At 65.9% G+C, this 115343-nt stretch carries 108 protein-coding genes and 1 tRNA gene (1 of these 109 running past the window's edge); 59 read left to right on the top strand and 50 right to left on the bottom strand.

From position 1 onward, the window contains the following. Positions 1 to 905: the 3' portion of a hypothetical protein gene (locus AB0M48_RS35265; RefSeq protein ID WP_363850159.1), read on the top strand. 475 nt of this gene lie to the left of the window's left edge; the window shows 905 of its 1380 coding nt (coding positions 476-1380); its start codon lies off the left edge, out of view; it ends in the stop codon at positions 903 to 905. Positions 906 to 999: 94 nt separating this feature from the next. Next, entirely contained in the window at positions 1000 to 1443 is a 444-nt protein-coding gene (locus AB0M48_RS35260) for a hypothetical protein (RefSeq protein WP_363850157.1), read from the top strand. A gap of 29 nt (positions 1444 to 1472) precedes the next feature. Here AB0M48_RS35260 and AB0M48_RS35255 read toward each other — a convergent pair whose 3' ends face one another. After that, positions 1473 to 2084 (bottom strand): hypothetical protein, encoded by a 612-nt coding sequence (locus AB0M48_RS35255; RefSeq protein ID WP_363850154.1) that lies wholly within the window; start codon positions 2082 to 2084, stop codon positions 1473 to 1475. Between the two features lie 300 nt (positions 2085 to 2384). Here AB0M48_RS35255 and AB0M48_RS35250 point away from each other — a divergent pair, with 300 nt between their 5' ends. From AB0M48_RS35250 to AB0M48_RS35240, 3 genes are read left to right on the top strand one after another with little or no spacing between them, the layout of a single operon-like run. Further along, a complete protein-coding gene (locus AB0M48_RS35250; RefSeq protein ID WP_363850151.1) occupies positions 2385 to 2894 on the top strand; it encodes a TIR domain-containing protein in 510 nt (169 codons plus the stop codon). A gap of 4 nt (positions 2895 to 2898) precedes the next feature. Next, entirely contained in the window at positions 2899 to 3765 is an 867-nt protein-coding gene (locus AB0M48_RS35245; RefSeq protein WP_363850148.1) for a macro domain-containing protein, read from the top strand. Then, on the top strand, positions 3762 to 4199 hold the full coding sequence (locus AB0M48_RS35240; protein ID WP_363850145.1) for an HIT domain-containing protein: 438 nt from the start codon (positions 3762 to 3764) through the stop codon (positions 4197 to 4199). Before AB0M48_RS35245 ends, AB0M48_RS35240 begins: the two co-directional genes overlap by 4 nt. Before the next feature lie 35 nt (positions 4200 to 4234). Here AB0M48_RS35240 and AB0M48_RS35235 read toward each other — a convergent pair whose 3' ends face one another. Beyond that, positions 4235 to 4759: a TIR domain-containing protein gene (locus AB0M48_RS35235; RefSeq protein WP_363850318.1), complete on the bottom strand. Its 525-nt coding sequence runs from the start codon at positions 4757 to 4759 to the stop codon at positions 4235 to 4237. 402 nt (positions 4760 to 5161) lie between these two features. Here AB0M48_RS35235 and AB0M48_RS35230 point away from each other — a divergent pair, with 402 nt between their 5' ends. Beyond that, entirely contained in the window at positions 5162 to 6001 is an 840-nt protein-coding gene (locus tag AB0M48_RS35230; protein ID WP_363850142.1) for a DUF3846 domain-containing protein, read from the top strand. 205 nt (positions 6002 to 6206) lie between these two features. Beyond that, complete coding sequence (locus tag AB0M48_RS35225) at positions 6207 to 7130, top strand: hypothetical protein (RefSeq protein ID WP_363850139.1); 924 nt, start codon at positions 6207 to 6209, stop codon at positions 7128 to 7130. Between the two features lie 253 nt (positions 7131 to 7383). Here the strand turns inward: AB0M48_RS35225 and AB0M48_RS35220 are convergent, their stop codons facing one another. From AB0M48_RS35220 to AB0M48_RS35195, 6 genes are all read right to left on the bottom strand, one after another. Further along, a complete protein-coding gene (locus AB0M48_RS35220) occupies positions 7384 to 7506 on the bottom strand; it encodes a hypothetical protein (RefSeq protein ID WP_363850136.1) in 123 nt (40 codons plus the stop codon). Between the two features lie 1495 nt (positions 7507 to 9001). Further along, a complete protein-coding gene (locus AB0M48_RS35215) occupies positions 9002 to 9733 on the bottom strand; it encodes a SprT family zinc-dependent metalloprotease (RefSeq protein ID WP_363850133.1) in 732 nt (243 codons plus the stop codon). Continuing rightward, positions 9720 to 12830, bottom strand: a complete 3111-nt coding sequence (locus tag AB0M48_RS35210; protein ID WP_363850129.1) for a type I restriction endonuclease subunit R — start codon at positions 12828 to 12830, stop codon at positions 9720 to 9722. Before AB0M48_RS35210 ends, AB0M48_RS35215 begins: the two co-directional genes overlap by 14 nt. Continuing rightward, positions 12827 to 14095: a restriction endonuclease subunit S gene (locus tag AB0M48_RS35205; protein ID WP_363850126.1), complete on the bottom strand. Its 1269-nt coding sequence runs from the start codon at positions 14093 to 14095 to the stop codon at positions 12827 to 12829. Before AB0M48_RS35205 ends, AB0M48_RS35210 begins: the two co-directional genes overlap by 4 nt. Beyond that, complete coding sequence (locus AB0M48_RS35200; protein WP_363850123.1) at positions 14092 to 16542, bottom strand: class I SAM-dependent DNA methyltransferase; 2451 nt, start codon at positions 16540 to 16542, stop codon at positions 14092 to 14094. The genes AB0M48_RS35205 and AB0M48_RS35200 overlap by 4 nt, the downstream gene beginning before the upstream one ends. A 219-nt stretch (positions 16543 to 16761) precedes the next feature. Continuing rightward, on the bottom strand, positions 16762 to 17889 hold the full coding sequence (locus AB0M48_RS35195; protein WP_363850120.1) for a hypothetical protein: 1128 nt from the start codon (positions 17887 to 17889) through the stop codon (positions 16762 to 16764). A gap of 1017 nt (positions 17890 to 18906) precedes the next feature. Between AB0M48_RS35195 and AB0M48_RS35190 the strand changes: the two genes are divergently transcribed. Continuing rightward, a complete protein-coding gene (locus AB0M48_RS35190; protein WP_363850117.1) occupies positions 18907 to 20598 on the top strand; it encodes a TIGR04141 family sporadically distributed protein in 1692 nt (563 codons plus the stop codon). A gap of 239 nt (positions 20599 to 20837) precedes the next feature. Next, positions 20838 to 21083: a helix-turn-helix transcriptional regulator gene (locus AB0M48_RS35185; RefSeq protein ID WP_363850114.1), complete on the top strand. Its 246-nt coding sequence runs from the start codon at positions 20838 to 20840 to the stop codon at positions 21081 to 21083. Between the two features lie 10 nt (positions 21084 to 21093). Here AB0M48_RS35185 and AB0M48_RS35180 read toward each other — a convergent pair whose 3' ends face one another. Both AB0M48_RS35180 and AB0M48_RS35175 read right to left on the bottom strand, forming a co-directional pair. Then, positions 21094 to 21819 (bottom strand): hypothetical protein, encoded by a 726-nt coding sequence (locus AB0M48_RS35180; RefSeq protein ID WP_363850112.1) that lies wholly within the window; start codon positions 21817 to 21819, stop codon positions 21094 to 21096. A 20-nt stretch (positions 21820 to 21839) separates the two neighbouring features. Further along, complete coding sequence (locus AB0M48_RS35175) at positions 21840 to 22193, bottom strand: Lsr2 family protein (protein WP_363850109.1); 354 nt, start codon at positions 22191 to 22193, stop codon at positions 21840 to 21842. 130 nt (positions 22194 to 22323) lie between these two features. Here AB0M48_RS35175 and AB0M48_RS35170 point away from each other — a divergent pair, with 130 nt between their 5' ends. Further along, positions 22324 to 22557 (top strand): hypothetical protein, encoded by a 234-nt coding sequence (locus AB0M48_RS35170; protein WP_363850107.1) that lies wholly within the window; start codon positions 22324 to 22326, stop codon positions 22555 to 22557. Then, the gene (locus AB0M48_RS35165; RefSeq protein WP_363850104.1) at positions 22535 to 22894 is read left to right on the top strand and encodes a hypothetical protein; all 360 of its coding nucleotides are present in this window, start codon (positions 22535 to 22537) and stop codon (positions 22892 to 22894) included. Before AB0M48_RS35170 ends, AB0M48_RS35165 begins: the two co-directional genes overlap by 23 nt. A 320-nt stretch (positions 22895 to 23214) precedes the next feature. Here the strand turns inward: AB0M48_RS35165 and AB0M48_RS35160 are convergent, their stop codons facing one another. Then, a complete protein-coding gene (locus tag AB0M48_RS35160) occupies positions 23215 to 23811 on the bottom strand; it encodes a DUF6461 domain-containing protein (RefSeq protein WP_363850101.1) in 597 nt (198 codons plus the stop codon). Further along, the gene (locus AB0M48_RS35155; protein WP_363850098.1) at positions 23799 to 24419 is read right to left on the bottom strand and encodes a NucA/NucB deoxyribonuclease domain-containing protein; all 621 of its coding nucleotides are present in this window, start codon (positions 24417 to 24419) and stop codon (positions 23799 to 23801) included. The genes AB0M48_RS35160 and AB0M48_RS35155 overlap by 13 nt, the downstream gene beginning before the upstream one ends. 260 nt (positions 24420 to 24679) lie before the next feature. Between AB0M48_RS35155 and AB0M48_RS35150 the strand changes: the two genes are divergently transcribed. Further along, positions 24680 to 25495 (top strand): alpha/beta fold hydrolase, encoded by an 816-nt coding sequence (locus AB0M48_RS35150; RefSeq protein ID WP_363850096.1) that lies wholly within the window; start codon positions 24680 to 24682, stop codon positions 25493 to 25495. On the opposite strand, the gene AB0M48_RS35145 is transcribed toward AB0M48_RS35150, so the two are convergent. The 3 genes from AB0M48_RS35145 to AB0M48_RS35135 form a co-directional block, all read right to left on the bottom strand. Further along, entirely contained in the window at positions 25496 to 25777 is a 282-nt protein-coding gene (locus tag AB0M48_RS35145; protein ID WP_363850093.1) for a helix-turn-helix domain-containing protein, read from the bottom strand. 209 nt (positions 25778 to 25986) lie between these two features. After that, a complete protein-coding gene (locus tag AB0M48_RS35140) occupies positions 25987 to 28263 on the bottom strand; it encodes a hypothetical protein (RefSeq protein ID WP_363850091.1) in 2277 nt (758 codons plus the stop codon). A gap of 259 nt (positions 28264 to 28522) precedes the next feature. Beyond that, on the bottom strand, positions 28523 to 29914 hold the full coding sequence (locus tag AB0M48_RS35135; RefSeq protein ID WP_363850089.1) for a helix-turn-helix transcriptional regulator: 1392 nt from the start codon (positions 29912 to 29914) through the stop codon (positions 28523 to 28525). 169 nt (positions 29915 to 30083) lie between these two features. Between AB0M48_RS35135 and AB0M48_RS35130 the strand changes: the two genes are divergently transcribed. The 6 genes from AB0M48_RS35130 to AB0M48_RS35105 all read left to right on the top strand — a co-directional run bounded on the left by AB0M48_RS35130 (position 30084) and on the right by AB0M48_RS35105 (position 34168). Continuing rightward, complete coding sequence (locus AB0M48_RS35130) at positions 30084 to 30272, top strand: hypothetical protein (RefSeq protein ID WP_363850086.1); 189 nt, start codon at positions 30084 to 30086, stop codon at positions 30270 to 30272. Between the two features lie 155 nt (positions 30273 to 30427). Next, positions 30428 to 30685 carry a hypothetical protein gene (locus AB0M48_RS35125; RefSeq protein ID WP_363850084.1) on the top strand — a complete coding sequence of 86 codons (258 nt, stop codon included), beginning with the start codon at positions 30428 to 30430 and terminating at the stop codon, positions 30683 to 30685. Next, positions 30682 to 31272, top strand: a complete 591-nt coding sequence (locus tag AB0M48_RS35120) for a hypothetical protein (RefSeq protein WP_363850082.1) — start codon at positions 30682 to 30684, stop codon at positions 31270 to 31272. The genes AB0M48_RS35125 and AB0M48_RS35120 overlap by 4 nt, the downstream gene beginning before the upstream one ends. Before the next feature lie 126 nt (positions 31273 to 31398). Continuing rightward, positions 31399 to 32454 carry a Gfo/Idh/MocA family oxidoreductase gene (locus AB0M48_RS35115; protein WP_363850080.1) on the top strand — a complete coding sequence of 352 codons (1056 nt, stop codon included), beginning with the start codon at positions 31399 to 31401 and terminating at the stop codon, positions 32452 to 32454. Between the two features lie 95 nt (positions 32455 to 32549). After that, on the top strand, positions 32550 to 33710 hold the full coding sequence (locus tag AB0M48_RS35110; protein WP_363850077.1) for a DegT/DnrJ/EryC1/StrS family aminotransferase: 1161 nt from the start codon (positions 32550 to 32552) through the stop codon (positions 33708 to 33710). A gap of 2 nt (positions 33711 to 33712) precedes the next feature. Beyond that, positions 33713 to 34168, top strand: a complete 456-nt coding sequence (locus AB0M48_RS35105) for an NUDIX domain-containing protein (RefSeq protein ID WP_363850315.1) — start codon at positions 33713 to 33715, stop codon at positions 34166 to 34168. A gap of 93 nt (positions 34169 to 34261) precedes the next feature. Here AB0M48_RS35105 and AB0M48_RS35100 read toward each other — a convergent pair whose 3' ends face one another. From AB0M48_RS35100 to AB0M48_RS35090, 3 genes are read right to left on the bottom strand one after another with little or no spacing between them, the layout of a single operon-like run. Then, positions 34262 to 35980: a hypothetical protein gene (locus AB0M48_RS35100; RefSeq protein WP_363850074.1), complete on the bottom strand. Its 1719-nt coding sequence runs from the start codon at positions 35978 to 35980 to the stop codon at positions 34262 to 34264. 53 nt (positions 35981 to 36033) lie between these two features. Then, complete coding sequence (locus AB0M48_RS35095; RefSeq protein WP_363850071.1) at positions 36034 to 36576, bottom strand: hypothetical protein; 543 nt, start codon at positions 36574 to 36576, stop codon at positions 36034 to 36036. A 51-nt stretch (positions 36577 to 36627) separates the two neighbouring features. Further along, positions 36628 to 37014 (bottom strand): hypothetical protein, encoded by a 387-nt coding sequence (locus AB0M48_RS35090; RefSeq protein ID WP_363850068.1) that lies wholly within the window; start codon positions 37012 to 37014, stop codon positions 36628 to 36630. A gap of 136 nt (positions 37015 to 37150) precedes the next feature. Between AB0M48_RS35090 and AB0M48_RS35085 the strand changes: the two genes are divergently transcribed. From AB0M48_RS35085 to AB0M48_RS35040, 10 genes are all read left to right on the top strand, one after another. Then, positions 37151 to 37942 (top strand): hypothetical protein, encoded by a 792-nt coding sequence (locus AB0M48_RS35085; protein WP_363850066.1) that lies wholly within the window; start codon positions 37151 to 37153, stop codon positions 37940 to 37942. A 5-nt stretch (positions 37943 to 37947) separates the two neighbouring features. Beyond that, a complete protein-coding gene (locus tag AB0M48_RS35080; RefSeq protein WP_363850064.1) occupies positions 37948 to 39036 on the top strand; it encodes a hypothetical protein in 1089 nt (362 codons plus the stop codon). Next, complete coding sequence (locus AB0M48_RS35075; protein WP_363850061.1) at positions 39033 to 39731, top strand: hypothetical protein; 699 nt, start codon at positions 39033 to 39035, stop codon at positions 39729 to 39731. Before AB0M48_RS35080 ends, AB0M48_RS35075 begins: the two co-directional genes overlap by 4 nt. 810 nt (positions 39732 to 40541) lie before the next feature. Further along, positions 40542 to 42722 (top strand): type IV secretory system conjugative DNA transfer family protein, encoded by a 2181-nt coding sequence (locus AB0M48_RS35070; protein ID WP_363850058.1) that lies wholly within the window; start codon positions 40542 to 40544, stop codon positions 42720 to 42722. Continuing rightward, positions 42685 to 43650, top strand: coding sequence for a replication-relaxation family protein (locus AB0M48_RS35065; RefSeq protein ID WP_363850055.1), 966 nt, complete (start codon positions 42685 to 42687; stop codon positions 43648 to 43650). The genes AB0M48_RS35070 and AB0M48_RS35065 overlap by 38 nt, the downstream gene beginning before the upstream one ends. Continuing rightward, positions 43647 to 44702: a site-specific DNA-methyltransferase gene (locus tag AB0M48_RS35060; RefSeq protein WP_363850052.1), complete on the top strand. Its 1056-nt coding sequence runs from the start codon at positions 43647 to 43649 to the stop codon at positions 44700 to 44702. Before AB0M48_RS35065 ends, AB0M48_RS35060 begins: the two co-directional genes overlap by 4 nt. A gap of 19 nt (positions 44703 to 44721) precedes the next feature. After that, positions 44722 to 45537: an antirestriction protein ArdA gene (locus AB0M48_RS35055; RefSeq protein ID WP_363850050.1), complete on the top strand. Its 816-nt coding sequence runs from the start codon at positions 44722 to 44724 to the stop codon at positions 45535 to 45537. Between the two features lie 101 nt (positions 45538 to 45638). Beyond that, positions 45639 to 45950 (top strand): hypothetical protein, encoded by a 312-nt coding sequence (locus tag AB0M48_RS35050; protein ID WP_363850047.1) that lies wholly within the window; start codon positions 45639 to 45641, stop codon positions 45948 to 45950. Positions 45951 to 46113: 163 nt separating this feature from the next. Then, complete coding sequence (locus tag AB0M48_RS35045) at positions 46114 to 46518, top strand: recombinase family protein (protein ID WP_363850045.1); 405 nt, start codon at positions 46114 to 46116, stop codon at positions 46516 to 46518. A 14-nt stretch (positions 46519 to 46532) separates the two neighbouring features. Next, positions 46533 to 48557: a recombinase family protein gene (locus AB0M48_RS35040; RefSeq protein ID WP_363850313.1), complete on the top strand. Its 2025-nt coding sequence runs from the start codon at positions 46533 to 46535 to the stop codon at positions 48555 to 48557. Here the strand turns inward: AB0M48_RS35040 and AB0M48_RS35035 are convergent. The 3 genes from AB0M48_RS35035 to AB0M48_RS35025 form a co-directional block, all read right to left on the bottom strand. Continuing rightward, positions 48514 to 48588: transfer RNA gene (locus AB0M48_RS35035), tRNA-Val, on the bottom strand. The genes AB0M48_RS35040 and AB0M48_RS35035 overlap by 44 nt on opposite strands. 25 nt (positions 48589 to 48613) lie before the next feature. Then, positions 48614 to 49078 (bottom strand): peroxiredoxin, encoded by a 465-nt coding sequence (locus AB0M48_RS35030; RefSeq protein WP_363850042.1) that lies wholly within the window; start codon positions 49076 to 49078, stop codon positions 48614 to 48616. Between the two features lie 76 nt (positions 49079 to 49154). Next, a complete protein-coding gene (locus tag AB0M48_RS35025) occupies positions 49155 to 49586 on the bottom strand; it encodes a DUF3052 domain-containing protein (protein ID WP_090071059.1) in 432 nt (143 codons plus the stop codon). A 319-nt stretch (positions 49587 to 49905) separates the two neighbouring features. Between AB0M48_RS35025 and aceE the strand changes: the two genes are divergently transcribed. Continuing rightward, positions 49906 to 52665 carry a pyruvate dehydrogenase (acetyl-transferring), homodimeric type gene (gene aceE / locus AB0M48_RS35020; protein WP_363850039.1) on the top strand — a complete coding sequence of 920 codons (2760 nt, stop codon included), beginning with the start codon at positions 49906 to 49908 and terminating at the stop codon, positions 52663 to 52665. Between the two features lie 49 nt (positions 52666 to 52714). Here the strand turns inward: aceE and AB0M48_RS35015 are convergent, their stop codons facing one another. Genes AB0M48_RS35015 through pnuC form a run of 3 tightly spaced genes read right to left on the bottom strand, consistent with a single transcriptional unit; the run spans position 52715 to position 55665 of the window. Next, positions 52715 to 53851 carry a GNAT family N-acetyltransferase gene (locus tag AB0M48_RS35015; RefSeq protein WP_363850036.1) on the bottom strand — a complete coding sequence of 379 codons (1137 nt, stop codon included), beginning with the start codon at positions 53849 to 53851 and terminating at the stop codon, positions 52715 to 52717. A 21-nt stretch (positions 53852 to 53872) separates the two neighbouring features. Next, positions 53873 to 55045: a M14 family zinc carboxypeptidase gene (locus AB0M48_RS35010; RefSeq protein ID WP_363850034.1), complete on the bottom strand. Its 1173-nt coding sequence runs from the start codon at positions 55043 to 55045 to the stop codon at positions 53873 to 53875. Then, a complete protein-coding gene (pnuC, locus tag AB0M48_RS35005; protein WP_363850032.1) occupies positions 55042 to 55665 on the bottom strand; it encodes a nicotinamide riboside transporter PnuC in 624 nt (207 codons plus the stop codon). Before pnuC ends, AB0M48_RS35010 begins: the two co-directional genes overlap by 4 nt. 55 nt (positions 55666 to 55720) lie before the next feature. Here pnuC and AB0M48_RS35000 point away from each other — a divergent pair, with 55 nt between their 5' ends. Together AB0M48_RS35000 and AB0M48_RS34995 are read left to right on the top strand one after the other, a co-directional pair. After that, positions 55721 to 56809, top strand: coding sequence for a phytase (locus tag AB0M48_RS35000; protein ID WP_363850029.1), 1089 nt, complete (start codon positions 55721 to 55723; stop codon positions 56807 to 56809). A gap of 172 nt (positions 56810 to 56981) precedes the next feature. Continuing rightward, positions 56982 to 58025, top strand: a complete 1044-nt coding sequence (locus AB0M48_RS34995; RefSeq protein ID WP_363850026.1) for a winged helix DNA-binding domain-containing protein — start codon at positions 56982 to 56984, stop codon at positions 58023 to 58025. Here AB0M48_RS34995 and AB0M48_RS34990 read toward each other — a convergent pair. The 3 genes from AB0M48_RS34990 to AB0M48_RS34980 all read right to left on the bottom strand — a co-directional run bounded on the left by AB0M48_RS34990 (position 58022) and on the right by AB0M48_RS34980 (position 61745). Beyond that, positions 58022 to 59065, bottom strand: a complete 1044-nt coding sequence (locus AB0M48_RS34990; RefSeq protein WP_363850023.1) for a glucose-1-phosphate thymidylyltransferase — start codon at positions 59063 to 59065, stop codon at positions 58022 to 58024. The two genes, AB0M48_RS34995 and AB0M48_RS34990, sit on opposite strands and share 4 nt — an antisense overlap. Before the next feature lie 140 nt (positions 59066 to 59205). Then, complete coding sequence (locus tag AB0M48_RS34985) at positions 59206 to 59976, bottom strand: hypothetical protein (RefSeq protein WP_363850020.1); 771 nt, start codon at positions 59974 to 59976, stop codon at positions 59206 to 59208. A gap of 218 nt (positions 59977 to 60194) precedes the next feature. Then, the gene (locus AB0M48_RS34980; protein ID WP_363850018.1) at positions 60195 to 61745 is read right to left on the bottom strand and encodes an alpha/beta hydrolase; all 1551 of its coding nucleotides are present in this window, start codon (positions 61743 to 61745) and stop codon (positions 60195 to 60197) included. Between the two features lie 127 nt (positions 61746 to 61872). Here AB0M48_RS34980 and AB0M48_RS34975 point away from each other — a divergent pair, with 127 nt between their 5' ends. The 5 genes from AB0M48_RS34975 to fabF all read left to right on the top strand — a co-directional run bounded on the left by AB0M48_RS34975 (position 61873) and on the right by fabF (position 66685). After that, on the top strand, positions 61873 to 63072 hold the full coding sequence (locus AB0M48_RS34975) for a helix-turn-helix domain-containing protein (RefSeq protein WP_363850015.1): 1200 nt from the start codon (positions 61873 to 61875) through the stop codon (positions 63070 to 63072). A gap of 194 nt (positions 63073 to 63266) precedes the next feature. Further along, positions 63267 to 64196 carry an ACP S-malonyltransferase gene (locus tag AB0M48_RS34970; protein WP_363850012.1) on the top strand — a complete coding sequence of 310 codons (930 nt, stop codon included), beginning with the start codon at positions 63267 to 63269 and terminating at the stop codon, positions 64194 to 64196. Next, positions 64193 to 65170, top strand: a complete 978-nt coding sequence (locus AB0M48_RS34965) for a beta-ketoacyl-ACP synthase III (protein WP_363850010.1) — start codon at positions 64193 to 64195, stop codon at positions 65168 to 65170. Before AB0M48_RS34970 ends, AB0M48_RS34965 begins: the two co-directional genes overlap by 4 nt. Positions 65171 to 65216: 46 nt before the next feature. Beyond that, the gene (locus AB0M48_RS34960; protein WP_030474507.1) at positions 65217 to 65453 is read left to right on the top strand and encodes an acyl carrier protein; all 237 of its coding nucleotides are present in this window, start codon (positions 65217 to 65219) and stop codon (positions 65451 to 65453) included. Further along, positions 65450 to 66685, top strand: a complete 1236-nt coding sequence (gene fabF / locus AB0M48_RS34955; protein WP_363850006.1) for a beta-ketoacyl-ACP synthase II — start codon at positions 65450 to 65452, stop codon at positions 66683 to 66685. The genes AB0M48_RS34960 and fabF overlap by 4 nt, the downstream gene beginning before the upstream one ends. Before the next feature lie 896 nt (positions 66686 to 67581). On the opposite strand, the gene AB0M48_RS34950 is transcribed toward fabF, so the two are convergent. Beyond that, complete coding sequence (locus AB0M48_RS34950) at positions 67582 to 68154, bottom strand: hypothetical protein (RefSeq protein WP_363850003.1); 573 nt, start codon at positions 68152 to 68154, stop codon at positions 67582 to 67584. 604 nt (positions 68155 to 68758) lie between these two features. Here AB0M48_RS34950 and lanKC point away from each other — a divergent pair. From lanKC to AB0M48_RS34930, 4 genes are all read left to right on the top strand, one after another. After that, positions 68759 to 71323: a class III lanthionine synthetase LanKC gene (gene lanKC / locus AB0M48_RS34945; protein ID WP_363850000.1), complete on the top strand. Its 2565-nt coding sequence runs from the start codon at positions 68759 to 68761 to the stop codon at positions 71321 to 71323. A 34-nt stretch (positions 71324 to 71357) separates the two neighbouring features. Then, complete coding sequence (locus AB0M48_RS34940) at positions 71358 to 71519, top strand: SapB/AmfS family lanthipeptide (protein WP_319984148.1); 162 nt, start codon at positions 71358 to 71360, stop codon at positions 71517 to 71519. A gap of 143 nt (positions 71520 to 71662) precedes the next feature. Then, positions 71663 to 73279, top strand: a complete 1617-nt coding sequence (locus AB0M48_RS34935) for an ABC transporter ATP-binding protein (protein ID WP_363849997.1) — start codon at positions 71663 to 71665, stop codon at positions 73277 to 73279. After that, complete coding sequence (locus AB0M48_RS34930) at positions 73279 to 74997, top strand: ABC transporter ATP-binding protein (protein ID WP_363849995.1); 1719 nt, start codon at positions 73279 to 73281, stop codon at positions 74995 to 74997. The genes AB0M48_RS34935 and AB0M48_RS34930 overlap by 1 nt, the downstream gene beginning before the upstream one ends. 18 nt (positions 74998 to 75015) lie before the next feature. Here AB0M48_RS34930 and AB0M48_RS34925 read toward each other — a convergent pair whose 3' ends face one another. Then, complete coding sequence (locus tag AB0M48_RS34925; protein ID WP_363849993.1) at positions 75016 to 75519, bottom strand: DUF3145 domain-containing protein; 504 nt, start codon at positions 75517 to 75519, stop codon at positions 75016 to 75018. A gap of 199 nt (positions 75520 to 75718) precedes the next feature. After that, complete coding sequence (locus tag AB0M48_RS34920) at positions 75719 to 77059, bottom strand: S8 family serine peptidase (RefSeq protein ID WP_363849991.1); 1341 nt, start codon at positions 77057 to 77059, stop codon at positions 75719 to 75721. Positions 77060 to 77202: 143 nt separating this feature from the next. Between AB0M48_RS34920 and AB0M48_RS34915 the strand changes: the two genes are divergently transcribed. Genes AB0M48_RS34915 through AB0M48_RS34905 form a run of 3 tightly spaced genes read left to right on the top strand, consistent with a single transcriptional unit; the run spans position 77203 to position 80173 of the window. Beyond that, a complete protein-coding gene (locus tag AB0M48_RS34915) occupies positions 77203 to 78438 on the top strand; it encodes a hypothetical protein (protein WP_363849989.1) in 1236 nt (411 codons plus the stop codon). Positions 78439 to 78451: 13 nt separating this feature from the next. After that, entirely contained in the window at positions 78452 to 78811 is a 360-nt protein-coding gene (locus AB0M48_RS34910) for a VOC family protein (RefSeq protein ID WP_363849987.1), read from the top strand. A 21-nt stretch (positions 78812 to 78832) separates the two neighbouring features. Next, positions 78833 to 80173 (top strand): NAD(P)/FAD-dependent oxidoreductase, encoded by a 1341-nt coding sequence (locus tag AB0M48_RS34905; protein ID WP_363849985.1) that lies wholly within the window; start codon positions 78833 to 78835, stop codon positions 80171 to 80173. Here the strand turns inward: AB0M48_RS34905 and AB0M48_RS34900 are convergent. The 3 genes from AB0M48_RS34900 to AB0M48_RS34890 form a co-directional block, all read right to left on the bottom strand. Then, the gene (locus AB0M48_RS34900) at positions 80161 to 80787 is read right to left on the bottom strand and encodes a TetR/AcrR family transcriptional regulator (RefSeq protein ID WP_363849984.1); all 627 of its coding nucleotides are present in this window, start codon (positions 80785 to 80787) and stop codon (positions 80161 to 80163) included. The two genes, AB0M48_RS34905 and AB0M48_RS34900, sit on opposite strands and share 13 nt — an antisense overlap. A gap of 95 nt (positions 80788 to 80882) precedes the next feature. After that, complete coding sequence (locus AB0M48_RS34895) at positions 80883 to 81101, bottom strand: DUF6343 family protein (protein ID WP_363849982.1); 219 nt, start codon at positions 81099 to 81101, stop codon at positions 80883 to 80885. Position 81102: 1 nt separating this feature from the next. Beyond that, entirely contained in the window at positions 81103 to 81705 is a 603-nt protein-coding gene (locus AB0M48_RS34890) for a hypothetical protein (RefSeq protein WP_363849980.1), read from the bottom strand. A gap of 136 nt (positions 81706 to 81841) precedes the next feature. Between AB0M48_RS34890 and AB0M48_RS34885 the strand changes: the two genes are divergently transcribed. Next, positions 81842 to 82270: a MarR family winged helix-turn-helix transcriptional regulator gene (locus AB0M48_RS34885; protein ID WP_363849978.1), complete on the top strand. Its 429-nt coding sequence runs from the start codon at positions 81842 to 81844 to the stop codon at positions 82268 to 82270. Between the two features lie 124 nt (positions 82271 to 82394). Continuing rightward, a complete protein-coding gene (locus AB0M48_RS34880) occupies positions 82395 to 84626 on the top strand; it encodes an AAA family ATPase (RefSeq protein WP_363850310.1) in 2232 nt (743 codons plus the stop codon). 57 nt (positions 84627 to 84683) lie between these two features. Here the strand turns inward: AB0M48_RS34880 and crcB are convergent, their stop codons facing one another. The 3 genes from crcB to AB0M48_RS34865 are packed head-to-tail and all read right to left on the bottom strand — an operon-like array spanning position 84684 to position 85769. Next, positions 84684 to 85022, bottom strand: a complete 339-nt coding sequence (gene crcB, locus AB0M48_RS34875; protein ID WP_363849976.1) for a fluoride efflux transporter CrcB — start codon at positions 85020 to 85022, stop codon at positions 84684 to 84686. Further along, complete coding sequence (locus AB0M48_RS34870; protein ID WP_363849975.1) at positions 85019 to 85345, bottom strand: CrcB family protein; 327 nt, start codon at positions 85343 to 85345, stop codon at positions 85019 to 85021. The genes crcB and AB0M48_RS34870 overlap by 4 nt, the downstream gene beginning before the upstream one ends. Then, on the bottom strand, positions 85326 to 85769 hold the full coding sequence (locus AB0M48_RS34865) for a MarR family transcriptional regulator (protein WP_363849973.1): 444 nt from the start codon (positions 85767 to 85769) through the stop codon (positions 85326 to 85328). The genes AB0M48_RS34870 and AB0M48_RS34865 overlap by 20 nt, the downstream gene beginning before the upstream one ends. Positions 85770 to 85960: 191 nt before the next feature. Here AB0M48_RS34865 and AB0M48_RS34860 point away from each other — a divergent pair, with 191 nt between their 5' ends. Continuing rightward, positions 85961 to 86764, top strand: coding sequence for an SAM-dependent methyltransferase (locus AB0M48_RS34860; RefSeq protein WP_363849971.1), 804 nt, complete (start codon positions 85961 to 85963; stop codon positions 86762 to 86764). 216 nt (positions 86765 to 86980) lie between these two features. Beyond that, entirely contained in the window at positions 86981 to 88954 is a 1974-nt protein-coding gene (locus tag AB0M48_RS34855; RefSeq protein ID WP_363849969.1) for a diguanylate cyclase, read from the top strand. On the opposite strand, the gene AB0M48_RS34850 is transcribed toward AB0M48_RS34855, so the two are convergent. The 5 genes from AB0M48_RS34850 to AB0M48_RS34830 all read right to left on the bottom strand — a co-directional run bounded on the left by AB0M48_RS34850 (position 88920) and on the right by AB0M48_RS34830 (position 94177). Then, the gene (locus AB0M48_RS34850; protein ID WP_363849967.1) at positions 88920 to 90278 is read right to left on the bottom strand and encodes an NAD(P)(+) transhydrogenase (Re/Si-specific) subunit beta; all 1359 of its coding nucleotides are present in this window, start codon (positions 90276 to 90278) and stop codon (positions 88920 to 88922) included. The two genes, AB0M48_RS34855 and AB0M48_RS34850, sit on opposite strands and share 35 nt — an antisense overlap. Continuing rightward, entirely contained in the window at positions 90275 to 90541 is a 267-nt protein-coding gene (locus AB0M48_RS34845) for an NAD(P) transhydrogenase subunit alpha (protein WP_266042462.1), read from the bottom strand. Before AB0M48_RS34845 ends, AB0M48_RS34850 begins: the two co-directional genes overlap by 4 nt. Next, a complete protein-coding gene (locus AB0M48_RS34840; RefSeq protein ID WP_363849966.1) occupies positions 90538 to 91635 on the bottom strand; it encodes an NAD(P) transhydrogenase subunit alpha in 1098 nt (365 codons plus the stop codon). The genes AB0M48_RS34845 and AB0M48_RS34840 overlap by 4 nt, the downstream gene beginning before the upstream one ends. A 110-nt stretch (positions 91636 to 91745) precedes the next feature. After that, the gene (locus tag AB0M48_RS34835; protein WP_363850307.1) at positions 91746 to 92897 is read right to left on the bottom strand and encodes a nitric oxide synthase oxygenase; all 1152 of its coding nucleotides are present in this window, start codon (positions 92895 to 92897) and stop codon (positions 91746 to 91748) included. Positions 92898 to 93103: 206 nt separating this feature from the next. Beyond that, positions 93104 to 94177: an FAD-dependent monooxygenase gene (locus tag AB0M48_RS34830; protein ID WP_363849964.1), complete on the bottom strand. Its 1074-nt coding sequence runs from the start codon at positions 94175 to 94177 to the stop codon at positions 93104 to 93106. Between the two features lie 72 nt (positions 94178 to 94249). Between AB0M48_RS34830 and AB0M48_RS34825 the strand changes: the two genes are divergently transcribed. From AB0M48_RS34825 to AB0M48_RS34810, 4 genes are all read left to right on the top strand, one after another. After that, positions 94250 to 94786, top strand: a complete 537-nt coding sequence (locus AB0M48_RS34825) for a TetR family transcriptional regulator (RefSeq protein ID WP_363849962.1) — start codon at positions 94250 to 94252, stop codon at positions 94784 to 94786. Between the two features lie 125 nt (positions 94787 to 94911). Further along, on the top strand, positions 94912 to 96453 hold the full coding sequence (locus AB0M48_RS34820) for an ABC-F family ATP-binding cassette domain-containing protein (protein WP_363849960.1): 1542 nt from the start codon (positions 94912 to 94914) through the stop codon (positions 96451 to 96453). A gap of 31 nt (positions 96454 to 96484) precedes the next feature. After that, positions 96485 to 97693: a cytochrome P450 gene (locus tag AB0M48_RS34815; protein WP_363849958.1), complete on the top strand. Its 1209-nt coding sequence runs from the start codon at positions 96485 to 96487 to the stop codon at positions 97691 to 97693. Further along, on the top strand, positions 97690 to 97881 hold the full coding sequence (locus tag AB0M48_RS34810; RefSeq protein WP_319984125.1) for a ferredoxin: 192 nt from the start codon (positions 97690 to 97692) through the stop codon (positions 97879 to 97881). Before AB0M48_RS34815 ends, AB0M48_RS34810 begins: the two co-directional genes overlap by 4 nt. A gap of 91 nt (positions 97882 to 97972) precedes the next feature. Here AB0M48_RS34810 and AB0M48_RS34805 read toward each other — a convergent pair whose 3' ends face one another. After that, positions 97973 to 100900 (bottom strand): BTAD domain-containing putative transcriptional regulator, encoded by a 2928-nt coding sequence (locus AB0M48_RS34805; RefSeq protein ID WP_363849955.1) that lies wholly within the window; start codon positions 100898 to 100900, stop codon positions 97973 to 97975. Positions 100901 to 100972: 72 nt separating this feature from the next. On the opposite strand from AB0M48_RS34805, the gene AB0M48_RS34800 reads away from it, so the two are divergent. Beyond that, positions 100973 to 101125 carry a hypothetical protein gene (locus AB0M48_RS34800; protein ID WP_363849953.1) on the top strand — a complete coding sequence of 51 codons (153 nt, stop codon included), beginning with the start codon at positions 100973 to 100975 and terminating at the stop codon, positions 101123 to 101125. 117 nt (positions 101126 to 101242) lie between these two features. Here AB0M48_RS34800 and AB0M48_RS34795 read toward each other — a convergent pair whose 3' ends face one another. The 6 genes from AB0M48_RS34795 to AB0M48_RS34770 all read right to left on the bottom strand — a co-directional run bounded on the left by AB0M48_RS34795 (position 101243) and on the right by AB0M48_RS34770 (position 106966). Next, positions 101243 to 102202, bottom strand: a complete 960-nt coding sequence (locus AB0M48_RS34795) for a transcriptional regulator (protein WP_363849951.1) — start codon at positions 102200 to 102202, stop codon at positions 101243 to 101245. Between the two features lie 280 nt (positions 102203 to 102482). Beyond that, on the bottom strand, positions 102483 to 102677 hold the full coding sequence (locus tag AB0M48_RS34790; protein WP_363849950.1) for a ferredoxin: 195 nt from the start codon (positions 102675 to 102677) through the stop codon (positions 102483 to 102485). A gap of 1 nt (position 102678) precedes the next feature. Continuing rightward, positions 102679 to 103872, bottom strand: coding sequence for a cytochrome P450 (locus AB0M48_RS34785; RefSeq protein ID WP_363849948.1), 1194 nt, complete (start codon positions 103870 to 103872; stop codon positions 102679 to 102681). Between the two features lie 78 nt (positions 103873 to 103950). After that, entirely contained in the window at positions 103951 to 104514 is a 564-nt protein-coding gene (locus AB0M48_RS34780; protein ID WP_363849946.1) for a TetR/AcrR family transcriptional regulator, read from the bottom strand. A gap of 24 nt (positions 104515 to 104538) precedes the next feature. Beyond that, complete coding sequence (locus tag AB0M48_RS34775; protein ID WP_363849944.1) at positions 104539 to 106464, bottom strand: glycosyltransferase; 1926 nt, start codon at positions 106462 to 106464, stop codon at positions 104539 to 104541. Between the two features lie 82 nt (positions 106465 to 106546). Then, complete coding sequence (locus AB0M48_RS34770; RefSeq protein WP_363849942.1) at positions 106547 to 106966, bottom strand: DUF6542 domain-containing protein; 420 nt, start codon at positions 106964 to 106966, stop codon at positions 106547 to 106549. A 34-nt stretch (positions 106967 to 107000) separates the two neighbouring features. On the opposite strand from AB0M48_RS34770, the gene AB0M48_RS34765 reads away from it, so the two are divergent. Then, on the top strand, positions 107001 to 108068 hold the full coding sequence (locus AB0M48_RS34765) for an LCP family protein (RefSeq protein WP_363849940.1): 1068 nt from the start codon (positions 107001 to 107003) through the stop codon (positions 108066 to 108068). A gap of 55 nt (positions 108069 to 108123) precedes the next feature. Here the strand turns inward: AB0M48_RS34765 and AB0M48_RS34760 are convergent, their stop codons facing one another. Next, positions 108124 to 110304 carry a LuxR C-terminal-related transcriptional regulator gene (locus AB0M48_RS34760; protein ID WP_363849938.1) on the bottom strand — a complete coding sequence of 727 codons (2181 nt, stop codon included), beginning with the start codon at positions 110302 to 110304 and terminating at the stop codon, positions 108124 to 108126. A gap of 206 nt (positions 110305 to 110510) precedes the next feature. Here AB0M48_RS34760 and AB0M48_RS34755 point away from each other — a divergent pair, with 206 nt between their 5' ends. After that, positions 110511 to 111323: a hypothetical protein gene (locus tag AB0M48_RS34755; RefSeq protein ID WP_363849936.1), complete on the top strand. Its 813-nt coding sequence runs from the start codon at positions 110511 to 110513 to the stop codon at positions 111321 to 111323. Positions 111324 to 111363: 40 nt separating this feature from the next. Here the strand turns inward: AB0M48_RS34755 and AB0M48_RS34750 are convergent, their stop codons facing one another. After that, a complete protein-coding gene (locus tag AB0M48_RS34750) occupies positions 111364 to 111603 on the bottom strand; it encodes a hypothetical protein (RefSeq protein ID WP_363849934.1) in 240 nt (79 codons plus the stop codon). A gap of 155 nt (positions 111604 to 111758) precedes the next feature. Between AB0M48_RS34750 and AB0M48_RS34745 the strand changes: the two genes are divergently transcribed. The 5 genes from AB0M48_RS34745 (at position 111759) to AB0M48_RS34725 (ending at position 115160) form a co-directional block, all read left to right on the top strand. Beyond that, positions 111759 to 112631 (top strand): hypothetical protein, encoded by an 873-nt coding sequence (locus AB0M48_RS34745; protein WP_363849932.1) that lies wholly within the window; start codon positions 111759 to 111761, stop codon positions 112629 to 112631. 64 nt (positions 112632 to 112695) lie between these two features. After that, entirely contained in the window at positions 112696 to 113058 is a 363-nt protein-coding gene (locus tag AB0M48_RS34740) for a hypothetical protein (protein ID WP_363849930.1), read from the top strand. Next, the gene (locus AB0M48_RS34735) at positions 113055 to 113186 is read left to right on the top strand and encodes a hypothetical protein (RefSeq protein ID WP_363849928.1); all 132 of its coding nucleotides are present in this window, start codon (positions 113055 to 113057) and stop codon (positions 113184 to 113186) included. The genes AB0M48_RS34740 and AB0M48_RS34735 overlap by 4 nt, the downstream gene beginning before the upstream one ends. Before the next feature lie 4 nt (positions 113187 to 113190). Further along, positions 113191 to 113862, top strand: a complete 672-nt coding sequence (locus AB0M48_RS34730; protein WP_363849927.1) for a response regulator transcription factor — start codon at positions 113191 to 113193, stop codon at positions 113860 to 113862. Then, positions 113859 to 115160 (top strand): HAMP domain-containing sensor histidine kinase, encoded by a 1302-nt coding sequence (locus AB0M48_RS34725; RefSeq protein WP_363849925.1) that lies wholly within the window; start codon positions 113859 to 113861, stop codon positions 115158 to 115160. The genes AB0M48_RS34730 and AB0M48_RS34725 overlap by 4 nt, the downstream gene beginning before the upstream one ends. Positions 115161 to 115343: the final 183 nt, after the last annotated feature.

The raw sequence follows: 115343 nt of genomic DNA, 5'->3' as shown, positions 1-115343 counted from the left end.
GCGCGGTCACCTACCGGCTCATCATCGTGGGGCATGGCACCCGTGGCGTGACGCCCGAGGGCTACCGGGTCATGAGCTTCCAGTGGTTCACCGACAACGGTGACACCTACGGGGGTAACCCACCGCCGATGTACGAGTCCATCTACAACGGGCTCAACTGCAAAACCTTCTCTGTGAACCGGTGCGGGTTCGACCGTGCGTACGGCATGGCCACCGTCGCCGAGCTGCACGCGGGGTGGACGAGCGATGTCCTCACGATGACCGAGCGCAACACGCTCAACGACCCCACGAACAACCCCGACGACAAGATGTACTACGAGCTCAACTACACCATCCGGGGTGGCATGGGGCAGATCGACGGCCCCGTACAGAAGCTGCGCAGTGACCGCGCTGACTACGTCAACAAGGGCGGCTTCGTCTTCTTCGATCAGGAGTCGTGGATCGAGTTCACGTACGGCAAGGGCATGGATGAGCAGGTGCGGCACATCGATGATGCCCAGAACCGCATCGCCTCGACCAAGCCGGGAGACCCGCTCACCAAGACGGCAGGCGGGCGCAACTCCGGTCACGCCCTTACGCGCATGTCTCCTAAGTACGAGAAGCAGCGTTACGACCGCAACAACTACGTGGCTCTCCTGACCTGCAAGCAGCACTGGGGCGAGGACTATGCCACCAACGACCCAAGCGGCCCGAGGGAGTGCGACGAGTACCCATTCCGCTCAACCTATGAGGGTGCCGCCTGGACTGAATATGACGGCGGTGTCGGCATCTGGAGCTACTCGGGACGGCCTATCGCCGCCAGCCACAACAGCGCAGGCGGCAACGCGCTGAGCCTGTTCTATCTCAAGGACAACATCGTCCACGGTGATCAGTTCTGGGTCGAGGTGAAGGGCGCGGACGACTGACCCTGCGGGATCCACGGTAGGCAGTAGCTTCTTGGGGTGCACCTCGTCTCGTGGAGGTGCACCCCAAGGTTCACTCTGGAAGAGACGAGAGACGATGCCGCGCTACGAGGCGTCCGTGCCCGTGTACTTCCAGCGCATCTATCTGGGTAACTCCCCGATGCCGCTGGAGGACAGTCCCTTCGAGAAGCATGACTTCGAGTCGTTGGCGGTGTCGGCGGGGGACGCCATCGGGCTCAACAGCATCACGAGCAACCACACGGCGCACGTGACGCTTGAGGTCTTCGACTCGCCGGCCGAGGTTCCCGCGGAAGTACGCAAGCAGCCCACGTACTGGTTCACCAGCTCGGCACGCGAGTTCGCCCTGATTGATACCGAGGGTGGCCCGGCTGTCGTGCTGCCAGCTTTGCCAGCTGGTCGCGTGGTGTGTTCGGTGAGCTGCACCGGACGCGACGAGGCCTACGCTGCTCGCCACCACCAGCACCAGGACGACGTGCGGGATATCGAGCGGTGGCACATCTGGATGTGGCCTGAGGCTTGATCGGGTGCTTCTTCCCGCGCGATCACGCGCTACACCTCGGCGCAGCCGCCGCTCGGCAGCTTCCCGGCAACCACTCGAGCTCCGGCACCACCTGGCACCTCGATGATGTGCCCGATCACGCACGCGCCGGCAGGCATCTCAGCTACGTAGAACAAGCTGCCCACGGGTGCCGGGTCTGTCTCGTCGGCAACGCGCACCACTGAGCTGTCACCGAATCCGGCATCTTTCAGGCGCTGCCGTGCGGCGTCGGCTTCGGCCGCGGTTGGTGGCCTCTTAGCAGCTGCACCGGGGCACGGGTTGCCGCTGGCATCGAGGCAGAGGCCGACCCGGTGAATGACGCGATCAAGATCTTGCATCCGCGACTCAGCATCGGCGCGCTGCACCTCGGTGATGGGCGCCCGCTTGGCGATGTCCTGCGCCTGCTGGAGGCAATGCCGATCTGATTTTGCCGCCACTACGCCGATACAACTGCCGCTAGGCTGAGAAGCAGGGTCATTGGAACGAGGCCGTCCAACCATCCACCAGACGCCCGCACCGAGGACGACAACGACCAGAACGCTGATCACCACGAGGCCGCTGCGCCGCGAAGAGCGACTGCGCGGAAGCTCCCCCGGAGCGTGTTCGAGGTGAAGATCAGGCACGGCTGGAAGTCTAGAGGTCTGCAGGGGTCATGAGTCCAGGCTTCACACCTCTGGTACCAGCTTGGGTGACCCCGACTAAACAGCCCATTTATCGACTCATAGTCCACGATCCAGAAGACGCATTGATGGTGGCATCAGTAGCAGGCGAGATCTCCGCAGAATTTAACAATACAAGTTTTTCGCTGCGTCTTCCCGCCAATCTGGAGGCCATCAACCCATACACCCTTCAGCGGGATTCTGCCGTGGCGCAGTCCTGTATCCTCTACGCTCAATGCATACAGAACCAGGGCGGAGATGGCGATGAGCTACAGGAACAAGACCTACGTAGCGTTCGCAGGCGAAGACATTAATTACTATTGGATGATGACGGCGTGGCGCAAGAACACGCACATCGACTTTGACTTCTTCAATGCCCATGATCTCGCCCAGGCAAGAGATAGCAGCCTGCCGGAGACGATCCGCCGCAGTCTCCGCTACCGGCTTGCCAACACCAAGCAAGTGGTGATGCTGGGTAGCGCCAAGGCAAAGTCCAAGGCGAGCCAACCAAGTTCCTTCTTGTTCTATGAGATCGAGGTCATCGCACGACTCAACTTGCCGGTGGTAGTCGCCAACCTCGACGGCGACCGCTCTATCGACAAGAATTTCATTCCACAGCGATTCTTGGACAGCAACTACTACACCATGTCAGTGTCGTTCCAGCCCAAGATAATACAATTCGCTCTCGATGGGTACGTTCCTGCGTTCGCCACTGGGCAAAACGTCGGACCGCACTACTACGAGCCTGGCATTTACGCAAAAGTTGGACTGTGACCATATGAGCATCAAAAGAGATCTGACAAAGCGCCGTTTCTGGACGCGGTTTTCAGTGCAGACACTTTCGTGTGTCGGCTTTTTCGCCGTGTTCGCAGGCGTCACTGATGCCCTGCTGCCGAACGTATTGCCACCAGTCGGCACCGTCCTGGCGATCGCCGTTGCCGTCGTCTCTGTCAGCTACGGCATTTTTCAGGCATGGCCACGCCCTGTACAGCAGAGCTACGGATCACCTAACACGGAAATCCATCTTGTCGAGGGAGACTTGTTCGAACAAGAAGGCAATGTTGTCATCGGTATGACGACTACCTTTGATACGGAGACACCTCATGTGATCCATGAAAACAGCGTCCAAGCACAGCTGCTTATGCGCGTTTACAAAAACGACCGAACGGCCCTAGACGAGGCGCTGGATACCGCACTGGCAGATCGTGAAATCGTCAAAGAGTTCACCCCGAAAGACAAGAAACCGGGTAAACAAGTCGCGTACCCGCTCGGCAGCGTCGTCACGATCATGCCAGAGATCCGACGCCTATTCTTCTGCGTCGCATACACAGAGATGAATCATCGCAATGAAGCTCATGGGACCGTCGATGGTATCTGGCGGAGCCTTAATAACATCTGGGATGAAGCTCGCGCTCGCGGCAACGGTGATCCAGTCTCCATCGGCGTGATCGGTGGGGGCCAGGCTCGCATCTCTCAGTACTTGCCAGCGCAGGACTCTATCCGCCTGATCGCTCTCTCGTACATGTTCGCGTCCCGAAAAGAGAAGGTAGCAAGCCGTCTCAACATCGTCGTACAGAAGAACGTAGTAGAAAGTTTGGACATGCTTGAACTGCAGGCATTCTTGAAGTCATTGAGGCCGTCATGAGCACATCACTTGAAGTCCCCGAAGCCGACCCTTGCCCGTTCTGCGAGTACCTCAACGGCACTCGGCCCTTCACGATCCTCACGAGAAACTCTTTGACGGCGACGCTTGTCACCAGAGAACAACGAGGGGTAGGGCATCTATTGGTGCTCCCGATAGAGCATCGGCCGACCCTTCTCGACCTTAGCGGCACCGAAGCGCCTGCCGTCATGAAGGCAGTGATCGTAGCCGCCAAAGCCATTACCGATGCCTACCAGGTGGAGGGTATCGCCGTGTGGCAGAACAACGGCATACCTGCCCATCAGACGATCCCCCACGTCCACTTTCACATCGCCGGTACGCTCCCCGAAGGTGGTACTGAGTGGAATGCAGTCGATGAGGCGTCTGTCGCCGAAACGGACGCTATCGCCCGGAAGCTCCGGCCGTTCATGCCATGAATCCACCTGCGAGAGACGCAACGACGCTTCGCAACTTAACTATTCAAGCCGAGACTTTCATAGACTGACTCTTTGTACTTGTACGGCCCGATCTTAGGGCTTTCGGCCCGAAGATTCGCACCGTAAGCATCCGGAAAATTATCCAGAGCATACCTGATGATCGTTGGACCGAACGAGACGCTCATGGTGTACGGCACCTTCAGCGTCTCGGGGAGCTTACTGGTTTGAATGTTGCGGGATTGGTTGATGTTGGAGAACACAACCGGCAGCCCACGCCGCTTGATGGCTTCGATCTCGTAGTAAAGGAAACTCGATGAGCGCGCCGCCTTCGGGCGCGTGGTGTCACTGATCAGCACGATGCACTGCTTGGTGTTGGCAAGCCGTTCACCTAGACGACGTCGGATAGTCTCCGGCTGACTGGTGTCAAGCGCGGTATTGATGTCATGCGCATCGAAAAAGTCGAAATCGATATTCTTGTTTTCTTTCCAAGCTTTCATTAGATAGTACGAGCGAATGTCTTCGCTAGCAAAAGCGACATACGTTTTGTTCCGGTACGCCATCGACACGAACCCTTCTTAACTGAAGATGCCTGCTCCAACGATATGCCACCAGGCGGGCACAGTTCACGATAACCGTGCCCGCTACCCTACATAAGGTTGGGGCGTTGCTACAGCGTGGGCCTTGCACGGCAGCGCAGCGCGAGGCTAGGGGGTCGACGGGTCGCGCCACGCTTCTGCGGTAGAGGCTAGCGCCTGCGGTCTGAACGAAAGCAGTGCGGCTGCGTGACCGCGGCCCTGTGCTGCGATTTCCACTATATGCAGATTGACTCTGGCCTGCGTAAATAGAACTACAGCAGAAGATCGACGCGACGCCACAGGCTCCAGGTGCAGTGAGCCCGCGGCCTGGCGTGGATACGAACCCTTCAGCCAGGCAAGGGTCATGTGGTTCATAAGCGAGCACTCATGGTGCAAACCATCGTGGTCCCAGCGGACCTCTCCGAGCCCATCAGGCTGGATCAACTCGACAAGCACGATGCCGGCGCGTTCCGCCGGATCGTAGGCGGCAGCTTGGAAGCGGTGCAGCTCACCGATCCAGTCGCCAGCGTCTACTTCAACGAGGAGGGCAAGCTCCAGGATCTGCCCGTCAATCACCGTCTCACCATGCTGCTGTGGATGCATAACAAGCTGTTCCGCGGCGTGGACGCGATCGTGGGCGATGGGCTCATCGTCGGCCCTCCTGATCATGAAGGGGATGACCAGGACGCGCCCGCGGAGCTGATCGAGCTGCTGTTCGACACAGCGGAGTACCGCGTGCAAGCCCGCAAAGTCGACAGTCGGAGTTGGCACACCACCCTCAACACCGTCCCTCGGTGGACAGACGCCTACAGGCTCGCGCTGAAGCTTGGGCTGGAGTGGCAAAACGTGTTCGCAGACGTTCGCGTGGTGCCTGAACTCCCGACGGAGCTGCTCGACAGCTGGTACAAGATCGGCCTCGCCACACCACCGCTCCACGACGCAGTCGATCCAGCGTTCACCAGGGATAGCTTCTTGGGGTGCTTCAACCTCGCTGAACTCGAAGAACGACTCGGCGATTGCTGGTGGGTGCTCGGCACGGCCTTCTACTACCGCGACGCCTGCTTCATTTGCATGGAAGAGGGCGGAGACGATTGGCTCGTGATCCGTCACGGGGTGATAGCTGGGCGCACACCGCTCTGGCCGCCGATCAAGGCCGGCAAGTTCGGCGAGTTCGTTGCCCGGCTGCTCGCTGCCACCAAGGAGCAGTGCTTGCGGATGGAGTACTGACCCCCGAGCCCGTTGCGTCTACGCGCGCAACGGGCTTCTTCAACAGGTTCTGCGAGCACGGAGGCCAGCGGGGCATACGAAGCTACAAGCTTCGTGAGCATGGTTATGCTCTCTTGCCTCAACCGACTCGAGGTACTTTGCGTTCAGTGTGTAACGCAGTTGGGTACGCGACAGATATTCCTAGTCGCATGGAGAAGCAGGATTGGTGACCGGAGGAGTGGAACGCGCGGTGGCTGATGATCTGGTCGCTATTCGGAAGACCGTGGGAAGTTGCCACGTAAAGGAAGCAGATATTCTGCGGCTAATCGACGATGTACGAGAAACGCTCGGAAGTGATGTCACAGAGCGTTGGACGCATGGATATATAGAAAGCCTCCTACTGGAGACAAAGCAGGCCGACGGGAAGCGGGTTAAGGCGACAGGGAAGCTTTTCCGCGTCAAGACTGAACGAAAGATCACGGCCTCGACTTGGCAGGACCTTGCTGACAGTATCCGCGCCAAGCAGAAAAGCCGCCGACTAGAACACTTGTCAGTCCAGTTCGATTCGAAGGGCGACAAGTTAACTCTAAGCATCGGTTCTGCCAACCCTGAGGTTTTTCAGGCCGCCAAGTTCCGCGTTCAGGTAGAGGCTTTCGGCAATCTCGACCGATTAAAGCCTGTTTTCAGCGATATTCTGCGCAGACTGGATCGCCCCAGAGACCGCGCAGCCATGTGGGCCGCATGCAAGCATGTAACATATCTTGCGCTCGCGGGCGCAGCCATATGGCAAATCATGACTCGAGTGTTCTCGCGTTCAACGGACGGGAGCATTCGCATCGAAGCTGCCGAGAAGGTAGTGCCGGTCGTGCTCGGTTCGATGACACTGGGCGTGCTCCCACTGATAATCCTTACGACCTGGCTAAGTTACGCGACAAGTGCTCGCATCATTATGAAGCGTCGTCACGCCACTAAGAAATCCCGCGTTAAATTCAAGGGTGCGTACGAGAGGCTAGCGCAAGCTTTACACGAAACTTGGCTCGTTCGCCCTTTCACAAAGGACGCCCCCAGCGGAGCCGTAGTCCTTGCTCTGATGACATTCCCTCTTACAGTATTGGGACTTATCGTTGCAGTCATAGCCCTGCTCAAGTAGCTTCGCGCTTTCTTACGTCACGTTAGCTGTAGTTATGTCGTGAGCCTCAACATCGCTCGATACCTGACATGACGAGCGTCGCCATCCCTGCTTTATGACGCTGCTGATCAGGCACTCACATAGAAGAGCGTCCTGGATTGCTTCGACCACCGCCAAACCAGGAGAACGAGTCGGAGAGCCGTGACGGGCGCTCAGCACAGCCTCCCTTCGCGAGACTTGCTTCACTCCGAAAGCAACCCATCGAGCTTGATCTTTAGAGATCGTCGGCGGCCAGGGTCCGTGCGTACAACCAGCGCACGCCCTGTGAGATCAGGTAGGAGGCAATCATCGTGACGGTGAGGGTGTCTGCGCCGCCGAGCCACTCCTTGAACTCCAACAAGATCTCCTTGTCGAGCAGCACCTGACGCCAAACGCGCTACATAGTCAGCGGCGCGTCTGCGCCCTCGACCAACGCCGCACGTTCCACAGCGGCTCGTCGGCAAGCAGCTCAAGCGCCTCGCGTTCCAGGACAGCCGCCGCCCGCTCGATCCGCAGTACAAGCCCAACACACTTCAAGATTCGCGAACTCGATCGCAGCGCGAGCCCAGCTCTTCGCGCTGAGGGGAGCACCAGCTTCGACCTCAGCCAACCGATCCCGCACCCAGTCTGCGTTGGCGAGCGCCCGGTTGAAGGCCGCCTCACCGAGCCCACTAACAGCGGCTTTCCCGCTGGCATACACGCCGAGACGCTCACGGAGTCCGCGGCCGCGGCGTTCACCAGCCATGCCCACGTACACAACGGATCCGCTCGGACGCAGGCGGGCTACGTAGACCCCTGGGAGCGCCGGCGCTTGCGTCACGGCATCCGCGAGCGCAAGCCAACCAGACCAGTCAGCTAGTGAGTCCAGGTCAACAAGCATGTGCTCACAATTCCAGCGCCTGATGATGCCAACAAGCTGTGGCAGCAGCTACACCTCTACCCGATCTCGTGCGCCAGCTGCTCGATCGCGGCTCGAAGCTTTTGAGGAGCCCCTGGCCAAGTCAGACCACGCCGACCCGGATGCGGACCAACGATCACCGGGACCACTGGCAGCCGCTCACCCCTGCGAGCGGACTGTCTCCATTCATCTCTAGCCACCGATCCGAGCAGGAGCACCGCCTTAATGTCCGGCAGCAACGCTAGTAGTCGCGGTAGCCACTGACGTGCTTCTCGAATATCTCGGCTAGTTGGCTCCAGTGACTCCGTTGGCCACGGCACCGTGTTCCAGTGCAGCAACCGGTTCCAGTCCACGCCGGCCGCCTCGTACTCGTGGAAGCACCGCTCAGCCGAGGGATCGTCGTTCTCAAGGCTGAGCAAGCCTGACCCGGCTACCTTCGCCGTCATCGGTCCGGGTGACTGCAGCAACACGAGTGCTTGAGCTGCAGTACCCGCGAAGCCTGGATCAGGGTAGGGAACCTCGCCGCGGTCGAGCCCTCGGCATGCTGCGATCTCGTCTGCTAGCGCGACAAACGGCGCGATGTGAGGCTCGTGCAAGCGGGCGTGCTTCGCCTTAATCACCGACACTAAGCGGTTTGCTCTTGCTGGCACGGTCTTCCTCCCAAGCGGTCCGGTGAAACTTCGAGGCCAGCCTCTGACGAGCACGTGCTACTCATGCCGACGCTGGCTTCGGCCAGACCTTGGCTGCGAGTCCGGCCAGCCTGATCCCGCGCTCAGCAATCGGGTCTGCTGCAGGAGTAGGTGGCAGATGTCACCTAACGGTGCAGCAGACCCCTTCGCTCGCCGTCTGGCGGTTAGTACCGGTGGCGATGCGGTGGCGGCTAGTCAATCTCGGCGGAAGTGACCGCGCTCCTGGTGGCGGTTGGTCAGTGGAGCCATCATCTGTCGGCTGCAGGTCAGCCGTGTCCCATCCAGTCTTCGTCGGCCAGTGGCGCACTATTCAGCTCGTCGCGCCGGGAGCGCCAGTCAGGTAGGTAGTGATCCATAAGATCGACAAAACGAGGGCCGTGACCCCGCTCATGAAAGTGCACCAGTTCGTGGACGACGATGTACTCCAGGCATAGCGGGTTCTTCTTCGCCAGCTCGGGGTTGAGCCAGATGGCGCCTGAGTGGATGACGCACGTTCCCCACTTGGTCTTCATTCGCCGGACAACAACCTTGGCGACCTTGACACCAATCACCGGCTGCCACTTGTCCAGAAGGGCGGGCACGGCCGCTTTCAGCTGGCGGCGGTACCAACGGTCAAGCGTGTCGCGACGGGCGTCTGCATCGGCGTCAGGCGGGGTGACTACCCATAGGGTCTTCCCCTTGGTTTCGACGCTGTAGTGCCCGCTTCTACGTGAGACGTCCAAGAGATAGCGCTGACCCCAGACGTAGTGCGTCTCCCCAGACTCCATCTCACGTTTCGTCTGCCGGTCGGCGTTCTGTAGTTGCTCGCGCTGGCGCTTGATCCACGGCAGCCGCTGCACGACAGCTAGGCGGATGGTGTCTTCATCAGTGCGCGCGGGGGCGGCGACGCGCACCCGACCCATCGGTGGGTACACAGAGATGTGCAGGTTCTTGATGTCCTTGTAGATGACATCAACGCCAAGCCCTGCCACCGTCAGATAGGCGTTAGCGGTACTCATCGTGCTCTTTCAGGAGAGCGATGAGCCGCTTGAGCTCGTCAGGATCAAACCCCTCCGGCAACGCCTTAATCAATGCCCGGGCTAGCGCCCGCTCTTTCATCGGACTACCAGTCCAGCCATGCTCCTTGGATTTCTGGATGACGTAGTGAAGCTGCTCGGCGTCAACGTCTGAACCCTCTGGCCAGTCGAAGTCGACCAGCGCTCGACGAGCTGGCGTCCTAGCCCAGGCCGGGTAGGTAACCGTGGATTCGCCCTTACCCACCTGCTGGGTGAGGTCGATGAGCTTGTTGAGGAAGTCGGCGTACTCAATCGCTTCTTGGTTGCGCTGCGCGATGAGTGCGTCCAGGAGCGCAGACATGCGGTCGTAGTACTTCGGATTAAGAGCACGCTCATCAACGATGGTCTTACGAACGTTGTTGACGATGGTCTCTGCGACGGCCTCGGGATTGTGCCTGATGCCTGGAGGCAGGACGTCGATGGCCCCAATGCCTTGCTCGACGATAAGGTGCACGAGACCTTGATCGAAGGTGGCAACCGGCTCTGCGGGGTCAGCCTGGATGTAGGTGTCGAGTAGCGCGCGCATACCTACCTCGAACTGCTTCATATCGATGTTCTCACCCGCGCCGACTTCGACCTCGTTGCGCACCGCCACGTAGTGCCTGACCTCATCCTTGATAGATGCGGCTTCGGCCTCGCTATACCCGGCGGCCTCCATATCGTTGGCAAGCACGCTGTAGGAACGCACCAGGACGGCTACCGACTTGTACAGTTCGACCCGCTTCGGCTCGTTTGCTTTGATCTGATCTGCATCGCCAGGCACACTCGACACAAAGTAGTGCTGGTACTCGACGGTGCCTTTCGGTGATGTGACCGGCTCGCAAAGCGCTCGGATCTGCTCCAAGGCTTCATCGAGATCCTTACGGTCCTGCTCGGTGCGGTCCTTCAAGAGGCCGTCAATGTCTTCCTTGGCATAGCCGTCCAGCGCTTCGCCAGTGTAGTCGGTGATGGCCTTATCGATGGACTTGAACAGGTCGCGGTAGTCGATGACGTAGCCATAGGTCTTGTCGTCACCGTCCAGGCGGTTGACGCGGCAGATGGCCTGGAAGAGGCCGTGGTTTCGCATGGTCTTGTCGACGTAGAGATAGGTGGCACTTGGCGCGTCGAAGCCGGTCAGCAGCTTGTCGACCACGATGAGCAGCCGCATCTGGCCAGGCTCCTCGATGAAGCGGCGCTTGACGTCCTTGTCGAACTCCTCGATCCGCAGGACTGCCTGGTCGGCGGGCTCGTTGAAGTAGTCGGCGAGCATTCGCCGATAGATGTCGTACTTGCGCAGCTCCTCGTTGTCGCCTTCGCCAGCATCCTCCTTCGAGATGGCCGTGGCGTTCGGCACATAGCTCGTAACGATGGCGACCTTGCCCTTGAAGCCTGCCTGGACGAACAGCTCATAGAACTTGCAGGCCTGGTAAACACTGTCACCGACCAGCATGGCGTTGCCGCGCCCTGAGATCAGGCGCGGCTCCCGCTCGAAGTCCATCAGGACGTCCTGAACAATCATCTCGGCGCGCGACTTGGCCGAGATGACCTTCTGCATGGTGCCCCACCTCCTTTTGAGGCGGGCCTTGCTGAGGTCGGTGAGCCCTCCGGTCTTGAGATCGAACCACTTGTCGATCTGTGCAGCGCCCTTGAGCTCCTGATCGATGTTGCGCGCCTCGTAGCGCAGGTCGAGCACCACGCCGTCGCGCACGGCCTCGTCGTACTTGTAGGTGTGGATGAAGCTGCCGAAGGTCTCGATGCTGGTCATCTTGTCGGCCTTGAGCAGCGGCGTGCCAGTGAAGCCGATGAACATCGCCTCAGGCAGCAGTTGCTTCATGGCCTGGTGCATCTTGCCGCTCTGGGTGCGGTGCGCCTCGTCGACGAAGACGAACAGGTTGCCCCTAGCCTGGAAGCCCACCGGGATCTTGGCATGAAGATCGCGGATGAACTCATCGCCGGCCTCGTCACGATCCTTGTCGTCGTCCGAACCGCGGAACTTGTGGACGAGCGAACAGAGGAGCCACGGCGTGCTCTGATTCAGCTGGGTGATCATGTCAGCGCCCGACGTCGTGCGGTAGATCGACTCGTTGACGCCGCCAAACACCTTCTCGATCTGCTCGTCAAGCTCGGTGCGGTCGGTGATGATCAGTACACGTGCATCGGTCTGATGCTCGCGGATCCACTTCGCCAGCCAGACCATCGTCAGGCTCTTGCCCGAACCCTGGGTGTGCCAGACGATGCCGCCCTCGCGAGAGTGCACGCGTTCCTGAGCAGCCTTGACGCCGAAGAACTGGTTGTGGCGGGCTGTCTTCTTGACGCCCGAGTCGAAGACGATGAAGTCGTGAATGAGCTCGAGGAAACGATCCTTTGAGGCCATCTGGGTCAGCGCTCGGTCGAGCGGGTTAGCGATGCCTGCCCCGATGGCGCTGTCGTCTGGCTCTTTCCACTCCTGCCAGTACTTCTCAGGGGTCTCAATCACGCCGTAGCGCAGCCCAGCGACGTCGTTGCCAGCAAAGAGCAACTGGACGGTGGTGAAGAAGGACCGCACGAAATGCTGCTTCTGATTGCCGATGTTCTGCCGGATGCCCTCGCTCACACTCACGTACGAGCGCTTGAGCTCGATGACACCGAGCGCGATGCCGTTGACATAAAACACCAGGTCAGGGCGCTTGGTACGCTCGCCCTTGATGGTCACTTCCTCGGCCACGACGAAGTGATTGGCCGCGAGACTGTCCCAGTCGATCAGCCAGACCGTCTCGAAGTTCTCACCAACGTCACGCTTGACCTTCACGCCGTAGCGGAGCAGATCGTAGACCTTGCGGTTGGCGTCGTAGAGCGACTGGCCTGCCGCCAGCGAGACAGCAGTCAGTAGTTGCTGAACAGCACGACTGACGAGCTCCTCGTCGACGCCACGAGCGAGCAAATTCTGACGCAGCAGATTCTCGTCGATGTTGGAGTTGTCGTAGTCTTCGCGGTTGCCGCCGTAGTCGTAGTCGAGCTGGTCGACGAACAGCTTCACGACGCGGTTCTGCGTCTCGCGCTCACGCTGACCGACGTCACTCATGAGACAGCCTCCAAAGGCAAGCGGGTGCGGCCAGTGAGCAACTCCTGCATCATGCCGCTCTTGATGGCGCGGGCGGATTCGAGGCGACGTTCGACTGCCTCGATGTCAGCGTCGACATCCTTCAGAGCACTCGCTATTGCAGCCTGCTCCTCAACGCATGGCAATGAAAGCGAGACGCTTGAGATGTAGTTTCGCGTGGTCGCGAGCACTTTGGTTCCAGCAGCGAGGCGCAGCAGCGACTCACGGAAAGCCGGGATGAACTGCAGGTATGCCTTGAATCCGTCGGCCAGTACCGTCTTGTCGAATCGCGCAGCGATGGTGTGCAGACCAGGCACGACGCCCTCAGCAGGTACGGCCGTCACCTCGACCGACTTGCCTACGCCAGCCGGGTCTTCAGACGCATCAGCGAATACAACGTCGCCCGGCGCAAGGCGCCCCGCCTGACCCGCGAGTGCTGCTGACATGCGCGGCATATCCTCCCTTGCCGCATCCAACAGCACGCTTGCCCGAGTGTGAATGTCGCCGTAGTGCAGATACCTGATTGGTGAGACACCGTCGAGCTGCTCGCGCGATAGCGCGACAGTCTTGACGTACGAGACGTGGTCGCCCAGCCGGACTTCGCGCCAGTCGTCATCAAACCCGTGCAGTCGCGTGCGCCCAGTTAGCAGCTCCTGCATCAAACCCTGCTTGATGTCGCGCCTCTTGGCGATAGCAGCTGCCAGGGATGAAATCAGGTCATCAGCGTCCCTCAGAACAGCAGCGACCGCTTCCTGTTCGGGCTCGCTGGGGAACGGAACCGCGATGTCCTCAATCAGTGACGTGTTCAGGTTCGGCTGCCCGTTTCCCGGCGCAACCACGTCACGAAGGTAACCAGTCTGAGTGTTTAGGTACTGACAGATGAACTCCTTGTTTCCCGAGTGCTGGTCGATGAGCGCACCGATGCCATCGTTTGCGCAGCACCGGATTCCCAGAATTTTGGCGACGCCCAAGGTCGCTCCGCTGTTAGAAATGACTAGCGTGTTTGGTTCAAGTGTCCGGCTGCGCCGAGCTCCTTCCTCCGTGAGAAAGCCCGCGGTCTCGGTAACCCACATCTGACTGGAAGGGATAGTGGTGAGCGACGCGACAGTGAGCCAGGGGATGAACGACCCGTTGAAGTATCGAGGATCACCCGCTGGCCTTGGCGACCCTCCGCGAACGACCCGGCCGAGGCTCCCGAGCGTCCTGACGGCCCAGTCGTCCGGCAGTCCAGTCAACTCCGCCGTCATCCCTTCACCCCCATAGCAGCGAGATGAGCAGCGACCTTGGCGCTGAGCTCGTCCACGGACTTATCGAGCTCGCCCGCTGTCGCCTCGTAGCGGTCAGCCAGCACACGCAACCGCGTAATCAGCGACTGACTCAGCCGGGTGACCTCCGCACCGATTCGACCGCGGATCGTGCCGCCCCACTTGTCATCGATGACAAGTGCTTGGATGTCCTCGGTCGTGAGTTTGCCGTAGTGCGCGAGCGCCTGCTCGTGGAGCTTGATGGTTGCGTCTTTGACAGCCTTCTTGGCAGCCGCCTCAGCGGCGAACAGCTTGATGGTGTAGGTGAGCGCCTTGATCTCGTCGGCATCAGCCCTCTCGGCCTCCGCAGCCTTGAGCCGATCTTTCGCGAGCTTGGCAGTGACCTTGCCATCGTCGTCAGCTGCATCCCAGAGATGGCCATCCTCGACGGCGTGTTCCTCAAGATACTCTTCGACCGCCCGTGTGGCAGCCTCGTGCTCAATGACTAGCTCGTCGAGCCTGGCCTTCTCTTCGGGGAAGAACCGCGCGATGACGTACTCAGGTGGGATCAGATCCATGACCCACCGTCTGGCGTTGGCACCGGTGCCGAACACAAAGTGAGAGTCCTCGTACTTGGCTTTGTTGTTCTTGTCCTTCCAAGAACGGGCGGGGCGCGGCTTGGCAGCGGGATCCCAGCCCTCGCCGACGATCAGGGCGACGTCGTCGTGCATTGAGTTATTCCAGTAGCTCATGAGCTGCTCGTAGACGCCGTACTCGTCGATCAGCGGCCGTGGGCGGAAGGCCTCCAACAGCGCCTCAGAGATGTCTTCGATCAGGTCGTTCGGCCGGGTCGAGCTCGTAATGTGGACTAGCGTCTGGCGGTGGGCGGCCCACCACTTGGCGACGGTGTCCGCCGTGCCTGCTGCGAAGGCCTGGTACTCGCTTGAGCCGGTGATCGTTACCTGGACATGGGCTTTATCGACTGTCAGCTCCGAGTAGCCTTCGCGCAGCGGCTTGGAGAGCTCGGCGCGCAGGCTGGGGAAGGCATCCCAGTACGGTTGCAGCGCATCCAGGTCGCGGATCGGGATCCCACCTAGGAGATGGGCACGCAAGTCCTGGATATCCTCAGGCTCCGAGCTGTCGATATAGCGCGGGATGTTGAGGTTATACCCGTTCTTCGGATCGGCAATTTCCTTCAGGGGCACCATGCGCGAGAAGCGCTCGATCTCCTTTAGGTTGACGAAGGCATCAACGATCTTGTGCATGTCGCGCGGGCGAAGACGGTTCTTTGGGCCGTCCTTCTCGAAGCCCTTGGAGGCATCGATCATGAAGATCCCAGTCCGGCTGGCGGCATCCTTCTTATCGAGCACGATGAGGCATGCAGGGATGCCAGTACCGTAGAAGAGGTTGGCAGGCAGGCCGATGATCGCCTTGATGTAGCCGCGCTTGACCAGTTCCCGACGGATCTGCGCCTCAGTGTTGCCACGGAAGAGCACACCGTGCGGCATGACGATGACACCCTTGCCGGTGGACTTCAGCGACTTGACCATGTGCAGCAGGAACGCGTAGTCGCCGTTCTTGTGCGGCGGCATAGCAAAGCCGTCAAAGCGGCCGTAGTCCTTCTCGAAGCCATTCCTCCAGGCCTTCCAGGAGAAGGGCGGATTGGCTACTAGATAGTCGAAGGTGGTCAGCCGGTCGTTGTCGCGAAACTTCGGATCGGCCAGCGTATTGCCCTGCACGATCTCGTGGGTCTCGTTGCCGTGCAGGATCATGTTCATACGGGCCAGCGCCCACGTAGCGTTGTCGTTCTCCTGACCGTAGATCGTCAGGCCGTTCGGGGCTGCGTCCGCCACCTTGATCAACAGCGACCCAGACCCGCAGGTGGGGTCATAAACCGTGGTGGACTTCGGTGTGCCGGCCGGGATCTGGAGCAGCTGCGCCATGACACGGGAGACCTCGGCAGGCGTGTAGAACTGCCCCTTGCTCTTGCCCGACTGCGTGGCGAAGTGCCGCATCAGGTACTCGTAAGCGTCCCCAAGGAGGTCGTCGCCCTCCGCCTTCGAGCCGGAAAAGTCCATATCCTGGAAGATGCCGATCAGGTTCGACACCTTGTCCTGGAGATCCTTGCCCGAGCCCAGCTTCGTCGGGTCGTCGAAGTCAGCGTTGTTGATGACACCCTGGAGGTCGTTCGCCTCCGCGAGCTTGCGGACTGCGACGTTGACCCTTTCACCGACGTCCGGCCGACCCTTGAGCGTGGTCAGGTAGTCGAACGAGCCGTCCTCGGGCACCTCAATGAGCGCGTACGCATCGGCCTTGGCCTTGTCGGACACGTACTTCACGAACAGCAGCGTCAAGACGTAGTCCTTGTACTGACTAGCGTCCATGCTGCCGCGGAGCTCGTCAGCACTGCTCCAGAGGGAGCTGTACAGGTCTGACTTCTTCAGTGCCACTGCCTACGCCATCCCATCATCGAGGTCGAAACCCAACAGCATCCCTGGAACACCTGTGCGCCAGCTCTAGCCAACAGCGACAGAGCACACGAAGCGGGGCGGTCCAGGATCGAGGCCCCAACGATAGTGCTGCCCACTGACAATCAAGGGCGCTGGCACGCGGGGGCGGTCAGATAGATAGGCAGCGTGCCTCTGAGCTGCGACGGATGTAGTAGTTGATCAACGCGTCTTGTGAGGGCGGACAGTCGACGACAGCTCGTCCTCAAGCACCCACACGAATGCCACCCCAGCCCGCGGCAACGTCCAGCCATCGAAGCTGATGTTCACAGTCTTCGCCTCGTCCATACGGCGCGACTGCTCCACGCGAGTCGACTGACTGCTGGAGATGTAGTCCACCGTGTTCATGCGTCTGATGCCTGCGGAGGCGTAGTCGAGCTGCACGTGCAGCCCCTTCGCCGGCCGCGGCAGATCAAGGTAGAGCACATGGCCGTGACGCTGGACAAGAACGCGATAGGTGTAGGCAACAGTCATCTCGTCAGCTGAGGCCTGTTCGCCCAGGCTTGCGGCGTAAACCTGGGTGCCAGCGCTTGAGGTGCGCTGGATCTCCCTCTCCTTGCCGTTCACAGCGAGGCTGATGAGCTCGAAGACCTCGGGATCTTCCGCTGCAAACCCACCTGAAAGATCGAAATGCCATGCCGAGGTGATCGCCGGGTCGCGCAGCATCTCCTTATACTCACGCTCATCCGCCACACAGGCGAAGCGCAAGGTAGGGCTCGCAGACCGCACCTTGTACTCCCACCGCACCGTTGCCACGAACATCGAGCCGTGTCCGAAGGCAGGACCACCTGCCCACGGCCGTAGTGACACCGACACCTCGACGTCCCGCCACCGCTCCGCGGCGTTGATCACCTGATCCCGAACGTCGGTGTACAGATCCTTTGCCAGTTGCTTGTCCTTGAGTCGTAGAGCCAGCGCGTTCGAAGCCACCCGATCGAGCAGCTCGTCCGAGGCAGCGATGCTCTCCAGCATCTCCGGCTTGAAGGCAAGGCTGTCGATCACGGCGCCGCTGAACGCCGGAGCTTCTTGCCGGATCGCCTTGCCAATGCGCCTGTCCAGCCGCCTCTCACCCGCCGCACGGTCGAGGATCTGGAAGTAGATGCCCAGCACCCCGAAGCCGAAGAAGCCTGCACCGAGTTCTCCCAGCGGGATCGGGACAGGGAAGTGCAACAGCCACTCGATGGCTGGCGGCCATCTGTTCAGTATCAGCAAACCGACGCCGATAACCGTCGAGAGCACCGCGATGAGCTGTGCCTTAGTTTCGTAAAGCTGGTCGAGTGTGTCCTTCATTCACCATCGATTGTAGCAAGCATTGTACTAATTGTTAATAGCCACCAGCTTTGCCAGACACACAGGTAGCACCACAGATCGCCGAGACCGCTCAGGCTGGTTGGCCCACGCCGCACTAGGGGATGAATGTTCTCGCCATCGCCGAGACGTAACACCTTGCGAACCACATCCGACGTAGGGGTGTGACGCGCGCCGCCTAGCTGCGACGAGCGGCAGCCACACGCCGCTGATCGGTCGATCCAGCGATCCCGATACCGCAGTCGAACGACTACGCTGCGTCAGAATTCTGCAAATCCGCGAATAATGGCCATTATTTGTCCAGAATGAGCACGCTCTCATCGGCTGACAAGGTTGTCACAAAACCGAACGCCGTTAGCTATTTCAAGCTGCGCGAGGTTTGGCGTGGCGAGTTGCGTCCGGCTTATCAGCTCGGCCACACTTAAACTCCGCATGACCGGCTAAATCTGCCGTTCGGCGCAACGCCTCGAACCGAAGGGTGACGACGCCCGTTGCCTTGAGGCAGACTTGATCACGTTCGGGTTACGCTACGATCCCTGAACATGCAAACGCGGCCCCCTGCGCCAACAGGAGACCGCGTGAAGCTCCACCCCATCCGCCTGGCCTAGCAACCAGCATGTCTTTCGGAGGAAGCGCGTTGAGTCTAGGGCTGTTGCCCGCGTTCCACTAGAGCCACAGCCGAGTGAATCGGCCGCTCAGGTGTTCGCTTGCGCACAAGCCCCGTCGAGGTCGATCGACCTTCTCCGTCTTCACAGTCGCGTTTGGTGACGCTCCTGCGCATCCGAGACGTCGGGCACGACGTCTTCGCGATCAACGCTTGAAGCACTGCGGTTGCCGGGCTCTTGCTCAGCACGAACCCGGGAACCGTTGGCGCACAAGTACTTGCGCAGTCAGCGCTCTCACTTGCCGTACGGCTACGGCCGTACACATCAGACTCAACGTCACGGCGGGCGCACGCCATCTGGCCGCGCTCGTCGTTGTAAGGCAAGGACGACTCACTTGACAGGCAAAGCTCTTCCCACCGGCCCCGCAGCGCTCTACCGCTTCCCAGCCGGCCTCCCCCTTACCGACTACCTCAAGCTGGCCGACGGCGCAGAGGTTGAGTTCGACGGCGCCATGGAGATCGCGGACGCACCTGCGCATGTACTCGCAGGCATGCGGATCGTCGACGAGGCGAAGTGGGCACGGCACCCGCGGCGGGTAACCGGCCTCGAACTCGCGTTGTCAGCGATGACGCCCTTCACCGTGGTGCTCACTCAGATCGATGAGAACTGGGTGATGGCCGCATGCTGGGGTGCCAGCGCGCGGCATCTACTCGACGATGTTTTGCTCGACGAGGGCTTCGGGTTGCGGTTCGGCATCCGTCGCCTCGACCCCGCGAAGTTGCGCACGTTGAACAGCAACTCGCTTGACACCAGCTCCCGCAGCAAACAGACCTCGTTCCCGCAAGGCCACTCACTCTCTGGCTTCGGTCTTGAGCCAGCTGGCGAAGTGGTCACGCGGTTGACAGGGCCGGCCAATCTAGAAGGCCTCACCTACCACGCTGCGACTGATGGGCGAGCCTTGCAGATCAGGTGCGGCAACTCGCTGCACATCCAGGTAGGCCGCTCGCCAGAAGAGTTCGTCGCTGATCTCCGTGTTATCTCCCGCATCGTGGACTCCAGCGACGAGGACTCGCCGCTGCGATTCCTCAACGAGGTGCGCCCGGTTGGCTCCAACCACCCGCTGAAGGCCGAGCTCGAGGCTCGGTTCGCCGTGGCACTGGGCGGCGATGAGCGCTTCGGCTCGATCGGGATCTGCTGGCCTGCCGCGGTGCACGGCGTGGTGGAGGGTGCCGACTCCTTCATCACCACGAGCGTCGGGGGTCTCGGCCCGTTGCTGCTCAACGCCGACTTCGGCGTCGAGGAGATCACCGCTCGGTTCGCGCACATCACCGAAGGAGCCCGCCTCGCAGAACTGGAGGCGGCGCGGCTCGTACCGTGCGAAGACGACCAGGGCCAGGAGGAGCTCTGCCGGCCGATCTCGATGTTCAAGTGGATCGCCTTCGAGACCAGCATCGGCGACAAGACCTTCTGCCTGCAGCAGGGGCGGTGGTACGAGCTCAGCAAGGACTCCATTGACCGGGTCAACGAGCAGCTGGCCGAGCTCATCGCGAACAAGAGTTCGCTGCTGTTCCCCGTGTGGGAGCGGCAGAAGGGCAAGGACGACGAGCACCGCTACTGCGAAGACGAGCTTGCGAAGCAGCCGGGGTTCCTTTGTCTGGATCAGGACTTCGCGAAGACGCCGATGCATCCGAAGCTCGAACTCGCGGACGGCATCGGCCCCGATGACGAACTGATCCACATCAAGTGGCCATCGCGCGCCGCTGAACTCGGACATCTGTTCAACCAGGCGCAAGCGTCGGCCTGGTCGCAGCGTCTTGAGCCTGAGGCGCTGCAGCAGCTCCGGGAGAAGGTGAAGGCGCTGGACAGCACCCGCACACTTACCGACCGGCCGCGGACGGTGGTACTGGCGCTCGGTGGTCGCCCGTGGGAGGTCAAGAAGATCTTTCCTCTCACGAGGGTCAGCCTGCTGCGCTTGAACCAGGAACTCACGTACCTCGGCATCAAGCTGGAGTTCGCTGACATCCCGTCCGTGGCGAAGCCGAAGAGCACGACAGTCGCGGGGCCGTCGAACGGACAGGCGGCCTAAGCCCGGCGCAGGGCGGCCGCCGGCCGCTTCGGGTTCAATACAAGGCGAGAGCCCTGGGTGTTAGAGGCACCCAGGGCTCTCGTGTGTGCTGGCGGGCTATCAGGTGCCGCCCCCGCCGCCGCTCATCGCGATGCGCATCTCGCCACCCCCTCAGGGAATCCGGTGAAGATGGCCGATCGGCCACCCGGCGACGATATCCGATTTTGGGATATTTGCAATGCCGGTTGTGCCCTTTGCGGATGGACAAGTCGATCTACTCGGCGGCGTACCAGCGGCTTTGTGGACTTCTCCGGGAGATCCGCGCCGAGGCAGGGCTTACCCAGGTACAGGTGGCAGAGCGCCTCGACGAGCCGCAGTCGTTCGTGAGCAAGTACGAGTCCGGCGAGCGCCGGCTCGATGTGGTGGAGCTGCGCCTGGTGGCCGAGGCGCTCGGCACAACGCTGCCCGCAGTGATCTCAGAACTGGAAGCCAGACGGGAGTCGTAGGGCGTTTATATCAAGCTGGCGGCTCAAACGAGCGACGTTTGGCGAGCTCCCTGTTAAGCACTTTCAGCTCACCCCGGATGATTCTGAGGTGCTCCGCAACGTTGTGGATATCTTTTCGATCAATGTACGTCAGTCCTGCAGCCCAGGCCAAATCCAGGATGTAGGTTTCCCGATAAGTTCGATACGCCGAATCCCGGTACTCCACAACTGCCTGATAGGACTGCGGCAAGCCTTCATCCAACTGCTCCCGCATCGAGTCAAACACGGTATCAATGCGCTTGCGCGGCGGCATGGTAGGAATCCCGTTGCGCAGCAGACTGGAGTCGAGCAGCTTGGCAGCACGCTGTGCGCTACTGACTTGCAGCTCAGGCGTGAAGCGCAATCGAACATCGAAGGCGGCAGTCGCTCCCAAGTTTTCTACAACCAGCACAATGATGAAGGGCACCGACGGGTGCCGCTCGAAGTCGACCATTACGAACGGCTGTGCCTGCTCAAGCCGCAGCTTGCGCGCCTCGCGGATCTGGCCGACGACAAGGAGAGCCGCTGATGCCGCAACGAGGAGGGCAGCCCACGGCGCGACCGCCGTCCAGTGCACCGCAGTCCATGTGAACGGGTTATACCAAACCATCGGCTCCGGGCCATCCGGCACCGCGCGCATCAGTGCACGCCCAACAGCCGGGCCAAGAACCAGCACAAGTTCTGCAAGTCCGATGACCCAGAAGGCCGCAATGCGCACGCGGCGCACATGAGGAGGCATCATCCCCGGTGCGCCTGCTCAAACTCCTCGATGATGCTGGTGGGGATACGGCCACGGTCCGAGAGCTCGTGGCCCTGGTTGCGTGCCCACTCACGGATGGCCTTCGTCTGCTCCTTGGTGCGGGACTCCGCCACGACGGTGCGCGTGGTGTTCGAGGCCTTCCTGGCACGGCCACTCGTACGGCGAGCGCCGGCAACGAAGTCGGCCAGAGCGTCACGGAGCCTGGCAGCGTTGTCCTTCTTGAGGTCGATGTCATAGGTGACACCGTCCAGGCCGAAGCTCACGGCTTCAACATCCTCGGCAGCGGTGCCGTCAAGGTCGTCAATGAGCTGCACGAGAACCTTCTGCGCCACGGGCGTACTCCATTTGGTTGTGAGGCTTCGTGTTAAGACGGTGACTTTAGCAAGATCACTTTGGAAGCTGGTGCACCAACACAGAGCCTTCAGCAGTAACACGAAGGTTCGCCGAAACGACGCAGCGAGCGTGCACCGCCGTGGAGCCCGCGATGTCGACCGGCGCCGGCTCGAACTGCTGGCGGCGGTGTTTGTCGTCGTGGCCCTGGTCGACGTGGTGGTGGCGGTTCAGATGTCGAGCTGGTGGATGACCGGGGCGGGCGCGAGCTCCACCGCAGTTGCCAGCTTGTTGCTGGTACTCCGCCAGCGCATCGCAAGCCACCCTCTCGAGAGGAGCCGAGATGACCAGCGCTGCCGTACCTGATCGCGCACAGCTGTCGAGGGAGTTCGACGAGGCAACACGGGAGGGCTACCGCTTCCTGGTGCGAACCATCAGGTACCAGGCGAAGGCCTTCATTCATATGGTCACGATGGACGGCGGCGAAGCCACAGCTCACACGCTGCTTCGCACGTCAACTGTGTCGGACGGGTTCGAGCGGCTGCGCAGAGAAAACATGCTGCAGCACAGCATCGAGGCGCTCGTGCTGAACCCGCGCTACGCCGAGCTGTTCGCCGAGCATGAGCTAGAGATCGCACGGACTCGGCTTCAGGCAGTCGGCTTCGATGTTGAGGACTACCTGCGAAGCCTCCCACCGCAGTAGGTGAGGACTCAACGCCCACGACGACGGGCTACCGCCCCTTGAAGTCCGCCGTTGAGGGCCTTGATGATCGCCGGACGCTCGACTGGCTTGGTGCCCCTCAACGCAATGGCCATCGCCACTGTGCGGCACACCGCGAGACCCAGCACTGCGAGCAGGCCGGTCAACCCGATGCTCGACCACACAGCTACCTCCCAAGCAGCACATCGTCACTGCTTGCGGATTGTTGCAGGCAACCGCGAACTGAAGTAGTTCCACGACAGGTGAACAGGAATAGCACCTGGTGAAACTTTCGAAGGGTCTCTAAACGGCTTGAAACGCGCCTAAGGCGTACGTGCATCCTCCACGCCGCGAAGCAACTCATCGGGGTCCGGGATCCGGAAGGCGGGCAGCTTCTTCACCAGCCACTCCTCCTCGAAAGCCACCTCGGTCTGCTGTTCCACGAGAGCAAGGCAGGCGGCGCGGAGTTCACCGGGCTGGAGCCCAAGCCCTTGCGCCCAAGCGGGGATGACGTCGTCGGGCGCGGCCAGCTCCGTGCCCAGCGTCGGCTCGAAGTACGCCGTCACCTTGCCGCTGCGGGCTTCGGTGATGCGGAACATTCCGTTCGCGTTCCAGTGCACGGAGAAGAAGTGGCCAACGCCTGCGGAGGCACGGCGAGCGATCTCCGGCACCGTGCCGCTCCAGCCGTTGTTCTCGAGTGCCACGACAGCGTCCTGGTGCCCGAACACCTGGAAGTAGAAGTCGTCACCGTCATCGAGCCCGGCATCCTCAGCCTCGACCGTGGTCATGAGCTGGCGCTGCTCGGGGTCGCCGCCGTAGATGCGCACCACCTCATCTGCGCCTCGGCCCCGGATGACGGCGAAGGTCATCACCACATCGAGCTGCTGCACCCACTGGTAGCGGTCGATCAACTCCCGCACGACTGCTCCTTCGCGATGTCCACGCCCGCGTAGGGCCCGGTGGCAATCTTCTCCGGGTTGGTGATCACCACGGTGAAGGCACTGCCTTCCACGATGCCAGCCCGGCGGTACTCCTGCCGAAGCGTGCCACCTTGGCAGTTCTGTTCGCGCAGGGGCACTTCCATGATGCGCACGTTGGCGGGGATGCCGCCCTCAGCGCTTGAGGCGAAGGCGTACTCGTCGCAGCTGCCCTTGGCGAACTGCGCTTTGAAGTTGCCGCACACGGCAGCACGCCGGCCTGCATCTGAGCCAGGAGCTCCCTTGTGCAGAGCGAACGGCTTGCCCTCCACCCACGCCAACGAGATGTTCTGCGCGATGAACGGCATCTTGGCGGCGTCGATGAGGACGACCTTCAAGTCGTCGCACTGGCGCTGCTTGAGCAGCTGATCCGCGGTGCACTTGTCGGTCTTGGGCTTGGCGCCGGGCGCCACCTGGTAGGCGACAGCGGTATCGGCAGTGAGGTCGCCAAGGAGATCCGGGAAGCCCGGCACCAGCTGCGGGCCGAGTACGACCATCGCACCACCGATCAGCAAAATCGGCAGGATCCCTAAGCCGGTCTTCGTCGCCACTGCAGCGCCCCCTCAGGCATCCGTCCTCGTGGCCTGAAGTGATCGATCTCCACTTCAAGCGCGAAAGCCAGGGTCTCGGCTCAGCGACCCTCAGGAACAGGACGGTTTGCGGGCAGAAACCGGACAGCACCGTGCTTGAACTGCGCAAACTCTGGAGCACACGTCGTGGTGCTTGGTGTTCTTCCCGCCTCACGAGGTAGCTAGGCAGGGCCGCGGGTGGGAATCATGGAGAGGTCACCTTCGACCTCAAGGAGCCTCGGATGAGCACCGGCAGCACCAGCACCACCGTGCGCACGCATGATGGATTGAAGCTCGCGGGCACCTTCGACGCGCCTGATGGTTCGCCGCGGCACTCGGTGTTGTTGGTTCACGGCGCTGGTGTCACCCGCGAAGAGGGCGGCTTCTTCACGCGACTCGCCGCGGGCCTGGCCGAGGCCGGCGTTGCCTCGCTGCGGTTCGACCTTCCCGGCCACGGTGAGAGCGAAGGTCGACAAGAAGATCTGTCGCTCTCTGCAGTGCTCAACGCCATCGACTCTGGGCTCGACCACCTGAACGAGCTCGCGGGCGTGACGCCGCCGTCGATCATCGCCGCCAGCTTCTCCGGTGGCACCGCGGCCTACTACGCAGCGAAGCGGCCAGAGGCGATCGGCCGCCTGGTGCTCTTCAACCCGCTCATCGACTACCGGAAGCGCTTCGTCGACGAGAAGAAGGCATGGGAGAACGGCTACATCAACGATCGAGGCGCCGAGCAGTTGCTCGAGCAGGGCTACCTCGGCCACTCGCCGACCTTCAAGCTCGGCAGGCCGATCCTGAACGAGGTGTTCTGGCTGCAACCACGGACGGTGCTTGGCCAGATCACTGCGCCCACCTTGATCGTGCACGGCACCGAGGACACCTTCATCCCAGTGGAGTCATCTCGCGAGGCGAACCGCCAGCTCACCTGTGAGCACCAGCTGCTGGAACTCGAAGGCTCCCAACATGGGTTCGCCGTCCACGACGACCCCGAGTACGCGCATCCTCAGAGCCAGAAGTGGCAGGCCGAGGTGATCGGGGCTGTCACCAACTGGCTGAGCTGACTACCATCCGCGCCCACGCTGCTGTTGGCGCTCGAACTCCCTCTCCTCTCGGCGCTGCCGGGTCATCTCCGCTATGTCCAGCACGCCACCGGACTCCATGACACTGGCGATCATCTGCTCGATCGCGGCAGCCGGAACGACGTAGCGCGTACGGAGCCTGACTGCGGGGAAAGCGTCTTCGCGGATCGAGCGGTAGATGGTGGCGACATCAACGCGCAGCAGCTTGGCCGCCTCAGGGACGGTGAAGAAGAGCTTCTTCGGTTCCTCGGCTGAGTTGGTCACGCTGCCAGGCTGGAGGCGCCCCACTGCGAGCTGCTGACCACGAACCAACGCGGGAGAGAAGTTAGGCTGTCTACCTGCAAGAATCGCAAACTTCAACGCCAATCTAGGGCAACATCAGCGCTTGAGCAGCCACACAGCGGCTCGCATCGGCGATCGGATGCTCTCCACAGTGCCAGCACCTCGACGCCGCTCAGCCAGCTGTATTTGGATCACCGGTAGATGTCTCCATGGAAAATAATTTCCCGCAGCTCCTTGATATTCTGCATGGCGTTCGCAAGCCCAACCAAGGTGATCGCAGCAAGAGTGATGGCCATCCGATTCTGGAACCTAATATGTGACTTCAGGGCAGCGATCGGCATTCCGTCGTAGTCTTCCGTGGCGTCAGCGATCTCCTCTTTACGCCGCAGATGCTCTCGGTTATTCATCAAGGTCATCACCATCAGGCCACCGGCGAAGGTCAAAGTTGGCCCCAGCGCAAAGGCAATTTCCAGGGAGCGCTGCATGGTCAAGGGCTCAAGATGGCGATACACAAACAAGGGAACAAAGCCGAAGACGAAGGTCAGCCCCAGAAAAAGGATGCCATCTTGGAACAAGTTGAAAGATGTGGTGTACCGCGTTCGAAGCTTCTTTAAGCCAGCCTGTGCTGCGTACCCGACACACATCAGGATCGTCAGTTGCACCACGACCACGATGACCACTGCACCCAGCGCTCTTAACTGAGTTTCCGGTATACCCGGTCCACTAGCAACGCCGGCAAGAAGCCAGTAGGAGTTGACTGCCGACAGCATCCCGAGTCCTACGGCAGTAACATACAACACAGGGGTCGGAGTTTCGCGATTCAATCTACTTACATTACTGATGATGGACTCATAGGTAACCAGTCCCATCACGATAGCTGCAGCACACGCCCACGGTGCATAGTAAAATCGATGCGGGACAGCTTGAATCGAAATTATTAGCCACACCCACGCCGCGGTTCCGAGAATAGCTGGCAAGAAGACCCATAGCTGACGCCGTTTAGACTGCGGCAAGTACCTAGCAAGCAAAGCTGTTGTTCCGGCGAGCAGACATACGAATCCCGCACCGAACAGAAGCACTATCAGGCTGAGCCACTCACTTTCGCCACCCGGCTGGAACCCTTTGCTTACGACTGCGCCTCTGGTCAAAGTGAGAACGGCTACGACCGCCGCAAAGTAGGTTCCTACCATCCACGTCCATACCTCACGTTTCACGCTCGCAACAGCATGACGCGCTCTTTCAGATTCGGCCGTTGTCGCCGCCCCAGCAGCCTCCATGGTTTCCGTCTTGTCAGCGACACTTTCAGCCTCGACGAGGCGCTGAAAACGATGATCTGTCAGCTGACGCGTGACTGTCACCTGCAGGAAGGAAGCAAGCGCGAGAGCCGTGGTGAGCACTATGGGGTTCGCCACGATTCCAGCATCGGTCAGGTACAGACCAGCTGCGGCTACGATTAGCAGGTGCACACCAGCCGCAAGTAAGTCCACCCACGACACCTTGAAGCCAAACCCACTCAACAAGAAGAGTGCACACGCACCCATCGCTACGATAGGCGCTATCAAAGCTACTGTTATGTTGTTTGGCCATTGATTGATCGCCCCGGACATATAAGTGACGGACACGAATGTGGCAGCAACAAGCTGTATGCCTGTCGCCCAGGTCAGGCTCTGCGCCTCTCTTCCAAGCACGAGTGCAACACAGACCCCCAGCGCCACTACGCCGAAGATGGCGATCCGATAGTGCCAAGGCAGATAGGTGGCGATGATGATCGTACTGACCCATATCAGGATCGCTGGTACGCGAAATAACACACCCAGCGCTGAGTCGCGGGCTACGATGATAATTAGGACGAACACACCGATAGCGGCCGATGCTACCGCACCCCAGGTAGCAAGCTGAGCGAAGGTGAAAGGACTGTCGATACCATCCCGAACCACCAGGGTGGCGAAACCGACCTCCGCAAGGACGAAAGTGGTAAGGGGTGCTCCATGGAGCGATCCCGACTTGGGCGAAGTAGATCTGCGGCGCCGGGTCAAGCGGTAAAGGAGAACTCCAAGCAGCACAAGAAATACGCTACTCACCCCGGCAAAGAAGGCGGCGTGGTACCAACCCGCCAACGTAAAGCGGTGCGGCTCGGGCAGCGTCCAGTTAAGTCGCGGGGCGGGATCTAACAGCCACATAACTTGCACGACCGAACCTATCAGCACCCCAGCCCCAGCCAGGCTGAATATGAGCGGACGTGGCACTGGCTGACCCGCACCATCGACCCGCGAAAGAATCACGATCAATGCGGCCGTAGCGACCGGCAGAAAAATGCCGTCACCCCAAGTTGCCGAGTAGAAGTCATACAGGCCGGGAAGTTGCTGCGCTGAGGCACTTGAGTTGAGCCAAAACAGATTCATCATGCCGAAGCCCATGATGAATACAAGAGATGCTCCGACGCATGCTAGGAGTCTGGTGGCGCGCACATTTTCTCCTTCGTCGGAGTGAGTTACATGTCACTTCGACGCCCGGACGCTGACCGTTACAACCTCCAGCATTTGATCTGACTTCTCTACCCAAAAGGACCAATGCAGTGATCGCTGATGAGTGTTATTCATGTCCGCGTGACAGCAGTAGATGATCGCTGCAAGCACTGGCGGACCACACCAGCTGGTCTGAGGAAACCTACTGGTTCGGCGTCAATGCCATGACGGCCAGGCACAAGATTGCTACAACTAAGATGCCCTAGAGGGCGGTTTGCAGCTCCTTGACCGCCGGGCGGTTCTGCCACGGCGTGAGCACCTCGACAACACGTTGCAACTCTCGGCGCGTGCGCTGCGAGCTAGAGCTGCTCGCCCTCTTCGCCGACTCCAAACCTGTCCTTGCGGCCTCATCCGGCTCGCCGGCCAGCGCCAAAGACGCCGACATCCAGGAGAGGAAGAAGCCGTAGTCACGCCAGGAGAAGTGGTTCTCCGTGAGTGCCTCGCTGTAGAGGTCGACGCTCCGGCGCGGCTTCCCAGCTTCCGTGAGGCAGACGGCCGTCTGCATGGTGAGCAGCGTGTCGTTGTAGTGCGCGCCAAGTGCGCACTCCTGGCTCATGCTGCTAGAGAGCAGCTGCCGTGCCTCGCCGAGCTTTCGCTCGACGGACGCAAGCGACGCTCCAAGCATGGCTTCAGCGCGCGCTTCCTGTTGCGCTGCTTCAGCTTGCACGCGAAGTGGCAAGGTCCACGAACCACCGCGTACAGCCTGAGTCAGATCGAGCATGCGGTGCGGGTCGCGCTCGTCGTAAGCGAGCTGTGCCTTCTTGAGGAGCACGTAGCCCTGCATGGTGGTGTCCCCAATTACCTGTGCCCACTCAATCGCGCGGTCATGCCAATACAAGGCTCGGGTGAGATCGCCGGCATCTCGGTACAACCAACCTGCGAACTCTCCACACTCCGCACCGAGCGAGAGCAGTTGATGCCGCACACCCGGCTGCACCTCACGCGCAGCTTCCTCAATCGCACCAAGGATTCCGAGCACGATCGGGAGTGGCGGCGTCTTCATTGCCTCTGAGCCACCGTCGCTTGACTTGCAGCTGACGAGCTGCGCCTTCAAGCGCTGCACCAGATCGGTGTCGAAATAGCGGCGCGCATCTTCCATTGCTGCGGCGATGTGTTGGTGCGCCTCAACATCCAGGGCAGGGAGCGCCGAGGCAACCAAGCTGAACCTCAGCAGAGAGCGGCGGCTTAGTGGGCTCATCGCGTCCTCTCGGCTCTCCGTGGCGAAGGTGGGAAACCCGCTTCCCGCAAGGGTTTTCGGATCGACGGGCAGCAGGACTGGCTTGCCGTCCACCAGAACCGGAAGCATCACCGCACCTGGTGGCACCGTCGTGATCTCAGGCGAAACCACTTCGCCCACCACCAACGCCTCGTGCTTCACGGTAGCCGTCAGGAGTTCGTCAAGTCCTTCAAGTGTGACCTGAAGACTGCGAGCCAGCTTGTCCCGGATCCACGGCTGGGGCCCTTTGACGAAGTCGCCGGTGTCCCAACGGCGGACGGTGCGCACGTCGATGCCAAGGCGCTCGGCAAGGGCCTCCTGGGAGAACCCCATCGTTTCGCGCCGTCTGGCGAACGGACTTGGTTTTTCGTCCACCATCGCCCCTCTCCCCGTGCGCCAGGCCTCCCATTTGGCCAGGTCATCGCCCCGGCGTCCGGTTCATGTCCGGAAACCGCCGATCCATACGCCCTGTGTTTGGCCCATTACGAACCGGTTTGGTGAGAGTACGGCCACACCCGGCCGGACAGCAACGGCGGCGGGAGAGGGTATGACCAGGCAAAAGACGCTGACGCTCGTTGGCGCTCTCGATCCACTCCGCACGCTCGACCGCCTGACCGAAATCGCCGTCGCGGTGTTCGCTTGCCACCTCAACACCGCCGAGTGCTGCACCGTCTGCGGCACCAGTTGGCCGTGCCAGCAAGTAGTGCTGGCCGATCACAACCTGGCGGTGCTGTAGCCGTGAATCCCCCAGACAGGCAGGGTCGGCGGTGCTGCGCACCCCCCGAAGCCCACCGCCGATCCTGCCGCCCATCCGGCAAGCGTCCGCTCCTCTGCTACCTCCGTGTGCGGCCAGATACACCCGAAGTACGCGTCGAGGTGTTGCGCCGCACCATGGCGGCGTTCGCCAGTCTCGAAGGCTTTGTCATCACGCGCGTCCTCGTGGACAAGTACTTCGAGCACACCACGGCCTTCGCTGAGCTTCTCGCCGCAGTAGATGAGGGCGAGGCCTCGCACGTTCTCGTGCCTGCGCTGCACCACTTTGGGCATGCCGAAGGTGTGCAGCTGGCGATCAAGGAGCTGCTGGAGTCGAAGAACGGCACCCGCGTACTGGTGCTGTTTCCCGAACTCCGTACAGGAGCCGCACCGTGACTCTTCTGCAAGCTCACGAACAGGGTGCTGTGGTGTCGCATCTTCCTCAGCCCCGTGGCGAGGTTCGCGTGTTCGAACTTGACCTCGTGGCCGTACCGAGCGCGATCACGTGTGCCCGGCTCCTGGTGGGATACGCCGCGATCAAGTGGCAGCTCGCGCCTGCGTGCGAGCAAGAGCTTGGCGATGTCGCCAAAGCACTCGTTCAGCAAGCCATCACCACCGAGAGCGGAAGGCCGGAAGTTCTGAACTACCTGGCCTTTCGCCTGCGCCTGGTTCCGCGAGCCGTCGTGGTCGAGGTCTGGGACTCCCGCACAGAAGCACCGCCGTCGCTCCCTGCCAGCTCCGCCGACGATGGTGGCTACGACTTTCCAGGCCGAGGCCGACGAGTGATGTGGTGCGCCGTCCGCAGCAGGCTGGCCCAAGAAGAGCCCGGGCTCAACACCCCGGCCGGCATCCCGCGGCGCCAGCGGCTTCAAGGCCCGGTTCGCGACAGCGTTGCGGTGCAGGATCCGCAGCTCCTGAGACGCGTCCTTAGTGGACTCCGGGCACTCGACGCCAGTGATGGGGCCGGAGCCGACCGTTCCTGAGACCAAGAACAGCTCGACACCGATGGCGTTCACCCACGGCTCGCTACTCGCTTGGCCGCGCCCACCTTTGAGCGACAGGGCGCGGCGTTCATCAGCACCGTTCTATCGAGGAGGGAACCGCAGCTCATGACCGAACTGGCACAGCTGCCGCTCACGCGTCAGCGTGGGCTTCAAGTAGTCGAGCGAGCCACCAAGCTTCGTGCTGGTGTGGTTGGTCTCGGCAAGCAAGCGTTGGAAGATCACATACCGGGTCTGCTCGGCTCGGACGCTGCCGAGCTCGTGGCCATCTGCGACTCAAGCGGCGAAGTACTCCGCGAACAGCAGTTCAAGCTTGGTGTGTCCGGCTACACGGATGCCGAAGCGATGTTCGCCGCTGAGCAGCTCGATCTCGCTGTGGTGTGCGTGCCGCACAACGAAGGGCGCCGAATCGTTGAACTGGCGGCGGTGCACGGCATCCACGTACTGAAGGAGAAGCCGTTCGCCACCTCGGTCGCCGAGGCCAAGCAGCTGGCGGAAGTGTGCAAGGAGGCCGACATCCGCCTCATGGTGACGCTGCAGCGGCGCTTCAACCCGATCTACACCTGCTTCCCGCAGCTGGCAGACCAGATCGGCACGCCGATGATGGTGAACGCGGCCTACACGATGCACACCACCGATCCCTCAGAAGGATGGCGAGGCCGCTCAGAGCAGGCAGGTGGTGGCTGCATCATCGACATGGGCTACCACCTGGTGGACATGCTGCTCTGGTACTTCGGCCTGCCGGATCGCCTGCTGGCCGACATCTCCACAAGCGCCCGGCCGGATCGCAGCTACGACACCGAAGACACCGCGCTCATCCACTTCAGCTACGACAGCGGGCTCTACGGCTCCTTGTTGCTCTCGCGCTTCATCGGCCCGAAGGCTGAAGAGATCCGCCTTATCGGCAACAAGGGCATCGTCCACCTCGAACGTGGCCGGATTCGCCGGCTGTCCAACGGCGGCGAAGTACTGGAGTCGCTCTCCCGCGAGCAGGCGTGGCCCTCGGCCGCGGTGAGCCAGATCAACCACTTCTGCCGGGTGATCGAGGGCATGCGGGAGAACGTCAGCGGCCCGAGCGAGAACCTCGCCCACCTGGCCTTCATCCAGAGCTGTTACGAGTCCGCCCGTTCGCAGACACACGTCAATCCGAAGGAGCTGCTGTGAACTCGCCCCTGGCACTGCTCGGTGGAAACCCGGCTATCCGACAGCCTGCGCCACATTTCAACTGGCCTCCGATCACCGATCGCAGCCAGAAGGTGGTGGCCGAGCAGCTCACCGAGAGCATCTCCATCTACGACCGCTCCGGTGTGATCGCGGAACTGGAAGACGCACTGGCCAACTACTTCGGTGTGAAGCACGCCGTCCTGATGAGCTCGGGTACGGCGGCGCTGCACGCGGCCTACGCCGCCTGCGTAATCGAGCCCGGCGACGAGGTGATCGTGCCCGCCTACACCTTCTTCGCTACGGCCACGCCTCTGTTCCACCTCGGAGCGATTCCGGTGCTGGCCGACTGCGACGAGACCGGCAACATCTCCGTGACGGAGGTGGCGGGGAAGATCACGCCGAACACCGCGGCGATCGTGGCCACGCACATGTGGGGCATCCCGGCCAACATGCCCGCCCTGCGAGCACTCGCTCAGGAGCACCACCTGGCCCTCATCGAGGACGGCTCCCATGCACACGGCGCCAGCCTCGATGAGCAGAAGGTGGGCAGTTTCGGGAAGGCGGCGGCGTTCTCGATGAACGGGCCGAAGCCGCTGTCGGCGGGTGAGGGCGGCTTCATGCTCACCAACGACGACGAGGTGTACTACCGAACCTTGATGTTCGCGCACTACAACAAGCGCTGCCGCAGCGAGATCCCGTCGAGTTCCACACTGCACCGCTTCGCCATCACCGGGACGGGGCTGAAGTTCCGCATCCACCCGCTGGCCGCGGCGTTCGCGCTCGACCAGCTCGCTCACCTCGACGAGTACCTCGCCGGCCGCGCCGAGATCGCGAACCTGATCTGCACCGAACTCGCAGAGGTTCCTGGCATCTCGGTGCCGCAGCTGCCGAACAAGCATCAGGCCGCGTGGTACGGCTTGCCGCTCACCTACGTGTCAGATGAACTCGGCGGCCTTCCCGTCGAGCGCTTCCACCAGGCGCTGCTGACAGAAGGTCTCAGGGAGGTCGACCGGCCCGGATCCACCTGTCCGCTGAACCAGCTGCCGCTGTTCCAGGATCCGGGTGCGTTGTTCCCGTTTCAGCGAGAGCTGGAGCACGTGCAGTACTGGCCGGGACAGTTCCCGATCGCCGAGACGGTTCACCACCACACCCTGAAGCTTCCGGTCTGGCACCGGGAGGAAGATGTGCCGCTCGCGCGTGCCTACGTGGATGGCATCAAGAAGGTGGTCGAGCACCACCACGACCTCAAGGGATGAAGATGATCGACTCCGCATTGCTCGACCGGCTCGTGACCGAGGCCGAAGCGGACGAGGTAGCGCAACTCGTAGTGGGAGCCGTGGTCGAGAGTGAGGGCAAGGTGCTGCTGCTCAAGCGGCCCGCAGATGACTTCATGGGCGGCATCTTCGAGTTGCCGAGCGGCAAGGTAGAGCTTGGCGAGGACTTGAAGACGGCCCTCGTGCGCGAAGTCGAGGAGGAGACCGGACTCCAAGTCGCCGAGGCCACGGCGTATCTCGGCAGCTTCGACTACCTCTCGGGCAGCGGCAAGAAGAGTCGGCAGTTCAACTTTGTGGTGACCGTGACCGTGACCGCGCCCGAACCCGTGGTGCTGCAGGAACACGATGAGTTCCAGTGGGCGCCGATCGAGGAGGAACTGCCGGTGACCGATGCAGTGAAGCAGGTGTTCGAGGCGTATCGCGAGCTGCAGGCGAACTGAGAGTCTCCGCGGTGGCGCCCCTGGCTCAGGTCAGGGCGCCACCGCGCCGGGTGCCAGCTGCAATCTAACGCGTAGCTACATGACCAATATGTGTCATGATATTCCTTTGGCTCGCGAGCGAGGAACCCAACCGGCAGGAAACAAGGCCGGAATCGGAATTGATCCGATCCCAGTAACAATAGAAGCCTCGGCAGAGTTACGGACAACTCGATTTGCAAGCTCACCATATATATCCTTAAGCAATCCGACTGATGCAGGCTCTGCACGCCTCTGGTCAATGACACTTCTCAGCCATTGCAAAATATCTTTAATGGCCTCCGCAATCTCAGCCCAGTCCATGGCATCATACGAATCGAAAAGCTCGACCGAATCCACGCGGCTCCACTTCATCTTCACCTCGCCTGCCGCGAGAAGGTCTTCAGCTTCTTGAAGATTCTTTTCAGCCATCTTGTAAGAGTGCCGGAAAAAAACCGAAGCGCACGCACTATACGCAAACCTTCGCCGCGCTTCTTGCGCAACGAGCGGCCACAACTTTTCTTCAACCACGTGTGATGAACTACCAAGATCTAGCCTGGATACGAGTGCAAGCTCAGAAAGCCAACGGCCCGCAATTGTAGTCACACTCCAGCGCTCCTCGGCGAGCGTAAATGCGTGACGGAGCGGGCGCTCAAGGCCGAAATCTAGTTGCGACACCCTGAGTCGAACCTCGTCTTTACGAGATGCGCGAAGTTTGCGCCAGATGCATTGTGCAAGCGGATTAACCCGAGCAAATGGACCGTGATGTTCTACGAGTCCTGCGTCAATCAGCGGTTCTACAGCCTCCTCGTACACGAGCAGTGCATGCGTACGCTCCGTCTGCTTGATGAGCGGAAGCCTCATAAGATACGACATGACGTGCTCGGCAGAGATTCGCTCATGGTGCGTGTAGGCAAAAAAGTCCAACGCCTCAATCGAGCGAGGGTGCTCACGCTCAAGCTCAGCGATTGTTTGCTCGATCCTTCGAGTTGGCCGCTGTTGCCGCATTCGACGAGCAAGTGCGTCGAGGAAAACACCGGCATCCGCCGAAATTATGCTGCATGCGGTTGCAATCGGCATCTCCTCGGCCAGTAGGTACTCACTAGCTTGGCGAACAAGCGGCGGATCGAAGTTCAGCAGAAGCGCTAGGTGATAGGCCTCTGCTTCATCGACTGCCTCAAAAGCATCCCTCACCGCCTGGATTGATTGCCCCTCATCCATCACTTCAAGCGATGGCGCTAACTTAAGGAAATCCTCGTAGGCAGCACAGGTATCTGCAACTTGCACGTCTGGCGACGCAGTCGCTACCACACTCGAAATCCCGTGAGGATCCATCTGAACCTCAAAGGAGTACGCCGCGTCAACAAGGACAATCGCCAACGATCGACGTAGTTTTGCCACCCGTTGCCGAACTCCGCTGTTCGCATTAAAGAGGCCGGCAGTGTGCGCTAGACGCCTAAATAGATGACCATATCTTTTGCCATCCACAATTTCCAGATCCACAGAAACGACATGCGGAAAATCTGGGCCCCCGTCTAGGTTGAAGAGCAGGAACGCCGCTTCCCGAGAACTGATCTTTTCAAAACTTTCGTCGAGCTGTTCTATGCCGAAGCGTAGAACACGCTCAAGCGTCGCGGCGTCCCAACCCCCAGGCGCAAGGCGGCCCGAGATTTCTTTAAGCTTCGGCAGGCTAAGCGGTATAGTTTTTCCCGCCCCTTCGAAGGCGCGACTCAGCACCCGCCGAGCAAGTTGGTTCAGCTCCTCCGTGACCTTGTCGATCAAGCTGTCGCGTTCCACATCGCAAGTATGCACATCCTGGTGACGTATAGTCCACGCTTTACCGGATCGTACTAATTCGCTCGCCCCGTTGCGGCACGAGCTCGGACGCGCATCTGAGCTTCCTCCATCCGTCCAACGACGGCCGTTGCCGTTGCATCATCAAGCAGCTCTTCTTCGATTAGTCCATACAGAATTTCGTCAGCAACGTTTCGTACCAGTTCCTCTCGATCTTCTAGCATATGGATACAACTGTCGATGACAAGATTTCGGTTCTCCGAATCAGCGTCATAGTGCCGAACGAGCGCTTCCGCTATGTGAAGCATGCCCGTCGCCTTTGTCCACTGATTGTCGGTAACCGTAAGCGCCGAGTACACTTCCAGCGCTTTATCAGGGGATCGTTCCGTTAGGCGCTCAAGATCCGCACATATGATCATATCGAGGTCACTAATTGCCCTCAATGGCGTGGCAGTCTTCTGCTCTTCGTCGTTCATCTCGCAGATTGATTCAACCAGGCCAGCAACCTGCTGAGGCGACAGCTTTTCTAAGTTAAATACATCTACGGGAAGTTCGTACCGCCGTTCCTGTTCGGCTGTTGGCATTTGTTCATGATTCATGGTATTTCCCTTTATTTACAAGATCAACTATGAACCACGATTGCCGCTTTTTCAAGCCCTGAGCCCGTCAGCGGCACCCGCAGGCACGCTTATGGCCGCCAAATCCTCCTCTATGGAGATGCCGCTCGACTTGCCGCCTAGCAACGACGAGAGCGCCAAGTCGAGCGGCAAACCGTAGCCACCCTCGGCTCCGCTTCCTACGTTGGCCGTAATCGGCGAATCCGCCGACAAGCCCAGGCCGAAGAGGAGCGAATAGCCATGCCGCACAACCGCCACACCAAAGACATGCACGCCGAAGAACGTCAGCTCATCGAAGTCCAGCAAGTGCAGATGGAGAGGCTTTCTCGCGCGTTGCAGAACGAAGCGAACGGCGCCGAAATGCCGCTCCTTCCAGTGGTCAACCCGAAGAAGATGCAACGAAGCGCGCGCCGGGCTCAAGCCAGAAAGCACAAGCCCGCGCGCTATCGGAACGCCGGAACACAGTCCTTCTAACTAGCCAGCTCTCCGGGGCCGACTGCGCGTCGGCCCCGGTTTTTCTCAGCCTAGAACCAACAATCTGAAGGGACACCTCGTCATGTTTACTCAGGACAGCAAGCGCGCACTCACTGCGGCTGCTCTTATTCTCGCGACTCTCACATGCGGCTGCGCTTTCGAATCCTCGCCCCGTGGCGAACTCGGCGCCGATCAGGACCTGCTGAAGACCTGTGACCCGGCGGCTCCGCCTGCGTCATTTGTCCAGATCGACGGCACCGGCTCCAGCAACTCGGACGCCATCGCGGCCGAACGCATGACCGCAGTCGAGGCCATCGCCCGCCGCACCGCTGTGTGTTCGGGCTACCTGCGCGTGACGGTCTTCAGCTCCTCGAGCGCGGCCACCGCCGTATTGTTCGACGGCGCGCTCAAGATGGACGGCGCCACGGAGAACGCCCGGTTGAAGCGCGTGCCGGAAGCCGTCAGCGATGTCATGAACAAGGTGCGCTCGGCGTACGCGCCGGCCGTGCAGGCGTTGCCGCAGTCTGGCTCGGACATCACCGCACAGCTCCGGCTCGCGGCCGAGTGGAAGCAACAGCTCGGCGGTAACTACTGCCTGGACCTGACCGTTTTCTCCGACGGCTTCCAGAACATCGGAGTGGATCTGGGCGCCCGAGCTTTGAGCAGGCAGGAAGCTGAACGTCTGGCCGAACAGCCGGCGGTTCCGAAGCTTGCCGGAGCGTCCGTGGTTGTCGCAGGGCTGGGGCGTGTGGCTGAAGGTGCGCCGCCGTCCGCGGTCGTCGAAGGCTTGGTCAGCTACTACACCAAGCTGTGCCAGCGCACCGAGGCAAGCTCATGCACGGCCGTCAGCGACTACGCCACCGCCACCCGCTAATGCCGATGAAGCCGTCGACCACCCGCACCTCAACTCTGATGCAGTCCGTGGACACCTGGACGGATGAAGCCGATCAGATCACGCTGCCGCGCCTAAACAACGTCGGCGCTCAGACCCGGCCCACTCAGCTCGGCGCCACCTACGCCGAGATCGAATACGCCGCGCTCGCTGACGAACAGGAAGCGGCGTGGGCGGCAAGCGGTGAGGATTCAGCACGACCATACGTAGAAAGCGCTGCGGCGCTTGAGGCACCCGCTGCAGCAACGACCTTCGTTCTCGTCGAAGCGGGGAAGGAAGTTGTTGCCGCTCAGGTCGATCGCCAGCACGCCATACAGGTGCTCGCCCCGTACGTCCGGCGGGAGCCTGGTGCGAAGCTCCGCTACTGGATCGCCTGGATCACGCTCGTACTCGGTGACACCGGCGGCGTGTGGTCGGCCGCAGTGGTGAACGGTGACGTCCCGATCATCGCATTCTTCCAAGCTCTCGCCTCCGGCGTGGCTGCGGCCTGCTCGGGCTTGGTGGGCGCCGAGTTGAAGGACATGCGCATGGCCCAAGCCCGACGTCGCGACCCCGGATCACTGAGCGAAGACGAACGGCGGTACCAGCGGTTCTTTACGGCCTCCACCGGCGGCACGTCGATCGTGAAGCTCATCGGCGCTCTGTCGCTCGTGGTGGTGGCGCTCGTGGCCGTCGGCATCTTCGCGCTCAGGGCGGCCATTGAGGGGAGCATTTCCGGACTGACGTTCGGTTTGCTAGCTGCTGCCACAGCGCTGGCATCAGGGTTGCTGGCGTACTCGGCGGCGGACGACGTGGCGGATCTGCTCTCCTCGATGGAGAAGCGCGTCACCATCGCAGAGAAGCGCTATCTCGCGTTGGCAAGCCATAAGGCGCTCAGCGACAAGGCTGCGCACGAAGTTACCGCGAAGTCCATCCACATCGAGGCCCAGCTCCGCGGCGACGCCGCAGCCAAGAGAGTCGAGTCGCTCGGGTGGCGCGTGCAGCGCAACAACCCCGGGGTGCTTGGACATGGCTTCGCACCAGGGGAATCCCACGGTGCCATCGGGTGGCGTGCGCGACTAGGTGACGCTCGATGAACTTCGACCAGCATCTCCAGGCGTCAGCACTGCTCAACCCGCACCTGCTCGGTGGGTCGTGCTCGAATCAGCGAGGAAAGCCAGGTGCCGCCGCAGTCGACTACGACCTTGGCGACCCCGGCCGGCCTGCCACGGTGCCGACACTCCTGATCGCCGTAGCCGACGACTCGGCGTCGGTCACCGGTTCGGGTGGTAGCGATCCACTCGCCAACCGCTACGCCGAGATGGACTGGGCGTTCAGGACCATCGCTCGGCGGGGTTCACGGCGAGAACTGGCTGCGGTGCTTCACTTCGACTCTCCCTGCGATGCAGATGTCGCCCCGCGGCCTCTTATGTCGCGTTCGGTGCGGGCATTACGCCAAGGGCTTCGGCCACCAACGGGAAGGCACGGGTCTAGTGAACTTGGCCCGTCGCTGCGCCGAGCAGTTGCTCTCGCCAAGTCGCATGCGCAGCACGAAGCCACGCTTGTAGTACTGAGCGACTTCGCGCTTCTGGATGCCAACGTCGAAGAGGTACTTGCCGAGCTTGGGGCCTTCCCCGGTGACGTCCACGCAGTGCTGCTCGGTAGCGATGCCAGCGGACACAGCTTCGATCCTTCGATCACCGTGACGCCAGTCCACCAGGGCGACCCGCCTGGATCGGTTGCCTATGCGCTGTTCGCCGGTCTCATGACCCACAGAACCACCGAGCTTTGATTCCCGCAGACGATTCGTACAGCAACACAGAAAAAGCCGCATCGCTGCGGCCTTCTCCAGAAGCAAGGAGGACATCATGAGCGAGCACAGGAAGTCCCCGTTCAACGATCCTCTCGGCTTCGTCCTTCGTCCTATCCTGATACTTTGCGCAGCAAGCGTGGTTCTGCAAGTAACCGCCACCTACCTGTACAGCTACTGGCCGTGGGTCGGCCTCGGCGTAGCACTTTGGCTTGTGATCGCCGCGATCCGTTGGATCTGGTCACGGAGGAAGTAGGCCCGTACAGCACTCTGTATGAGCCACATTCGGCCGCACTACTTCCAGAGGTCAGAGGCCACCGATCGGTGTTGTCGAATACGCAAAGTTAATGAGAAATAAATAACTTCTTTAAACTTCTAGCAGATAATTAGAACGGACAGTGGAGCGCCACATGCGACAGCTCGCAGAGGAAAGTCTTGGCCGACACCTCTACGACGCCCACAGCGGCGCAGAGCCCACGTCCATATCAGCACCCTCGAAAACGAGGATTACACATCCCATTTACACACAGACTGCGCATCGTCGTCAAGCGCAGAGCGTGTTGCTGGCATGTGCTCCCATCTCGTTTCGAGCTATCGAAAGGAGGAAAGTCATGTCCGGGTCAGCCGAAGAACCCAGTGTAGTAATTACAGCAACTCCTCATGTGCAGCCAGCCGTTCTCACACTGGCCCGCGCGTGCATCGCCCTTGCTCGCCTGCAGCAAGCGGAGGAGAGGAAGTCGCAGAACGCCGAAATTCCTGAAGGCGGCGACGGCTCCACCGAGGAGCAGCGTCATGAGTGACCAGATGTGGCGCGAGGTGATTCCTCCTCGGAACCTCAGCTTGGCTGACGTCACGGGCCTCGTCCGAACGCTCGCGGGGCGCCCGAGCTTCGGGATCCCCAACGTGCAGCCCGTTGTTCTGTTCGAGCTATGGCTGTCGAAGGAGTCCGTTCGCTGGCTCGTCGGTTACGACGAGCGTCTCGGTCGTCACTTCGCCGGTGATTTAGCGGCGCAGGTTCCAAACCTGGCGCTGGTGACAGTCCAGGATTCGCCGAGAAAGCTGCCGACCACCGCACGCGAAGTGCGGCCTACCAACATGGCGTACCCGCTCCGGCTCGACACTGCGGCCTCCGTCGCCACCGGGCTTCTGGGGCTTCGGCAACGGCTAGGGCAGAACGAAAGCGTGGTGCTCCAGTGGATCGTGGGGCCAAGTCACGCACGCTCGATGCCTTCAGCGCGCCTTACGCCCCTGCAAGCACTCGGGCTCAGGCCCATGCCAAAACCCACCAGCGGGGATCAAGCCGCCTGGCGCACCAAGGTTGCCGAACCGTTGTTCGGCGTCCGAGGCCGCGTTGGCGCTACTGCCACCACCACACACCGTGCTACTCAGCTCATCGGGCCCGCCGTGAGCGCCCTTGCACATGCCTCCGGCCCGAACAATCGCATGGTCGACAGCTGGCAGTTGAAGAACATCGCGAGAAGCTTGTTCATGCCCGCTGGACGGCCGCGAAGCTGGAGCGGCACGGTGAACGCCGCCGAGCTTGCCGCACTTCTGGGCTGGCCTGTCGACGGCGTGCAGGCACCTGGGCAAGACACGGCGCTTGCACCACCACCGCGTTCGCTGCTGCTAAGCGACCAGGATGCCGAACGCACCACCGAACGCATCGTCGGCACCAGCACCCACCCGCGGAGCACGGACAGAGCCGTTCGCGTCCCAGCTAAGAGCCTTGCTTCGCATGTGCACCTCATTGCGCCCACAGGCGCCGGCAAGTCCACCACCTTGGCTAGGTGGGTGCTTCAAGACATCAAGGCCGGTCGCTCGATCTTCCTTGTAGAGCCCAAGGACGATCTCGTGACCGATGTGCTGGCCCGCATGCCGAAGGAGCTTTGGCCGCAGGTTCGCCTTGTTGAGCCAGGAGTCTCGGGACCCGTCATCGGATTCAACCCGCTTGCCGGTCCCGTGGCCGACGCCGAACGCCGGGCGGACTCCTTACTCGGGTTGTTCCGCGAGCTGTTCGGCACAGCGCTCGGGCCACGCAGCAGCGACATTCTGCTACACACCCTAATCATGGCTGCGCGCCTCGAGGACGGCACGCTCACCGACGTCCCCGCCATACTCACCAACGACGGCTTCCGCCGCCGCGTGCTCGCGAAAGTGAGTGACCCGCTGACCATCGCTCCGTGGGCGGCGTGGTTCGACGGCCTCAGCGAGCTGGAGCGTTCCCGCGTCGTCATGCCGATCCTCAACAAGACGCGGGCGTGGACTGCTCGCGGCCCACTTCGCCATCTTCTCGGGCAGACGGCCCCAGCTCTCCAACTCGATGATCTCTTCAAGGACGAACAGCTCATCGTGCTGGTGAGCCTCAACACCGGCTCTGTTGGCCCGGAAACGGCCAAGTTGCTCGGTGCACTGCTGCTTCGGCAGCTCCGAGAGGCCATCCAGCGGCAGTCGATGGTCCCGAGGGACGCCAGGCGGCCAGTCTCCGTCATCGTCGACGAGTGGCAGAACTTCGTTGATGGCATGGATTTCGGTGACATGTTGGCCACGGCCCGCGCGCTTGAGAACGGCTTCACGTTGGTGCACCAGCTACTGCCTCAGCTGACAACGAACCTCAAGGCTGCCGTACTCGCCAACGCCCGTACCCGCATGGTGTACCGACCAGCCGAAGCCGACGCCAAGGAACTTGCGCGCGTCCTTGGTGGGGCCATGACACCGGACGAACTCCTCCGCCTCCCGGCATTCCATGCTGCGGCGCAGGTACTCGTCGACGGCGCAACTAGCCGTCCGTTCATCGTCAGCACCTCGCCACTCAATGAGCCGACAGAAGATCCCACCGCGGCGCGACAGGCGATCCGACAACAGTTCGGCATGTCACCCGAGGAGATCGACGCGCGGCTGGTTCAGCGGTGGCAGGACGGCGGCGGAAACACCCCTGATGGAGGTGTCGGCTTCGTGCGAAGGAGGACATCGTGACGCACTGTCCTCCTACCGCTCGCCCTACCTATCGCATCAAGTACACAGCCGCTTGGCCAGCAATGATGCTCATTTCGCGCCACCGACACTTCGCCCCCATCGGAGGTGTCCAGTGAGTGGCCGCGGGCGAGCCCTCCGGCTTCGCGATCGGCTTTCTGAGCGCGACCTCGGCATGCTTCGAGATCTTGCTCGACTTCGTCTACTCACCGGGAGCCAGCTCCGCAGACTCCACTTCACAGTTGGCGACCTGACCACGCAGGCACGCAAGGCGCGAAACGCAATCAGACGCCTCGCTGAACTCGACCTCATCGTGCGGCTCTCGCGTCGAGTCGGTGGGATGAGGGCCGGAAGCGAGGGCTACGTCATCGGCCTCAGTGGCTGGGGACACGCCGTGCTCGCGCTCGACTCGACGGCTGAACCGCGGCGCCGGCGCCGGGTGATCGAGACCAAGCCCGCCTTCCAATCACATGTGCTGGCAGTCAGCGAGCTGTACGTACAACTGGTCGAGGCCAGCCGCCTAGGACTCGCAGAACTCATCGACTTCGCGGGCGAGCCGGAAGCGTGGCGCCGTTTCGGCGGCCTCGGCGGTCACGTGATCGTGCTCAAGCCTGATGCCTTCATTCGTCTCGGCATCGGCGAGTTCGAGGTGCTGGCGTTCATCGAGCAAGACATGGATACCGAGTCCTTGCCGACGATCGTGCGCAAGTGCGAGGTGTACATCGCGCACTGGCGAAGCGGGCTTGAGCAGCGCCAGCTTGGGGCCTATCCGAAGGTGTGGTGGCTCGTGCCGTCCGTGCACCGCGCCAACTCGATTCGCCGCGCGCTCAAGCGTCTGCCAGGAGAAGCACACGCGCTGTTCGAGGTTTGCCTCACTACGGAAGCCGTTCCGTATCTCACTCAGCCACTACCCGAAGGAGGTGCGTCATGACCACCAAGCCCGAACTCCCCCTCAACCACGTTCTGATCGGAGACGCCCGAACTCGGCTGGCTGAACTCCCTGATGGTGTGGCCGACTGCGTGATCACAAGTCCGCCATATTGGAGCCTTCGCGACTACGGGCACGAAAGCCAGATCGGCAGCGAGTCCTCGGTGGACGCCTGGGCTGACGAGATTGCTGCGGTGTGCCATCAGATCGGCCGCGTCCTCGCATCCACGGGAGCACTTTGGCTCAACCTCGGCGATTCCTATGCCCGCGCACCTCGCGATGGAGCAGCGAAGAAGAGTCTCCTGCTTGCACCACAACGTGTTGCCCTACAACTAACGCGAGCAGGCTGGCTCCTGCGCAACCAGATCGTGTGGGCCAAGAAGAACCCGATGCCGTCCTCCGTCGGCGATCGCCTCACCACCACACACGAGTTCATCTATCTCTTCACCAAGCAGCCGCACTACTACTTCGACCTAGACTCCATCCGCGAGCCGGCCACCGCCACCATGACCGCCAGCAAGCTGGCTCGGCCCGGTTACCCGCCACGCTCAGCCGCGCAGAACCTGGGCGGAGGAACCACACCGCGCGTCGATCTGAACAGCGGTTTGGCCGAGATGAAGGCACGTGGCGTGCAGAGCCACCCGCTGGGCAAGAATCCCGGCGACGTCTGGCAGTTCAGCACTGCCAGCTTCCGGGGCGCGCACTTTGCCACGTTCCCGCTCGACCTCGTGCGCCGCCCGCTGCTGAGCACATGCCCTGAACGCATCTGCACCGTGTGCGCTGTGCCCTGGCGCAGGGCACCACAGATGATCAATGGGCGCCGACTCGCAGTAGGGCTGCTGCGAGCGAACTGCAGGCACGAAGCGTGGCGTCCCGGCCGTGTACTGGATCCGTTCCTGGGAGCGGGCACTGTCGCGCTCGCCGCCGAGCAACACCACCGCGACTGGCTGGGCGTCGAGTTGAACCCGTCCTACGCCGCGATGGCTGAGCAGCGTCTTGCCGAGTGGCGCACTTCGAAGCAAGTCACACCGTCCGATGAGAACACCAATGCATAGCGAAAGGAGGAAAGAAGCTATGGAAAAGCACCCACACCAACGAAAGGAGGCGGATCAGCACCGCCTCGAGGTCAACAGCTACGGCACCGACGATCCGGAAAGACAAGCGGAGATCGAACGTGCAAGGGCTGATGCCTCGGCAGAGCGCAAGCGCAACCGGGCAACCCTGGAACACCTCGTCGAGGGCGGCATGGATCCAGATGAGGCCGAGGCGGTCATCGAGTACGCGCACAGCATCGGCAAGCCGCTCTCTGTGGAGTTTGCGGAGCCTAAGGCAGCCGACGGCATGCCTGAACGTGAGCGCCGTTACCGGCCGCAGGTGTACGCCGTTGACGTCGACAGCCGGGAGCGGGGCATCCAGTACGGGCTGTGGATCGAAGCCGAGCAGGACGCGGAAGGCATTGCCGCGGATGTCGTCGCCATGCTTGCGAGTTCACCCACGGTCAATGCGACTCGGTGGGAGGTCAGCGCGACGCAGAGCTTCGCGGGCCTCGACCTCGACGGCCTCAACGACCCGAAGCTCATCGCTCAGCTTGGCCGCGGCGTCCGCGAGCACGGCGCTGCGTACGCCGCATGGGCGGGGATTGCCGGCATCAGGGATGCCGAGGAGCTCGCGAAGTTCAACGACTTCTTCGTGGGCTCGTACGAGTCGCCGGAGGCATGGGCCCGTGAGGTTGGCAGCGATCTTGAGTGGGAGTCACACCTCGACAAGGTCGTGCAACCCGATCTCCGTAGCTACGTAACGATCGACTACGCCAAGTTCGCCCGCGAAGCCATGCAGCAGTGGGATGCCGTGCAGGGACATGACGGTCGGCTCCACGTCTTTCTCAGATGAGTACCAGCCCTGGCCATCGCTCCTCGGTGGCCTGTGGCCGCTCGCCCGCCTTGCACCAGGCGGGCAGGCGGTCACACCACACCGAGGAGAGGAAGAGCGTCATGACAGACCCCACCGGAAGGAACGGCGTGAAGACGCTCGGCATCAAGTTGCCGAGCGAGCTCCACGCGCAGTTCTCACTCGTGGCTCAACTGGACGAGCTCAACTTGGGCGACGCTGTGCTTCGCGCGGTCGAGCTGTACGTGCAGACCAAGCGGTCGGAGCCCGACTTCGCTGCGCGGGCTGCTGCGGCACTCGAAGAAATCGAGCGTGAGGCGAAGAGTCGGCGAGACGCCATCGAAGGCCTGTTCGGCGGCGAAGCCGCGCCTGGCAAGGCTGCGAGCCGCTCAAAGAAGGCAGAGCCGCAAGGCTGAGCCCTCCCTCGTAGGCGGTAGGTGGCAGATTTTCTCCACCTACCGCCTACTTAAAACACGCGGCTGTCAATTCCACAGCACACGCCGAACAGATTAGGACAGGGTTTCCTCTCTTGGCACATGCGAAAAGTACTGAGAAAATCCTGCAAGAAAGGATTCAAAAATGACAAGCAGAGTGATCTCAACACACACAAGGATTGCCCGCACCAGGATGCCAGCCTCTCGAACACACCTGGCAGTCTCCTTCATTCGAGCAAACAGCCGAAAATCGGCTGAAGCTCAACGTGAGTTGTGCCGCCAGCACGCCTATGACAGGAAGCTGCACATCACTTATGAGTTCGCCGTGATCGGAGTGGGCTCAAGCCACACGGCGACATTCGAGGCTCTCATCGGACTCTTCTATTACCTCAACAAGAATCCACAAGTGAGCCATCTCATAACGGCAGACTACTCCAGACTCGCCCGGCACGGCGAGGTCTTCGCCGAGATCACAGAGATGCTGAACAAGCTGGAAGTTGAACTCACTACTCACGCCGACATTATTCACCTTACTGACGGACCTATTTAACTAGGAGGCACGATGTGCACACGAACGACGATAACAACAGGCCAGAGCTAAACAGCCACTCCACGCTCGACGAGGAGAATGAACGCTCACCCAGGACCGTAACGAGCCTGGCAAACATCGCACGCCGTCGAGAAGCACGAGCCAACGTTATCGATGAGCTTCGAGCTAAGCAGATTCCTGAATCTGCCGAAGAGGTTGGCGAGCTCTCCCCGAGATTGGCAGCAACCAGGGTCCGTTCAGCACGAAAGCAACGTCACCCAGTCGAGGCTGCACGAACCTCACCGATTGCCTTCGTGTACTTGCGCGTCAGCACCAAAGAGCAAGCACAGCGAGGTGGCAACGCCGAGGGCTACTCCATCCCGACCCAGCGAAGTGCCTGTTACTTGAAGTCCGAGCAGCTTGGTGCCACCGTCGCGAACGAGTACGTGGACGCGGGAGAGTCCGCACGCTCAGCCAAACGCGATGATCTTCAACGCATGCTTCGAGACGTAAAACGCTTGCGGCCAGATTTTGTCATTATCCACAAGATTGATCGGCTGGCCCGCAACCGCGAAGACGACCTGGCGATTAATCTACTGCTCCGTAGATACGGCGTGAAGCTAGTGTCATGCATGGAGCACATCGATGACAGCCCAAGCGGACGGTTGCTCTACGGCGTGATGGCCGAGATAGCTCAGTTCTACTCAGCAAACTTGGCAGAGGAGGTCATGAAAGGCCTCATTGCTAAGGCAGAGGAAGGCGGTACCCCGTATCGCGCGCCGATCGGTTACACGAACCGACGAGAGATGCGCGGCGGAATTGAGCGCTCGTGGGTCGAGCTAGATGAGGACCGCTGGGACATCATTCGCTGGTGCTTTGACGAGTACGCAACAGGCGAGTGGTCGGGGATCGATCTGACGCTTGCCGCACAAGCAAAGGGACTGACGACTCGCCCGACCCGGACTAAACCAGCCGCCCCCATCTCCCTCACAACGATGTACCACATTTTACAGAACCCGTACTATATCGGCATTGTGTCGTATCGAGGAATCCACTACGAAGGCAGGCACAAAGCAATCGTGGAGCCAGAGAAGTGGCTCGCCGTGCAGGACATCTTGGCCGCGCACAACAACACGGGCGAGAAGGACCGAAAGCACAACCATTACCTCCGCAGCACCATCCACTGCTCCGAATGCGGTGGACGCTTGGTGTACTCGGAAGCCAAAGGCAACGGCGGCAAGTACACCTACTTCATGTGCTCCAAGAAGAAGACGAAGGTAAATTACTGTCAACGACCCGCAGTCCGAGTAGAGCGCATCGAAGACGGGATCCTTCGGTTCTACGAGGGCTTCCAGGTCAAGCCGGAGGTAGCAGCACTTATCCAAGCTAGCGTTGAGTGGAGCCTGGAGGCTCAGCGCGAGGACGCTGTGCGGACAACGAAGCGCGCGAAGGCACGCCGCGCATCGGTCGAGGCGGAGCGCCAAGTGCTGCTGCGAGCGCACTATGCGGGTGCCGTGCCGCAGGATCTCCTTGCGAGCGAGATGCAGCGCTTCACTCGTGAGCTTGCGGAGGCCGATGGGCAGCTACGGGCAGCCCAGGTAGCGACGACCGACGTTCTGTCGACATTGAAGCTAGCCATGCAGGCTGCAACCAGGTGCGAGACCAACTACGCATGGGCACCGAATCAGATTCGCCGCCAGATCAACCGCGGGTTCTTCAAGAGTCTTTGGATCGGCGAAGCCGGCAACGTAGAGCGCTACGAGTTGAACGAGCCATTCAAGTCGCTTCTGGCCGTGCACGGCCCGCTCCTATCCAGCGCGCCTACCGATGAGGTTGAAGCCCGCATGGCAGCAACTGAGGGCACGGACGACCGTGCTGCCGAGACCGCGAGCGAGCGCAGCGCTCCCTCAGCGGTTCTGCGTGCGTCGTTCCACAAAAACGATGTAACAGATAGTAAAAATAAAACCACGCACCGTAGATGGTCCTCTTCGATGCATGGTTTGAATGACGCATATCTGGTGGGCGCGACAGGGTTCGAACCTGCGACCGCTCGGGTGTAAACCGAGTGCTCTTCCGCTGAGCTACACGCCCCGACCCCAGAGGGGTTACAGCTACATCATGCCTTGAGCGAGGCTACGGCCTTCTTCCAGGAGTCCTGATCGCGGGCCTGACCGGCCGCGTTCACCTCGGCGAAGCGCACGACACCGGAGACGTCGATCAGGAACGTGCCCCGCAGCGCCATGCCCACGGCCTCGTTGAACACGCCGTAGGACTGCGCCACGGCCCCGTGCGGCCAGAAGTCGGACAGCAGCGGGAACTGGAAGCCCTCCTGGTTCGCCCACGCCTTCAGGGCGAACGGCGAGTCCACGGAGACGCCCAGCACCTGGACGTTCTCGTCCTCGTAGGTGGCCAGTTCGTCACGCAGCTGGCAGAGCTCGCCACGGCAGGTGCCGCTGAAGGCGAACGGGTAGAACACCAGCAGCACGGCCTGGGAGCCTCGGAACGACGACAACGTCACGCGTTGCTTGTTGTAGTCGTTCAGCGTGAAGTCCGGGGCCTCCGAACCGACCTCGACCGCCATGAGACAAGAACCTCCGGTGCGACACGGGACCACGAGCGGGTGAGCGCCCGTGGTTTCAACCCTATGTCAACGAAAGTCAGCGCTTGGCCTTGGCCGACTTCGGCCACACCAGGCGGATGCCGGCCCAGTCGTCGCCCACGCTGATGTTGGAGGTCTGCGACAGGCCGGCGGTCGGGACCGCTTCGGCGACGTCGCTCGGCTCCACGTGGCCGGGGCGGCCGGTCTTCGGGGTGAGAACCCAGATCACGCCGTCCTCGGCGAGCACGCCGGTGGCTTCGAGGAGGGCGTCGACCAGGTCGCCGTCGTCCTCCCGCCACCAGAGCAGGACGACGCTCACCGTCTCGTCGGCATCCTCGTCGAGGAGGTCGCCCCCGATTCGCTCCTCGACAGCGGCACGCAAGGCGTCGTCGACGTCCTCGTCCCAGCCGAGTTCCTGGACGACCATGCCTGATTCGATCCCGAGCTTGTCGGCGACGCCGAGCTTGCCGGCGTCTTCCGCGGCGACCACGGTTTTCACTCCTCCAACTACGCAAGAGCGACAGCCCTAAGACTGCCGCTGAAGTCTGTTACTCCGGCTAGCGAACACTGTCAGCTACCTCCGGCGCAACTGTTGACCACGTGACACGCCGTAAGGGGCACCCCTGTGGAGATCCCTACACTGGCATGAGGCACGCTCTACATACCTCTTATCGCGCGCGCGTGAGCGACACGATCCAGAACTACCGACCGGTAGCGATGACGAAGTCGTCGCGCAAGGACAACGATAGGGGCGCGTGGCACGGTTTCCGGGCCAGCGCGAGTACCGCCAACGAAGCCGAGGAGACACCTTGAGCCCGCAGAACACCGGCCCCGAGCGGGTGCGTGTCATTCGCGACGGTCTGGCAGCGCACCTGCCGGACATCGACCCCGAGGAAACCTCGGAATGGCTCGAGTCGTTCGACGAGGTGCTCAAGGGCGGCGGTCAGCAACGTGCTCGCTATCTGATGCTGCGGCTGCTCGAACGCGCTGGTGAGAACCAGGTCGGCATGCCCTCGCTGATCAGCACCGACTACGTCAACACCATCCCCACCGAGCGGGAGCCGTGGTTCCCCGGTGACGAGGAGGTGGAGCGTCGTTACCGTGCGTGGATCCGCTGGAACGCCGCGATGACGGTGCACCGCGCGCAGCGACCCGGCGTGGGTGTCGGTGGACACATTTCGACCTACGCCTCCAGCGCGTCGCTCTACGAGGTCGGCTTCAACCACTTCTTCCGCGGCAAGAACCACCCCGGTGGCGGCGACCAGATCTTCATCCAGGGTCACGCCTCCCCCGGTGTCTACGCCCGCGCGTACCTCGAGGGCCGCCTGTCCGAGCACCAGCTCGACGGCTTCCGCCAGGAGTACTCGCACGCCGGACCGGGCGGCGGCCTGCCGTCGTACCCGCACCCGCGCCTCATGCCGGACTTCTGGGAGTTCCCCACGGTCTCCATGGGCATCGGCCCGATGAACGCGATCTACCAGGCGCGGTTCAACCGCTACCTGCGTGACCGCGGCATCAAGGACACGTCCGACCAGCACGTGTGGGCGTTCCTCGGCGACGGCGAGATGGACGAGCCCGAGTCGCGCGGCCTGCTGCAGCTCGCCGCGAACGAGCAGCTCGACAACCTGACGTTCGTGGTCAACTGCAACCTGCAGCGCCTCGACGGCCCGGTGCGCGGCAACGGCAAGATCATCCAGGAGCTGGAGTCGTTCTTCCGCGGCGCCGGCTGGAACGTCATCAAGGTCGTCTGGGGCCGCGAGTGGGACGCGCTGCTGCACGCCGACCGCGACGGTGCGCTCGTCAACCTGATGAACAACACGCCCGACGGCGACTACCAGACGTACAAGGCGAACGACGGCGCGTACATCAAGGAGCACTTCTTCGGCCGCGACCCGCGGACGAAGGCGCTCGTCGAGCCGATGACCGACGACGAGGTGTGGAACCTCAAGCGCGGCGGCCACGACTACCGCAAGGTCTACGCGGCCTACAAGGCGGCGACCGAGACCGTCGGCCAGCCGACCGTCATCCTCGCGAAGACGATCAAGGGCTACTCGCTCGGCAAGCACTTCGCGGCGCGCAACGCGACGCACCAGATGAAGAAGATGACCCTGGACGACCTCAAGGGCTTCCGGGACAGCCTGCGCATCCCGATCTCCGACGAGGTGCTCGAGAAGGACCCGTACCTGCCGCCGTACTACCACCCCGGGCAGGACAACCCGGAGATCCAGTACATGCTGGAGCGCCGCCGTCAGCTGGGTGGTTTCCTGCCGGAGCGCCGCACGAAGTCCAAGGCGCTCGTGCTGCCGGGCGACAAGGTCTACGACGGCATCAAGCGCGGCTCCGGCAAGCAGGAGGTCGCCACGACGATGGCGTTCGTCCGGCTCGTCCGCGACCTCGCGAAGGACCCGGAGATCGGCCCGCGCATCGTCCCGATCATCCCGGACGAGGCACGGACGTTCGGCATGGACTCCATGTTCCCGACGCAGAAGATCTACAACCCGAACGGCCAGGCGTACACCTCGGTGGACGCCAACCTGATGCTCGCCTACAAGGAGTCCGAGCAGGGTCAGATCCTGCACGAGGGCATCAACGAGGCGGGTTCCACGGCGTCGTTCACGGCGGTCGGCACGTCCTACGCCACGCAGGGCGAGCCGATGATCCCGATCTACATCTTCTACTCGATGTTCGGCTTCCAGCGCACGGGCGACGGCCTGTGGGCGGCGGCGGACCAGATGGCGCGCGGCTTCGTGCTGGGTGCCACCGCGGGCCGCACCACGCTGACCGGTGAGGGCCTGCAGCACGCCGACGGCCACTCGCTGCTGCTGGCGCACACGAACCCGGCCGTCGTCTCGTACGACCCGGCGTGGTCCTTCGAGGTGGCGCACATCGTCAAGGACGGTCTGCGCAGGATGTACGGCGAGAACGCCGAGAACATCTTCTACTACATGACGGTCTACAACGAGCCGTACGTGCAGCCGGCCGAGCCGGAAGGCCTGGACGTGGAAGGCCTCCTGCGGGGCCTCTACAAGTACCAGGACGGCCCGCAGACCGGTGGCCCCCGTGCCCAGATCCTCGGCTCGGGTGTGGGCCTCCCGTGGGCTCTCAAGGCCCAGAAGATGCTCGCCGAGGAGTGGGGCGTCTCCGCGGACGTGTGGTCCGCCACGTCGTACTCGGAGCTGCGCCGCGACGCCGTCGACACCGACCGCCACAACCTGCTGCACCCGGACGCCGAGCCGCGCGTGCCGTACGTGACGCAGGTGCTGAAGGACGTGCAGGGCCCCGTGGTAGCCGTGTCCGACTGGGCGTCGGCGATCCCGGACCTGATCCGCCCGTACGTCCCGACCGACATGACGACCCTGGGCACGGACGGCTTCGGCTTCTCCGACACCCGCCCTGCCGCCCGCCGCCACTTCCTGGTGGACGCGGAGTCCGTCGTCGTCGCCACGCTGGCCGCACTGGCCCGCCGCGGCGAGGTCGAGCAGTCCAAGGTCGTCGAGGCGGCCCGCAAGTACCGCATCGACGACGTGCAGGCGGCCGGCCCGTCCACGGGCGACGCGGGCCTCGCGTAGTCACTCGCTGAACCGAAGGGCCGCTCCGCACGCGCGGGGCGGCCCTTCTTCACGCCCTGAGGGCGTACTCGGTGAACTGACCGGCGATGGTGAACCCCAGACGCCGGTAGACGGTCTCGCCGTCCTCAGAGGCCTGCAGGACGGCAATGCGGTACCCCTCGGCGCGTGCGGTGCGCAACGCGGCCAACGTGATCGCACCGCCATAACCGCGACGGCGATCCCCGGCGAGGGTCGCGATGTTGTAGATCCCGGCGACTCCCGCGTGCAGGAACACCTCCGCCGTGCACACCGCACGACCGTCCACGTATCCCACGAGGTAACGCGCTGAGCTGGTCAACGCGTGCGGAGCGGCCTCGGCGTAGAAGCGGCGGACCGTCTCGGCGGGTGGGTCCCAGTTGGCGGCGAGGACCGCGGCGTAGTCGGCGAGCTCTGCTTCCGTGCTCACCCGGCGGATCGCCAGCCCCTCGGCCCCGAGTTCGGGCAGGGCGGCGTCGGCCAGGTCCAGCCACATCGCGGCCTCGGTCTCCGCCGCCGCGATGCCGGACCGCACCAGCACCGCGCCGAGGTCGGCCGGGGTGGAGGCGGGTCCGACCCACCACGAGCAGGGCCTCCTGATCGACCGCAGGGTCTCGGCGACGCGGACCCCGGCGTTCGACGCGGTGAACCGGGCGGCCGCGACGATGTTGAACGTGTCGTCGTCCAGACCGCTGTCGGCGATCAGCAGGTCGTCCGTCTCGACGACGGTCGCGTGCGGCAGGTGACGGTGGAGGTGGCACGCGTGCTCGGCGAGGTTCTGCTCCATGCTGGCCAGCAACGCGGCGCTGATCCGCCGCGACGGTTCGTCGGCGGGTTCGGTCAGGTCGTACTCGTCGACCTCCACCGACGCTCCGACCGCGGCGAGGAACTCGACGGCCTCAGCCGAGAGAGACCAGCCGGCACCTTCCCGATCTGCGCTGTCGCGGAACTGGCGCACGACGACCAAGCTCGCCGTCACGCCGGGATCGGCGGTGAGCGCGACGAGTTCGTCGCGGACGGGCTTCAGCCGGTCGACGAGGTGCTGGACCTGTTCGTCGACGCGGCCGAAGCCCCGCTCCACGACCCTCCACGGCTTCTCGTCGGGCTCGACGGCGAGCCGGACAGGCCTGTCGGTCGTCAGGGCGAAGTAGCTGTACTGCTCAACACGCACACGGCCATCTGACCACGCCGGTCAGCACTGGGCGACGGGCTGGGCCTTCAGCAACGGCTCGTCCGCGCGGGCGTCCATCAGCAACGGGATCAAGGCGCGGGCCTCCTGCTTCAGCGGCACGATGCGGTCGCCGCCCCGCAGGTACTGGGACTTGACGCCGTGCAGAGCCAGCTCGTCCCGCACGTCGGCGTACTGCGCACCGGTCAGGACATAGCCGCACGGAGGCGTCGCGACGACGTCCGCGGGGTCAGGAGCCTGGTTGTCCGCCCCGCCGAAGTAGATCGGACCGGACCGCACGGCCCGGGACGCGGCGTTGGCGGCCTCGATGGCCGGGCGGTTCGCTCCGACGAACGACTGCGTGCCGTCCAGCGCCTTCAGGTGCGAGTCGACGCGGAAGAGCGGCGTGTTGTCGACGTTGGTCTCGACCAGCAGGCCCATGCCGTGCTTCAACCCGCCCGTGTTGCGCAGGATGCGTTCCTGGCCGTCACCGGCGACCTGGCGGACGGGCTCGCCGGTCACCGGGTCGACGTGGATGCCGTAGACGCCGGACGTGCGGCCGGCGGCTTCGACGGACGGCCGCACGTAGGAGCGCGACAGGGTCTCCGACAGGTCGTGCACGCCGTCGGCGACGTTGAGGTTGCGCGGCCACAGCCACAGGACGTCCTTCACGTAGTAGGGCTCGGACGGCCCGAACTCGTGCAGGTCGTGGATGACGTCGGGCTGCCAGTCGCGGATCACGGAGGCCATGGCGCGCGCCTCGGCGGTGCGCAGCAGCAGGTGGTCGCGGTTGATGTCGATGCCGGCCGAGTTGCCGCGGGTGTCGGCCGCGCGGCCGTCCGGGTTGGCGTTCGGCACGAAGAGGTAGGCCGTGTCGGACGAACGCGGCAGCGAGCGCATGCGGATCAGGCACGCCTCGCGGCCGGCGGGTTCGTCGCCGTGCTGGGAGCAGATGAAGAGCACCACCGTGCGCGCGGAGCGGGAACCCACGCGCACGAGCTGGACGGGACGGCCTTGGGCGGTCACCCCGATCTGGGTCACCGGGAGGCCGGTGGCGCGCAGGTACGCCTGCTCCTCGGCCTCGGTGGTCCACTTGCCGGTGAGCTCGAACCCGGTGCGCGGCGCAGGAGCCGCGGCGGCCGGGACAGCGACCAGCAACGAGACAGCAGCCAGTAAAGCGATCAACAGTCCCCTCATAGGGGAGACTTTGCCGCCTGTGTCAACCGGCGGGCGGTGCGGTTCCAGTCGATGAAACCGTGGATGACCAGGCCCGCGAAGATCAGGTAGACGAACGCGCTGAAGTACAGGCCCGACCGGATCTGCAGCGGCACGCCGACGGCGTCGACCACCAGCCATACCAGCCAGAACTCCACCAGCCCGAGGCCCTGCAACGCGAACGCCAGGATGGTGCCGATGAAGATCGCGGCGTCCGGCCAGGGCGCCCACGAGGCGTCCAGCGCGTCCAGCACCAGCGCGAACGCGACCGTGCCGGCGACGAAGGCGCCGACGATCGCGAGCCGTTCACGCGGTGAACCCTTGCGCACCACCACGCCGAAGACCGGGTCACGCCGGCGCACCCACGCGTACCAGCCGTAGACGGCGATCGCACCGACGGCGACCTGCCTGGTGGCCAGGCCGCCCAGGTGCGCCGACAGGTAGACGGTGAAGAGCAGTGCGACCGAGACCAGCTGAACGGGCCAGGTCAAGAGTGAACGGCGCTGCGCCAGGAACACGACCGCGAGCGCCAGCACCTGCCCGACCAGCTCCGTGTACGCGATCTTCTGCCCGAAGATCGTCAGTCCTGTCTCGTACCACACGGCTTGTTCCCCCGCGGTTCAGTCGCAGTACATCGGTGTTTCCTACGGTCGCACCATGTCATCCTCCTTAGCGCTGGCGCTCGTGCCTTTGTTCCTCACCGCTCCCGCGACGCCCGTGATCACACCGACGGTCATCACGCAGACGTTCGAGGAGCCCGCCGACGCGGACGACCCGGCCATCTGGGTGAACCCGCGCAACACCGAACGCAGTGTGGTCCTGGGCACGCTCAAGGAAGGCGGCCTGGCGGCGTTCGACCTGAACGGCCGCACGATCGGCGTCTACCCGGCCCCGCAGCCGCCGGCGCCGGACGCGAAGCCCGGCCGCTTCAACAACGTCGACGTCCTCGGCGACCTGGCGTTCGTCAGCGACCGCGGCCGCGACCGCATCCGGGTGTTCCAGGTGGACGAACGCGGCGCGAGGGACGTCACGAACCCCGCCACGAAGCCGGTGTTCTCCAAGACCGAGGCCGAGGTCGACGACCAGCACACCGTCTACGGCCTGGCCGCCGGACGCGTCGACGGCAAGGACGTCGTCGTCACCAGCCGCCGCAACGAGACCAGCATCGCGCTCCTCCAGGTCGTGAAGGGCTCGCAGTACGACACCAGGAAGGTGTCCACTCTGGACCTTCCGAGCACCTTCACCCTTCCGAACGGCAAGCAGTGGACCGTGTGCGGCGAGCCCGGCGAGGGCCCGCAGGTCGAGGGCATGGTGATCGACGAACGCACGAACACCCTGTACGCCGCCCAGGAGGACGTCGGCATCTGGCGCATCCCGTTGCGCTCCAACGGCTTCGGCAGGCCGCAGCTCGTCGACAAGGTCCGCACCTGGGGCGCGCCGCAGAAGTACAACCCCGAGACCGAGGAGTGCGAGGCGGACGGCCCGAACCCCGGCTTCGGCGGCCAGTGGCTCGAGGCGGACGCCGAGGGCCTCACGATCGCGGGCGACGTGCTGCTCGCGTCCAGCCAGGGTGACTCGCGGTTCGTCGCGTACCGCAAGGCGGACATGAAGCCGCTGAAGGACTTCAAGGTCGACGGCGTCGAGCACTCCGACGGCGCCGACATCGTCCTGGGCGAGCTCAACCTGCTCGTCGTCCACGACGGAGAACGCCCGAACGGCACCGGATTCGCGTTCATCAGGTTCTAGTGGCGTGGCCCGGAACGTTGCCGGGCGAATTCGCGGTCAGACGGGTGCATCGTGGTGTCGCCCCCACGTCCTCGTACTGGTTGTACGGGGGCGTGGGGGCGGCGCCGCGAGGTGCCCTGCTGAGCGTGAATCACCCAGCCGACGTTCTGGGCCACGTCACTAGTCTGTCCCGATGGGGACGCTCAGCCAGGACCAGCTCAACAGAGCACTGATCGAACGCCAGATGCTGCGCGAGCGCGCCGACATGAGCGCGCTCGCCACCATCGAGCACCTCTTCGGCATCCAGGCGCAGGAACCGAAGTCGCCCTACGTCGGCCTCTGGACCCGCCTGCGGAACTTCCAGCCGAAAGAGCTCGAAGACCTCCTGACCAACCGCGAAGCCGTCCGCATGCTCCTGATGCGCGGCACGATCCACCTGGTCAGCGCACGGGACGCGCTCGGCCTGCGCCCCCACACCCAGCTCAAGCTCGACCGCGAACTGCGGAGCGGCCCGTTCGCCGCCCGCCTGAAGGGCCTCGACTTCGACGAGATCGCCGAGGCGGGCCGCAGGATCCTCGACGAGACCCCGCAGGGCACCGCGGACGCCGGCAGGCAGCTCAAACAACGCTGGCCCGACCGCGAGCACACCGTCCTGGGCAACGCGCTGCGCAACAAGCTCGCCCTCGTCCAGCTCCCGCCGCGCGGCCTGTGGCACAGCAGCGGCAGGGCGATCTGCACGACCGTCGAGAACTGGCTCGGCAGACCGCAGCAGGCCATGGACCCCGAAGAGCTCGTCCTGCGCTACCTCGGGGCTTTCGGCCCGGCCACCGTCATGGACGCCCAGCAGTGGTCCGGCCTCACCAGGCTCGCCGAGACGTTCGCGGCACTGCGCCCGCGGCTCGTGACGTTCCGCACCGAGGCGGGCAAGGAGCTCTTCGACCTCCCCGACGCCCCGCGCCCCGACCCGGACACCCCTGTCCCGGTACGGCTTCTGCCCGAGTTCGACAACGTCCTGCTCGCCCACGCCGACCGCAGGAGGGTCATCGCGGACGACCGGCTCGGCGTCGTCATCGGCGGCAAGCCCACGGTCCTCGTCGACGGCTACGTCGTCGCCACCTGGGCCGTCTCCAAGGAACGCACCATCTCCGTCGACTACATCGACGAACAGCCGAAGAGCAGGCAGAAGGCGGTCGCCGAGGAGTGCGACCGCCTTCAGGACTGGATCAAGCAGTACTAGGCGGCGACCTCGACGTGCGCGCCGTCACCGACGACCAGCCGGTGCTGGCGCGCCGAGCCGACGCGGGCCCGGCGCCCGATCAGCGACGTCTCGATGCCGGACACGTTCTGCACGGTGGCCTCGTTCAGCACGATCGAGTCGGCCAGCCCGGAGTCGACGATCCGGCAGTCCGCGCCGATCGACGTGTACGGCCCGATGATCGACTCCTCGACCAGCGTCCCGGCACCGATGATCGCGGGCCCGACGATGCACGACCGCACCACGCGCGCACCCTCCTCGACCACGACGTCACCAATCAGCCGCGACTCGTCGTCGACGATGCCCTGGATGTCGGTCCGCAGCCCCATCAGCAGCTCGCGGTTGCACTCCAGCACGTCCTCGACCTTCCCGGTGTCCTTCCAGAACCCCGAGTACATGCGCGCCCGCACGTCGCGTTCGTGCGTCACCAGCCACTGCAGCGCGTCGGTGATCTCGAACTCGCCGCGCCACGACGGTTCGATCGCGTCGACGGCGGCGTGGATCGCGGGCGTGAAGAAGTAGACGCCGATCATCGCGAGATCGCTGCGCGGCTCCTGCGGGTGCTCGATCAGCCGCGTCACGCGCGAGTTCTCGTCCACCTCCGCGACGCCGTACAGGCGCGGGTCCTCGACCTTGTCCACGAGCACCTGCGCGGACGGCCGCAGCCGCGCGAACTCGTCGGCGATCTGGCCGATGCCCTCGACGAGCACGTTGTCGCCCATGTACATCACGAAGTCGTCGTCGCCCAGGAACGGCCGGGCGATCCGCACGCAGTGCGCGAGGCCCAACGCCACGTCCTGCTGGATGTAGGTGATCGAGACGCCCAGGTACGAGCCGTCGCCGAACAGCTCGGAGATCTCCTGCGCACCCTCGCCGACGACGATGCCGATGTCGGTGATGCCGACGTCCCGCAGGTTCTCCACGACGTACTCGAGCACCGGCTTGTTCGCGATGGGGACGATCTGCCGAGGCAGCGAGTATCCGGCCGGGCGCACGCCCGCGGACAGCACAAGGGCTTTCATAGGTCCTCCACCGCGACGGAACAGTTCGGGTGGCTACGAGGCTGCGTGCGGGCACTGGACCGGAACTGGAGAACTGTCAGAACACCTGAAAGGGGCCGTGCGCAAGATGTTTGCGCACGGCCCCTTTCAGGAGGTGAGAACTACTTGTCGGACATCGGGGTGCCCGACGGAGGGGTCGCCATGTCGCCCAGCCGGCCGCCCACGGTCTGCGGCATCTCCTGCGACGCGCGCGGCATCGGCGACTGGGTCTGCGCCTCCTCCTGCGCGCGGGTCAGCCAGCCCTCCCAGCGCGCCTGCATCGGGCGGACCAGACCGCCGCCCACACCGATGACGATCACGCCGGCGACGGTGGCGAGCACGGCGATGAGGACCGGCATGGTCACCGAGATCGCGATGCCCAGCTGGTTGAGCGCCGCGATGATGCCGAGCGCCATCACGAAGCCGTAGGTGATGTTGCCCATGAGCTTCGTGTACGAGCGCTGGCCCAGCGCACCGGTGACGAGGCCCTTGAGCGCGGTGCCGATGGCCGACGCGACGATCACGAGCACGATCGCCACGACGATGCGCGGCAGGTACGCGATGACCTCGTTGAGCAGCGTGCTGACCGGGTTCGAGGCGCCGAAGACGCCGAACGCCAGCTGCAGCGCGATGAGCAGCACGAAGTAGTACACGATCTTGGCGATCAGGGCGGACGCGTCCATCGACGACTGCCGCATCGCGCCGTTGAGGCCCGACTTGTCGACGAGCTTCTCGAAGCCGACGCGCTTGAGAAGGAACTGGACACCCTTGGCGAGCGCCTTGGCGATGAACCAGCCGATGACCAGGACGAGCAGGAAGCCGAGCAGCTTCGGCACGAACGTGGCGACCATCGCCCACGCCTGGCCCAGGCCCTCGGTGATTTGCGAGCCCACGGGCCCTCCTAGAACAAAGTTGCGGTGAGTGAAGATCAGACGAGGTGATCGTTTCGTGGATCACACCCCTCCACAACTTCGACACTGCTACACGAAAGGGTGGCTGACGTGGATTTTTGTCGCAATACAGTCCAGAGTGGAACTACCGGTGGGGACCGGGGAGAGGGAAGCGCCCGCCACGCTCCGTGGCGGGCGCTTCCACATGTCCGGGCCCTGTCCTAGGGTCGCGAGGAGAAGCCGCGGCCGTCCAGGTAGGCCTGCATCCCCTCCGGCGACAACGCCGGGGCGGCGCCTGCCTGACCGTCCTTCGGCACGTCGGGCCGGGGGTCGCCGGCGCACTCGGAACTGCTGCCCGGTAGCCCCCCGTCGACCAGGTACCGGTTGACCTTGTCGTCGACGCACTTGTTGCCACCGTTGTAGAGGCCGTGCTTGCCCTCGTCGGTGACGGTGATCAGGTTGTGCCCGAGCCGCCGCGCCATCGCCGGCCCGCTCGCGTACTGGGTCTGCGTGTCGCCCTCGGACTGCACGACGACGCCGACCGGGTAGCCGTTGCGACCGATCTTGACCGGCGGCTCCGGAGGGGTGAACGAGCGGAACGTGCACGTCATGGGCGCGGCCCGCACGATGCCGAAGCCGTACGGGTAGCGGTCGCGGAACATCCGCATGTCCTCGTAGTAGTTGTGCAGGTCGGTCGGCCAGTCCGACTCGCAGGTGACCGTGTCGAAGACGCCCGACCGCAGTTCGTCCAGGCCGGTCCTCGCGAGCACCTGGGCGGCCTTGGCGCCCTCGGCGTTCGCCGGCTGCTCCCCCGACCGCAGCTTCATCACGATCGACGCCAGGTCCGACCACAGTGGACGGTAGCGGGCCCCGACACCCATCGCGCCGTCGAAGGAGGAGCGGTTGTGCTCGCCGACCGGGGTCGCGTGCAGCTTCGCGGCGACCTTCTCGACCTCGGCCAGCACCTCTTCACGTGAGCGGCCCAGCCCGAACTTCTCGTTGCGCTCTCCCGCCCACGCCGCCCACGTCTCGACGTCCTTGCGGTACGCGACGGCCTGCTGGCGGAACTGCTCGTGCCAGATCCACTCCGGGTGCACGGCCGAGTCGAGCACGCTGCGGTCGAGCCGGTTCGGGAACAACGTCCCGTACACCGCGCCCAGGTACGTGCCGTACGAGTAGCCCAGGTAGTTGATCTTCGCCTCGCCCAGCACGGCGCGCACGACGTCCATGTCCCGCGCGGTGTTCGCGGTGCTGATGAACTGCCGGATCCCGCCGCTGGACTTCTGGCAGGCCTCCTCGGCCTCGCGCGCCTCGGCCGCCCACTTGCCGAACTCGCTGTCCGCGGGCCGCGACTCCGGCGCGGCGATCGCGGGCGCGGCACGACAGTTCAGCGCCGTCGAACCGCCGACGCCGCGCGGGTCGATGCCGATCACGTCGTAGACCTGGCCGAGTTCGGACTTCCCGAGGAACAGCGGCAGGCCGAGCCCCGACCCGCCAGGTCCACCCGGATTGGTGAACAGCACGCCACGCCGGCGATCGGCCGCCGCGGCCTTCTTGCGGCTGATCGTCAGGTTGATCCTGTCGCCGGCCGGTTTCGCGTAGTCGAGGGGCGCGACGAGCGTGGCGCACTCCAGCTTGGCGAGCTTTCCCTCGCACGGTGCCCATTTGACCGGCTGGGAGTGGAACCCGACGAGCGGGTCTGGCGGATCAGCGGAGGCGGTCGCGCTCGCGGTCAGGAGAGCGACGCCGCCCAGGACGAGTGCCGGGAACATACGCAAGACGAACCTCCGAGCCGGACGGACTTGACCTCTCCTGCCCGAAGGTATGGCGGTTCATTCAGGTACATGGGTTCTGTCACCCATCCCGGTGATGTCACCTCGGTAGCCCTAAGCTGCGGGTATGACCAGCAGCAAGGCTAAGGAGGAGCACCCGCCGACGCTCTCCGCCCGCACCATGCGCAAGATCGAACGCGCGTCGGGCTCTCTCGCGACCGCCAGCGTGGCCGAGATGGAGCGGCGCCTGCCGTGGTTCGCGCGGATGCCCCCCGACCAGCGCGCGAGCGTCCTGCTGCTGATCCAGAACGGCGTGGCCGGGTTCGTGGAGTGGCTGCACGACCGGCAGCAGGCGATCCGGCTGACCGCGGACGCGTTCCGCAGCGCTCCCAAGGACATCTCCCGCTGGGTGAGCCTGCGCCAGACCGTCGAGCTGGTCCGGATAGCGCTGGAGCTGTTCGAGGAGCAGATGCCGCTGATGGCGGCGAACGAGGCGGAGCGCGCGCTGCTGATGGAGGGCGTGCTGCGGTACGGGCGCGAGATCGCCTTCTCGGCCGCCACCTCCTACGCGGCCGCTGCCGAGGCACGCGGTGCCTGGGACGCGCGGCTGGAAGCGCTGGTCGTGGACGGCGTCGTGCGTGGCGACCCCGAGGAGTCGCTGCTGTCCCGTGCCGCCGCGCTCGGCTGGGACCCGGCGCTGGAAGCGACGGTGCTGGTCGGCAACCCCGGCGGGGAGGACCCGCCCGCGATCATCTACTCGGTGCGCAGCAAGGCCGCCCGCGCGGGCCGTCCGGTGCTGCTGTCCGTGCAGGGCTCACGGCTGGTCGTCGTGCTCGGCGGCTCGACGGACACCGGCGAGGACGTCCTGGGCCGCATCTCCGAGGGCTTCGGCGAGGGTCCGGTCGTGGCGGGGCCCACCGTGGCCAGCCTCGCCGAGGCTCATCGCAGCGCGAGCGACGCGCTGAGCGGACTGCGCGCGGTGGTGGGCTGGCCCGCCGCTCCTCGCCCCGTCCGCTCGCTCGACCTGCTGCCGGAACGGGCACTGGCGGGCGATCCGGAGGCCGAGTGGCAGCTGGTCGACAGGGTCGCCCGGCCGCTGGAGGACGCGGGCGGCGCGCTGCTGGAGACCGTGGACGCGTTCCTGGAGGTCGGCGGCGTGCTGGAGACGTGCGCGAAAAGACTGTTCGTGCACCCGAACACGGTCAGATATCGCCTTCGGCGCGTTCAGGAAATGACAGGAAGAAATGCACATGACGCTCGAGACGCACTTGTGCTTCGCGTCGCATTGTCTGTAGGACGCCTAGCGCGGTCCCGGGGCCTGTGGTAACGATCAGCCTGTGACCGACTTCGCACACATCCGTTAGAGTGAGGGCCAAACGACCCGTCACTGCGCTGAGCTGGCCTTACGTCGCGGAGCGTTCACTTGACCGACACTTTTGTAGGGTCTCTACAAATACGATCGCAGTACTTCGTTCTTCACAGCATGGGGTGCGGGTGGGTCCACCGGCTTTAGTAATCGACGTGATCGCACTCCTCGCGCCCGGACAAGGGTCCCAGACGCCCGGCATGCTCGCCCCCTGGCTCGAACTGGAGGGGGCCGAGAAGCAGGTGCGCACGTGGTCGGAGATCACGGGCCTGGACCTGGTGCGTCTCGGCACCACCGCGGAGGCCGACGAGATCGTCGACACCGCGATCACCCAGCCGCTCGTCGTGGCTCTCGCCGTGCTCGCGTTCGGTGAGCTGCGCCGCCGCGTCGAACTGCCCTCCGCCGTGATCGTCGGCGGTCACTCGGTCGGCGAACTCGCCGCCGCCGCGGTCGCGGGCGTCATCAGCGCCGACGACGCCGTCGCCCTGGCCGCCGTGCGCGGTGCCGCGATGGCGCAGGCGTGCGCCCTGGAGCCGACCGGCATGGCGGCGGTGCTCGGCGGCGACGAGCCGGAGGTGCTCGCGCGCCTCGAGGAGCTCGGCCTCGTGCCCGCCAACCGCAACGGCGCGGGCCAGATCGTCGCGGCCGGTCCGCACCCCGCGCTCGACGAGCTCGCGGCGAACCCGCCCGGCCCGGCGAAGATCCGCAAGCTGGCGGTCGCGGGCGCGTTCCACACCAGGTACATGGCGCCCGCGGAAGACGCGGTGCGCGCACGTGCCGCCGAAGTCACCACGCACGACCCGTCGCTGCCGCTGGTGTCCAACAAGGACGGTCAGGTCGTCACCGAGGGCGCCGAGGTGCTGCGGCGCCTGGTCTCCCAGGTCACGAGTCCCGTCCGCTGGGACCTCTGCCAGGCCACCCTCGTCGAGAAGGGCATCGCCGGCTCGATCGAGCTGCCGCCCGCCGGCGTGCTGACGGGTCTCGCCAAGCGTGCGATGAAGGGCACCGCGACTCTCGCCCTGAAGACGCCCGACCAGCTGGAGAAGGTCGCGGAGCTCTTCGACACCGTTGGAGCCGATAAGTGACGGTCTTCCAGGCCCCGCAGGCAGTGGCGGGTAGCCGCATCATCGGCCTCGGCAGCTACCAGCCCGAGACCGTGGTGAGCAACCACGACCTCGCTGCTCGCATGGACACCTCGGACGAGTGGATCCGCGAGCGCGTCGGCATCGTCAACCGGCGGGTGGCGGCGAAGGACGAGGGCGTCGTCGACATGTCCGTCATCGCGGGCACCAGGGCGATCGAGGACGCGGGCCTCACGCCCGCGGACATCGGCGGCATCATCGTGGCGACGTGCACCATGCCGTCGACCATCCCGAACGCCGCCGCGCAGATCGCCACCAGGATCGGCATCCAGGCCGCGGCCGCGTTCGACCTGAACGCCGCGTGCGCGGGCTTCTGCTACGCCGTCGCGACCGCGGCCGACATCGTCCGCGGCGGCGCGGTGCGCAACATCCTCGTCATCGGCGCGGAGAAGCTCACCGACTGGACCCACCAGGACGACCGCTCGACCGCGATCATCTTCGCGGACGGCGCGGGTGCCGTCGTGGTCGGCGCCGGCGACACGAACGAGATCGGCCCCGTCGCCTGGGGCTCGGACGGCTCGATGTCCGAGGTCATCAGGATCGACGACCGCGACTCGTTCATCCACCAGGAAGGCCAGACGGTCTTCCGGTGGGCGACCACGCAGGTCGCCCCGGTCGCGATCCGCGCGGTCGAACTAGCGGGGATCGAACTGTCCGATGTGGACGTCTTCGCCCCGCACCAGGCGAACCTCAGGATCATCGAGGCGATCGCCAAGCGCCTGCGCAAGAATGGTGCGCGCGAGGACCTGAAGGTCGCTCGAGACATCGTCGAATCCGGCAACACCTCCTCGGCCTCCATCCCCATGGCGCTGGACCACATGCGGGCGGCGGGCGAGATCTCCTCCGGAGACGTGGTGCTGATGGTCGGTTTCGGCGCGGGCCTGTCCTACGCGGGGCAGGTGGTCCGGTGCCCGTGAGTACCACCCCGAGTTTTTCCATCGTTTCAATCGAAAGGGAACTTCAGTGAGCGAGAACGTCCTGTCCGGCCTTGCCGAGATCGTCGAAGAGGTCGCCGGCGTTGCCGCCGACGACGTCACCGCTGACAAGTCCTTCGTGGACGACCTCGACATCGACTCGCTGTCGATGGTCGAGATCGCCGTCCAGGCTGAGGACAAGTTCGGCGTGAAGATCCCGGACGACGAGCTGGCCAACCTCAAGACCGTTGGTGACGCGGTGAACTACATCACCAGCAACAAGTGACTTCGGGCATCGAGGTCGTCATCACCGGGCTGGGTGCCACCACCCCGCTCGGTGGTGATGTCACGTCCACCTGGGACGCCCTTCTGGCCGGCAAGAGCGGGGTTCGCCCCATGACCCACGACTGGGTCGAGAAGTACGACCTGCCGGTCAAGATCGCGTCCGAGCTCGTGGTGGACCCGACCGAGGTGCTCCCCCGAGTAGAGGCACGCCGCCTCGACCGCTCCGAGCAGGTCGCCATCGTCGCGTCCCGCCAGGCGTGGTCCGACGCGGGCCACAACGACGACACCGTCGACCGCCAGCGCCTCGCCGTGATCATCGGCACGGGCATCGGCGGCGCGATCACCCTGCTGACCCAGGACGACCTCCTGGAGCAGCACGGCCTGCGCAAGGTGTCGCCGCTGACCGTCCCGATGCTGATGCCGAACGGCCCGGCCGCGCACGTGGGCCTGGAACTGAAGGCACAGGCGGGCGTGCACGCCCCGGTCTCCGCCTGCGCGTCAGGCGCCGAGGCCATCGCGTGGGCCTACCGCATGATCATGTCCGGCGAAGCCGACGTGGTCGTCGCAGGCGGCGCGGAAGCGTGCATCACGGCCATCCCGGTAGCGGGCTTCTCCCAGGCCCGCACCATGAGCACCCGCAACGACGAGCCGGAGAAGGCCTCGCGCCCGTTCGACACGGGCCGCGACGGCTTCGTCCTCGGCGAGGGCGCGGGCGTCATGGTCCTGGAACGCCGCGAGTTCGCGGAGGCCCGCGGGGCGAAGATCTACGGCCGCCTCGCAGGCATCGGCACCTCGGCCGACGGCTACCACATCACGGCCCCGGACCCCGAGGGCGTGGGCCAGTCACGAGCCATCGCCGCGGCCCTGCGCTCCGGCGGCATCGACCCGTCCGACGTGGGCCACGTGAACTGCCACGCCACTTCCACCCCGGTGGGCGACGTCGCGGAAACCGTGGCGATCCGCAAGGCGATCGGCGACCACCCGATCCTGACCGCGCCGAAGGGCGCGCTGGGTCACCTGCTGGGAGCAGCAGGAGCGGTAGAGGCGATCGTGACCGTCCTGTCCATCCGCGACGGCATCGTTCCCCAGACCCTCAACCTGGAGAACCTCGACCCGGCCGTCACGCTGGACGTGGTGGCGGGCGAACCACGCAAGATCAAGCTGGACGCCGCGGTGAACGACTCGTTCGGGTTCGGCGGCCACAACGTGGCCCTGGCCTTCACCCCGGCCTAAAGCACCACAGCACCACCAGCACCACCACAAGGCTCCGGCCCGCGATGCGGACCGGAGCCTTGTGCTTGCCCTGGAGGGGTTTGGGCACGCTCGCGCAGGGGTCCCCTCGGGTTGAGGCCCCCCGCGACCCAACCTAGCGAGCAGGTCTGACAGTCCAGCGAAGACGACGAGGACGGGGCGCGGCCAGGGGCAGGCCGGGGACGGGCAGGGAGTCGTGTCGGGCTGGGTCGTGTCGGGCTGGGTCGTGTCACGCTGGGCTGGGCTGGGCTGGGCTGGGCTGGGCTGGGCTGGGCTGGGTGGGGCGAGGCGGGGCGGGCGGGGCGAGGCAGGGCGGGCGGGGCGAGGCAGGGCGGGCGGGGCGAGGCAGGGCTGCAACACGCGCTCCGATCACCCAGATCGCACGCGATGCCGAAGGCGAGCCATCCCCACCACGACGCCGCAGGCCAGCCAGCCAGCCAACTCAACCGCGATGCCGAAGGCGAGCCGTACTTACCAAGCGGTCAGGGTGGGGTGGTCCCGTCACGAGTCGCACCTCAGCACTTGCTGCATCTGAAGAGGAGGGTCAAGTCGACACGCTCTTCGTCGACTTGACCCTCCTCTTCAGATGTGGCCCGCTCTGGTGCGGCTCGTGACGGGACCACCCCACCGACGCCACCCGCTAAGCAGCGCAACTCCGCCGAAAGCAACAGGCGTGCCATCTACCTGCGCGTGGCGCGGGCCGGTCTTTGATCAGATTGTGGGGGGTCTGGGGGGCGGAGTCCCCCAGGAAGCAGCGAAACCACACGCCCGCAACGCAACCCACCTACGAACTCAAAACCGCCGGACGCCAACGAAACAGGGAGACAACCCACCCAACCGACGCGACGCCAAAGGCCAAAGGCCGAAGGCCAAGCCCGTCAGCACTTCTCCATCTGAGGGTTCCGGTTCTCCGGCGCCTCATCCACCTTCAACACCCCACCCTCCCAGACCAACACATAAACCACCCGCCACCGAATACACCGCTCCGGCAATGCAGGCGGAGCCTTGGCAACGTCCTGAGTGGACACGAACGAGATCAACACCCGCAACCGCCGGGAAACCACATCGGACTCGACCCGCTGCACCACCATCCCGCCATCCCGAGTGGTCTCGTACGCAGCAACCCACCCAGCCTCAGGCGTGGAAGAAACCCGCCGGGCCGACACCACCTCACGCCACCCGGCGAAGTCCAGCGAGTTGATCGAGTCGAAGTAGGCCTGCAGCACGCGCTGCACGGCGGTCCGGTCGGGATGGGTGAACGAGTCCGGGCTCAGCCGGACCTCCGCGGACCCGGGCAACGGCCCCGCGACCGACGAGGACGCGACGGCCGGTGCTCCCCGTGCCTCCGCCGGGCGCGAGTACACGGTCCTGCCCACCATTCCTGCCGCCACCGCCGCGCCGGTGATCACGACCACGGCCGGCACCAGCCAGCGGCTCGCCACGCTCCCCACACGCGCAGCCTAGCCGCACGACACACCGGCCAGCGGACGGCGGCTCACATAACGAGCTGCGTTACATCGAAACACGAAATTTCACTCGAACGATTACATCACATGCGTATTTAGCGAGTTGGATGTAGCAAGACAATGTTTGATACACAAAAGCCAATGGGCAATCTCATCCTATGAATGAGTACAAATGGGCGTCTCCGTACCGCCGTTCGGCCGTATCAAACACGCAATAGCAGTCAAACAATGCTTCACCCGGAAAGAGCAGCCAACACAGCGCGTACACGACGGTTGTACCCACCTAACTATACGTAAGCATCCATCTGGAATACCGCAGCTCAGCGGCCTGCAAGATCAGGAACGCGACAGTGCCGTTTAGCGGAACCACTGGTAGGCGTCGCACAAGCACATCCGAGCAAACATCTCAACCGGGTGAGATGGCCCCAAACCTCATCACTACAAGTGACATACGCACCGGTAACCAATGGTCTTTCGGTCACGAACGGGTCACCCATATGACTCGAACGGCGGATTCCCCATAGCAGCGAGATTGTGCGGAGATATGACGCATCAAAGAAAACGCAATCGAGTTGAGGAGGGGAATTCGGTGGACCTCAGATACGAGGCGTACTGCTTCGCCGATCGGCAGTTCTACGATCTGCAGAGCAGCACCGAAAGCATCCCCATGGACGACTTCTCGACCGAACTGCCCGCGCTCCCTCCCGACTGGACGACGGTCGAGCGCAACGTGTGGCGGCACCACCACCCGAAGGGGGTACTGCTCCCCAACGAAGGGTGGAAGATCCACGTCTCCGCCGGCCTCGACAACGCCGGCCAGGTGCTGAAGGCCACTTACGACTACTGCGTCGAGCGGCGAATTCCCTTCAAGTACCTGCAGACGATCTCGATCGTGCTGGCCCGCAACTCGAAGTACGCGCCTCGCGAAGGCAGCGGCAAGCTGGTCACGATCTACCCGAAGGACACCGAGCAGCTCGAGACGATCTGCACCGAGCTGGCGCAGGTGCTCGACGGCGAGCACGGGGCCTACATCCTGAGCGACCTGCGCTTCGGCAAGGGACCGCTGTACGTGCGCTACGGCGGGTTCGCCGAGCAGTGGCTCGAGGTCGACGGGCAGCAAGTGCTCGCGATCGCCGGGCCGGACGGCGCACTCGTGCCGGACAAGCGCAAGCCGGTGTTCAGCCTCCCCGAGTGGATCGAGCTGCCCGCCTTCCTGAAGCCGCACCTGGCCGAGCGCAACGCCGGCGACGCCGAGAAGTTCCCGTACCAGATCAAGAGGTCGCTGCACTTCTCCAACGGCGGTGGCGTCTACCTCGCGACGCGCAAGAGTGACGGCAAGGAGGTCGTGCTCAAGGAGGCGCGGCCGCACGCCGGGCTCGACCGCGAGGGTCGTGACGCCGTGGCGAGGCTGGAGCTCGAGCACGAGATCCTCACGCGGCTGCACGGCGTCGACGGTGTTCCCGAGGTGTACGACCGCTTTACGGAGTGGGAGCACCTGTTCGTGGCCATGGAGTTCATGCCGGGGCGTTCGCTCGGGCAGTGGCTCGGCCACAACTACCCGTTGACGCACAGGGACACCACCGACGAGCTCCTCCAGAACTACCGCACCAGAGCCCAGGCGCTCATCGCCAAGGTCGAGGACCTGATGGCGCGGGTGCACGAGCGCGGCGTCGTGTTCGGTGACCTGCACACGATGAACATCCTGGTCGACGAGGACGACGAGGTCTCGCTCATCGACTTCGAGCTGTCGTCGACCATCGAGGACGTGCACCGGCCGACGCTCGGCGCGCCGGGGTTCCAGGCGCCGAACGACCGCGAGGGCTTCGACATCGACGCCTACCCGCTGGCCGCGCTCAAGCTGTGGATCTTCCTGCCGCTCAACGCGGTGCTGGAGCTCGCACCGGCCAAGCTGCGCCAGCACGTGCACGTCGTCGCGGAGAAGTTCGGTCTGAGCGAGGACTACCAGCGGCAGATCCTCGACGTGCTCACGCCGCGCGTCGACCCGCCGGCCGATCCCGCGTTCACCGCGTTCGACGACGAGAACCCGGACTGGACGGTCGTGCGCAAGGAGATCGCCACGGCGATCCTGCACAGCGCGACCCCGCACCGGAAGGACCGCCTGTTCCCCGGTGACATCGAGCAGTTCGAGACCGGTGGTGCGGGCTTCGGCCACGGCGCCGCGGGTGTGCTGCACGCGCTCGCGGAGAGCGGCGAGGGCCGGTACCCCGAACACGAGGACTGGCTGATCAGGTCGGTTCGCACCGACCCGGCGAAGCAACCCGGCTTCTTCATCGGTGCGCACGGCATCGCGCACGTGCTTGAGAACTTCGGCCACCACGACATCGCCACCGAACTCGTCGAGAGCTACGCCCCGCTCGTCCGCACCACGCAGGACCACGGGCTCAGCGCCGGCCTGTCCGGCATCGGCCTCAACCTGCTGCACTTCGCGCAGTCGCGCGACGACCAGAACTTCGTCGCACAGGCCGAAAAGCTGGCCGAACGGCTCGCGAAGCAGCTGGAGCACGCGCCACCGCCCGGTGACAAGGCGAAGGCAGGTCTGCTGCACGGCTGGTCCGGTCCCGCGTTGTTCTTCCTGCGCATGTTCGAGCACACCGAGCAGCCGCGCTGGCTCGACCTGTCCGAACAGGCGCTCGACCGCGACCTGGCCGAGACGATGGTCGCGCTGGACGGATCGCTGCAGGTGCGCGACGGCACGTTCCGAAGCCTGCCGTACGTCGGCATCGGCGGCGCGGGAATCGCGTTGGTGCTCACGGAGTTCGCGAAGGTCGCGCCGGAACGTCCCTGCGTGGCGAAGCTTCCCGAGCTGCTCGGCGGCTGCACCGGCGAGTTCGTCATCCAGCCCGCGTTCACGCTGGGCAGGGCGGGACTGATGGCCACCCTGGCCCACGCGACCAGGCACCGGCCGGACGAGCGCCTCGAACGCTCCGTCCAGCAGCACCTCAAGGCACTCGGCTGGCACGCGGTGCGCTACGGCGGAGGGCTCGCCTTCCCCGGTGTGCAGCTGCGCCGGCTCTCCATGGACCTCAACACCGGCGGCGCGGGCGTCCTGCTCGCCATCGCCTCCACAGTGGACGGACGTCCACCCCTCCCCTTCCTCGGAAGGGCCCAGGCCCCGGTCCTCGCGGACCGGTAGCAAGAGATCGATCCCTCGAAACTAGGAGACAGTCATGGGCTTCATCCTCGACATGCAGGACCTCGAGACCCCCGAGGCGCCGAGCAACGCGATGGCGTCGGGCAGCGGCGGCGGCGGTGGCGGCTCCACGACCGCGTCCAACGCGTCGCTGCTGCTCCCCTGCTCGCACAGCACCGTCAGCCTGCTGGCCTGCTGACCTGCGCCCAACTGAAACACCGCGGTGAGTGAGCGGCATAGGCGAAGTATGCCGCTCACCCGCCCACTGCAGGGCCCGGCAGCCGGCCAGCTGTCGGGCCCTCGCTCATGATGCGCCACCGTGACCCTCCGGAGGAACAGCCGATGGCCAGACCAGGCGACGCCCTGCTGTTCTCCGTCGTCCGCCGCGACCACCGCCCGTGGTTGCTGATGCTCAACGCCGCGGTCGCCACGACCGGCGGCCTGCTGCTCCCGGCCGCACTCGCCGACGCCGTCGACATGGCGCTCAGCGGCACGTTCGTGCTGTTCACCGTGGTGTGGCTGCTCCTGCTGGCGGCGACCGAGATCATCGGGGACGCGATCGGCATCGTGCTCGCCGCGAGCACCACCAGCCGTGCCACGGCATGGCTGCGCCGCAAGCTCTCCAGGAAACTGCTCGACCTCGGTCATCCCTCCCCGTTCGCCGCCGGTGACGCGGTGAGCCGGGTGACGGGCGACTGCGGCAACGCGGGCGGGATCGCGGTCACGCTGATCACGCTCGCCGTCACCGCGGTGTCCTCGGCGGGCGCCGTCGTCGCCCTGGCGTTGCTGGACTGGCGGCTCGCGGCGGTGTTCGTGCTGAGCGTTCCGCTGGCGGGTCTGCTGATCCGCACCCACATGCGCATGACCGCCGACGACGTGCTGACCTACCAGGAAGTGTCCGGCGAGGTGTCCGCGCGGCTGCTCGACTCGGTGTCCGGTCTGCGCACGATCGCGTCCGCCGGCATCGCCGACCGCGAGACCGACCGCGTGCTGGAGCCGCTGCCCCGGCTCGCCGCGGCCGGCGCCGGCATGTGGCGCACCCAGGCGAAGATGATGTGGCGCGCCGGGTTGCTGCTGCCCGCCGTCGAGATCGCCGTGCTCACCGCCGCCGGTTTCGGCGTCATGGAAGGCAGGCTGAGCACCGGTGACGTGCTCGCCGCCCTCGGCTACTCCGCCCTCGGCATGGGCATCGTCGGCCAGATGACCCAGCTGACCGTCCTCGAACGAACCCGCGCGTCCGCGTCCAGGATCGTCGAGGTCCTCGACGCGACAGCGCCGAAACGCCCTGCTCCCAAGCGGTCGAACGGCGTCATCGAGCTGCGGGACGTCAGCGTCGGCGAAGCGCTGCACGACGTGAACCTCATGATCCCGGCCGGCACGTTCGCCGCGATCGTCGGCAGTTCCGGCGCGGGCAAGTCGACGCTGGCGGCGGTGCTCGGCGGACTGTCCGCTGTGGACTCCGGGGAGGTCTCCGGCCACGACGCGGTCGGGTACGCGTTCGAACGCCCGGCGTTGCTGGGCACGACGATCGGCCGTTCGATCGGCTATGGAACGGACGCGGACGAGATCCAGGTCAGGGACGCGGCCGTGGCCGCCCAGGTGCACGACGTGCTGATCCGTCTACCGCAGGGTTACGAGACGCCGGTCGCCGACGCCCCGCTGTCCGGCGGTGAGGCACAACGGATCGGCCTCGCCCGCGCGATCATCCGGGATCCGGACGTGCTCGTGCTCGACGACGCGACCGCGAGTCTGGACACGGTGACCGAAGCCAAAGTGGACAAAGCGCTCACCACTGCACTGCCCGGCCGGACCCGGGTCGTCGTGACGCACCGCGCGGCGACGGCCGCGAGGGCAGACCTCGTGGTGTGGCTGGAAGACGGCCGCATCAGGGGCACCGGCACCCACCAGGAGCTGTGGAACGACGCGGACTACCGAGCCGTGTTCACCGGAGGCGAGTGATGCGTTTCTACCTCTCGACGCTGGCGGGACATCGCCGCGGCGTCCTGATCCTGCTCGGCTGGTCGCTGCTCGAAGGCATTCCCGCGTTCTTCGGCGGCAGGTTCGTCGGCTCCGCCGTCGACAAGGGTTTCGCGGCGGGAGATCCGCTGGCCGGCGTGCTGTGGCTGCTCGCGTTCGCCGCCCTCGCGGTGGTGGGCGCGCTGGGTCAGCGGCAGGTGTTCGCGCGGCTCGGCTCCGTCGTCGAACCGATGCGCGACGCCCTGGTCGCACGGGTGGTGAACGGCGTGCTGAACGACCCTTCGCACCGCCGCACACCGGACGCCAGCGCCGTCGCCATGATCACCCGGCACGTCGAGGTGGTCCGCGACGCCACCGCGGGCGTGCTGGTCCAGGCTCGTGCCCTTCTGGTCACGACGCTCGCCGCGCTCATCGGACTCGCGACCACGGCGGCCGCGCTGTTCTGGCTGGTCGTGCTCCCGATCGTGGCCGCGCTGGTGCTCTTCGGCCTGATGCTCCCCTCGCTGGCCAAACGGCAACGCGACGCCGTGATGGCGGACGAGCACACGGCGGAAGCGTCCGGCTCGGTGCTGACCGGCCTGCGCGACGTCGCCGCCTGCGGCGCTGCCGACGAGGCGTACGGGGACATCGCGAAGCAGGTCGACCTGCAGGCCAAGACCACGGTCACCGTCGCGTGGGCGAACTCGCTGCGCGCCACGGTGATCGCGTTGGGCGGCTTCGCACCCATCGCCCTGCTGGTCGCGTTCGCTCCCCCGCTGGTCGCGTCCGGTCAGCTCACGAAGGGTGCGGTCCTGGCGGCCGTGGTCTACCTGACCAGCAGCGTGAACCCCGCGCTGCACGGCCTGGCCCGCACCACCAGCACGGTCGTGATGCGGTTGATGGTCGCACTCAAACGACTTCAGGAAGCGGCGCCGCGCACCGACCGGGACGTGGGCACCGAAACCCCGTCCAACGGCGAGTTCGTGCTGCGCGACGTCACGTTCGGCTGGAGCCCGGACGCGGAACCGGTGGTGCGCGGCCTGTCGCTCGGCCTGCGTCCCGGCGACCACCTGGCCGTGGTCGGCCCGTCCGGCATCGGCAAGTCCACAATGGCCAGTCTGCTCACCGGCCTGATGGCACCGGACGACGGCTCCGTCCTCTTCGGCGGCGCGCCCGTCGACCGGGTGACGCCGGCGGTCCGGCACCACGCGATCGCCCTGATCCCGCAGGAGACGTACCTGTTCACGGGCACTGTGCGGGAGAACCTCGCGCTTCTCGCGCCGTGGTCGACCGACGAGGACCTCGTCGAGGCGGTGAAAAAGGTTGGCGCCAAACCACTTCTGGACGGGATCGGTGGGCTGGACGCGGCGCTCGGCCACGGCGGGGAAGGACTTTCGGCTGGTGAGGCCCAGCTCCTGGCACTCGCGCGGGTCTACGTCACGTCCGCGAGCGTCGTCATCCTCGACGAGGCGACCTCACATCTGGATCCCGCCGCCGAGGCCCGGGTCGAACGGGCTTTCGCGGAGCGGAACGGAATTCTCGTGGTCATCGCGCACCGGCTGAGCTCGGCGCTGCGAGCGAACCGGGTGCTGGTCATGGACGGCGGCAAGCCGCTGCTCGGCACCCACGAGCACCTGCTCAAGACGTCGCCGCTCTACGGGCAGCTCATGCTGGCCTGGGATCCGACGCACCGAGAAGAAACCCCGCTGCCCAAACGGTGAGCGGGGTCCACTCAGGACTCATCCGACGCGGTGCAGCCACGTCACCGGAGCGCCGTCGCCCGCGCGGCGGAACGGTTCCAGCGCGTCGTCCCACGCGGCACCGAGCAGTTCGTCGACGCCGTGCGCGAAGGACTCACCGCCACGAGCACGAACCGCGAGTGACCGCAGCTGGTCCTCGTTGACGACGATGTCGCCGTTGGCCGAGGTTCTGGCGTGCCAGAGCCCCAGAACGGGCGCGAAGCAGAAACGCTCGCCGTCCTGACCTGAGGACGGTTCTTCGGTCACCTCGAACCGGAGCATGGGCCACGCGCGCAGCGCAGCCACGAGTTTGGCGCCTGTGCCGGCGTCTCCGGTCCATGCGCATTCAGCGCGCAACTGGCCTGGTGCCGCTGGCTGCGCTGCCCACCTGAGGTCTACCCGGGCACCGAGGGTGCCCGAGATCGCCCACTCGACGTGCGGACAGACCGCAGACGGCGACGAGTGGACGTAAACCACGCCACTGGTGCTGCCACGGGTGCTCACTGCTGACCTCCGCTACTCGACGAGGGACGTCTTCCCCTACGCCTTTGCCGAGTGAGGTGATCACCGCGAAACCCGTTCGCTGCATTCTGCCTCGACTTGAGGCATGTCCGCCATAAGAACCAGCTCGATCATCACCCGACCGGGGCAGATACAGGTCTTAAGTCCCGATCTCCCCGGCCGAGCGATGCCTGATCGTGATCTACAGAACGTTTACCGCGGCGACCACGTCGACCAGACCCGCGCCCTTGTCGAACGAGGAGGTGTAGGGGCCGGCCGGCTGGTATCCGGTGCCGTACTTGTACGCCGTCGACTTCAGCGCGCGCTCGATGTCGGCGGGGGTCGCGGAAGGCTTGGCCTGGAACAGCTGTGCGACGATCCCAGCGATGTGCGGTGCCGCCATCGACGTGCCGCTGATCGTGTTGAACGTGCCGAGGTCGAGCAGTCCCGGCCCGTTCAGCGGGGCCAGGCCGGTCGCGCAGATCGGCAGGTAGAGCCGGCAGGACGAGGTGATGTTCTCGCCCGGCGCCGAGATGTCCGGCCACGTCGCGGAGTTCGTGGCGAGACCGCGCGACGAGAAGTCGGACAGGGCGCCGTCGCGGGTACCGGTCTCCTGGTCGTTGTAGGAGGCCACCGAGATCACGCCGGGGGTCGGGTCGACGCCGGGCGGGTTGGACAGGTTCGCCGAACCGTCGCCCCCGTCGTTGCCGTTCGCCCAGACCACGACGACACCTTCGGCCACCAGCTGCCGCTGCAGCTTCACGGTCACCGACTCAGGGTCGAACGCACCGCCGCCAGATGGACCATAGGAGTTGTTGATCACCTTGATCGGCGGGCACGCCGAGGCGGGCACACCGGCGCCGCAGGGAGCCCGGTGGTTCTCCAGCACCCAGTTCAGCGCCGCGTCGGCGCCGAGGATGAGGATCGCCGCGCCGGTCGAGATCACGACGCCCTTCGCGCCCGGCGCCGCGCCGCGGATCACCGGGCCGCCGGTGGTCTGCACGTCACCGCCGATCGCGATGCCGGTGACGTGCGTGCCGTGGCCGCCCAGCGACGTCGTGTCGGTGTCGAGGAAGTTCGGCACCGGCACGATGCAGTTCGTCTGGGTCGAGCCGTCCAGGCACAGGCTCTTCAGGTTGCGGACGATCCGGCCGCCGAACGACGGGTGCGTCGGGTCGACACCCGAGTCGATCACCGCGACCGACACGCCCGCGCCCGTGAGCCCGAGGCTGTTGCGGGCGTCCAGGCCGCGGGTGGCGGTGTGCGAGGTCGAGCCGAGGAACTTGATCGGCTTCTGGACCTCGACGCGCGTCACGCCCGCCTTGGTCCTCGCGGAGGCGATCTGCGCGGAGTCGCCCCGCGCGGCTACGACGCCGATCTTGCGGAAGTTCGTGAGCTTCTGCAGACCGGCGGCCTCGACCGCCTGTTCCGCGGCGGCGATGTCGGCACCGTGGACGTAGACCGTGGAGGACGGTGCGGCGGTCGCGACAGGGGATGCGACGGCCACGAGCAGTACGGCGAGCGATGCAGCGCGTTTGTACATGGACCCTCCGTGAACATGGGCAGGCAATCCCTCTAACGAGTGATCCACTTATCGGTGACGGCCGTCACCGAATGTCTCGACCGAGTGCGTTTGGGCGACCCCGGACCGCTACGGTGTCCCCCCGTGCGGAAAGGTAGGGACTCGTGCGGCTGATCCGTCTGGGCGCTGAACCCTCGGCCATTGGGGCGGACATCCGTGCCGCCCTCACGGCGTGGGGCGCGGGTACCGGAGTCCTGGGTGGTATCGCGCTGATCGGCGTCCAACCGCCGGACTGCCCGATGCCGCTGGACGCGATCGTCGTGCTCCCCAAGGGCGTTCTGGTGATCGTCGGCGTCGACCTGCCCGATCCCGGCATGAAGCTCGAGGCGCCGCTCGGTGGCCAGTGGAAGATCGACGGCTGGCCGCTCGTCGCCAAGGACGGCACGGCGAACCCGGCCACGGAGGCCGTGGCGGCGGCGACCGCGGTGGCGCAGCGGATCCAGGCGATGCGCGCGGAACCGCTCCCGGTCAGCACGGTCGTGGCGGTCGGCCCGTTCGTGGGCCAGGTCGTGCAGCCGACGGTCGACCTCAACCGCGGCGTGCGGGTGCTGCACCCCAAACCGTCCACTGTGCTCAGTGCGGCCCGCGAACTCGCGACGTCGACGGTGCCCTGCACGGCGGACCACGCGGCGAAGCTCTTCGCGATCCTGCAGAACACCGGCTCGCCGCCGGACGCCAAGGCGTTCATCGCGGAGGGTTTCAGCGACGCGGTCTCCCCCGACCTCGCGGCCGCCAGCACGATGCTGATCCCCAAGGCGCAGCTGCTGCAGGCGATCGGCCGCAAACGCTTGCCAGGCAAGCTGACCTGGCCCTACATCGCGGGTGCCGCACTGCTCGCGCTGCTCCTCGTGGTGTGGCTCGTGGTGGCGTTGCCCGGCGACGACAAGCCGGCCGACGCGACGCCCGCGCCGACCTCCGCGCAGCCGACGACGGTGGTCGTGGACGGCACGACGTTCGTGCCGAAGGAGATGAAGAAGGACCAGGAGTGCCAGGCGCAGGCGTTCGGCGACGTGAAGGCGTGGCTGATCGCGAACGACTGCGGAGTGCTGCTGCGCGCCACCTACGAGACGACCGTGCAGGGCAAGCAGGTGACGGTGCTGGTGGCGGACATGGACGTGTACGACGCCCCCAGCGCGAAGTCGTTGCACGCGGTCGTCGCGCTGCCGGGGTCCGGCGGTGTGCACGGGCTGGACGGCAAGCCCCTGGAGAGCGCGGCGTTCGCGAACGGCACCAAGGGCAGCCACGTGACGCTGGCGTTCGCGGTGTGGACAGGCGGCGCGGGCGACCCGTCGCTCGACCCGATCGCCAAGCAGGCGTTGCGGCTGCCCACCACCCGGTAGCAAGGTGGAGGGCATGGTCGGACAACTTCGTTCTGTCGTACTTGACTGCCCGAACCCCTCCGAGCTCGCGTCGTTCTACGAGAAGCTGCTCGGCGCCGAACGCCTCCCCGGCGACGACGAGACCTGGGTCGTGATCGTGGCGAACGGCACGCGGCTCGCGTTCCAGCTCGCCCCCGAGTACCAGCCGCCCACGTTCCCCGATCCGCACGGCTCGCAGCAGTTCCACCTCGACGTGCTGGTCGAGGACATCGAGGAGGCCGAGCCGAAGGCTCTGGCGCTCGGCGCCCGGTTGGTGCAGAAGGACAACGACGACACGTTCCGCGTCTACTCGGACCCCGTGGGGCACACCTTCTGCCTCGTGTGGCTTTCTTGATCGAGGCCTAGTCTGGCGGTCATGGACTTCGACGTCATCGTCATCGGTGGTGGCCCCGTAGGTGAGAACGTGGCCTGGCGGACGGCCGCGGGTGGCCTGTCCACCGCCATGATCGAGAAGGAGCTGGTCGGCGGCGAGTGCTCGTACTGGGCGTGCATGCCTTCGAAGGCGTTGCTGCGGCCCGGTCACGCACTCGCGGCCGCCCGGCGCGTTCAGGGCGTGAACGCGGGTTCGCTGGACGCGAAGGAGGTGCTCGCGCGGCGCACGGGCTTCACCTCCGACTGGGACGACTCGGGCCAGGTCAAGTGGGCCGAGTCGGAGAACATCCACGTCATCCGCGGCGAGGGTGAGGTCACCGGCGAGCGCGAGGTCACCGTGGGCGGCGAGGTCCACCGCGCCCGTCAGGCCGTCGTGGTGTGCACCGGCAGCGTGCCGAAGATGCCGCCGCTGGAAGGTCTCGCGGGCACTCCCGTGTGGACTTCGCGCGAAGCCACGTCGGCGCGGGAGGTGCCGGACTCGCTCGTCGTGCTCGGCGGTGGCGTCGTCGGTGTCGAGATGGCGCAGGCGTGGGCGCGGCTGGGTTCGAAGGTGAAGCTGGTCGTCTCGGGCGACCGGCCGCTGCCGAAGTTCGAGGAGTTCGTCGGCCCGCTGGTCGTGGAGGGCCTCGAGGAGGACGGCGTCGAGGTGCTGCTCAACGGGCGCGCCTCGTCCATCAAGCCGGGCGAGCTGACGTTGCAGGACGGCCGGGTCGTGCAGGGGTCGCACATCCTCGTCGCCACCGGGCGCGTTCCCGCGACCAAGGACGGCAAGCCGCTGACCATCGACGACTCCTGCCTGGTGTCCGGCGTGGACGGACGCTGGCTGTACGCGGCCGGTGACGTCACCGGCCGGGCGTTGCTGACGCACCAGGGCAAGTACCAGGCCAGGGCGGCCGGCACGGCGATCCTGGAGCGGTCCCGCGGGTTCGAGCCGAAGCAGTGGTCGGCCGGGCAGGCGTGGGCGGACCACGTGGCGGTGCCGCAGGTCGTGTTCACCGACCCGGAGGTGGCGTTCGTCGGGCACACCGCGGCGGAGGCACGGGCGGCGGGACGTGAGGTCAGGGTCGTCGACCTGGACATCGCGGTCGCCGGGTCGTCGCTGCACGCGGACGGCTACAAGGGCAAGGCGCGGATGGTCGTCGACGAGCGCACGCGGACGCTGGTCGGCGTCACGTTCGTCGGTCAGGACGTCGCCGAGCTGCTGCACTCGGCCACCGTCGCGATCGTCGGAGAGGTCACCGTGGACCGGTTGTGGCACGCGGTGCCCTCGTACCCGACGATCAGCGAGGTCTGGCTCCGGCTGCTCGAGGCCTACGGTCTCTGAACCGGGTCCTGGGGTCGTTCCAGCACGGACCCGAGCATGCCGGCGAGCAGTTCGTTCGCCGTGCCGACCACGTACGCGCGGTCGTCCTCGCCGACTCGTTCGGCGAGCTTGAACAGCGCGTCCGCGGTCTGCACGGCGATCCGGAACGTCAGCATCGGCGGGGCGTCGCCGTGGGCACCGAACCTGTTGACGAACATCTCCGCCAGCCGTTCGGCCATCAGCTCGTACTGGTCGACGCTGGAGTCGAGGCGGTGGCTGTCCAGCATGTCGCTGAACCGCACCCGCCCGAAGCCGGGCAGCTCGTGCAGCATCCGCATGTACACGGCGACGACCTGGGTCATGGCCTCGCGCCACGTGTCCGCGATCAGATCCGCGGTGAACAACTCCTCCACTTCGCGGAGATAGGTCTCCATGCCGCGAAGCGCCAGGGCGTGCACAACGGATCTTTTGTCGGGGAAGTACTGATAGAAGGAACCAATGGGCACTCCGGCCACGTCGACGATGCGAGCCGTGGTGATGTCGTCGTAGTCGTATTCGTTCAGCAGGCCCGCGCAAGCGTCGAGGATCGCGGAAACAGTTGCCGCGCCACGCTGTTGCACAGGCTGCCGACGCATCACCCTGGCTAACCTGCCTTTTGCCGGATCTTCATGCACGCCGACATCTTTATCCATAAGAGTGCTTGAACCCAAGCACAGGTTCCTGACAGGTTTCAGCCTGGATCTCCGCGGCGTTTGCGATGAACCACCCAGGCGAAGTCCACGACGCACACGACGGCGAGTAGCAAAAGCAGGACGCCGAGCCAAACGAGGTCGGCTCGCAGCGCCAGCCACCCGGCCACCGAGTTGAAGACGAAGCCGAATCCGGCCAGCCACAACCTCAGGGTCAGCGCACTGCGTGGAGGCGCAGGGGGCGGCAGGTAGTCGCTCACCTCATCCGGTTTCCCGCAGCAGCTGCGTCTCAACCGGCCTGAGCCGCCGCGGCGGTTTTGTCACGTAGGGGCGAACGAGACGCGTCAGGGCCAGGCCAGGAGCGATCAGCGGGACCACGGCGGTCAGCACGGCGGCGGTGATGCCGGCCCGCACGACGTCCTTGGGCATCACGGCGACGCGGTCGACGACGAACGCTCGCCGCCCGGTGATCGACACGGCCGCGAGGACGAGCAGGAACACGACCATGCTGAGGATCGCCCGCCGCACCGCGTGGTCGTACCCCGCCGCTTCTCCCGCGACCAGCACCGCGAACCACCCGGCGAGAGCGGGCAGCTGCCCTCGTTCGGTGGTGGCCGCCCAGCTCAGGCCGCCCAGCGTGGCGAGCCAGGCGAGGACGTCGGCACGCTGCTGGGCCCACAGGGATGCCGAATCGAGGGGAATGCCGGTCCAGGTCAGCAGGCCGAGCGGGCTGAGGGGATCGGCGGCGAGCTGGCCCAGCACCCAGGCCAGCGTCCACGCGGACAGCAGCACGGCCAGGACGAGTTGCCACCGGGGCCGGCGCACCACGCACTGGGCGAGCCGGACGATCTCCGCACGCGTCATACCCCCACCTTGCCGCTCCCTGGTGGTTTGTGGAGAAACGTCACCCTGACGCTCACCCTGTCGGCCCTCTTCCGAGCGCCTTCATCACGCAGCGCAATCCACGATCGGGGGACAGATCTTTCCTAGACTGAGGTACATGAGCATTGATCAGCTTCTGCGTCTTCCCAGCTACCTGATGCTCGGGCTGGTGCGCGAAGCTCGCCGGATCGGCCGCGCGGACCTGCGCGGGCCCCACCTCACGGTGCTCGCCTACCTGTCCGAGCAGGAGGCCGTGGCGCAGAAGCGGATCAGTGACCGGGTGCGGATGGACCCGAGCGACCTCGTGACGGTGCTCGACGCCCTGGAAGAGCTCGGGTTCGCCCAGCGCAGACGCGACGAGAGAGACCGGCGCCGGTTCACCGTGTCGATCACCGACGGTGGCAGGAGGGCGCTGCGCGAGCGTTTGGAGACGGCCTGGGCGCACGAGGAAGAGCTGCTGGCGCCGTTGACGCCGCACGAGCGCGATACGTTGGCCACACTGCTGCGTAAGGCGTACCTGCATCACGCTGATATGCGTGTAGATTAGACAGTCTGCGCTCAGCGACCCAGCGCGGGCAGGACAGTGCGAATCGGAATAAAAGCCGACGTCGCATGATATCGAGAAATGAGGCAAGTTGTCAAGCCCCTCCGATGACCTCCGGCTCGCCGAAATGGAGCCGGAGCAGGAATACGTGGCCATGTTGTACGGCCGGCTCGACGACCTCCGTGAACAGACGTCGAAACGACTCGCACAGTCGTTGCGACAAACCGGCGGCACGCACCAGATGCGGTCCGAGCGCGACACGTCCGTCGCGATGTACACAGATCAACTGGCCCAGTACAGCGCGGTCGAGAACGGCCTGGCGTTCGGCCGGCTCGATTTCCACAACGAAGACCGCTTCTACATCGGCCGAATCGGTCTGTTCGACGAGGACAAGGAATACGAGCCGCTGCTGATGGACTGGCGCGCGCCCGCCGCCAGGCCGTTCTACCTCGCCACCGCCGCCTCCCCCGACGGCGTGCGGCGGCGCAGGCACCTGCGGACCCGCTCGCGCAAGGTGATCGGCCTCGACGACGAGGTGCTCGACATCAACGCGGCCCACGGGACCCGCAGCGAGTCGCTGACCGGCGAGGCGACGCTGCTCGCCGCGCTGAACGAGTCGCGCACCGGCCAGATGAGCGACATCGTCGCGACGATCCAGGCCGAGCAGGACAAGATCATCCGGTCCGAGCTCAACGGCGTCGTCGTCGTGCAGGGCGGGCCCGGCACCGGCAAGACCGCGGTGGCCCTGCACCGAGCCGCGTACCTGCTGTACACGCACCGCCGGCAGCTGGCGAAGCGCGGCGTGCTCGTCGTCGGCCCGAACACGACGTTCCTGCGCTACATCAGTCAGGTCCTCCCCTCGCTGGGCGAGACGGGCGTGCTGCTGTCCACGGTCGGCGAGCTCTACCCGAACCTGACGGCGACCGGCCGCGAGTCCGCCGAGGCGGCGGCCGTGAAGGGCCGCATCCAGATGGCGGACGTGATCGCCGCGGCCGTGCGGGACCGCCAGGAGGCGCCGCCGTCCGTCGAGATCCGCTTCGACAACGACGTGCTGCGCCTGGACCGGCGCGCGATCTCCGACGCGCGGGGCAGGGCGCGCCGGACCCGCCGTCCCCACAACGAGGCGCGCCGCACGTTCGCCCGCGAGATCATCTCGACGCTGTCGGGCATGGTCGCCAACCGCCTCGGCGGGCACCTGCTCGACAAGACCGACATGGACGACATCCGCCGCGAACTGCGCGAGTCCGACGAGGTCCAGGCGGCGATCTCGTCGCTGTGGCCGGTGCTGACCCCGTTCTCGCTGCTCTCGGAGCTCTACCGGAACCCGAAGCGCCGCAACCGCGCGATGGCGAAGTTCACCCGCGAGGAGCGCGACCTGCTGCAGCGCTCCACCGACGACTGGACGCCGGCGGACGTGCCGTTGCTCGACGAGGCCGCCGAACTGCTCGGCGAGGACGACACGGAGGCCAAGGCCCGCGCCGAACGCCAGCGCCGCCAGGCCATCGAGTACGCCCAGGGAGTTCTCGACATCCTCGACCTGGAGGACGACGCGGACCCCGACATCCTGATGGCCTCAGACCTGATGGACGCGTACCGCCTGGCCGAGCGCCACGGCGTCGACCGCTACGAGACCGCCGCGGAACGCGCCGCGGCCGACCGCACCTGGACGTTCGGCCACGTCATCGTGGACGAGGCCCAGGAGCTGTCGGCGATGGCGTGGCGCACGCTGATGCGCCGCTGCCCCAGCAAGTCCATGACGGTCGTCGGCGACATCGCGCAGACCGGCGACATCGGCGGTGCGACCTCATGGGGCGCCGTGCTGTCGCCGTACGTGCAGAACCGTTGGCGCCTCACGGAACTGACGGTCAACTACCGCACGCCGGCCGAGATCATGGAGGTGGCCGCGGACGTGCTCGCCTCGGTCGACGCCTCCCTGGTGCCGCCGACGTCGGTGCGCGAGACCGGTGTGGCCCCCTGGGTCTCCACCGTGTGGTCGTTCGCGTCCGAGGTGCCCGCGCTGATCGCACGCGAGGTCGCCGCCGTCGGCGACGGCAAGATCGCGGTGATCGTGCCGGCCGCGCTGCTGCCGGCGGTGGGCTCGTCGATCGCCGACGCGGTGCCGAGGTCGTCCGTGGGCAACGAACTGGAGGAGGCCCAGGTCGTGGTGCTCGGCGTGACCGACGCCAAGGGCCTGGAGTTCGACTCCGTCGTCGTGGTCGACCCGGACGGCATCCTCGCCGAGTCGCCCCGCGGCGCGTCGGACCTGTACGTCGCGCTGACCCGTGCCACGCAACGGCTCGGTGTCGTGCACACCGGAACGCTGCCGGACATGTTGGCGCGCTTGAAGGACGTTTCGTAGCGATCGAGCGGAAGCCTGGGTGGCGACCGGAACGCCCCCAGGCTCACCGCGGCGAGGTCAGCGCGCCAGAGCAAGACCGACAGCCGCCGCGCCGACCCCGAGCGTGACGCTGACGACGACGTTCAGCAGGGCTGACCGGTACTTCTCGGCCTCCAGCAGCTTCACCGTCTCGTAGCTGAACGTCGAGTACGTCGTGAGCCCGCCGCAGAACCCGACACCCAGCAACGGCGTCCAGGACGTGCCGACGAGGAACCCGATGAGCAGGCACCCGACGACGTTGACCGTCAAAGTGCCCCAGGGGAAGTCGGTGGAGTGCCGCGACTGCACGAAACGGTCCAGCAGATAGCGGGTCGGCGCACCGAGAGCGGCACCGAGGAACACCGCGAGCACGGTCATCGAGTCACCCGCAGCCCGAGGAACGCGGCCAGCACAGCACAGACCGGCGTGGCCGGCAGCGCCCACGACCACGACGCGGCGTACGACGAGAACGTCGTGAAGCCGCCCAGCAGTCCAACGCCGAAGAAGGCACGCACCAAAGGCCGGGGCACCGACCCCATCAGCAGGCCGATGAGGAACGACCCCAGCACGTTGATGACGAAGAGCCCCCACGCGCCCGGCACGAGGACCGACAGGCCGTAGCGCGCCACACCGCCGAGCCCTCCGCCCAGCGACACCAGCGCGACGAACTGGAGACCAGGGTCAGCTCGTGGGCTCGGCAAGGTGCTCCACCAGGTGGTCCAAAGCCTTCAGCGCGCGCACGACGTCCTCGCGCTCGGACGATTCCAGCTTGGCCAGTGCGGCGCCGATCCGCTTCTCGTGTTCGCGCTGCCAGACGAGCAGCTGTTCGTGTCCACGCGGTGAGACGGATAGCCGCGCTACCCGCCTGTCCTTGGGGTCCCCGCCGCGCACGACGAGGCCTGAATCGATCAGCTGGGACACCAGCCCGGACACGGTGTTGGGGGCGAGACGCAGCGCGGCGGCCAGGTCGCCGACCTTCATCGGCGGGCGCTCGGCGAGGGTCTGCAGAAGCTCTACCTGCGCCATCGGCAGGGATTCCCACGGCCAGTCGGCCCGGATGCTCGTCCGCAACGCCCTGCGCAGGCGAGTGACGACGTCGGTGAGCGTGCGGGCTTCGTCTGACATGCGGAAATCTTAGTCAACTTCCCCGCCCCGAAGCGTCGAGCCTGATCGCTCGTTGAAGGCTCGGCACGGCGCCAGGTGTCGCCGTGGCGACACTGCTTGTTCATACTTTCCAGTGACAGCAGTGGTTCTGTTGCAGCAATGGGGTCCAGGGCCCTGCCGCACTCGTGTGGCGTCTCAGTAGCCTGGTCGACATGTCTGAACGGGTGAGCTGGGTTCCGGAAGGCGTCGACACGGGCAAGCCGAGCGCCGCGCGTCTGTACGACTACCTGCTCGGGGGAGGGCACAACTTCGCGGCCGATCGGGCGCTCGCGGAGAAGTTCCTGCAGGCCCAGCCGAACGCCCGCACGATCGCGCGGCTGAACAGGGCGTTCCTGCGCCGGGCCGTGCTGTTCATGATCGACCGCGGCATCCGCCAGTTCCTCGACCTCGGTTCCGGCATCCCGACGGTCGGCAACGTGCACGAGATCGCGCAGAAGGCCGACCCGGAGGTGCACGTCGTCTACGTGGACTTCGAGGAGGTCGCGGTCGCGCACAGCCAGCTCATCCTGGAGCACGACCCGCGCGCGACGATCGTCCAGGAGGACATGACGAGGCCCGGCGCGGTGCTGCAGGCGGCGCGCAACAGCGGCCTCATCGACTTCTCGCAGCCCGTCGGCGTGCTCACGGCCGGTGTCTTCCACTTCGTGCCGCCGCAGGCCGACCCGAACGCGATCGTGGCGACGTACCGCGACGCCGTGCCCTCGGGCAGCTACCTCGCTGTCTCGCAGTTCACCCAGGACCTGCAGCCCGAGGAGATGGCGGGCGTGGTCGAGGTCATGAAGAAGAGCCAGAACCCGATGTACCCGCGCACGAAGAGCGAGATCGAGGCGCTCTTCAGCGGCTTCGAACTGGTGGAGCCCGGCATCGTGCCGACGCCGTTGTGGCGGCCCGAGATCACGAACACCGACGATCCGGACAAGGCGGGCATCTACGCCGCCGTGGGCCGGAAGGTGTAGGCCCTGTCCCGCAGTTCCGTTCGATGAGAGTCACGGTCGAGAGTTCCGGAGGCGGTGCCGCCGCAATGCCCTCATACCGGGCGTATCCGGGCTTTGCGGCGGTGCCGTCTCCGGGGCCCTCGGCCGCGACTATCGCGGACGAGACCTGCAGGACAGGGCCGGCAGGCCTGTCGTTGTTGGCCGTACGGCGGCGAATCCGTACGCTCTGTGCACAGGATGGAACTCCCCGAACTCGCCGCCCGCTGGATGCACGCGTTGACGTCCACCGCGTACATCCCGCTGTCCCACGCCGAAATCGAGCAGGCCCTGCTCGATTCGCTGCGTGCGCTGCCGGAGTCACCTGAATCGGTTGCCCATCGATTGGTGTCACTGCACGCGACCGGACCCGACTCGTTGCGGGCCACGATCGAGGTTCTCTCGCCCACGTTCGACCTACCTGTCCTGGCCCGGTTGAGCTCCGCGTACGCGCACGCCATGCGGCTGGACGCGTTCGACCAGCAGGAGCAGATCAAGGTCGCGATCGTGAGGGCCAAACAGCGGGTCGAGCGCACGCTGCAGGTCAGCCAGGCGCGGTTCCAGGAGGTGTTCGACTCCGCCGCGCTGGGCATCGTGATCACCGACCTCACCGGCAGGTGCGTCGAGGCGAACGACACGCTCGCCGAGATCGTGGGCCTCGACTCGGGCGCCGACCTCACCGACCGCGACCTGCGCGACTTCTTCCACCCCGAGGACCTGGCCGCCCTGGGCGCCTCGTACCGGAAGGTGAGCGAGGGGCACGTCGACAGGTTCCGCGACCAGCGGAAGCTGGTCCGCGCTGACGGCGAGCCGGTGTGGGTGCACCTCGTGGTCTCGGTGCTGCGGGACGCGGACGGCCGGCCGGCGCACCACGTGACGATGGTCGAGGACATCAGCGAACTGCACCTGTTGCAGCGCAGCCTCGACCACCAGCTGCTGCACGACTCGCTCACCGGCCTGTCGAACCGCCAGCACTTCGTCTCCCGGCTCGAACGGCAGCTCGACGGCAGTCCGGTCACCCTGTACCACCTGGGTCTCGACGCGTTCTCGGTCGTCAACAACGGCCTGGGCCACGAGACCGGCGACAAGCTGCTCAAGATCGTCGCGAACCGCCTCGGCGAGCTCGCCGAAGCGAAGAAGGCCGTGCTGGCGCGCATCGGCGGTGACGAGTTCGCGTTGCTGACGGCCTCGGACAACGTCACCTCGACCATCGAGGAGATCCAGGAAGCGCTCGGCGAACCGACCTTTGTGGACGATCACGGCATCGCGCTGTCGGCGAGCATCGGCGTGGTGGACCGTCCGCCGGCGTTCGTGACCGCCGGCGAGCTGATGCGGTGCGCCAACGCCGCGCTGCGCCAGGCGAAGGCGCGGGGCAAGCGGCAGTGGGCGTTGCACGACCCGCACGACGACGCCCGCCGCCGCGGCAAGTACGCGCTGGCCGCGTCGATGCCGGGGGCGTGGGAGCACGGCGAGATCGAGATCGTCTACGCGCCGGTGCACGACCTGGAGAACCAGGAGGTGCTCGGTGCCGTCGCCCGCCTGCACTGGGACGACCTGAGCCACAACGACACGATGGCGCTGGCCGACTCCACGGGGCTGTCGCTGCCGATCGGCCGCTGGCTGCTGCGGGAGGCGTGCGCGCAGGCCGCGAGATGGGTCGAGGAGTTCGGTGACAGGGCCCCCACCCTGCACATCGCGCTGGGCGCCCTGCAGTCCCGCGACGAGGACCTGGTGGCCGACGTCAAGCGGGCGCTCGACGAGACCGGGCTTCCGCCGGAACGGCTGCGGATCGCGCTGGACATCTCGTCGGTGCTGGCCGGCGACGACAACGCCCTGGTGCTGCACGACAGCGGCATCGTCACGGCGCTGGACGGGTTCCGCGGCGGCCACGACGAACTGGCCGTGCTGACCGAGGTACCGGTCCGCTCGGTGATCACCCGCGCGCCCGCGCCCAGCCCGGACTCCCCGCTGCACCAGGCGATGCGCGCCCTCATCGAGACCGTGCACGGCTTCGGCGTCCGGTTCGGCGTCGACGAGGTGCACACCCTCGACGACGCCGAGCACTGGCGGCAGGCGGGCGCGGACGGCGTGATCGGGCTGCTGCCCGCCCTGCCCGCGGCCGAGGTCACCGAGCTCCTGGCTACAGCTGCTTCACCGCGGCCAGGAGCTTCGTGAGCGAGTCCTTCGCGTCACCGAACAACAGCGTCGTCTTCGGGTTGTACAGCAGCTCGTTGTCCACGCCCGCGAACCCCGGCCGCATCGACCGCTTCATGAACACCACGGACTTCGCGCGGTCCACGTCGAAGATCGGCATGCCGTAGATCGGGCTCGACGGCTCGTCCCGCGCGCCCGGGTTCACCACGTCGTTCGCTCCGACGACCACGGCCACGTCGACCGACGTGATGCCGGGGTTGACGTCGTCGAGCTCCTTGAGCTGCTCGTACGGCACGTCCGCCTCGGCCAGCAACACGTTCATGTGCCCCGGCATCCGCCCCGCCACGGGATGGATCCCGTACGCCACCGACACCCCACGCCGTTCGAGCTGCGCCACGAGCTCACGCACCGCGTGCTGCGCCTGCGCGACGGCGAGTCCGTACCCCGGCACGACGACCACGTTGTTCGCGTACCCCAGCAGGATCGCGACGTCCTCGACCGTGCCCGACTTGACCGTGCGCTGCTCTTCCCCTTGCGCGACAACGGTCGTCGCCTTGAACGCGCCGAACAGGATGTTGGCGAGCGACCGTCCCATCGCCTGCGCCATCAACCGGGTCAGGATGGTGCCGGACGCGCCGACGAGCGTGCCCGCGACGATCAGCAGCGTGTTCGCCAGCACGTACCCCGACGCGGCGACCGCGAGACCGGTGAACGCGTTGAGCAACGAGATGGCGATCGGCACGTCCGCACCACCGACCGGCAGCACGAACAGCACGCCGAGCGCCAGCCCGACCACCGCCAGCAACCACAGCAGGAACCCGTTCGGCACCGCCATCGTCACCGCGCACAGGGCGACCGACGACGCGGCCGCCGCGATCGCGAGCTGCTGCCCTGCGGGCAGCAGCACCGGGCGAGTCGTCATCAGCTCCTGCAGCTTCAGGAACGTGACCACCGAACCGGAGAAGCTGACCGAGCCGATCAGCACCGTCAGCACGGTCGCGAGCCGGAACAACACGGTCGTGTCCGGCACCGCGAAGAACTCGGCCAGCGCCACCAGGGCCGCCGCCGCGCCACCGACTCCGTTGAACAGCGCCACCATCTGCGGGATGGCCGTCATCTTCACCGACCGCGCGGCCGGGATGCCGACCACGACACCGAGTGCGACGGCGACCAGGATCCACAGTCCGTTGTGGACGACCCCGTGGACGTACGCGGTGACGACGGCGACCAGCATGCCGAACGCGCCGATGAAGTTGCCGTAGCGCGCGTACTTGGGCGAGCTCAGGCCTTTCAGCGCCAGGACGAAGCACACCGACGCGACGAGGTACATCAGCTGGACCGTCATCTTTTGAACATCTCCAGCATCCGGTCGGTCACCACGAACCCGCCGACGACGTTGACCGTGGCCAGGAAGACCGCGATCAGCCCCAGAACCAGCTCCAGGGTGCTCTCGGCGGACCCGGTGATCAGGATCGCGCCGACGAGGATCACGCCGTGAATGGCGTTCGCACCGGACATCAGAGGCGTGTGCAGGATCGTGGACACCTTCGAGACCACCTCGAAGCCCACGAACACGGCCAGCACGAAGATCGTCAGCAGGTCGATCACGGCAACTCCTTGCGGATCTGACCGTCGTGGGTGAGGCAGCAACCGTCGAGCACCTCGTCCGAGAGGTCCGGCGAGACCGAGCCGTCCGCGATCATGAGCTTGAGCAGGTTCAGCACGTTGCGCGAGTAGAGCTTGCTGGCGTGCACCGGCATGGACGACGGCAGGTTCAGCGCGCCGTGCACGAGCACATCACCGACCCAGATCTCCTGTCCCGCAACGGAACCGGCGTAGTTGCCACCGGATTCCGCGGCCAGGTCGACCACGACGGAACCGGGCGCCATGGCCTTGAGCATGTCCGTCGTGACGAGCACCGGGGCCTTGCGACCGGGGATGGCGGCCGTGGTGATCACGACGTCGGACGCCGCCACGTGTTCGCCGATGAGTTCTCGCTGGCGTTCCAGGAACTCCTCGGACTGCGCGGACGCGTAGACACCGGACTGCGTCTCGAGTTCGAGTTCGATGAACTTCGCGCCGAGGCTGCGGACCTCCTCGCCCGCGGCCTTGCGCACGTCGTACGCCTCGACGACGGCGCCCAGCCTGCGTGCGGTCGCGATCGCCTGCAGGCCCGCCACGCCCGCGCCCAGCACCAGGACCTTCGCCGGCGGCACGGTGCCGGCGGCGGTGGTGAACATGGGCAGGAAGCGCGGTAGTCGTTCGGCGGCGACGAGAACCGCCCGGTAGCCGGCGACCAGCGCCTGGGAGGACAGGGCGTCCGCGCTCTGGGCACGGGTCACGCGGGGCAGCAGGTCGAAGCTGAACGACGTGACGTTCCGCCGCGCATAGACCTCAAGTAGTTCCCGCTCGCCTTGGGGCTGCAGGAAGCTGATGGTGACGGCGCCCGGTTTCAACGCGGAGGCCTGGGCGATGGTCAACGGCTGCACGGACACGACGACGTCGGATTCCGGCGTCGGGTCCTCGGGCGTCACCACCGCCCCGGCCGCGCGGTACGCGGCGTCGAGGGCGTGGGCGTGACGCCCGGCGCCTTCCTGTACGTGCACGGTCAGTCCAGCGTCGACCAGCGACGACACCGTTTCCGGTACGCAGGCGACTCGGCGCTCGGCGGGCCGCGACTCTGCGGGGGTTCCCACTCTCACCGTACGCACGTTACGCGATCAAAGGTGACCTGGGCCACATCACAGTTGCCAGAGAACCGGAACGGCAGCGCGGACCCGGCCGCCGCCGCGGCCGGGGCGAACACCGCGGATCAGTGGGACACAGGACATCCGGAAGGCTTGGCCGCGGGGAAGAAGTTCGGCAGCAGCTCGCCGGTGTCGTAGTACCGGTGGTACACCGGTGTCAGCCCGCCCGACACGGGTGGCACGATCCACGACCAGTCCGCGGGGCAGGTGCGTCCGGCGGCCTCCTCCTTCTCCAGGTGCGTCAGGAACCTCTGCGACTCCGTGTGGTGGTCCGTGATCGTGACCCCGGCCTCCGCGAACGAGTGCAGGACGGCGCGGTTGAGCTCCACCAGAGCTCGGTCGCGCCACAACGTCGCCTCCGACGACATGTCCAGGCCCATTCGCTTGGCGAGGTACGGCAGCAGGTCGTAGCGGTCGTGGTCGGCCAGGTTGCGGGCGCCGATCTCGGTGCCCATGTACCAGCCGTTGAACGGCGCGGACGGGTAGTCGATCCCGCCGATGCGCAGGCGCATGTTGCTGATGGCGGGAACGGCGTGCCACTTCACGCCGAGCGTCTTCAGCCACGGGAAGTCCGGGTGGGACAACGGGACTTCCAGCACGTCGTCAGCGGGGATCTCGACGAGCGCGGGTTCTTGGCCCTTGCAGGACACCATGAGCGGCAGCACGTCGAACGGGCCGCGCGTGGACGGCGGCTGCCAGCCTCGCTTCAACGCGAGGTCGGTGAGGGCGAGGTTGCGCGCGTCCCCGAGCACTCCGCCGTCGGAGCCGCGGTAGGCGGCGTAGCGGATGATCTGCTCGTTGACGATCTGCGGCGCGTCCATGCCCGGCTCGGCGGGGGCGAAGACGGTGATGACGGGCCGGATCTTGCCCTTGTTCGTGGCCACGCGGAGGTGCTCGACGCACTGCTCGGCCACTTCGGCGGGAGCGGACACCTCCCGCTGGTCGCGCACTTTCAAGCTCCGCCAGTAGAGGCGGCCGATGCAGCGGGAACTGTTGCGCCAGGCCACCCTGGCGCCGAAGGTCAGTTCGGCGGCGGTGTGGCGGTAGGTGCCGGTCGCGGCGATCTCCGCGTGGACTTCGGCCAGCCTGGCCTCGACGGGACCGAGGTCCGGGTTCTCGGTGTGGTGCTGCCGGACGAAGTCCTCAGCCTCGGCGATGTCGATTTCGCCGGTGTTCTCGACCTGCGCCGGGGGAAACGCCGTGAGGGAACGGGGCATCACGTCAGTCGGGACGGGGGTCATGGCGAGGCACCGTAGTTGCGCTTTCGTGGAGTAGGAACCGCCTGTCGCGCTACGCCATCTGGATCACTGGACCGCGTCCGACACGCTCAGCAAGTGCTTGATCCTACAACCGGGTGAGAATGGGCGCGACAAAGGGTGGTTCTAAGCCGTTATCGCGCCGTCATCAAACATTGACCAGTGATTCAGTTCACCACCGGATTCGACCCGTTCGAGTGAACTTCACCAGGTACCTCCCACGAGGAGAAGCGAGTCATCCCCCGCATCGCCAAAGCCGGTGGCACTGCACGGAAGGCGAAGTTCCGCAATGCCGATGCCATGGGCGATCGGACCTCGATGCCGAACTTCCCCGCCATCCGCGAGCCCTTCCACACGGACTGGGTGCGCGGCCGCCGCAATGCGTCATAGCGCGCGAGATCACCGTCGACCGCGGCCAGCGTCACCGCGTCCTCCAGCGCCATGCACGCCCCCTGACCGAGGTACGGCGTCATGGCGTGCGCGGCGTCGCCCAGCAGTGCCACCCGGCCGCTCACGAACGTGGACAGCAACGGCAGCTCGTAGATGTCGTGCCGGATCACGTCCGGGGTCGACGCCAGCAGTTCCGGCAACGGGTCGTGCCAGCCGGCGAACAGCGCCGCCGGGTCCAGGTCGGCCGAGGCCGGCGCGACGGTCGCGGCGTACCAGCAGACCCGGCCGTCGCCGAGAGGCAGGATGCCCGCCTCGCCGCCGGGACCGAGTGTCTGCGAGAGCGGCAGCTCATAGGGCCCCGGCGCCACCCCTCGCCACGCCGTGGCCCCCGCGTACACCGGTCCCGGCGCGTCGGGCAGCAGTTCCGCGCGGAGGCGGCTGTTGATGCCGTCCGCCGCCACCACGAGATCCGCGTCCAGCTCGTCAACGCCGGTCACCTCGACGTTGTTGAAGAGGATCTCGGGCGGCAACGCGCGCAGCAGCACACCGTGCAGATCGGCGCGGTGGATCGCGATGACGTTCTGCTGACCGACGTCGGGCAGGTGCACCAGCCAGCGCCCGTCGGATGCCCTGACGCCACCGGACACACGGGGCGTGCCCAGCCGCCGGACCTCGTCGGCGAGACCCATCCACTCCAGCGCCCGCAGCGCGTTCGGCATCACGCCCACGCCCGCACCGACCTCGCCGAACGTGGCCGCGCGTTCGAAGACGACGACCTCCCAGCCGACGCGTCGCAACGACACCGCCGTCGCCAGCCCACCGATGCCGCCACCCACCACGATCGCCTTCACGGCGTCCTCCTCTACAGATGTAGAGGACTCTACAGCCGTAGACTACAGCTGTAGAGAGAGATTGGGACCACAGTGCGCAGAGACCTCATCACCGACGCCGCGATCCAGCTCGTCGCCGAGCAGGGCATGCGCGGGCTCACCCACCGCGCGGTCGACCGCCTCGCCGGCCTGCCGGAGGGCTCCACCAGCGCGTACTTCCGCACGCGCAAGGCGTTGATCGAGGGGTTCGTCGAGCGGCTGGCGAACCAGGAACAGCGGGACATCGCACCTGATCCGGACGACGTCGCGGGCAGCATCGCGAGGACTCTCGACAGCTGGCTCGTCGAGCGGAACAGGACGCTCGCGAGGTACGCGGCGATGCTGGAGGCCACGCACCACCCCGAGCTGAAGTCGATCATGGTCCACTCCCCGCGCGAGCAGGCCACCGCGATCGCGAAGATGCTGGGCCACGAGGATCCCGAACGGGCGGGCGCGCACTTCACGGCGTTCCTGGAGGGCCTGCTCTTCTACCGGCTCGTCGGCGCCGGCAGCACGGTCGGGCCCGCACCGGGCACCGAGGAGAGCGTGCGGGACCTGAAGGCGGCCGTGGAAAAAGCGTTGCGACCGTAAGTACCGTGGGTTTCATGGGATTCGGGTACGGGGTCTTCTACCTCTGATCACGGACGTGTGCCACCGCGCAACACGTCCTGATTTCGCGTACCCAGAAGAGGATCCCCGTGCGTTCGCATGTTCATTTGACGACCCAAGATCTCACCAAGGGCTATGAGGCCGGGCCCGTCGTCGACGGCATCTCCCTGAAGGTCTCCGCCGGCCAGCGCCTCGGCATCATCGGCGAGAACGGCCGCGGCAAGACCACGCTGCTCCGCCTGCTCGCCGAAGACCTGGTGCCGGACCAGGGAACCGTCACCCGCCACGGTTCGTTGAGCCTCGTGCAACAGGAAATGCCCTTCCACGAGGGCGAAACGGTGGGGGACCTGCTGTCCGAAGCGCTGCGCGAAAGCCGCGAGGCACTGTCCGAACTGGACTGTGCGGCGGCGCCGTTCGACGAGCAGCGCTACGAGAAAGCGCTGGCCCACGCCGAGGACGTCGAGGCCTGGGACGCCGAGCGCCGTGCCGAGATCGCGCTGAAGGCCCTCGACGCCGACCACGACCGGGCGACACCACTCGCACGGCTCAGCGTGGGGCAGCGCTACCGTGTCCGGCTCGCGTGCCTGCTCGCCGAACGCGCCGACGTCCTGCTGCTGGACGAACCGACGAACCACCTCGACGCCGGCGCGCTGGCGTTCCTGACCGAACGCCTGCAGCAGCACCACGGCGTCGTGGTGCTCGTGAGCCACGACCGCACGTTGCTGGACGAGGTCTGCACCCAGTTGCTCGACCTCGACCCGGCACCGGACGGCGAGGTGCACCTGCACGGCGGCGGCTACCGGACGTTCAAGGAGGCCAAACGCGCCGAGCGGCAACGGTGGGAGCAGCGGTTCGCCCAGGAGGCGGCCGAGCACGACGAGCTGGTCGCGAAGGTCGAAAGCGCCCAGTCCCGCCTGAGGGACGGCTGGCGACCTCCGAAGGGCACCGGCAAGCACCAGCGCACGACTCGTGCGGCGAACAAGATGCGCAACGTCGCCCGCAGGCTCGAAGAGCTCGGCGACCAGCGCGTCGGTGCTCCCCCGCCCCCGTTGCGCTTCACGCCGCCGGAGCTGGAGGCGAGCGGCGACCTGCTGCACGCCACCCCGCTCGAAGTGCCGGGAAGGCTGCACCTCGCCGAGCCGATCTCGCTCAGCGCGGGCGAGAAGCTGCTGATCACCGGCCCGAACGGGGCGGGCAAGTCGACGTTGCTCGGCGTGCTCGCCGGCCGCGTCACGCCTGCCCGCGGCACGGTGCACCACGCCGGCCGAGTCGCCCTCCTGGCGCAGGAGTCCGCGTTCGAGAACGAGGACGCCACCGCGGTCGAGCTCTGTTCGCGCGTGGAGGACATCGGTCTGCTGAGAGGGAAAGACCTGGTGCGCCCGGTCAGCCGCCTGTCCACTGGACAGCGCAGGCGCCTGGAGCTGGCGATCCTGCTGAACGGCTCGCCCCACGTCCTGCTGCTCGACGAACCGACCAACCACCTGTCGATCGCCCTGGTCGACGAACTGACCGAGGCCCTGCACCAGACCAGAGCCGCCGTGGCCGTCGCGACCCACGACCGGCAGATGCGGACAGATCTCGGCTCGTGGCGGTCCGTGACCCTCGATTCACCTTCACGAAGTAATGAAGGTTCTGTAGCTTCGAAATAGGTCCTCTGCCGAGCACTGGGAGGTGTGCGAGATGACCGAAGTGATCTCCGACGAACTGCCGATCACGCGCCAGACCCCGTTCGACCCGCCCGCCGAGGTGACCCGGATCCGCGAGCAGGCCCGCATCAGCAGGCTGAAGTTCGCCGACGGTCACCTCGGCTGGCTCGTCACCGGTCATCACCAGATCCGCGAGATCCTGGGGAGTCCGAAGTTCACCAACGACCCCGGCAAGCACCACATGCTGGACGTCAGGTTCCAGGGGGAGGCGCCGCCGGAAAGGCGCAAGGTCGAACCCGGCATGTTCCTGAGCCAGGACCCGCCGGACCACACCCGGTTGCGCAAGATGCTGCAGGGCCAGTTCACGGTCCGGCGGATGAACCACCTGTCCGAGTGGATCGGCACGATCGTCGACGACCAGCTCGAGCACCTGCGGTCGCTGGGCGGCAAGGCGGACCTCGTGAAGGAGTTCGCACTGCCGGTGCCGTCACTGGTGATCTGCGCGCTGCTCGGCGTCGACTACGACGAGAGGCACAGGTTCCAGGACGACACGACGAAGCTGCTGAGCCTGGACTCGACGTTCGAAGAGGCCATGGCGGCCATGAAGCGCATCCAGGAGTTCATGCGCGAGCTGATCGTCCGCAAGAAGGCGGACCCGGGCGACGACATGATCAGCGATCTGCTCGCCACCGGGGAGCCGACCGACGAGGAAGCGTCGAACATGGCGTTGTTGCTCCTGCTGGCGGGCCACGAGACCACGGCGAACATGCTGGGCCTCGGCACGTTCACGCTGCTGCAGCACCCGGACCAGCTCAAGATCCTGCGCGACGAACCGGAGGTCGTCGACAACGCCGTCGAGGAGCTGATGCGCTACCTGTCGATCATCCACTTCGGACCGGTGCGCACCGCCACCGAGGACGTGGAGATCGAGGGCCACCTCATCAAGGCCGGCGACACCGTGCTGATGCACGTGCCGGCGGCCAACCGCGACCCGGAGAAGTTCCCCGGCAACCCCGATGAACTGGACCTGCGCCGCCCGGCCGGCGGGCACGTGGCGTTCGGGCACGGCATCCACCAGTGCCTGGGTCAGCAGCTGGCCCGCATCGAGATGAGGATCGGGTTCTCCAAGCTGTTCCGGGAGTTCCCGGACCTCCGCCTCGACGTCGACCCCGAGGAGGTGCCGCTGCGCACCGACATGGGGATCTACGGGGTCCACTCGCTGCCAGTAGCGTGGTCGGCATGAAGATTTCCGTCGACCAGACGAAGTGCTGCGGTTCGGGAATGTGCGTTCTGACCGACCCGGACCTGTTCGACCAGAACGACGAGGACGGCACGGTCGTCCTCCTCACCGAACACCCGGACGCCGGGCACGAGGCCACCGCGAAGGAAGCGGCGAGCCTCTGCCCGGCGGGCGCGATCACGATCAGCTGATCCGCCGAACAGGGCCAAACCTGAGGTTGATGAGGGGAGCTTTCATCAACCTCAGGTTTGGGAAAGCTCCCCTCATCAACGTCGCGAGGCACTACTGGGACGTCGCGAGGCGTAGTTCGTCGACCTCCGCCTGGAACCCGGCCGCCGTCAGCGTTTCCTCGGCCAGCTGCCAGTAGTCCCGGGCCTCCTCGCCCCGGCCGGACCGCTCCAGGGCGTTGCCCATCACCCTCAACGACCGCCCGAGCTCCGGCGGTGATCCCATCTTCCGAGCCTGCTCCACGGCCAGCGAGGCCAGGCTCAGCGCCTCCTCGGCGGACGAGGCCAGCCCGGACCTCAGGCGCCACACCCAGATCCGGCCCTGCCGGTCGTCGTGCTCCTCGAAGAACTCCCAGGCCTGCCGCAGCTGCTCCTCGGCCAGGGAGTTCTGGCCCGACCGCACCAGCGTGTCCGCCAGGAACAACCGGATGTTGGCCGCCAGGTCCGGATCGCCGAGCTTCTGCGCGGCGGCCAGCGAGGACCGCAGGAACGCGGCGGACTCGGCCAGTTCACCCGTGAACTGGTGCAACCGCCCCAGTTCCAGCGTCGCCATCAGCTCGCTCTGGTCGTCCCCCAGCTGCCCGGCGACCCGCCGGGCGCGTTCCAGGTACTCCTGGGCGGCGGCGAGCCCGCCGGCCCGGCGTTCGATGGCGCCCAGCGAGCACAGCACCTCGATCTCACCGTGCGGGTTGCTGGAGGCGACGAACCGGGTCATGGCCTCGCGATGAGCCTCACGGGCCTCGGCGGACCGGCCGCTCCACTCGTGCATCCACCCCATGCCGTACCAGGCGTAGGCCTCGCCCCACACGTCACCGGCGGCGGCGAACCCTTCCTGCGCGGCCTGGAAGTCGGCGGAGGCCGAGGCGTAGTCGTGCAACCGGGCCCGCAGGATCCCGCGCTGCTGGAACAGCATCGGCCGCCGCGCCGCGGGCGCGCAGGAGAGCCCCAGCGCGTTGATCTGCTCCCAGTCGTCGAACCGGGCCCGCAGGTCGCAGAACGCGGCCGACCGGATCGCCAGCTCGGCGGCCAGCGACCCGAGGCCCAGCGCCGCTGCCTGGGTGATCACGGCGTGGAGGTTCAGCCACTCCGCGTCGAACCAGTCGGCCGGATCGCCGAGGTCGAACCGTTCCAGCGCAAGGGGTTCCAGCCGGACGCCCTGGTGCGGCAGCTCCACGTCGGCCCGCATCGCGAGATCGAGCCATTGCTCGAACAACGCCTTCAACGCCACAGCCGGGTCTTCGGAGGCGGCCTCACGGCCGAAGGCGCGCAACAGGTCGTGCAGCCGATAACGCACCTGCCCCACCGCATCGCGCCCCGCGTAGTCGACCAGCCGGGCGTCGACCAGCGCCTCGACGTGGTCCTCCGCGTCGTCGAGGTCCAGCCCCAGCAACGGGGACGCCACCCAGGCGGGGAAGTCCGGTGTGTCGACCAGCGACAGCAGGCGGAACGCGGTCCGGTGCGACTCGCCCAGGCCGTCGTAGGACAGCGCGAGCGAGGCCCGCACGTCGAGATCGCCCAGCGACAACTCGTCGAACCGGCGGCGTTCGTCGGACAACCGGCCGGCGAGTTTCGCGAGCTGCCAGTGCGGGCGCGCCACCAGCCGGGCCGCCGCCACCCGCAACGCCAGCGGCAGCTTGCCGCAGTAGTTCACGATCTCCCGCGCCGCAACGGGTTCGGCGGCGCAGCGAGCCTCGCCGACGGCGGCCCGCAGCAACGCCAGCGCATCGCTGGAGGGCAGCACGTCCAACGGCACGACGTGGGCGGCCTCCAGACCGGCCAGCGCGGCCCGGGATGTCACCAGCGCGGCGCCGGAGGTGGTGCCCGGCAGCAACGGACGCACCTGGGCCTCGTTCACGGCGTTGTCGAGCACGACCAGGATCCGCCGGTCCGACAACAGGTCCCGGTACAGGTCGACCCGGTCCTCCACGGACGACGGGATCGCGCCACCGGAGACACCGAGCCCGCGCAGCAACCGGTCCAGCGCCGCGGCGGGTTCGACGGGCTTCTGCTCACCGCCGCGCAGGTTCAGGTACAGCTGCCCGTCCGGGAACGTGTCCCGGACGGCGTGGGCGCAGTGCACGGCCAGCGAGGTCTTGCCGACGCCACCAGGCCCGGTGATCGTCCACGTGCCGCCGGCGCGCAACCCGGCCGTCAGGCGGGCCACCTCGTCGGACCGCCCGGAGAAGTCGCCGACCGCGGGCGGCAGCCACGAGGGTCCGGACTGGACGGCGACCGGCGCGGAGGAACCCGCCAGCACCTCCATGTGCAGCGCGCGCAGTTCGGCGTTCGGGTCGATGCCGAGCTCGTCGGCGAGCACGTCGCTCGCCCGCCGGTAGACGTCGAGCGCCTGCGCCTGCTGGCCGGTGCGGTGCAGGGCGAGCATCAGCTGGTACCAGAAGCGTTCGCGCAGCGGGTGTTCCGCGACGAGCGAGCGCAGTTCGTCGACGATCTGGTCGTGCCGGCCCAGCTGCAGCTCGGCGTCGTTGCGGCGTTCCAGCACCTCCCAGCGCTGCTCGTTGAGCCGCTGCACGTCGGTCTGCTCCATCCGCAGCGACGACACCTGGTCCAGGGCCGGGCCGCGCCACAACGCCGCGGCGTCACCGAGCAGGCGGGCCTCGGTCTCCAGGTCGGGCGCGCGGCGGGCCTCGGCGCGCAGCCGCTGGAACGTCAGCAGGTCGAGCTGGTCGTCCTCGACGTGGATCGAGTAGCCGGTGGGCCACGTGCGGACGAGTTTGCGGTCGGCCAGGTCGTCCAGCGACTGTCTCAACCGCATGACGTACGTCTGCAGAGTCGCGCGCGCCGAACCGGACGGCTCTTCGCCCCAGAGGTGTTCCATCAGCTCGTAGGACGACACCGGCGCGTTCGCCTTCATCAGCAATGCGGCGAGCAGGACACGCTGCTTGGCCGAGCGCAGCTCCACGACCCGGCCTGAGTCGATGACCTGCAACGATCCGAGAACCCTGAACCCCCACCGCCGTTGCATGAGCCGATCCTAACCAGCCGGTAACCCTAGGTGTCAGCGAAATGTCAGCGGGTCACGTGATGCTTCTCGCCCATGAGCAGGACAACCTCCGCCGCCGCCGCGGCGTTGTTGTCGGGAGTGGTGACTCCCGGTGGCACCACCACTCTGAACGCCCGCACGTCGGCCTGTGTGGAGCGGAACTCCGGCGCGTCGACCCACCGGGCCCGCACCGGCATCCGCTGCTGAGGCCCACCAGACTGGAGCGGCGTCTTGGCCCCCCAGCGGGGCGTCGCTCCTCTCCAGACGGTGTCACCGGGGCCCGAAGCCCAAACCTCTCCTCGGGTCCCGGTGACGCCTCCCGGCTCAGGCCGCGCCGCGCGACGCGGTCATGAACTTCCCCAGGCTCGACGCCAGATCGTCCGCGGCCTCGTTGCCCCGCAACCGTTCCGCCTCCTGCTTCAACGGCCTCATGCGATCCCGTGTGCGGGCCGAGCGGATGGGACCGGAGAGCGCGATCGCCTGTTCCCCGATCTCCCGCGCCTGTTCGGTCTCGTTCTGCACGAGGTAGTTCATCGCGAGCGCGGCCAGCCGGAACGACTGGCTGCGCGACGCCTCCGCCCCGTCCGAGGAGATCGCCCTGGTGAGCAGCGGGATCGCCGACCGGGCGTACTTCACGTCGCAGGTGCGCGCGAGTTCGGTGTGCACCATGCCGCCGATCGACACCAGGTCGGCCAGGTCGAAGAACCGCGCCCACGGCGGTGCGTCCTCGGCCACGGACCGGTGGAACTCGTCCTCGGCGCGCGCGAACTGGCGCAGCGCCTGCCTTTCCGCCCCCATCTTCGCGAGCGCCCACGCCTCGTTGGCGTGCAGGATCGACACGGCCAGCGTGGACCCGCTGGCCTGCGCGATGGGCAGACCCCGTTGGAACGACGACAAAGCGTCTTCCGCCAGCTCGTAGTGCAGGTGCACGCGGCCCATCCGGTAGTGGATGTTCGCTTCCAGCGCGCTGTTGCCCGACTCGCGTGCGAGACACATCGCACGGCCGAAGTGCAGGTGCGCCGATTCGAGCAGGCCCATGTCGAACGACGCCCAGCCGGCCAGGTTGTGCAGGTCCGCGATGGCCACCTGGAGCCGGTGCAGCACCTGTCCGGACGAGCTGGTGTCGATCAGCGGGTTCGCCCAGTTCAGCAACGCGACGCAGGCGTCCCGGCAGGAACCGCCGCCGTATTCGTGGTCGAGTGCCCTCAGCGCACTCGTCAGAGTTTCGACATGCCGCACGTCGGTCTTGTCCACGCGGCCTGGAAACGCATCGCCGTTGAACATGGATTGGCCCTCCTGACGTGCGCCGCGCACCTCTCGTGGAGATACCCGTTACACACCGCCGGTACTCACCGCGCCGCTGCCACCATCCCGCTGTCAAGCCTGGTCGTGAAGGGTCTTTCGACTCTCGTGGGGGCATGCCGACGCGACCGCCACAACGCCGTGGTGGTCGCGCCTACGATCTCGGACGGTCGTGGTGAACGGAAAGGGGCCAACGAGGTGTCGGCGCACGGGAACTGAATCCATGCGCCGTGACGACTCCTCACCGGAACGGCCGATCAGGTCACTCTTCCAGGGTCACCACCTGAGCGGGGCACCTGTCCACCGCGTCACGAACGCCCGGCAGCAGGCCGGCCGGGGGTTCGGCGACCAGCACGATGCCGAGCCCGTCTTCGTCCGACTGGTCGAACACGTCCGGTGCGGCGAGCACGCACTGGCCCGATCCGATGCACCTCGTCTGGTCTATCCGGACGGTCATGTCACCACACCACCGGGATCTCGGCGGCGCCGTAGGTGATCATGTCGTTGCGGTAGTTCATCTCCGTGACGGGCACGGCGGGCCGCAGGTTCGGGAACCGCTCGAAGAGCGTCCGCAGGCCGATCTGCAGCTCCGCACGGGCCAGGTTCGCGCCGAGGCACTGGTGCGGCCCGAACCCGAAGCCCAGGTGCGACACGGCGTCGCGCTCCAGGTCCAGCTCCTCGGCACGCGGGCAGAGCGCCTCGTCGAGGTTCGCCATGAGCGACACGCTCACCCAGTCCCCCGCCTTGATCAGCACACCGTCGACCTCGACGTCCTCGGTCGCCCCGCGGGTGAGCCCGGGCCCGCCGAGCTGGCCGACCGTGTACCGCATCAGCTCCTCGACCACGACGTCCGCACGACTCGGGTCGCGCCGCAGGATCTCCAGCTGGTCGGGCTTCTCGAACAGGTGCAACGTGAAGAGGCCGAGGAAGTTCGACGTGGTCTCGTGCCCGGCGGCGAGCAGCCCGATGCAGAGGAAGATCAGCTCTTCCATGCTGAAATCGGTGTCGTTGGCCATCAGGCCGATCATGTCGTCGTTCGTGCCCGCGGCCCTCTTCGCCCCGACGATCGGCGTGAGCACCTCCGCGAGCTTGGTCGCGTGCGCGAGGTACTCGTCCTTCGAGCCGTTCTTGCCGAAGAGGTCGCCGGCCGTGGCCTGGAACAGCTCCTGGTGCTCCGGCGGCACGCCCAGCAGCTCGGCGATCACCAGCGACGGCAGCGGCAGGCACAGCGAGGTGACCAGGTCCGCGGGAGCGCCCTTGGCCTCCATCACGTCGAGGTGCTCGTCGACGATCTGCTGGATGCGCGGACGCAGTTCGTTCATGCGCTTGACCATGAAGCCGCGCGAGAGAGGACGGCGCAACCGCATGTGCTCGGCGCCGTCGATGCCGTTGATGTTGCCGGGCTGGTCGGGGTCGAGCACCTCCTCGCCGTCGTCGGTGCGCATCTCCGGCTGACCGCCCTTGCGGGTGCTGAACCGCGGATCGGAGAGCACCTGCCGGACACCGGCGTAGCTGGACACCATCCAGGCCTCGACACCGTTGGGCCAGATCATCTTGACCGGCCCGTCGCTGACGGCCTCGGCGAAGCCGACCGGTGGGTGGAGCGGGTGGTCACGTTCGTGGTGGACCGGGCAGACAGCGGCTTCAGTCACGGGGGTTCCCCTCAACAGAACAGAACTGTTCTTTTGATTCCATGACCGAACGTAGCGAAGAAACTACTCTTTGACGAGTTATTTGGCCCTAAAGGTCCCGATGAGCGGTCTCAACAGGCCGTCGACGATCCCCTCGATCACGCCCTGCTCCTCGGACCTGAGCACGAAGGTCGAGATCAGAGCGGTGATGAGGACGTCGGCGTCGAGGCGCTCCGGCAGTTCGCCGCGCGCCTTCGCCCGGTCCACGGCGACCCGCAGGTGCTCCGTGTAGGCGCGGTCGACGTGCTCCTCGCGCAGGCACGCGAGGTCGGCGTCCTGGCGGCTGCCTTCGAGCAGCCCGAGGAAGATCCCGGCCGTGTCGAACGGCATCGGCTCGCCCCACGCCAGCAGGATCTGGCGGACGTCCTCGGCGAACGTGCCCTCGTCCGGCTGGGACAGTTCGGGCAGGTTCGCCTTCAGGGCGTCCGTGATCAGCAGCGCTTTGGACGGCCAGCGCTGGTAGAGGCTCGCCTTGCTGGCGCGCGCCCGGCCGGCGACGAGGTCCATGTTGAACCGCGCGTAGCCGACCTCGGCCAGCACACCGAGCACGGCGGCGAAGACCTCCTGCTGACGCTCCGGCGCGTCCAAAGGCGTGCGGCCCAACCAAGCCCTCCCGGTGCACGTCGCCTAACGGAGCCGACGCGAGTTCGCCGCCGTCTGCGGAGCAGCGGCCGAAGACACCGTACCGCCGGGCGCGTCCATGAGCCGACCTGTGCGTCGCACCGACATCCAGCGCAGCTGCGTGCCGTGCAACGCCGTGATCAACGACTGGATGACCACGACGTACACCAGCTGCCGATAGACCAGCTGCTGCAACGGATAGGCCCACAACGGCCGGAGCGACTCGCCGTCGAGCCGCAGCGCGTAGCCCGCGCTCGCCGTCTGCATCAGCAGGAACACCGTCCACACGACCAGTCCGAGCGGCGCGTCCGCGACGAAGAACCCGTACAGCACGAAGAGGTCCATCACCGGTGCGAGAACCGGCAGCAGCAGGTGGAACGCCAACAGGTAGAGGAGCCCGAACCGGCCCATCGGCCCCTTCTCCACCAACGCGCCGCGGTGCTTCCACATCGCCTGAAAAGTGCCGTACGACCAGCGATACCGCTGGCGGAACAGGCCGTGGAGGCTGGCCGGTGCCTCTGTCCACGCCTTGGCCTCCGGGCGGTAGGCGACCCGCCAGCCCGCGCGCGTGACGGCCATCGTGAGGTCGGTGTCCTCGGCCAGCGTGTCGTCGCTGACGCCGCCTACGTCGGTGAGCGCGGCCCTGCGGAACGCCCCTACCGCGCCCGGCACCGTCGGGATGCAGCGCAGCGCGTGCAGGATCTGCCGGTCCAGGTTGGAGCCCGCGCAGTACTCCAGGTGCTGCCAGCGCCCGAGCAGGCCCTGCCGGTTGCCGACCTTGGCGTTGCCGGAGACCGCGCCGACCCCGTTGTCCGCGAACGGCTGCACGAGCTGGCCGATCGTGTCCGGTTCGAAGATCGTGTCGCCGTCCACCAGCACCAGCACGTCGTGCGACGCCTCGCGGACGCCCGCGTTCAACGCCGCCGGCTTGCCCTGGTTGGTCTGCCGGATCACGGTGACGCCGGGCAGGTCCAGCGCCTCGGCGATGTCGGCGGTGCCGTCGGTCGAGCCGTCGTCCACGACGATGATCTCGACGTCGGCGACGTGGTTGTTGCCGGCGATGGACCTGACCGTGGCGGCGATGTTCAGCGCCTCGTTGTACGCGGGCACGACCACCGAGACCGGCGGCGCGAACCACGGCGGTGGCTCGCTCTCGCGCCTGAGCCGGCGGTCGGTGTGCGCGAGACCCAGCTGCATCAGGGTGCGCAGCAGGCCGAGCAGGGCGGCGATCGCGATGGCCGTGCCGAACAGCACGAGCACGATGCCGCCGTTGCGCTGCGACCACGCGGTGACCGCTCCGGTGAACCGTTCGCGCGCGGACGCCTCGACCGGCGGCTCGTCGCTGACGAACACGAACCGGTGGCCGTGCTGTTTCGCCAGTTCCCGGACGATGTCGCCGCCGATGCTGCCGTTGTCGTGCAGCCGGACGACGCCTCCCGGCTCCCGCAACGACATCCGCACCAGCGTGCCGATGTCCTGGAACTCGCGGTCGCCGCTGTCGATCTCGGCCGGAGCGCCCACCAGTCGCGTGCGGACGCCCAGCGCGTCGGCGAGCGCGGCCTGCGCGAACGCGAGGTTCAACGGGGTGCCGAGGTCGCCTTCGGCGCGGAACCCGTCGATGCCGATCCGATGCCCCTCGGCGACGATCCGGCGCGCGAGGTCCGGATGCCGGGTGACCTGGGCGCCGGTGACGAAGAAGGTCGCCTTGATGCCCGCGGTGTCCAGCCGCTCCAGCATCCGCGGTGTCCACTTCGGGTCCGGGCCGCCGTGGAACGCCAGCGCGAACGCACCGTCCGGCAGGTCCGGGTGCCCGCCCGCGGCCGGCACGGGCGCGGGCCTGATCGCGGCGTAGGCGTGGAACGACACCACGCACATCAGCACGAACAGCCCCAGCACGATGGAGATCCAGTGCAACCGCGGTGTGCGCCTCACCACACTCCCAGCAGCGTGCCGCCCACCACGGCGGCGAACACGATCAGTCCACTTGCGACGGTCCAGCTGACGAGCCGCGCCGCTACCCGTCTACCGCCGTGTCGATCGACGAAGACCTGCATTTCCTCTTCCCCCAGGTGACGATGCGGACGACCGCGACCAGCAGTGCCGCGCCGACCGCCGCCGCCATCCACGGAAACCCGTTCACCAGCAACGGGACCGCGTCAGCGACGAACTCCTTGCTGCTCCCCCACGGCGCGTACCTCTTCGACTGCCGTTCCCAGGCCGCGTTGCCCACCGCGACGACGACGAACACGAGAGGTGGCGCCGGTGCCACCGTCCACAAACCCACCCGGCGAACCAGTGCCGAGACCACGAGCGTGCCGCCCACGAGCCACACGCCGAAGGCCCAGCCGAAGTCGCCCCCGCCCACCCAGACCCCCGTCTGCGTGAACACCGCCAGCATCGCGAGCGCGGCCAGAGTGGGCAGTTGAACCCCCATGACCACCTAGAATAGTTCAGGGGGTGTCCTGCTCATGCAACCACGTGGTGGCTATCACCGCACGGCTTTCCTCGTCCTCACGCGCACCGCGTGGGCGGCCCTGAGCGCGGTCGTCCTCGCCGCCTCCGCGTTCGCCTGGACCACCGTGTCCACCATCTCGACGGGGGTCGAGCGGTCCTACGCGATCTCCGGCGACGCACCGCGCTCGGAGTCCGGCCGCAACATCCTGATCATGGGCCTGACGACCAGGCTGGACCTGCACGGCGACCCGCTCCCGGACGACGTGCTGCGGCGCATGCAGGCGGGCGAGAGCGACCGCGGCGGCTACAACGCGAACACGCTGATCTTGTTGCACATCCCCGTTTCCGGGCCCGCCGTGGCGATGTCCGTGCCCCGCGACAACCTCGTCCCGCTGTCGTCGGGCGGCGAGGGCAAGATCAAGGAGGCCTACGGGCGGGCCAAGATCGCCGAGGAGGACCGGCTGCGCGCGGCCGGGACGCACGACAGGCGGGAACTGGAACGCGCCGGGCGGGAGGCCGGGCGCAGGGCCCAGGTGCAGACCGTGTCGTCGTTCCTCAACCAGCCGATCGACCACCTGGTGGAGATTTCTCTGATCGGGTTCTTCCACATTGCCGAAGGGCTCGGTGGCGTGGACGTGTGCCTGCGCAACGCGACGAAGGACCCGTTGTCCGGTGCGGACTTCCCGGCCGGGCCGCAGCACCTCGACGCGGGCCAGGCGTTGTCGTTCGTGCGGCAGCGGCAGGGGCTGCCCGACGGCGACATCGGCAGGACCCGGCGGCAGCAGGCGTTCCTGTCCGCCGTGGCCAAGCGCCTCAAGGGCGCGGACGTGGGCGCGGTGCAGGCGATGATCGACATGGCCAAGCAGGACGTCGTGCTGGACGCGGGCTTCGACCTGGTCGAGTTCGCCCGCGACATCCCCACCGAGGTGCGGTTCGACACGCTGCCGATCGAGGGCGGCGCACACCTCGGCGGCCTCGACGTGAACAGGGTGGACCAGGCCAAGGTGCGGGCGAAGGTGACCGAACTGGCCAAGGCCCCGCCACCGCCGGCGCCCGACGGCGGCATCCCCTGCATCGACTAGTCGCACGCGGGGCCCTTTCGTGCCGTCTGAGCGCACGAAAGCTCCCCGCGTGCGGCTAGACACGGCGTTCGGTGACCCAGGTGGCGATCTGCGCGCGTGAGGTGAAGCCGAGCTTCTGAAGAATCCGCTCCACGTGCCCCTCCGCGGTCCGCCGCGCGATCACCAGCCTCGCCGCGATCTCCTTGTTCGACATGCCACCGGCGATGAGGTCGGCGACCTGCTGCTCGCGCCGGGTCAGCGGGGTGAGGGCCAGGACCGGCACCGGGGCCTCGGTCTGCTCCTCGCCGATCGCGAACGCGATGGCCTCCTCCAGCTCGAGGTCCATGCCCTTGCGGAACATCGCCCGGAACTCCTGTTCGCCGAGCAGGGAGACCGCCGCGGACTCGCATTCGCCGTGCGGGGCGCCGAAGTGGCGCGATCCGAACATGGGATAGCCCACCGACTGCCAGATCTCGTTGGTGGCGCCCAGCAGCGTGGCCGCACGCACCGCGTCGCCCTGCGAGGCGGAGATCCAGGCCAGCACCTCGAGCGCGAGCACGATGCCCAGCAGGTCGTGGAACGAGCGCTTGATCCGCAGGCACTCGCGGCCGAGCAGGTCGGCGCGGACGAGGTCGCCGCTGACCCAGGCGCACAACGCCAGCACCCAGATCGCATAGGCCTGCGCCCACAGTTCGCCGTGCTCCTCGCCGACGGCCTTGGCCTCGACGCAGAGCCGTTCGGCGGACGCGAAGTCGTGCCGGAACGTCGCCGCGATCGCGAGTTCGATGCCGGCGAGCATGGTGTGGCTGTTGACCGTGCCCTGGTTCCGGTACAGGCGCATGGCCTCGTGGAACCCGCTGTCGGCGAGGTCGAGGTCGTCGCCGACCAGGTGCGTGCAGGCGATGCGGTGCGTCGCGTAGGCGAGCGCGGCCCCGTCGCCGGACTCGACGGCGTACTCGCGGCACTCGTCCAGCATCCGCGTCGACGCGGACAGGTCGCCCTGCAGCGTCGCGACGTACCCGTTGACCCACAGCGCCTTGGCCCGCAGCGGGCCCGGTTTCGCGCTCGCGACGGCGCGGTCGAGCCAGTGGCGGCCCTCCCCGAGCATGCCGCAGCCCGCCCAGTAGAACCACAGGGTGCTGGCCAGGTGCACGCAGTGGTCGCCGCCGTGCTCGAAGCAGAAGTCCAGGGCGGACCGCAGGTTCCCCTGCTCCAGGCGGGTGAGCGCGAAGATCTGCGGCTGGGCGGGGCCGAACCACTCCTTCTCGCGGCGCTCGGCCCATTCGATGTAGTGGTCGCGGTGCCGTTCGCGCATCACCTGTTCACGTCCGGCGGCACGCAGCTTCCCCAGGCCGTACTGGCGCAACGGCTCCAGCAGCCGGAAACGGGTGCCGGACGGGTGCTGCTCGGCCACCACGACGGATTTGTCGACCAGGCCCATCAGCGAATGCATGACCTCCTCCGGCGCGACGCTGTCGCCGGAGCAGACCCGTTCCGCGGCCTCCAGGTCGAACGTGCCGGTGAACACCGACGCCCGCGCCCACAGGATCTGCTCGGACCGCGTGCACAGGTGGAAGCTCCAGTCCACGGCGGCGTGCAGGGTCTGGTGGCGCGGATCGCCGCCGCGCTTGGCGTCCGCGAGCACGCGGAAGGTGTTGTCCAATCTGGACGACAAGTGGTCGAGACCCAGTACGCGCAGGCGCACCGCGGCCAGTTCGATGGCCAGCGGGATGCCACCGAGCAGCGTGCAGATCTGGCTGACCTTCTCGTGGTTGCGCGCGTCGAGGACGAATCCGGGGTCGACGGCGGCCGCCCGTTCGGCGAACAACGCCAGAGCCGGATCCTGCGACAGGGGCATGACCTGCCAGAGGTGTTCGCCGTCGATGCCCAGGCGTTCACGGCTGGTGACGAGCACGCGCAGGCCGGGGACCCCGCGCAGCAGCGCGTCCACGAGATCGGCCGTCGGCCCGATGACGTGCTCGCAGTTGTCCAGGACCATCAGCAACTGCCGGTCGCGCAGGTGTTCCACCAGGACGGTGCGGTGCATGCGGACGGTGTCGTCGTGAACGCCCAACTGCTCCAGGACCGTGTGCACCACCAGTTCCGGGTCGGTGACACCGCCCAGGTCGACGAACCACACGCCGTCGCGGAAAGCTCTGCTGGTCTCGGCGGCGGCGCGCAACGCCAGCCGCGTCTTGCCGACGCCACCGACACCCGTGAGAGTGACGAGGCGGGACTCGGACAGCAGCCTCCTCACTTCGCCGACGTCGTGCTTGCGGCCGACGAAAGTAGTTGTGTCAGCAGGCAAATTGCCTTTGCGGCCTGGGTGAAGCGAACTGCCCACAGCGGCACCCTAGGTCTGCTCGATCTCCCGCTGCAATGCGGTCCCCCGGAGGCACCAACGGTGAAACACGGGTAGTTACCCCCTAGGGCGCATGCGGTCACCACGCCAGTCTTGGAGGCTTGGGTGAGGACGTGGCCGCGGGAGGGGACGGGATCATGGCCGGGAGCAGCCTCGAGGTCGACGTCCGGGAGCAGAACGGCGTGCTCGTCGTCCGGTTCAGCGGACGGCTCGACTGGGCGACGTACATGCGCGCGCAGGACGTGCTGCTCGACCACGCCACCAAGGAGCTCTTCGGCGTCGTGGTGGAACTCGACGAGCTCGTCACCGAGTCTCCCGCACTGCTCGTGCTGTTCGACGTCGTGTGGCTGTCCGCAGCGCGCTGGCCGGGCATCTCGATGAGCATCGTCGTCGGTGACCACCAGCTGCGTTCCACGCTGGAGTCGCGTGGACTCCCCCGGCACATCCCGATGTACTCGACGACCGCGGCAGCGGTCGCCGCGGTGGTTCGGCTCAAGCACGAGGACCGGGTGGACGCACCGCTGCCGACGTGCCGCTGCCTGCCGCACGTGGCCGAGCGGATCACCGAACGCGCCTGCGAGCGGTGGGGCGTCCAGTCGATGCTCGACGTCGCGCCGCAGGTGGCCGTCGAGCTCGTGTCGCACATCGAGGACGACAGCCCTCTCGCGCTGCTGCTTCGCATGCGTGGGAACAAGTTGTCCGTCGCCGTGCGCACGACCGCACGCTTCGACCTCAAGCAGTGGCACATCATGCGGCACAACGTCGCGTCCATCGCTGTCTGCAACTTCTCGATGGGCGAGACGCCCGCCGGGGGTGGGCGGCACGTCATCTGGGCCCTGCTCGACGTGCCGGAGGACAGCCGGCGTCCGCCGAGCTACCTTCCGGAGACCGCCGTCTTCACTCGTCAGGCTTAACGCTTCCGGGTCGTTCTGCGGGGCCGTTCTACTATCTGTCTTAGTGGGCGTACGTTGCCGCGACGCTCGTGCGGTAAGCCCTGAGGACCTGGCGGTCCGCGGCCGCCTCCGACGAGTCCACACACTGGTGCAGCCAGCAACGATGCAGCGCGCACGTCACCCGTGAGCAGGGGTCGAGGCCCAGTTGCTCGGCCAGGTCCTCGGCCCTGAGGACCGCTGTCAACGTCGTGTCCTCGACCTCGGAGGAGGTCACCAGCCGCAGGTGCGTGCGTCGCCTCATGAACCAAGCCTGCTCTCCGGACTTCGTCCTGCCTACCCGCATTAATACCTGCTTAATCGCTACTTTCGGACAATTCCACGTGGCACAGGGCCTCTTCTCACCCGGACCCGGGCGTCCTACGCTCGGTTCAAAAGGCGGCGCAGGAGGTGTGCTTCATGGCAGATCCTGCGTACTTCCCTCCCCCGCACTCCAGCCGCATCGGCGCGAGCGACGTGGAGCAGTTGGAGTCGCAGACGCGTTCGCTGCGTGCCGTGGACTACCAGTACGGCGGAGGCGCGTGCCGCGACGCGGTCGTGGTGCGGATCTACTGGGCGCAGCAGCTGCTGGCCGCCGAAGCCTCGGAAGCGGTGCGGGCACGCCTGTTGTCCGCGGTCGCGGACCTGCACAACCTCGCAGGGTGGACGTCGTTCGACAGCGGCCAGGTCGGGGCCGCGTACCACCACTTCGACCGTGCGCTGGATTTCGCTCGTCACGACGAAGACCTGATCACCAACATCGTTTACCGGCGTGGGCGCGTGCATCTGCATCACGGCGCACCGGGCGATGCGCTGGCTTACTTCCAAAGAGGCGCTTTCGCTCCGTTGGCGGCGAGCATCATGTATGCGAACGAGGCGTGGGCGTACGCGCACCAGGCCCGTTCCGCCGAGGCGTTGCGCGCGTTGGGCAAGGCGCAGGATTCCTTCGCGGCCGCGGACCTGACGCACGTGCCCGACTGGGCGCGGTTCCACGACGAGACCGACCTCGCGGCGATGATCGGCACGGTCCACACCGAGCTCCGTGACACCCGTGCCGCGATCCCGGCGTTGCGGACGGCGATCGAGGACTTCGGGCCGGGGATGGCGCGCAGCCGGACGTTCTGCCTGATCTCGCTGGCCACGTGCCACTTCCTCGACGGCGACTTCGACGAGGGCCAGGCCGTGGGGATGCGGGCGGTGCGCGCGGCGGAGGAGCTGAAGTCGGAGCGGGTGTGGGACCGGATGCGCCCGATGGCCCAGGCGGCGGCCGTGCGCGGGATAGCCCTGCGTTGATCTTTGCAGAACCCGAACATTCGGCGGACGTCGTTCTGACCATCACCGGTCATCGTTCTGTGCCATGAACATTTCGCGAATCGGTGGGCTCGTGGCGGGAATGCTGCTGCTGGGCGCGGGGACCGCGTCGGCGCAGGAACCGATCACGATCAGCCCGGAGAAGGTGCAGCAGATCTGCTCGAACCGCGTCCCGCGCGTCGAGGCCAAGGTCAAGGCGCTGACCGACAAGATCAACGGCGGCCCGGAGACGCTCGGCTCGAAGAAGTGGATCGAGCAGAAGGCCGCGGACGCCCGCAAGGCCGGCCACACGGCGCGCGCGGACGTGCTCGACGCGCGGCTGAAGCTGCGGGACGCGCAGCTCGTGAAGCTGGCGAAGGCCGGCGAGCGCGTCGCCGAGTTCAAGTCCCAGCACTGCGGGTCGAAGTGAGGTGGGCCGCCGCTCTCGTCCTGCTGTTCGCCCTGACGGCGTGCCGGGGCGAGGAGCCGGCACCGGACCTCGATGATGTGGAATCAACGCTGAACAGCATCGAGTCGGACATCAACCAGCCGGGGTGAACGCGTGGAACGTGGCCTGGTGCTCGTCGTGGAGGACGAACCGGCGATCGCCGAACTGGTGGCGCTGTACCTGCGGCGCGACGGGTTCGGCGTGCACCTGGAGTCCTCCGGGGACGCGGCACTGGCCGCGGTCCGCTCGCTCTCGCCCGTCGCGGTGGTGCTGGACGTCGGCCTGCCCGTGCTGAACGGCATCGAGGTCTGCCGGGCCATGCGCACGGCCGGTGACTGGACGCCGGTGCTGTTCGTGACGGCCCGAGACGACGAGGTGGACCGCCTGCTCGGGCTGGAACTGGGCGCCGACGACTACATCACGAAGCCCTTCAGCCCGCGCGAGCTGGCCCTGCGCGTCCGGACGGTGCTGCGTCGTTCGTCCGGCACAGTGTCGGACGTTCTGCAGGTGGGTTCCGCACGGCTCGACGTCGGCGAACGGCGCGCGTTCGCCGGTGATGCAGAAGTCTCCTTGACCACAACGGAGTTCGGACTGCTTTCCTACCTGATGAAGAACCCGCGGCAGGTGTTCTCGCGCGAGCAGCTCCTTTCGGCCGTGTGGGGCTACTCGTCCATGGCCGGCACACGAACCGTCGACGTCCACGTGGCCCAGCTACGCGCCAAGTTCGGCGCCTCCAGTCCAATTCGGACGGTGCGCGGCGTCGGCTACTCGGCGGACGCGTCGTGAACCTCGCGAGCAGAATCGCGTTGCTGTGCCTCGGGGTCGCGTTCGTGGCCGTGACCGTGGCGGGCTTCGTGTCGCTTCGCCTGGTGCTCTCGACCTCGCAGCAGGTGAGCCGCGAGTTCCTGCGCTCCCAGGCCGACGTGGTGGCGGGCCAGATCTCGAACAACCGCGTCGAGCAGATCCTGGAGGGCCAGGACATCGCGATCGTCCGGATCACCGCGTCCGGCGACGTCACCGGAGCCGACCGGGCCGCCGTCCGAGCGGTGCGCGCCGTCGACTACCGCGAGGTGCTGTCGGGCTCTCCGGTGTCCGGGGTGAGCGGCCGCCTGAACGTGGAAGCCCGTCCGTCGGGGGCGGGCGGCTTCGCCCTGGTCCAGGAGACGGAGACCAGCGGCACCTACCGCAAACTGGTGCGCAACATCCTCGGCGCCCTGGGCATAGGCCTGGCCGTGGCGTGCCTGGCGGGCCTGGCCCTGGGTTCCTTCCTGTCCCGCCCGCTGCGCCGGGTCGCCTCGGTCGCCCACTCGATGAGCGCGGGCCGCCGGGACCTGAGAGTCCCCGTCTCCGGCACCCACGAACTGGCCGAGGTGAGCCAGGCGGTGAACTCCCTGGCCGACGCGTTGCAGCGCAGCGAGTCCCGCCAACGCGACTTCCTCCTCTCCGTCTCCCACGAACTGCGCACACCCCTGACCGCGGTCACGGGCTTCGCCGAATCCCTCGCGGACGGCGTGGTCTCCGGCGACCAGGTGGCCCCGGTGGGCACCGTGATCCTGGAGGAGTCCCGCCGCCTCGACCGCCTGGTCACAGATCTACTGGACCTGGCCCGCCTGGGCGCCGACGACTTCCGCCTGGACATGGCCGTGATCTCCCTGGAACCGGTCGTCCGCTCGGCCGCCGAGGTGTGGCACGCCCGCTGCCACGCCCGAGGAGTGCACTTCTCGCTGGAGGTCTCGTTTTCACCGGTGGTGTGGGCGGACGCACGCCGCCTGCGCCAGGTCATCGACGGCCTGCTGGAGAACGCCCTGCGCGTCACACCCGCGGGACACCCGGTCGTGCTCGCCCTGTCCACCGTCCTGGAGGTGCGGGACGGCGGCCCCGGCCTGGCCCCCGAGGACTACCCCGTGGCGTTCGACCGCGGGGTGCTGCACGCGCGGTACCAGGACTCGCGGCCGGTCGGAACCGGTGTGGGGCTCGCGCTGGTGCACGGGCTGGTGACGCGGATGGGCGGGACGATCGTGGCGGGTCCGGCGGCGGAGGGTGGGGCGGCGTTCACGGTGACGCTGCGGCCGCCGGCAACATGACCGTTCTTGCCCTGGTGGCTAGACACTGCAAGATCGTGTCCAGCCACATGCACGTCAGCTCCAGCTGCGCCCCGAAGCCTGAGCTAGCTGTATTGCCCTGAGAGGTTCGGAACGCGGCTGGCGGGTGGTTGGCCTTTGAGTGCGGTGTGACCGCGGTGGTGATTGTAGGTGTGGAGCCACTGC

It is taken from the genome of Lentzea sp. NPDC051208 (assembly GCF_040682435.1).
In the GTDB taxonomy this organism is placed as follows: domain Bacteria; phylum Actinomycetota; class Actinomycetes; order Mycobacteriales; family Pseudonocardiaceae; genus Lentzea; species Lentzea kristufekii.
The sequence above is the reverse complement of the archived record's forward strand: the minus strand, read 5'-3'. Positions and strand labels throughout refer to the sequence as shown.

Coding starts and splice junctions, on each gene's coding strand:
- AB0M48_RS35260 (WP_363850157.1), top strand. CDS start 1,000: ATGCCGCGCTACGAGGCGTCCGTGCCCGTGTACTTCCAGCGCATCTAT.
- AB0M48_RS35250 (WP_363850151.1), top strand. CDS start 2,385: ATGAGCTACAGGAACAAGACCTACGTAGCGTTCGCAGGCGAAGACATT.
- AB0M48_RS35245 (WP_363850148.1), top strand. CDS start 2,899: ATGAGCATCAAAAGAGATCTGACAAAGCGCCGTTTCTGGACGCGGTTT.
- AB0M48_RS35240 (WP_363850145.1), top strand. CDS start 3,762: ATGAGCACATCACTTGAAGTCCCCGAAGCCGACCCTTGCCCGTTCTGC.
- AB0M48_RS35235 (WP_363850318.1), bottom strand. CDS start 4,759: ATGGCGTACCGGAACAAAACGTATGTCGCTTTTGCTAGCGAAGACATT.
- AB0M48_RS35230 (WP_363850142.1), top strand. CDS start 5,162: ATGGTGCAAACCATCGTGGTCCCAGCGGACCTCTCCGAGCCCATCAGG.
- AB0M48_RS35215 (WP_363850133.1), bottom strand. CDS start 9,733: ATGAGTACCGCTAACGCCTATCTGACGGTGGCAGGGCTTGGCGTTGAT.
- AB0M48_RS35210 (WP_363850129.1), bottom strand. CDS start 12,830: ATGAGTGACGTCGGTCAGCGTGAGCGCGAGACGCAGAACCGCGTCGTG.
- AB0M48_RS35205 (WP_363850126.1), bottom strand. CDS start 14,095: ATGACGGCGGAGTTGACTGGACTGCCGGACGACTGGGCCGTCAGGACG.
- AB0M48_RS35195 (WP_363850120.1), bottom strand. CDS start 17,889: ATGAAGGACACACTCGACCAGCTTTACGAAACTAAGGCACAGCTCATC.
- AB0M48_RS35185 (WP_363850114.1), top strand. CDS start 20,838: ATGGACAAGTCGATCTACTCGGCGGCGTACCAGCGGCTTTGTGGACTT.
- AB0M48_RS35165 (WP_363850104.1), top strand. CDS start 22,535: ATGACCAGCGCTGCCGTACCTGATCGCGCACAGCTGTCGAGGGAGTTC.
- AB0M48_RS35150 (WP_363850096.1), top strand. CDS start 24,680: ATGAGCACCGGCAGCACCAGCACCACCGTGCGCACGCATGATGGATTG.
- AB0M48_RS35135 (WP_363850089.1), bottom strand. CDS start 29,914: ATGGTGGACGAAAAACCAAGTCCGTTCGCCAGACGGCGCGAAACGATG.
- AB0M48_RS35130 (WP_363850086.1), top strand. CDS start 30,084: ATGACCAGGCAAAAGACGCTGACGCTCGTTGGCGCTCTCGATCCACTC.
- AB0M48_RS35125 (WP_363850084.1), top strand. CDS start 30,428: ATGGCGGCGTTCGCCAGTCTCGAAGGCTTTGTCATCACGCGCGTCCTC.
- AB0M48_RS35115 (WP_363850080.1), top strand. CDS start 31,399: ATGACCGAACTGGCACAGCTGCCGCTCACGCGTCAGCGTGGGCTTCAA.
- AB0M48_RS35105 (WP_363850315.1), top strand. CDS start 33,713: ATGATCGACTCCGCATTGCTCGACCGGCTCGTGACCGAGGCCGAAGCG.
- AB0M48_RS35095 (WP_363850071.1), bottom strand. CDS start 36,576: ATGAATCATGAACAAATGCCAACAGCCGAACAGGAACGGCGGTACGAA.
- AB0M48_RS35085 (WP_363850066.1), top strand. CDS start 37,151: ATGTTTACTCAGGACAGCAAGCGCGCACTCACTGCGGCTGCTCTTATT.
- AB0M48_RS35080 (WP_363850064.1), top strand. CDS start 37,948: ATGAAGCCGTCGACCACCCGCACCTCAACTCTGATGCAGTCCGTGGAC.
- AB0M48_RS35075 (WP_363850061.1), top strand. CDS start 39,033: ATGAACTTCGACCAGCATCTCCAGGCGTCAGCACTGCTCAACCCGCAC.
- AB0M48_RS35070 (WP_363850058.1), top strand. CDS start 40,542: ATGAGTGACCAGATGTGGCGCGAGGTGATTCCTCCTCGGAACCTCAGC.
- AB0M48_RS35065 (WP_363850055.1), top strand. CDS start 42,685: ATGGAGGTGTCGGCTTCGTGCGAAGGAGGACATCGTGACGCACTGTCC.
- AB0M48_RS35060 (WP_363850052.1), top strand. CDS start 43,647: ATGACCACCAAGCCCGAACTCCCCCTCAACCACGTTCTGATCGGAGAC.
- AB0M48_RS35055 (WP_363850050.1), top strand. CDS start 44,722: ATGGAAAAGCACCCACACCAACGAAAGGAGGCGGATCAGCACCGCCTC.
- AB0M48_RS35050 (WP_363850047.1), top strand. CDS start 45,639: ATGACAGACCCCACCGGAAGGAACGGCGTGAAGACGCTCGGCATCAAG.
- AB0M48_RS35045 (WP_363850045.1), top strand. CDS start 46,114: ATGACAAGCAGAGTGATCTCAACACACACAAGGATTGCCCGCACCAGG.
- AB0M48_RS35030 (WP_363850042.1), bottom strand. CDS start 49,078: ATGGCGGTCGAGGTCGGTTCGGAGGCCCCGGACTTCACGCTGAACGAC.
- AB0M48_RS35010 (WP_363850034.1), bottom strand. CDS start 55,045: ATGAGGGGACTGTTGATCGCTTTACTGGCTGCTGTCTCGTTGCTGGTC.
- AB0M48_RS35000 (WP_363850029.1), top strand. CDS start 55,721: ATGTCATCCTCCTTAGCGCTGGCGCTCGTGCCTTTGTTCCTCACCGCT.
- AB0M48_RS34995 (WP_363850026.1), top strand. CDS start 56,982: ATGGGGACGCTCAGCCAGGACCAGCTCAACAGAGCACTGATCGAACGC.
- AB0M48_RS34990 (WP_363850023.1), bottom strand. CDS start 59,065: ATGAAAGCCCTTGTGCTGTCCGCGGGCGTGCGCCCGGCCGGATACTCG.
- AB0M48_RS34980 (WP_363850018.1), bottom strand. CDS start 61,745: ATGTTCCCGGCACTCGTCCTGGGCGGCGTCGCTCTCCTGACCGCGAGC.
- AB0M48_RS34975 (WP_363850015.1), top strand. CDS start 61,873: ATGACCAGCAGCAAGGCTAAGGAGGAGCACCCGCCGACGCTCTCCGCC.
- AB0M48_RS34940 (WP_319984148.1), top strand. CDS start 71,358: ATGGGCTTCATCCTCGACATGCAGGACCTCGAGACCCCCGAGGCGCCG.
- AB0M48_RS34935 (WP_363849997.1), top strand. CDS start 71,663: ATGGCCAGACCAGGCGACGCCCTGCTGTTCTCCGTCGTCCGCCGCGAC.
- AB0M48_RS34930 (WP_363849995.1), top strand. CDS start 73,279: ATGCGTTTCTACCTCTCGACGCTGGCGGGACATCGCCGCGGCGTCCTG.
- AB0M48_RS34920 (WP_363849991.1), bottom strand. CDS start 77,059: ATGTACAAACGCGCTGCATCGCTCGCCGTACTGCTCGTGGCCGTCGCA.
- AB0M48_RS34910 (WP_363849987.1), top strand. CDS start 78,452: ATGGTCGGACAACTTCGTTCTGTCGTACTTGACTGCCCGAACCCCTCC.
- AB0M48_RS34905 (WP_363849985.1), top strand. CDS start 78,833: ATGGACTTCGACGTCATCGTCATCGGTGGTGGCCCCGTAGGTGAGAAC.
- AB0M48_RS34900 (WP_363849984.1), bottom strand. CDS start 80,787: ATGCGTCGGCAGCCTGTGCAACAGCGTGGCGCGGCAACTGTTTCCGCG.
- AB0M48_RS34890 (WP_363849980.1), bottom strand. CDS start 81,705: ATGACGCGTGCGGAGATCGTCCGGCTCGCCCAGTGCGTGGTGCGCCGG.
- AB0M48_RS34885 (WP_363849978.1), top strand. CDS start 81,842: ATGAGCATTGATCAGCTTCTGCGTCTTCCCAGCTACCTGATGCTCGGG.
- AB0M48_RS34880 (WP_363850310.1), top strand. CDS start 82,395: ATGGAGCCGGAGCAGGAATACGTGGCCATGTTGTACGGCCGGCTCGAC.
- crcB (WP_363849976.1), bottom strand. CDS start 85,022: ATGACCGTGCTCGCGGTGTTCCTCGGTGCCGCTCTCGGTGCGCCGACC.
- AB0M48_RS34865 (WP_363849973.1), bottom strand. CDS start 85,769: ATGTCAGACGAAGCCCGCACGCTCACCGACGTCGTCACTCGCCTGCGC.
- AB0M48_RS34860 (WP_363849971.1), top strand. CDS start 85,961: ATGTCTGAACGGGTGAGCTGGGTTCCGGAAGGCGTCGACACGGGCAAG.
- AB0M48_RS34855 (WP_363849969.1), top strand. CDS start 86,981: ATGGAACTCCCCGAACTCGCCGCCCGCTGGATGCACGCGTTGACGTCC.
- AB0M48_RS34850 (WP_363849967.1), bottom strand. CDS start 90,278: ATGACGGTCCAGCTGATGTACCTCGTCGCGTCGGTGTGCTTCGTCCTG.
- AB0M48_RS34835 (WP_363850307.1), bottom strand. CDS start 92,897: ATGCCCCGTTCCCTCACGGCGTTTCCCCCGGCGCAGGTCGAGAACACC.
- AB0M48_RS34815 (WP_363849958.1), top strand. CDS start 96,485: ATGACCGAAGTGATCTCCGACGAACTGCCGATCACGCGCCAGACCCCG.
- AB0M48_RS34810 (WP_319984125.1), top strand. CDS start 97,690: ATGAAGATTTCCGTCGACCAGACGAAGTGCTGCGGTTCGGGAATGTGC.
- AB0M48_RS34805 (WP_363849955.1), bottom strand. CDS start 100,900: ATGCAACGGCGGTGGGGGTTCAGGGTTCTCGGATCGTTGCAGGTCATC.
- AB0M48_RS34800 (WP_363849953.1), top strand. CDS start 100,973: ATGAGCAGGACAACCTCCGCCGCCGCCGCGGCGTTGTTGTCGGGAGTG.
- AB0M48_RS34795 (WP_363849951.1), bottom strand. CDS start 102,202: ATGTTCAACGGCGATGCGTTTCCAGGCCGCGTGGACAAGACCGACGTG.
- AB0M48_RS34790 (WP_363849950.1), bottom strand. CDS start 102,677: ATGACCGTCCGGATAGACCAGACGAGGTGCATCGGATCGGGCCAGTGC.
- AB0M48_RS34770 (WP_363849942.1), bottom strand. CDS start 106,966: ATGGGGGTTCAACTGCCCACTCTGGCCGCGCTCGCGATGCTGGCGGTG.
- AB0M48_RS34765 (WP_363849940.1), top strand. CDS start 107,001: ATGCAACCACGTGGTGGCTATCACCGCACGGCTTTCCTCGTCCTCACG.
- AB0M48_RS34750 (WP_363849934.1), bottom strand. CDS start 111,603: ATGAGGCGACGCACGCACCTGCGGCTGGTGACCTCCTCCGAGGTCGAG.
- AB0M48_RS34745 (WP_363849932.1), top strand. CDS start 111,759: ATGGCAGATCCTGCGTACTTCCCTCCCCCGCACTCCAGCCGCATCGGC.
- AB0M48_RS34740 (WP_363849930.1), top strand. CDS start 112,696: ATGAACATTTCGCGAATCGGTGGGCTCGTGGCGGGAATGCTGCTGCTG.